This is a genomic window from Parasaccharibacter sp. TMW 2.1891 (assembly GCF_023337675.1).
Lineage (GTDB): Bacteria > Pseudomonadota > Alphaproteobacteria > Acetobacterales > Acetobacteraceae > Bombella > Bombella apis.
The window spans coordinates 112,802-228,144 of record NZ_QORT01000003.1; the positions used below are offsets into that span (position 1 = coordinate 112,802).

The 115,343-nt window shown below is 60.6% G+C and carries 89 protein-coding genes, 1 CRISPR repeat array and 1 riboswitch (2 of these 91 running past the window's edge); of the genes, 47 read left to right on the top strand and 42 right to left on the bottom strand.

From position 1 onward, the window contains the following. The 4 genes from DTJ15_RS07725 to DTJ15_RS07740 all read left to right on the top strand — a co-directional run. Positions 1–805 carry the 3' portion of a hypothetical protein gene (locus DTJ15_RS07725; RefSeq protein ID WP_193599751.1) on the top strand. The gene continues 215 nt to the left of window position 1, outside the view, so the window shows 805 of its 1,020 coding nt (coding positions 216–1,020); the start codon falls outside the window, past its left edge; it ends in the stop codon at positions 803–805. A 225-nt stretch (positions 806–1,030) separates the two neighbouring features. Then, positions 1,031–3,268, top strand: coding sequence for a DnaJ domain-containing protein (locus tag DTJ15_RS07730; protein ID WP_249109774.1), 2,238 nt, complete (start codon positions 1,031–1,033; stop codon positions 3,266–3,268). Between the two features lie 160 nt (positions 3,269–3,428). Continuing rightward, positions 3,429–4,364 carry a ribose-phosphate pyrophosphokinase gene (locus DTJ15_RS07735; RefSeq protein ID WP_043559073.1) on the top strand — a complete coding sequence of 312 codons (936 nt, stop codon included), beginning with the start codon at positions 3,429–3,431 and terminating at the stop codon, positions 4,362–4,364. Between the two features lie 89 nt (positions 4,365–4,453). Continuing rightward, positions 4,454–5,050: a histidine phosphatase family protein gene (locus DTJ15_RS07740; RefSeq protein WP_043559071.1), complete on the top strand. Its 597-nt coding sequence runs from the start codon at positions 4,454–4,456 to the stop codon at positions 5,048–5,050. Positions 5,051–5,135: 85 nt separating this feature from the next. Here the strand turns inward: DTJ15_RS07740 and DTJ15_RS07745 are convergent, their stop codons facing one another. From DTJ15_RS07745 to DTJ15_RS07760, 4 genes are all read right to left on the bottom strand, one after another. Continuing rightward, entirely contained in the window at positions 5,136–6,695 is a 1,560-nt protein-coding gene (locus DTJ15_RS07745) for an efflux transporter outer membrane subunit (RefSeq protein ID WP_081562414.1), read from the bottom strand. Position 6,696: 1 nt separating this feature from the next. Further along, positions 6,697–9,789 carry an efflux RND transporter permease subunit gene (locus DTJ15_RS07750; protein WP_043559068.1) on the bottom strand — a complete coding sequence of 1,031 codons (3,093 nt, stop codon included), beginning with the start codon at positions 9,787–9,789 and terminating at the stop codon, positions 6,697–6,699. Positions 9,790–9,805: 16 nt separating this feature from the next. Continuing rightward, entirely contained in the window at positions 9,806–10,921 is a 1,116-nt protein-coding gene (locus DTJ15_RS07755; protein WP_193599749.1) for an efflux RND transporter periplasmic adaptor subunit, read from the bottom strand. Between the two features lie 226 nt (positions 10,922–11,147). Next, on the bottom strand, positions 11,148–12,014 hold the full coding sequence (locus tag DTJ15_RS07760; RefSeq protein WP_043559061.1) for an OmpW family protein: 867 nt from the start codon (positions 12,012–12,014) through the stop codon (positions 11,148–11,150). 264 nt (positions 12,015–12,278) lie between these two features. On the opposite strand from DTJ15_RS07760, the gene DTJ15_RS07765 reads away from it, so the two are divergent. From DTJ15_RS07765 to DTJ15_RS07800, 8 genes are all read left to right on the top strand, one after another. Then, positions 12,279–13,022: a Crp/Fnr family transcriptional regulator gene (locus DTJ15_RS07765; protein ID WP_227449734.1), complete on the top strand. Its 744-nt coding sequence runs from the start codon at positions 12,279–12,281 to the stop codon at positions 13,020–13,022. 98 nt (positions 13,023–13,120) lie between these two features. Further along, a complete protein-coding gene (locus DTJ15_RS07770) occupies positions 13,121–13,645 on the top strand; it encodes a hypothetical protein (protein ID WP_081562411.1) in 525 nt (174 codons plus the stop codon). 110 nt (positions 13,646–13,755) lie between these two features. Then, positions 13,756–13,907, top strand: a riboswitch (FMN riboswitch). Between the two features lie 92 nt (positions 13,908–13,999). Next, entirely contained in the window at positions 14,000–15,061 is a 1,062-nt protein-coding gene (gene ribD, locus DTJ15_RS07775; protein WP_249079826.1) for a bifunctional diaminohydroxyphosphoribosylaminopyrimidine deaminase/5-amino-6-(5-phosphoribosylamino)uracil reductase RibD, read from the top strand. 4 nt (positions 15,062–15,065) lie between these two features. Then, the gene (locus DTJ15_RS07780) at positions 15,066–15,716 is read left to right on the top strand and encodes a riboflavin synthase (RefSeq protein ID WP_081562410.1); all 651 of its coding nucleotides are present in this window, start codon (positions 15,066–15,068) and stop codon (positions 15,714–15,716) included. Between the two features lie 5 nt (positions 15,717–15,721). Next, entirely contained in the window at positions 15,722–16,966 is a 1,245-nt protein-coding gene (locus DTJ15_RS07785; RefSeq protein WP_043559442.1) for a bifunctional 3,4-dihydroxy-2-butanone-4-phosphate synthase/GTP cyclohydrolase II, read from the top strand. 3 nt (positions 16,967–16,969) lie between these two features. After that, positions 16,970–17,440, top strand: a complete 471-nt coding sequence (gene ribH / locus DTJ15_RS07790; RefSeq protein WP_043559053.1) for a 6,7-dimethyl-8-ribityllumazine synthase — start codon at positions 16,970–16,972, stop codon at positions 17,438–17,440. A 269-nt stretch (positions 17,441–17,709) separates the two neighbouring features. Further along, the gene (locus DTJ15_RS07795) at positions 17,710–18,651 is read left to right on the top strand and encodes a glycosyltransferase family 2 protein (RefSeq protein ID WP_043559049.1); all 942 of its coding nucleotides are present in this window, start codon (positions 17,710–17,712) and stop codon (positions 18,649–18,651) included. 18 nt (positions 18,652–18,669) lie between these two features. Beyond that, on the top strand, positions 18,670–20,082 hold the full coding sequence (locus DTJ15_RS07800) for a hypothetical protein (RefSeq protein WP_249109776.1): 1,413 nt from the start codon (positions 18,670–18,672) through the stop codon (positions 20,080–20,082). A 96-nt stretch (positions 20,083–20,178) separates the two neighbouring features. Here the strand turns inward: DTJ15_RS07800 and DTJ15_RS07805 are convergent, their stop codons facing one another. Then, on the bottom strand, positions 20,179–21,672 hold the full coding sequence (locus DTJ15_RS07805) for a glycosyltransferase family 39 protein (RefSeq protein WP_249109778.1): 1,494 nt from the start codon (positions 21,670–21,672) through the stop codon (positions 20,179–20,181). 285 nt (positions 21,673–21,957) lie between these two features. Between DTJ15_RS07805 and DTJ15_RS07810 the strand changes: the two genes are divergently transcribed. From DTJ15_RS07810 to rfbD, 6 genes are all read left to right on the top strand, one after another. Next, a complete protein-coding gene (locus tag DTJ15_RS07810; RefSeq protein ID WP_249109780.1) occupies positions 21,958–23,307 on the top strand; it encodes a glycosyltransferase family 39 protein in 1,350 nt (449 codons plus the stop codon). A 126-nt stretch (positions 23,308–23,433) separates the two neighbouring features. Then, on the top strand, positions 23,434–24,864 hold the full coding sequence (locus tag DTJ15_RS07815) for a mannose-1-phosphate guanylyltransferase/mannose-6-phosphate isomerase (RefSeq protein ID WP_249109782.1): 1,431 nt from the start codon (positions 23,434–23,436) through the stop codon (positions 24,862–24,864). Between the two features lie 189 nt (positions 24,865–25,053). After that, on the top strand, positions 25,054–26,109 hold the full coding sequence (gene rfbB, locus DTJ15_RS07820; RefSeq protein ID WP_043559038.1) for a dTDP-glucose 4,6-dehydratase: 1,056 nt from the start codon (positions 25,054–25,056) through the stop codon (positions 26,107–26,109). Then, positions 26,106–27,029: a glucose-1-phosphate thymidylyltransferase RfbA gene (gene rfbA / locus DTJ15_RS07825; RefSeq protein WP_227449732.1), complete on the top strand. Its 924-nt coding sequence runs from the start codon at positions 26,106–26,108 to the stop codon at positions 27,027–27,029. Before rfbB ends, rfbA begins: the two co-directional genes overlap by 4 nt. Before the next feature lie 77 nt (positions 27,030–27,106). Then, positions 27,107–27,667 (top strand): dTDP-4-dehydrorhamnose 3,5-epimerase, encoded by a 561-nt coding sequence (gene rfbC, locus DTJ15_RS07830; protein WP_081562405.1) that lies wholly within the window; start codon positions 27,107–27,109, stop codon positions 27,665–27,667. 45 nt (positions 27,668–27,712) lie between these two features. Beyond that, positions 27,713–28,603 (top strand): dTDP-4-dehydrorhamnose reductase, encoded by an 891-nt coding sequence (rfbD, locus tag DTJ15_RS07835; protein WP_154981055.1) that lies wholly within the window; start codon positions 27,713–27,715, stop codon positions 28,601–28,603. A gap of 79 nt (positions 28,604–28,682) precedes the next feature. Here the strand turns inward: rfbD and DTJ15_RS07840 are convergent, their stop codons facing one another. The 6 genes from DTJ15_RS07840 to pqqA form a co-directional block, all read right to left on the bottom strand. Further along, on the bottom strand, positions 28,683–29,480 hold the full coding sequence (locus DTJ15_RS07840; protein ID WP_249109783.1) for a polyprenol monophosphomannose synthase: 798 nt from the start codon (positions 29,478–29,480) through the stop codon (positions 28,683–28,685). Between the two features lie 167 nt (positions 29,481–29,647). After that, positions 29,648–30,754: a pyrroloquinoline quinone biosynthesis protein PqqE gene (gene pqqE / locus DTJ15_RS07845; RefSeq protein WP_081563322.1), complete on the bottom strand. Its 1,107-nt coding sequence runs from the start codon at positions 30,752–30,754 to the stop codon at positions 29,648–29,650. A 20-nt stretch (positions 30,755–30,774) separates the two neighbouring features. Next, positions 30,775–31,077, bottom strand: coding sequence for a pyrroloquinoline quinone biosynthesis peptide chaperone PqqD (gene pqqD, locus DTJ15_RS07850; protein ID WP_081562403.1), 303 nt, complete (start codon positions 31,075–31,077; stop codon positions 30,775–30,777). A 29-nt stretch (positions 31,078–31,106) separates the two neighbouring features. Then, positions 31,107–31,838 (bottom strand): pyrroloquinoline-quinone synthase PqqC, encoded by a 732-nt coding sequence (gene pqqC / locus DTJ15_RS07855; protein ID WP_043559033.1) that lies wholly within the window; start codon positions 31,836–31,838, stop codon positions 31,107–31,109. After that, on the bottom strand, positions 31,835–32,752 hold the full coding sequence (gene pqqB / locus DTJ15_RS07860; RefSeq protein ID WP_043559430.1) for a pyrroloquinoline quinone biosynthesis protein PqqB: 918 nt from the start codon (positions 32,750–32,752) through the stop codon (positions 31,835–31,837). Before pqqB ends, pqqC begins: the two co-directional genes overlap by 4 nt. A gap of 167 nt (positions 32,753–32,919) precedes the next feature. After that, a complete protein-coding gene (pqqA, locus tag DTJ15_RS07865; RefSeq protein ID WP_043559425.1) occupies positions 32,920–33,000 on the bottom strand; it encodes a pyrroloquinoline quinone precursor peptide PqqA in 81 nt (26 codons plus the stop codon). Positions 33,001–33,256: 256 nt separating this feature from the next. Here pqqA and gmk point away from each other — a divergent pair, with 256 nt between their 5' ends. The 3 genes from gmk to hisD are packed head-to-tail and all read left to right on the top strand — an operon-like array spanning position 33,257 to position 35,914. Next, positions 33,257–33,880 carry a guanylate kinase gene (gene gmk, locus DTJ15_RS07870; RefSeq protein WP_043559423.1) on the top strand — a complete coding sequence of 208 codons (624 nt, stop codon included), beginning with the start codon at positions 33,257–33,259 and terminating at the stop codon, positions 33,878–33,880. 49 nt (positions 33,881–33,929) lie between these two features. Next, on the top strand, positions 33,930–34,622 hold the full coding sequence (hisG, locus tag DTJ15_RS07875) for an ATP phosphoribosyltransferase (protein ID WP_043559032.1): 693 nt from the start codon (positions 33,930–33,932) through the stop codon (positions 34,620–34,622). Beyond that, positions 34,622–35,914, top strand: a complete 1,293-nt coding sequence (hisD, locus tag DTJ15_RS07880; RefSeq protein WP_249109785.1) for a histidinol dehydrogenase — start codon at positions 34,622–34,624, stop codon at positions 35,912–35,914. Before hisG ends, hisD begins: the two co-directional genes overlap by 1 nt. Before the next feature lie 82 nt (positions 35,915–35,996). Here the strand turns inward: hisD and DTJ15_RS07885 are convergent, their stop codons facing one another. Further along, the gene (locus DTJ15_RS07885; protein WP_086431577.1) at positions 35,997–36,773 is read right to left on the bottom strand and encodes an alpha/beta fold hydrolase; all 777 of its coding nucleotides are present in this window, start codon (positions 36,771–36,773) and stop codon (positions 35,997–35,999) included. A gap of 235 nt (positions 36,774–37,008) precedes the next feature. Here DTJ15_RS07885 and DTJ15_RS07890 point away from each other — a divergent pair, with 235 nt between their 5' ends. From DTJ15_RS07890 to DTJ15_RS07905, 4 genes are all read left to right on the top strand, one after another. After that, entirely contained in the window at positions 37,009–38,298 is a 1,290-nt protein-coding gene (locus DTJ15_RS07890) for an O-acetylhomoserine aminocarboxypropyltransferase/cysteine synthase family protein (RefSeq protein WP_249109787.1), read from the top strand. 97 nt (positions 38,299–38,395) lie between these two features. Further along, positions 38,396–38,866: a RidA family protein gene (locus DTJ15_RS07895; protein WP_086431576.1), complete on the top strand. Its 471-nt coding sequence runs from the start codon at positions 38,396–38,398 to the stop codon at positions 38,864–38,866. Between the two features lie 169 nt (positions 38,867–39,035). After that, entirely contained in the window at positions 39,036–39,284 is a 249-nt protein-coding gene (locus DTJ15_RS07900; RefSeq protein WP_043559024.1) for a DUF3297 family protein, read from the top strand. Between the two features lie 56 nt (positions 39,285–39,340). After that, positions 39,341–40,630 carry an Nramp family divalent metal transporter gene (locus DTJ15_RS07905; RefSeq protein WP_081563321.1) on the top strand — a complete coding sequence of 430 codons (1,290 nt, stop codon included), beginning with the start codon at positions 39,341–39,343 and terminating at the stop codon, positions 40,628–40,630. 6 nt (positions 40,631–40,636) lie between these two features. On the opposite strand, the gene DTJ15_RS07910 is transcribed toward DTJ15_RS07905, so the two are convergent. From DTJ15_RS07910 to DTJ15_RS07920, 3 genes are all read right to left on the bottom strand, one after another. Then, positions 40,637–41,131 carry a flavin reductase gene (locus DTJ15_RS07910; protein ID WP_043559022.1) on the bottom strand — a complete coding sequence of 165 codons (495 nt, stop codon included), beginning with the start codon at positions 41,129–41,131 and terminating at the stop codon, positions 40,637–40,639. 162 nt (positions 41,132–41,293) lie between these two features. Further along, positions 41,294–43,012 (bottom strand): alginate export family protein, encoded by a 1,719-nt coding sequence (locus DTJ15_RS07915; RefSeq protein ID WP_081562396.1) that lies wholly within the window; start codon positions 43,010–43,012, stop codon positions 41,294–41,296. A 418-nt stretch (positions 43,013–43,430) separates the two neighbouring features. After that, complete coding sequence (locus tag DTJ15_RS07920) at positions 43,431–46,019, bottom strand: MMPL family transporter (protein WP_249109789.1); 2,589 nt, start codon at positions 46,017–46,019, stop codon at positions 43,431–43,433. 342 nt (positions 46,020–46,361) lie between these two features. Here DTJ15_RS07920 and DTJ15_RS07925 point away from each other — a divergent pair, with 342 nt between their 5' ends. Next, positions 46,362–46,973 (top strand): YigZ family protein, encoded by a 612-nt coding sequence (locus DTJ15_RS07925; protein WP_081563319.1) that lies wholly within the window; start codon positions 46,362–46,364, stop codon positions 46,971–46,973. 33 nt (positions 46,974–47,006) lie between these two features. On the opposite strand, the gene DTJ15_RS07930 is transcribed toward DTJ15_RS07925, so the two are convergent. The 7 genes from DTJ15_RS07930 to DTJ15_RS07960 form a co-directional block, all read right to left on the bottom strand. Then, the gene (locus DTJ15_RS07930; RefSeq protein ID WP_081562395.1) at positions 47,007–47,999 is read right to left on the bottom strand and encodes an MIP/aquaporin family protein; all 993 of its coding nucleotides are present in this window, start codon (positions 47,997–47,999) and stop codon (positions 47,007–47,009) included. Between the two features lie 83 nt (positions 48,000–48,082). Next, positions 48,083–49,489 carry a DNA repair protein RadA gene (gene radA / locus DTJ15_RS07935; RefSeq protein WP_081562394.1) on the bottom strand — a complete coding sequence of 469 codons (1,407 nt, stop codon included), beginning with the start codon at positions 49,487–49,489 and terminating at the stop codon, positions 48,083–48,085. Position 49,490: 1 nt separating this feature from the next. Continuing rightward, a complete protein-coding gene (locus DTJ15_RS07940) occupies positions 49,491–50,327 on the bottom strand; it encodes an ABC transporter ATP-binding protein (RefSeq protein WP_052348997.1) in 837 nt (278 codons plus the stop codon). Beyond that, on the bottom strand, positions 50,327–51,112 hold the full coding sequence (locus tag DTJ15_RS07945; RefSeq protein ID WP_043559016.1) for an ABC transporter permease: 786 nt from the start codon (positions 51,110–51,112) through the stop codon (positions 50,327–50,329). Before DTJ15_RS07945 ends, DTJ15_RS07940 begins: the two co-directional genes overlap by 1 nt. Before the next feature lie 25 nt (positions 51,113–51,137). Then, positions 51,138–52,268: a hypothetical protein gene (locus DTJ15_RS07950; protein ID WP_249109791.1), complete on the bottom strand. Its 1,131-nt coding sequence runs from the start codon at positions 52,266–52,268 to the stop codon at positions 51,138–51,140. Positions 52,269–52,421: 153 nt separating this feature from the next. Continuing rightward, positions 52,422–53,768: a UDP-glucose/GDP-mannose dehydrogenase family protein gene (locus tag DTJ15_RS07955; RefSeq protein ID WP_249109794.1), complete on the bottom strand. Its 1,347-nt coding sequence runs from the start codon at positions 53,766–53,768 to the stop codon at positions 52,422–52,424. A gap of 88 nt (positions 53,769–53,856) precedes the next feature. Beyond that, entirely contained in the window at positions 53,857–55,497 is a 1,641-nt protein-coding gene (locus DTJ15_RS07960; protein ID WP_143539847.1) for a hypothetical protein, read from the bottom strand. Between the two features lie 289 nt (positions 55,498–55,786). Between DTJ15_RS07960 and pstS the strand changes: the two genes are divergently transcribed. Then, positions 55,787–56,845, top strand: coding sequence for a phosphate ABC transporter substrate-binding protein PstS (pstS, locus tag DTJ15_RS07965; protein WP_086431572.1), 1,059 nt, complete (start codon positions 55,787–55,789; stop codon positions 56,843–56,845). On the opposite strand, the gene DTJ15_RS07970 is transcribed toward pstS, so the two are convergent. After that, positions 56,796–57,350, bottom strand: a complete 555-nt coding sequence (locus tag DTJ15_RS07970) for a DUF2721 domain-containing protein (RefSeq protein ID WP_227431483.1) — start codon at positions 57,348–57,350, stop codon at positions 56,796–56,798. The genes pstS and DTJ15_RS07970 overlap by 50 nt on opposite strands. 232 nt (positions 57,351–57,582) lie before the next feature. Here DTJ15_RS07970 and DTJ15_RS07975 point away from each other — a divergent pair, with 232 nt between their 5' ends. The 5 genes from DTJ15_RS07975 (at position 57,583) to mdoH (ending at position 64,337) form a co-directional block, all read left to right on the top strand. Beyond that, positions 57,583–58,371, top strand: coding sequence for a creatininase family protein (locus DTJ15_RS07975; RefSeq protein ID WP_086431643.1), 789 nt, complete (start codon positions 57,583–57,585; stop codon positions 58,369–58,371). After that, a complete protein-coding gene (locus DTJ15_RS07980) occupies positions 58,368–59,648 on the top strand; it encodes a YncE family protein (RefSeq protein ID WP_227449731.1) in 1,281 nt (426 codons plus the stop codon). Before DTJ15_RS07975 ends, DTJ15_RS07980 begins: the two co-directional genes overlap by 4 nt. 227 nt (positions 59,649–59,875) lie before the next feature. Further along, on the top strand, positions 59,876–60,880 hold the full coding sequence (locus DTJ15_RS07985; RefSeq protein ID WP_249109795.1) for a hypothetical protein: 1,005 nt from the start codon (positions 59,876–59,878) through the stop codon (positions 60,878–60,880). 35 nt (positions 60,881–60,915) lie between these two features. Beyond that, a complete protein-coding gene (locus DTJ15_RS07990) occupies positions 60,916–62,031 on the top strand; it encodes a polysaccharide biosynthesis/export family protein (protein ID WP_192848707.1) in 1,116 nt (371 codons plus the stop codon). Further along, positions 62,028–64,337 carry a glucans biosynthesis glucosyltransferase MdoH gene (gene mdoH / locus DTJ15_RS07995; protein WP_249109797.1) on the top strand — a complete coding sequence of 770 codons (2,310 nt, stop codon included), beginning with the start codon at positions 62,028–62,030 and terminating at the stop codon, positions 64,335–64,337. Before DTJ15_RS07990 ends, mdoH begins: the two co-directional genes overlap by 4 nt. Positions 64,338–64,341: 4 nt before the next feature. Here mdoH and DTJ15_RS08000 read toward each other — a convergent pair whose 3' ends face one another. Continuing rightward, positions 64,342–64,995: an RDD family protein gene (locus DTJ15_RS08000; protein WP_249109798.1), complete on the bottom strand. Its 654-nt coding sequence runs from the start codon at positions 64,993–64,995 to the stop codon at positions 64,342–64,344. 158 nt (positions 64,996–65,153) lie between these two features. Between DTJ15_RS08000 and DTJ15_RS08005 the strand changes: the two genes are divergently transcribed. The 8 genes from DTJ15_RS08005 to DTJ15_RS08040 all read left to right on the top strand — a co-directional run bounded on the left by DTJ15_RS08005 (position 65,154) and on the right by DTJ15_RS08040 (position 82,307). Then, on the top strand, positions 65,154–67,367 hold the full coding sequence (locus DTJ15_RS08005) for a protein-disulfide reductase DsbD (protein ID WP_249109799.1): 2,214 nt from the start codon (positions 65,154–65,156) through the stop codon (positions 67,365–67,367). Between the two features lie 103 nt (positions 67,368–67,470). Beyond that, positions 67,471–68,430, top strand: coding sequence for a glycosyltransferase (locus DTJ15_RS09140; RefSeq protein ID WP_249109800.1), 960 nt, complete (start codon positions 67,471–67,473; stop codon positions 68,428–68,430). A 98-nt stretch (positions 68,431–68,528) separates the two neighbouring features. Next, on the top strand, positions 68,529–70,106 hold the full coding sequence (locus DTJ15_RS08015) for a class I adenylate-forming enzyme family protein (RefSeq protein WP_152332642.1): 1,578 nt from the start codon (positions 68,529–68,531) through the stop codon (positions 70,104–70,106). A gap of 57 nt (positions 70,107–70,163) precedes the next feature. Further along, positions 70,164–76,676 carry a type I polyketide synthase gene (locus DTJ15_RS08020; RefSeq protein WP_249109801.1) on the top strand — a complete coding sequence of 2,171 codons (6,513 nt, stop codon included), beginning with the start codon at positions 70,164–70,166 and terminating at the stop codon, positions 76,674–76,676. Next, the gene (locus DTJ15_RS08025) at positions 76,673–78,496 is read left to right on the top strand and encodes an AMP-binding protein (RefSeq protein WP_249109802.1); all 1,824 of its coding nucleotides are present in this window, start codon (positions 76,673–76,675) and stop codon (positions 78,494–78,496) included. Before DTJ15_RS08020 ends, DTJ15_RS08025 begins: the two co-directional genes overlap by 4 nt. Positions 78,497–78,566: 70 nt before the next feature. Next, positions 78,567–79,736, top strand: a complete 1,170-nt coding sequence (locus tag DTJ15_RS08030; protein ID WP_043558991.1) for an autotransporter strand-loop-strand O-heptosyltransferase — start codon at positions 78,567–78,569, stop codon at positions 79,734–79,736. Beyond that, positions 79,733–81,253, top strand: coding sequence for an autotransporter strand-loop-strand O-heptosyltransferase (locus DTJ15_RS08035; protein WP_086431563.1), 1,521 nt, complete (start codon positions 79,733–79,735; stop codon positions 81,251–81,253). Before DTJ15_RS08030 ends, DTJ15_RS08035 begins: the two co-directional genes overlap by 4 nt. 109 nt (positions 81,254–81,362) lie before the next feature. Then, the gene (locus DTJ15_RS08040) at positions 81,363–82,307 is read left to right on the top strand and encodes a rhodanese-related sulfurtransferase (protein ID WP_249109803.1); all 945 of its coding nucleotides are present in this window, start codon (positions 81,363–81,365) and stop codon (positions 82,305–82,307) included. A 68-nt stretch (positions 82,308–82,375) separates the two neighbouring features. On the opposite strand, the gene DTJ15_RS08045 is transcribed toward DTJ15_RS08040, so the two are convergent. The 4 genes from DTJ15_RS08045 to uvrA form a co-directional block, all read right to left on the bottom strand. Then, positions 82,376–84,541, bottom strand: coding sequence for a TonB-dependent receptor (locus tag DTJ15_RS08045; protein WP_408902177.1), 2,166 nt, complete (start codon positions 84,539–84,541; stop codon positions 82,376–82,378). A gap of 239 nt (positions 84,542–84,780) precedes the next feature. Further along, positions 84,781–85,326 (bottom strand): DUF2946 family protein, encoded by a 546-nt coding sequence (locus tag DTJ15_RS08050; RefSeq protein WP_249109806.1) that lies wholly within the window; start codon positions 85,324–85,326, stop codon positions 84,781–84,783. A gap of 3 nt (positions 85,327–85,329) precedes the next feature. Beyond that, positions 85,330–85,668 carry a multidrug efflux SMR transporter gene (locus DTJ15_RS08055; protein WP_043558985.1) on the bottom strand — a complete coding sequence of 113 codons (339 nt, stop codon included), beginning with the start codon at positions 85,666–85,668 and terminating at the stop codon, positions 85,330–85,332. Positions 85,669–85,682: 14 nt separating this feature from the next. Continuing rightward, positions 85,683–88,619, bottom strand: a complete 2,937-nt coding sequence (gene uvrA, locus DTJ15_RS08060; RefSeq protein WP_081562379.1) for an excinuclease ABC subunit UvrA — start codon at positions 88,617–88,619, stop codon at positions 85,683–85,685. A 137-nt stretch (positions 88,620–88,756) separates the two neighbouring features. Here uvrA and ssb point away from each other — a divergent pair, with 137 nt between their 5' ends. Together ssb and DTJ15_RS08070 are read left to right on the top strand one after the other, a co-directional pair. Then, positions 88,757–89,323 (top strand): single-stranded DNA-binding protein, encoded by a 567-nt coding sequence (ssb, locus tag DTJ15_RS08065; RefSeq protein WP_043558983.1) that lies wholly within the window; start codon positions 88,757–88,759, stop codon positions 89,321–89,323. Between the two features lie 84 nt (positions 89,324–89,407). Then, the gene (locus DTJ15_RS08070) at positions 89,408–90,061 is read left to right on the top strand and encodes a hypothetical protein (protein WP_219811875.1); all 654 of its coding nucleotides are present in this window, start codon (positions 89,408–89,410) and stop codon (positions 90,059–90,061) included. Here the strand turns inward: DTJ15_RS08070 and DTJ15_RS08075 are convergent, their stop codons facing one another. Continuing rightward, entirely contained in the window at positions 90,062–90,844 is a 783-nt protein-coding gene (locus DTJ15_RS08075; RefSeq protein ID WP_081562378.1) for a DUF421 domain-containing protein, read from the bottom strand. Positions 90,845–91,125: 281 nt separating this feature from the next. Here DTJ15_RS08075 and DTJ15_RS08080 point away from each other — a divergent pair, with 281 nt between their 5' ends. Together DTJ15_RS08080 and DTJ15_RS08085 are read left to right on the top strand one after the other, a co-directional pair. Beyond that, positions 91,126–91,797, top strand: coding sequence for an HAD family phosphatase (locus DTJ15_RS08080; protein ID WP_052348991.1), 672 nt, complete (start codon positions 91,126–91,128; stop codon positions 91,795–91,797). Positions 91,798–91,869: 72 nt separating this feature from the next. Further along, positions 91,870–93,333, top strand: coding sequence for a mannitol dehydrogenase family protein (locus tag DTJ15_RS08085; protein WP_081562377.1), 1,464 nt, complete (start codon positions 91,870–91,872; stop codon positions 93,331–93,333). A gap of 246 nt (positions 93,334–93,579) precedes the next feature. Beyond that, positions 93,580–94,279: direct repeats of the CRISPR family, unit length 29 nt; unit sequence CTGTTCCCCGCCTACGCGGGGATGAACCG. Positions 94,280–94,327: 48 nt separating this feature from the next. On the opposite strand, the gene DTJ15_RS08090 is transcribed toward DTJ15_RS08085, so the two are convergent. The 3 genes from DTJ15_RS08090 to DTJ15_RS08100 all read right to left on the bottom strand — a co-directional run bounded on the left by DTJ15_RS08090 (position 94,328) and on the right by DTJ15_RS08100 (position 97,524). Then, positions 94,328–95,620 (bottom strand): esterase family protein, encoded by a 1,293-nt coding sequence (locus DTJ15_RS08090; protein WP_249079864.1) that lies wholly within the window; start codon positions 95,618–95,620, stop codon positions 94,328–94,330. Between the two features lie 215 nt (positions 95,621–95,835). Continuing rightward, entirely contained in the window at positions 95,836–96,738 is a 903-nt protein-coding gene (locus DTJ15_RS08095) for a dihydrodipicolinate synthase family protein (protein WP_249109808.1), read from the bottom strand. Between the two features lie 84 nt (positions 96,739–96,822). Further along, positions 96,823–97,524 (bottom strand): AraC family transcriptional regulator, encoded by a 702-nt coding sequence (locus DTJ15_RS08100; RefSeq protein ID WP_249109809.1) that lies wholly within the window; start codon positions 97,522–97,524, stop codon positions 96,823–96,825. 153 nt (positions 97,525–97,677) lie between these two features. On the opposite strand from DTJ15_RS08100, the gene DTJ15_RS08105 reads away from it, so the two are divergent. The 3 genes from DTJ15_RS08105 (at position 97,678) to DTJ15_RS08115 (ending at position 101,179) form a co-directional block, all read left to right on the top strand. Then, positions 97,678–98,271: a TetR/AcrR family transcriptional regulator gene (locus DTJ15_RS08105; protein WP_043558971.1), complete on the top strand. Its 594-nt coding sequence runs from the start codon at positions 97,678–97,680 to the stop codon at positions 98,269–98,271. A 222-nt stretch (positions 98,272–98,493) separates the two neighbouring features. Further along, a complete protein-coding gene (locus DTJ15_RS08110) occupies positions 98,494–99,654 on the top strand; it encodes an iron-containing alcohol dehydrogenase (RefSeq protein ID WP_081562922.1) in 1,161 nt (386 codons plus the stop codon). A 133-nt stretch (positions 99,655–99,787) separates the two neighbouring features. Next, a complete protein-coding gene (locus tag DTJ15_RS08115; protein WP_043558965.1) occupies positions 99,788–101,179 on the top strand; it encodes an NAD-dependent succinate-semialdehyde dehydrogenase in 1,392 nt (463 codons plus the stop codon). 79 nt (positions 101,180–101,258) lie between these two features. On the opposite strand, the gene DTJ15_RS08120 is transcribed toward DTJ15_RS08115, so the two are convergent. From DTJ15_RS08120 to DTJ15_RS08165, 10 genes are all read right to left on the bottom strand, one after another. Beyond that, on the bottom strand, positions 101,259–101,807 hold the full coding sequence (locus DTJ15_RS08120; RefSeq protein WP_081562920.1) for a cytochrome b: 549 nt from the start codon (positions 101,805–101,807) through the stop codon (positions 101,259–101,261). A 3-nt stretch (positions 101,808–101,810) separates the two neighbouring features. After that, entirely contained in the window at positions 101,811–102,905 is a 1,095-nt protein-coding gene (locus DTJ15_RS08125; protein WP_249109810.1) for a catalase, read from the bottom strand. Positions 102,906–103,040: 135 nt separating this feature from the next. Then, positions 103,041–104,699 carry an efflux transporter outer membrane subunit gene (locus DTJ15_RS08130; RefSeq protein WP_408902070.1) on the bottom strand — a complete coding sequence of 553 codons (1,659 nt, stop codon included), beginning with the start codon at positions 104,697–104,699 and terminating at the stop codon, positions 103,041–103,043. 8 nt (positions 104,700–104,707) lie between these two features. Next, positions 104,708–105,907, bottom strand: a complete 1,200-nt coding sequence (locus tag DTJ15_RS08135; RefSeq protein WP_043558961.1) for an efflux RND transporter periplasmic adaptor subunit — start codon at positions 105,905–105,907, stop codon at positions 104,708–104,710. Beyond that, a complete protein-coding gene (locus DTJ15_RS08140; RefSeq protein WP_043558958.1) occupies positions 105,907–109,176 on the bottom strand; it encodes an efflux RND transporter permease subunit in 3,270 nt (1,089 codons plus the stop codon). Before DTJ15_RS08140 ends, DTJ15_RS08135 begins: the two co-directional genes overlap by 1 nt. A gap of 298 nt (positions 109,177–109,474) precedes the next feature. Beyond that, positions 109,475–110,848, bottom strand: coding sequence for a cytochrome c (locus DTJ15_RS08145; RefSeq protein WP_227449727.1), 1,374 nt, complete (start codon positions 110,846–110,848; stop codon positions 109,475–109,477). Continuing rightward, positions 110,848–112,641 carry a GMC family oxidoreductase gene (locus DTJ15_RS08150; protein WP_081562916.1) on the bottom strand — a complete coding sequence of 598 codons (1,794 nt, stop codon included), beginning with the start codon at positions 112,639–112,641 and terminating at the stop codon, positions 110,848–110,850. The genes DTJ15_RS08145 and DTJ15_RS08150 overlap by 1 nt, the downstream gene beginning before the upstream one ends. Before the next feature lie 3 nt (positions 112,642–112,644). Further along, positions 112,645–113,424, bottom strand: coding sequence for a gluconate 2-dehydrogenase subunit 3 family protein (locus DTJ15_RS08155; protein ID WP_249109811.1), 780 nt, complete (start codon positions 113,422–113,424; stop codon positions 112,645–112,647). Between the two features lie 133 nt (positions 113,425–113,557). Beyond that, positions 113,558–114,400 carry a hypothetical protein gene (locus DTJ15_RS08160; protein ID WP_052348960.1) on the bottom strand — a complete coding sequence of 281 codons (843 nt, stop codon included), beginning with the start codon at positions 114,398–114,400 and terminating at the stop codon, positions 113,558–113,560. After that, positions 114,387–115,343, bottom strand: the 3' portion of a protein-coding gene (locus DTJ15_RS08165; RefSeq protein ID WP_249109812.1) for a hypothetical protein. The gene runs 150 nt beyond the window's last position; only the last 957 of its 1,107 coding nucleotides appear in the window; its start codon lies off the right edge, out of view; its stop codon occupies positions 114,387–114,389. The genes DTJ15_RS08160 and DTJ15_RS08165 overlap by 14 nt, the downstream gene beginning before the upstream one ends.

Sequence of the window (115,343 nt, forward strand, 5' to 3'; positions counted from 1 at the left end):
TGTCGTGATCGCCCTGGTGGGGCAATCCATTCCTGCCGTGGCGAAGGTGCCGGAGCCGGGGGACTGGTGGGTCAGGCTGGGGGCCGTCCGGGCGGAGAATGGGGGTATCCGCCCCCGCTATGCGATTGTCGGGCCGGATGGCAAGGTGAAGGCCCGTGGCTTTGGTGCCGTGATTGATGAGGAAGGCTGGCGCAGCGCCGATCCGGCGGCCCTGAACACGGTGGCCCTCCAGATGGCCCCGGAAATCGCCCGTGAGCTGACAGAGATACAGACCCGCATGATGATGGATGACCCGCAGAGTCTCATGCACCGTTCGGCCCGCATCTGTTTCGAGGGGGTACAGGGCGCCCCGGGTGATGGCAACAAGTCTCTGGCCGAGGCGTTCTACATGATGCTGCCGGACAGCCACAACAGTGTGCAGACCACACGCACTGGGGCGGATTACATCGTGAAGACCGTGGTCAGCATCAAGCCTTCACCGGATGCTCCTCCGCCGGGAGAGGGGCCGAAACAGCAGGTTACCATCGTCTGGCACGTGACAACCCCACAGGGCGTGGAGGCCGGGGCGGCCACTCAGGTTCATGATGTTCCCGCACATTCTCTGGATGGCCCATGGGCTGATGTGGCCGGTGCTGCGGCGCAGGAGGCTGCCGAAGCGGTGAAGACCATCGTTACCAACTATTCAGGCCGGTCTCGCAAGGCGGCGACGGCTCCGTCCGATATTGGCGGGGATGCGTCCCGTGAGAAGGATGGCATGAAAAAATTCGTTGCAGGGCCGGAGCCGGAGGGCAGTGCCCCCAGATGATGGCAGCCCAGCCTTTCTGGGAACAGACGGAACGGGGACATTTCCTGCTACAGGGAGTGTCCCCGTTTCTCTGAAATCCCGCACAGGATAGACGTTTCCTCGAATGGACAGGGTGTATCAACCAACTTATACAGGTTGCAGATTGATATTTGCTGGCCTGTCATGCGTTCCATTTTTCTGAAATGTCTACTGGTTTCATGGGTCGTTGTGCATTGTCAGCCTGTATTGGCCGACGTTTATCATCCTGACTTTGACTGTAGCCGGATGGACAGGAACGAACCGGGGCAGGTTCTTCTCTGTTCGGATTCTGATTCAGCCAGAAGTGAACTGGTTCTGGATCAGGCCTATTATGCCCTGCGCCATCAGAGTGCGGCCTACAGTCTTCCCCAGCTGAAGGCGGAGCTGATCCATGATCTTGCACCGTTGCAGGCGTGTTTTTCACCGGCGGGTGTGCAGGGAGAGAGCCAGGCCCAATGCTACCAGCGGGTTGTGGCGCAGGTTGCGGACAGATACCGCTCCCGCCTGACAGGTCGTGCGCATGAGGAAGCGATCCGTCCGATTGATGCCCATATTGCCCTGCAAAGAAAACTGCAGGCGCTCGGCTTTCTGCCGGCTGCCGTCGTGCCGGATGGCGTATATGGCGAGGCGACCCGGCGGGCCATCCTGCGCTGGCAGGAGCAGGCCGGGCAGCCCAGCCGGGACGGATTTCTGGGAGATGATGATGCCAGGGTGCTGATGCCGGACCTGGCTGTTGCTCCGGCCCCATCTGAGGCTTCTCCGTCCCCACCTGAACGTGCTGCACCCCGTCAGGCAGAGGCAGGCACAGTCGGCGGGGATGGACCGGTTGCGTCCGTCCTGCGGCAGAGTGGAACAGCCGGTGCGGCCGGGCCTCAGCCATCCCCGCCGTCTCCAGACAGTACGGCTCCCCAGCAGGAGGCTGCATCTCCCCAGACAGAGGATCATGAAACGGCAGGGGGACTTTTTTCCCTGCTGTCCGTGCCGTTCTGGTTGCTGGGGGCTGTCATTCATATGTGCGGGGCCGTTCTGGCGGGCGTCTGGCACGTGTTGATCTTCATCCTTCTTTTGCCCGTAAGGCTCGTCCGGTTGATCTGGAGCTTCATCACCTGGCTGTTCAGCTGGAAGGGGCTGCTTCTTTTGATTGTCGGTCTGATTGTGAATGGCCTCCGCTCTGCAGAAAAGAAGGATGATTCCGCCCAGTCGTCAGAGTTTCCGTCCAGGGAGGAAGAGGAGGCCTATCAGCAGTCCGGACTGTTGTGGAGCAGCTTTTATGAGGGGACAGGGGTTCGCCCTATAAAGGATCTCATCGAACTTCTTCTGGAGAAGCGCAGGGATGACGCTTTCGATTTTCTGAAGGCTCTGCTGGAAAGGGAGGCAGGGTCTTTGCCTGCCACCCTGCGGGCCCTGTTCTTTCAGGCCCGGCAGGAAAAGAGCTGGAAAGGCTTCCAGCGTTTTTCCATAGAGGTTCTGGCGTTTCTGCGGGAGCATTTTCAGGCAGGCAGTGAAGAGGCGGCGCAGGAGCAGCAGGAGCGGGAACAGGCCTATCGCCGGGCCAGACAGTCCGGCTCCGCCCCACCGGAGGATGAGCCCTGGCATATCGTGCTGGAGGTTTCTGCAACGGCCTCTGCCGAGGAGATCACGGCCTCATACAGGCGGTTGATGAAGCAGCATCACCCGGACCGCTTTGCGCAGGAGGGAGGTGCTGCCTACGAGGCAGCCGTGGTAAAAAGCAAGAAGATCACCGAAGCCTACCGCTATGCCAAAACACTGAAACAGTTCTCGGAAAAGACAGGCCGGACGTCCCGGCAGAAACCGGAGCCTGAGACGGATCCGCCACCTTCTGGCTTCGCCTCCAGCAGGGAGCAGGAAGCGTATCAGGCGGTCGGGATGATGTGGGCTGGCTGGATCAGTGAGCTGGCTCTTGCTGATGGTCAGCTTCTGCTGGACCATCTCGTGGCCCGGCGCCTGCGGGAGGCGTTCCGGTTTCTGTCTGCGCTGGTGCAGCCGATGGGTGGCGAGACCGCCCGGAACGTGCTGGAGGAGCTGGAGGCTGGCCGTTCATGGCAGGATTTCCGGCGTTGTTCGGTGCATGTGCACGGTCTGCTGCTTCAGGTGAACAGGGCAGAGACGGCCAGAAAGCGGCGGCGGCAGGAACAGCAGAGAGCCTGGGAGAGGGAAGAGGCAGAGCGGCGGCGTGAACAAGCCCGGCGGGACTGGCAGCGGGCCAGAAATGCGCCCCCCGCGGACAGGGCCTGGCATGTTGTGCTGGAGGTCTCCGAGGGGGCTTCCAATGAGGAGATCACCAGTGCCTACAGGCGGCTTGTCAAGCAGCACCATCCAGACCGTTTTGCCCATGTTGGCGGGGACGTCTATCAGGAGGCCGTTCGCCGGACGGCGGAAATCACACAGGCCTATCGTTATGTGCGGCAGTACCGGCGGTTCTGACCTGTGGGCGTGGACGGGAGAGCATACGGCATTTCATGGTAAACAGGTGGTAAATTAATCGTTCCGAAATAGGTCTGCTGGAAAATCATGACATTGATCGGGCGGGCTGATAGAAGGAGCTGAACCGCATCTTACCGTCCTTCTATGAAAAGTACCCGTCATGAAGATCGTTGCCTGCAACAGTAACCTGCCTCTGGCCCAGGCTGTGGCTGATGAGCTTGAAATCCCTTTGTGCAAGACATCCATTCGCCGCTTTGCGGATGGTGAGGTGTTTGTCGAGATTCAGGAAAACGTGCGTGGGGAGGACATGTTTGTCCTTCAGAGCACCTGCATGCCGACCAATGATCATCTGATGGAACTTCTTGTCGTGCTGGATGCCCTGCGGCGCGGCTCTGCACGCCGTGTCACGGCGGTGATGCCTTATTTTGGCTATGCCCGGCAGGACCGCAAGTCCGGTCCCCGCACGCCCATCAGTGCCAAGCTTGTCGCCAATCTGCTGACAGAAGCGGGTGCCAACCGCATCCTGACGATGGACCTGCATGCCATGCAGATTCAGGGTTTTTTCGATATTCCCACGGACAACCTCTACGCAGCACCGCTCTTTGTGCGGGACCTGATTTCCCGTCACCCGGACCCGGGAAAACTGATGATCGTTTCGCCGGATGTGGGTGGGGTGGTGCGGGCCCGTCAGCTGGCCCGCAGGCTGAATGTGGACCTGGCCATCATCGACAAGCGTCGTGAGCGCGCTGGTGTGTCTGAAGTGATGAATGTGATTGGCGATGTGTCCGGCCGTTTCTGCGTACTGGTGGATGACATCATTGATAGCGGCGGGTCTCTCTGTAATGCTGCTGAAGCCCTGATGAAGCACGGTGCTGCCGGGGTGGAGGCCTATGTGACGCATGGTGTGCTGACAGGCAATGCCTGCAAGCGGGTGCAGAGCAGCCCGCTTTCCATGCTGACCCTGACAGACAGCATCCCTGCGACGGATGAGCTGAAGGCAACGTCCAACATCCGGCAGATTCCTACGGCCAATCTGCTGGGCCGTGCCATCCGGGCCGTGGCGGATGAAAGCTCGGTCTCCACTCTTTTTGACTGAGATCTTTTTGATTGAGAGGTGCTTTGCGTGGCCAGGGGCATGAGACAGGTCCCGCCACGCTCTGACGGGATTTTGGGGAGGGTCAGGAAATGACACAGCTTCGGGCAGAACCGTACTGGTTTCTCCGTCATGGTGAAACGGACTGGAATGCACGCCATCTCTCCCAGGGGCGGACGGATATTCCCCTGAATGAGACCGGCCTGACACAGGCCCGCCTGGCAGGCCGCCAGCTGGCAGACCTGTTCGAGGCGGGGATGCGGCCCTTCACGCATATCGTAAGCTCTCCGCTCAAGCGGGCTTTCGTCACAGCCGAGCATGTGCGGGATGCGATCCGGGATCGGACGGGCCTTGATCTGCCGCTGATAAAGGATGCAGACCTTCAGGAGGTCAGCTTTGGTGTGCAGGAAGGCCAGCCGATGGGAGACTGGTATAATACATGGATCAATGGCACGTTTGTCCCGGAAAAGGGTGAGGATTTCCTCACGCTGAAGACCCGTGGTGTCCAGGCGCTCAACAGGGCTCAGGAGGCTGGAGAGGGAGCCCCCCTGATCGTGGCGCATGGGGCATTGTTCCGTGGGCTGCGAGCAGCCATGGGGCTGGAGATCAATGTCCGTCTGCCCAATGCCGTGCCACTGAAGGCCACGCCGGAGGAAGAAGGCTGGGTGCTGAAACTGCTTTCGGCCTGAGATTTCCCCCGCTGAAGAAAAGGCCGCTTCCGTCTCTGTCAGGAAGCGGCCTTTTTCATGTCTGGATGGTTTGGCGGCCGTCAGCTTACCACGGCACAAGCGTGGTGGAGAGGCGTTTGGCATCCTTCGGGCTGACACCGAGGTCATTGCGGTTCCACCATCCCCCGCCGAGAGCCTGGAACAGGCCGACCGTATCGGAAAGGCGGGTGACCTTGTCCTGTGCGACGGAAATCTGGTCCTGCGCCACGGCCATGCGGGCCTGTGCCACGTCAATCTGGCTGTTGTCCCCCAGCCTGTGCTGGGCTTCTGCAATGTGCAGGGCCTGTGTGGCGGCGTCCAGCCCGTTCTGGTCGGCCAGAAGTGTGCTGCCATCCAGCTCTACGGCATGGAGGCTGTCTGCCACATCGCTGACGGCAGACATGATGGCAGCCTTGTAATATTCCTTGGCCTGTTCGTAATTGGCTTTGGCCTCCCGCTGGGCATGAAGCAGTGACCCTCCCTGGAAAATGGGTTGGGTGACCGTGGCAGCCAGCATCCAGTTGCCCATCCCAGGCTTGAACATCTTGCTCATGCTGTCCACAGCCTCGCCAGGCAGGGCACTCAGCTGCACATTGGGGAGGCGGTTGGCAATGGCAATGCCGAGCTGCGCCCCAGCAGAGCGGATCTGCGCCTGTGCAGAGGCGATGTCAGGCCGTTGCAGGAGGAGCTGGGCCGGCAGGCTGACGGGCAGCTGATGCGGCAGGGTGAAGTCTTTCAGCTCGAAGATGGGCAGGTCCGCATTGGGGCTGAGGCCCACCAGAGTGGCCAGCTGGTCCCGGGTCTGGGCAAGCTGTGTCCGGAGAGGAGGTAGATCCGCCTGAAGTTGCGCCAGCGAATCCCGCAGCAGGAGCTGGCTCTGGCGGGACTGGTCCCCCAGGCCGACCTGATTCTGATTGATGCGGACCATGGCTGCCTGCTGGGCGATCAGAACTTCCTTGGCACGGATCTGCTCACGGAGACCCGCCTCGGTGATGGCCGTGTTGACGATGTTGGAGATCATCGTCAGCGTCGTGGCCTCCAGCTGGAAGCGCTGGATATCCGCCTGGGCTTTGGCGTTGCGAATGGCAAGGCGGGAGCCACCCCAGAGATCGGGCACATAGCCGATGTTCAGCTGGGCCGTGTGCAGATTATAGAGCCATTCATTATTGTTCGGCACGGGCGAGAGTGCCTTGGAGGTCTTGTTGCGTGTCGGAATGAACTGGGCAGAAATGCTCGGATAGAGTGACGCCCCCTCAACACGGCGCTGCTCCCATGCTGCCCGCAGGCCAGCCTGCATGGCTTTCAATGTCTGGTTGTTGGTCAGGGCCAGCTCCACCATCTGGTTCAGACGGGGATTCTGGAAGGCCTCCCACCATCTGCCGGGAACATCTGCCCCGGAGATGAACTGCTGGCGGTGGAGGAGGCTGTCGCTGCTTCTGTCCCGTCCAGCTTCAGACTGGGTGATGTTCTTCTGGCTGTATCCTGTCCTCTCTGGCAGGGGGGGAATGTCCTTGGAGGAAGGGCCGACAATGCAGCCCCCCAACCCGGCAGCCATGCCGCCAAGAAGAACACTGGCCAGCAATCGGGAGGAACGGCCCCTCATGCAGGGGGTGGAATGCTGTTTCATGTCAGGCCTCCTGCTCTTTCTGGCTGGTCCTGCGGCTGACCCATTCTTCCAGACGGCAGAAGCAGACTGGCAGGATGAAGAGGGTCAGCAGGGTGGCAATGCCCAGCCCACCGACAACGACCGTTGCCAGGCCACGCTGTACATCGGTTCCCACACCTGTGGCCAGAGCGGCGGGCAGCATCCCGACACTGGCCACGGTTGCTGTCATCAGCACAGGGCGGAAGCGTTCGGTTGCTCCCAGCCGGGTGGCCTCCCGTATGTTGCCACCAGCACCAAGATGACGGTTGATGTTGGATACCATGATGATCCCGTTTTGGATGGCCACACCAAACAGGGCGATGAAGCCGACCGCCGTGGCAATGTTCAGTGTTTCGGCCCGTAGATGCAGGGCGATCAGCCCGCCCAGGGCGGCAAGTGGCACAATGCCGATGATGAGCAGCGCATGGCGGAACTTCTGGAACTCCGCATAGAGCAGCCCCAGCATGACGGCGAACATGACGCCCAGGGCTGCCACGAGGCGGACCTGGGCGTGCTGGGCCTCCTGGAAGGTTCCGGCCCATTCCAGACGGAACTTCTGGTGGTCGTAATGGACGTTCTGGTCGATGAGCTTCTGGGCATCGTCAAGGTAGAGGGACATGGGCCGGTTGCCATTATCCACCTGAAGGGTGATCTGCCGCTCGCCCATCTCATGGGCGATGCTGCTTTCACCCATCTGGAGACGGATATGGGCAATTTCAGCCAGAGGGATGGCACTGCCATCACCCGTAATCATGGGAATCTGGCCCAGCAGCTGGAGGTTGGAACGCTGCGTGTTGTCGATGCGCAGGGTCGCATTGTAGAAGCGGTCGCCCTCAATCACGCTGGTCAGCGGGGCATCGCCGATGGCGCTGTTGATGACATCCGTTACATCATTGATGCTGATGCCATAACGGGCGGCTTTCAGCCGGTCTGGTGTGATTGCAATCTGTGGAATCTTGGGTTCCTGGAAGATGTCGGCCTGCACGGTGCCGGGTACCTGCCAGAGCTGCTGGACGACCTGCTTGCCAAGGGCACGCAGGCCCGAGAGGTCGTCCCCATAGATGCGCATGACCAGCGGGCTGTGCGCTCCGCCAAGCTGATCGCTGAGATTGTCCTCGATCGGCTGGCTGATGGAGAAGGAAATGCCAGCGATCTTGTTCAGGCGGGCCCGGAGTTTCGTGATGAACTCGGCTTTGGTCTCGCCGTGGGCCCACTGGTTGTAGGGCGTCAGGCCAACGGGCATTTCGATGTGGGAGGGCGTCCATGGGTCCGTACCATCATCCGAGCGACCAAGCTGCGTTATGGCATAGGATGTCTCCGGGAACTCCCGTACCGCACGACGGATTTCCGAAGCCTTTTCCTGCCCTTTTTCCAGTGAGATGCCCGTTGGCATCTGCACCTGGAGCCACAGCGCCCCTTCATCAAGGTCAGGCAGGAACTCCCGGCCCGTCGTGACCCCAAGGGCAATGACGGTCACCAGTGCCAGTCCGGCACTGACGAAGGGGATGACAGGGTGATCAATCAGATGGCGGAGCAGGGCGTCATAATATTTGTGCAGCCAGTCCAGTGGCCTGTTGTGCCAGATGGGCCGTGGCTTGCGCAGGGCCAGGAAGGACATGGTGGGTGTCAGGGCCAGGGCGCAGAGCAGCGCTCCCAGCAGGGCGAAGCTGACTGTCCAGGCCATGGGGCGGAAGATTTTGGCCTCGCTGCCTTCAAAGGCGAAGAGGGGACTGTAGGCCACCACGATGATGATGGTGGAGGCGAAGATGGCCCGGCCCGCACGGCGGGTGATGGCAAGAATGTCCGGCTGGTTCAGCGGGAGGTTGGGGTGCTCCTCCCTGTGGCGGAGGATGACCTCGGTGATGACGATGGCTCCATCGACGATCACGCCAAAATCCACGGCTCCGAGGGAGAAAAGGTTGGCCGCCATGCCGCAGGCCCGCATGAGGATGAAGGCGAATGACAGCGCAAAGGGAATGGTCACTGCCGTGATGGCGGCACTGCGGGGCGAGCCCAGGAAGAAGGTCAGGATGACCAGCACGAGGCCGATCCCCTCAAGAATCGTTTCGCTGACCTTGTCCGTTGTGGATTTTACGAGGTTGTCACGGTCCAGATACGGAACAATGCGGATATGTTTGGGTTTGAGCTGTGTCTGGAGCTTGGCGACGGCAGCGTGCAGGTCATCCAGCACCTGTGAGGGATTGGCGCCCCGCAGCATGGTCACGACCCCTTCGATCGTATCCGGATTGCCGTTTTTCCCAAGCATCCCTTCCCGGACCTGATGGCCGAATTCGATCCGCCCCAGCTCGGAGAGGAAAATGGGAACACCATCATGATGGCCGATGACGGTGTTGCGCATGTCCTCCAGAGAGTGGATCTGCCCCACGCCACGGATAATGTAGGACTGCTCACCACGGGTGACGCGGCCACCACCAGCATTGGCATTGCTGTTGCGGATGGCGTTCATCACATCGCTGATGCTGATGCCAAAGCGGATGAGGGCGTTGGGGTCGAGGATCAGCTGATATTCCCGGGTGAAACCGCCGAAATTGTCGATGTTCACCACGCCGGGCACCCGCTGGAGGGCGGGAATGATCTCCCACCGCTGCACGTCGGAGATGGTCATGAGGTCCTGATCGTCGGACTCGACCGTGTAGCGGTAGATTTCTCCGCTGGCCCCGGAGATGGGGCCGAGGGAGGGCTGGGCACCGCCTGTCAGCTGGAGGCCGTCAAGCTGGCTCTGCACCAGCTGGCGGGCACGGTAGATGTCCTCTCCATCCTTGAAGATGAGCGTGATGAGCGAGAGGCCGAATGTCGTGCTGGAGCGGCTCTCCACAACACCGGGGACGGCTGCCAGTTCACGCTCGACAGGCGTGGTGACCTGATGTTCCATCTCCTCGGCAGCAAGGCCGTTGACCTGCGTGGTGACCAGAACACTGGCCGGGCCGAGGTCCGGGTAGGCTTCCACGGGCAGCTGTTTCCACGCCAGCATTCCGGTGACGAACAGAGCTGCGGTAAGAAAAGCGACGGCCTTGCGGTGACCAAAGCACCATGTGATGAATTTCTCGATGAACATGACTGCTCAGCGGTCCTCAGTAATCATTGAGCAGGATGGCCCCATGCGTGATGATACGCTCACCAGCTTTCAGGCCGGAGAGAATGCGTACGGACTCTCCTTCCTCGTAGCTGATGGTGATGAAGCGGCGGCGGTAGGTGTTGGGGGCTGTCTCCACAAAGACGGAAACCTGGTCATTGTCCATCAGCAGGGCTGTTTTGGGCAGGAGGGGCTGGGCCTGCTGGGTGATGTTCAGCGTGGCGGTGGTGAACTGTCCGGGGCGCAGCGCCCCCTGGGTGTTGTTGCAGCGCAGATAGAGATTCAGGCGGCGGGTATCAGTATGGACGGTGCCGTCCAGCGAGGTGACGGGTCCATGGCATGTCTGGCCGGGGAAGGGGGCTTCCAGCGTCATGCTTGCACCGAGCATGGGCAGGAGGGATTCCGGCAGGCTGGCCTGGATCCAGACAGTGTCCAGATTGGCGACGTTCATCAGGGTTGCTGTCATGTCTGTCACATTCTGGCCGATGCCGGTGGATATGGCGGTGACGATGCCGGAGACAGGCGCTACCAGTGGTTGGTAGCCGGCATTGCCGTCTGTGCCGAGAGCCTGAAGGCGCAGATGGGCACGGGTGGCTTCGGCCTGGGCCTGTTCCAGATCATTTCTGGCAGACTGCATGTCTTTTACGGCATTGCCTCCCGCATTCAGCACGCCAACAGCACGGCGATAGGCCAGTCGGGTAAGGGTGAGGGTTGCCTGTGCTTTGCGGTCATCTGACCATGCCTGTGCCAGGTCACCGGAATACAGGATGGCAAGAACATCGCCTTTCTGTACATGCTGGCCTGTCTGCACATACAGGTTGGCCACCCGCCCGACGACCGGGGAATGGATGTCCACGCTCTGGCCGGGGGAGGCGATGATCTGTGCTGGAAGCTCTACCTGATGGGGGGAGAGGGTTTCCGCGACGGGCTCAACAGTCAGCTGGCCATCCAGCGGCCCTCCGGGCCTGATGCGCAGCAGGTCACCGTTGTGAGTAACAGCGGGCGGTGGGGCAGTCTCTATGACCCGGTGGGGGACGAGAGACCACACACCCCAGAGAAGCAAAAGAACGATCAGGACGATGCCAGTAATAATCATGTTACGTGAGACACGCATTATTGGGATGTTCTCCGTTCTTCTGACTGCCAGGGCAAAATTCGTTCCCTTCTGACACATGCGCAGTGATTTGTCACGGTATTGTATCTGTACCGTAATATTCGAACTTTATGGATGATGGCTGTCGTGATGAGTAATTGCTGTCCAGTATTGCGACTATATGAAAAAGGGGCCGCAATTACTCTGCGGCCCCTTTCCCGAATGATCTGATGTTGTTGTGGAAAGATCAGAAGCGGTATTCGATACCGGCACCAACAACAGTCGGATGCACGTCATCATGAACACGGACCCGACCACCAGTAATGGGGTTGCCGCGCTGGCTCAGATGAACGCTCTGATTGAACAGAAGGATCTGTTTGATATCGAAGTTGAAGAACCAGTTGCCGACCAGCTGGTAATCAAACCCGAGGTTGAAGCTCGGCCCGACGTTGGTTTTCATGTGCATGGCATCAAACACGGCCCCGTTGAAGGCCCCACCCAGATTGGTGGCCTGATGCATGTTGTGGAAGATGGCCACCGTGATGCCAAGACCGGCATAGGGGTTGAAGCGCTTGTGCGGGCGGAAGTGGTAGGCGGCTGTCAGTGTCGGGGGGAGAATCCAGAAGCTGCCAGCATCCAGCTTGCCCAGGTTGCCGACATGGGCAGCGGCTTCATGACGGGTGGAAGAAGCAATGAGGTCCAGGGAGAGGTGGTCCGTCAGGAAATATTCAAGCGTCAGTTCCGGCATGACCTGGTTGGTCACGCTTACATTGTGGCGGAAGATGCTGCCACCAGCCAGAGCTGCCGCAGGTGAGCTGGCATTCAGCTTGACGCGGGAGCCGGTGTTGTTGGTGATTACGCCGAGAGCGGAGAGGCGGACAACGAAGTCCCCTTTGCCAAGGCCGATCTTGGTATTGGCACAGGTCTGGAAAATGCCGCAGCGATGGTCATCCGGAGCATGAAGATGCACGGAAGCATCCGGAGCAGCCTGCATGGTGCTGGATGCGGATACGGAGGTGTGGGCTCCTGGCGCTGCTGTCTGGGCAACGGCGAAGGAGACAGACCCAAGAGCAAACAGCGCAGCTGTGGCCATCCGGGTGAAGGTGCGGCTCATTTTTCCTAGAATCCTCGATGAGTTACAACGGCGTGGCGAAAATGGACAAAATGTAATTGTTCCTTCCCCGCCTATAAGAATGATCTGCCTCGAAAACAAGAAAAAATTTATAACTGTAATAGGGCATTAACTGAAAATATTCTAGAAATTGATCTATATCAAAAAATGGGGCTTTTCTTATCACTGTCATAAGGAAGGTTTCTTTTCCAAGGGGGGGGATAACCCGCTAACTCTGACACCGGCTATAGTGAGACAGGAAAGATAATGGTGGAAACAGGTCGCAGCCTCATGGAGGCCGTTCGGGAACGGTGTGGTCGCTGCCCTGGCCGTTCGGTCAGTATCTGCAACGTCATTGAGGACCAGGACCTTCCTGCCCTTGTGGCGGAATCTTCCCGGGTGGTTGTTCAGGCGGGGCGCTGTTTCATACAGGAAGGCGCACCGGCGCACGATTTTTATGTGCTGACAGGCGGCCGGGCCAAGCTGTTCAGTCTCATGCCTGATGGGCGTCGGCAGATTGTCGGTTTTGCAGAAGTGGGAGATTTTCTGGGGCTGGCCTCCTCAGAGAGTTATGCCTTCACCGCAGAAGCTCTGGGAGAGGTGACACTCTGCCGGTTCCCCCATTCTGCCATCGACCGTCTCGTGGAGCGCTTCCCCCGTCTGCATGGTCGCCTCCAGCAGGAGGCTTCCAGCGAGCTGGTCAAGATGCAGGCGCGGCTCATGCTTCTGGGGCGCAAGACAGCCCGTGAGCGTCTGGCCAGTTTCCTTGTCGAACAGGCCAGCCCCTGCTGTGCCCATGCGCTGAAGGATGAGCACGGCCCGCTGACACTGCCCCTGCCCATGTCCCGGACAGACATTGCCGATTATCTGGGGTTGACGATCGAAACGGTGAGCCGGACGTTCAGCCTGTTCAGGAAAGAGGGGCTGATCAGCATCAGGGGGGCCAGTTCCGTCACGCTTCTGTCACCGGGGCTGCTGAGCGACATGGCTGGTGGCATAAAGCGGAGCTGAGCCTTCAGGAGTGTGGCATGGCCTTTTTTTAACTTTGGGGATGTAACCTCGTGGTGTAGTGAATGGACGCATCCGGTACTCATTCTAGGAGCTGCTTCATGAAGATCCGTACTCTGTTTACAGTTTCACTGCTTGCCTCGTCCTTTGCCCTGCTGCCGCAGGCTCATGCTTATGATCCGAATGATCCGCTGGCCATCCAGAGCAGCATGGACAGCGTGACGAAGTCCATCCAGAACGAAAACGCCAAGCTGCAGGCCCTGCAGGAGAAGTATGCTGGCGCTCCGGAGCGTGCCCGTGCCCGCATCCAGAAGCGCATGGATGCCCTCCAGTCCGACGTGAAGCAGCGTCAGGAGCGTCTGCAGAACCTTCAGGACAAGTACAAGAACCTTGCCGCTGACAAGAAGGCCGAGATCCAGAAGAACATTGATGATCGCAAGCAGCAGATCAAGGATGTGCGCGACAGGTACAGGAATGCGCCGGCTGAGGAGAAGCAGCGCCTCAAGGACCAGCTTGATGCCCAGAAGTCTCAGCTTGACGCCCAGAAGAAGAGCCTGAAGGAGATGCACGACAGCACGGTGCAGTCCGGCAAGGACTTCGTCCATTCCCTGAAGGGCGGTTTCTGATCTTCTACAGGATCGGTCCTGACAGGACAGGGTGATGAGAGAGGCCGCTCCCATTGGGGCGGCCTCTTGCTCTTTGGGGGGAGTACCTCCATATAGGGCGTGATTGAGATAGACGTTCTCGGGGCAGGGTGGAATTCCCTACCGGCGGTGTTGGTGGCTTTGGCTGCCTCAGCCCGCGAGCGCCCTGCATCCGTGCAGGGGACAAGCAGACCCGGTGTGAATCCGGGGCCGACGGTCAGAGTCCGGATGAGAGAGAACGTTCTTCCTGTCCATTGCGGGAGGGGGGATGCCGCCTTTCCGTGAGGGGGGAAGGCGTGACGTCGCCGCGAACGTCCCTGAGATGATTGGGGACTGATGATGACAGATGTGTCGAGTGGGACACGAAGAACGGACAGCCCGCCCCCGCCGCTGGAGAGCGTGCGGGCCGGTTTCCGGGAGGCCGTGAAGGCGGCCGTGCAGAAGATGGGGGCGACCGTTCCCAATCCGGCGGTGGGCTGCGCCCTGCTGGATGGTGAAGGGCACCTGCTCGCCGTGGGAGCACATCCCGCTGCGGGCCAGCCTCATGCCGAGGTCATGGCGCTGGAGCAGGCCCGGGAGAAAGGCGTGCTGGAGCAGGTCCGCACTGCCTTGGTGACGCTGGAACCCTGCAACCATCATGGCCGGACTCCTCCCTGTAGCGACCGGCTGAAGAACAGTCCCGTGCAGACCGTGTGGATCGGTGCCCGGGACCCCAACCCGCAGGCCAGAGGGGGAGCGGACCATCTGGCCGGGGGCCTCTCTCCGAAACAGGTGCATTTTCTGGCCGATGAACCCGGCCTGCGCTCTCTGGCGCAGGACTGTGCCGCACTTCTCGCACCGTTTGCCTGCCGTGTGACGCAGGGCCGCCCGTGGCTGAGTGTGAAGCAGGCTCTGGACGGGCACGGCAGCATGATTCCTCCGGAAGGGCAGAAGACCTTCACCTCGTCCGCATCCCTGCGGCTGGCCCATCAGCTCCGGCGGGCCTGTGACGCCGTGGTGACGGGGATCGGGACCGTTCTGGCTGATGACCCGTCCTTTACCGTGCGGCATGTGTCCGATCATGCCGGGCGGGCACCCCGGCCCCTGATCGTGCTGGACCGGCAGGGCCGTCTTCCAGCCGCCTGGCGTCAGGCCCGGGAGGCGGACGGGTTCCATGTGGAACAGTGCCGTGACCTGTCATCCCTGCCTGCCCTTCTGGGGCAGATGGACATCAACTGGGCCCTGATCGAGGCCGGACCTGCCCTGCTGGCCAGCGTGCGGGAGGCGGGCCTGTGGGATGACTGGCTGACCATCCGTCATGAGGGGGCCGACAGGGACGACCAGCTTTCCATTACCCTGCGTGAAGAGAGTGCGGACAAGCGGAGCCCGATCCAGCTTCTGCGCCAATATGGGGACTAAGACCATGTTTTCAGGAATCATCGAACGTGTTGGCGACGTGCAGTCCGTGTCCCTGCGGGACAGGGCCATGGATGTACGGATCGCCACCCATTTTACCGATCTGACGGAAGGTGAAAGCATCGCCACCAATGGCGTGTGCTTGACCGTGACCCGTTTCACGCCCGAGGGTGTGGCGGATTTCCATCTGAGTGGTGAGACGCTGGCCCGGACGGCTCTGGGTGACCTCGTGGAGGGGGCCCGGGTGAATCTGGAACGGGCCGTCAGCCTCAATACACGGCTTTCCGGCCATATCGTGCAGGGGCATGTCGATGCGGTAGGCAGGCTGACCCATGTTGCCGAAGCTGGGGAATCACATCATCTGCGGATTTTCATGCCTGCTTCCCTGCGCCGCTATGTCATCGAGAAAGGGTCCATCACCATCAATGGCATCAGCCTGACGGTGAATGAGGTGCATGATGATGTGCGTCATGACGGGCAGGAAGGCTTTGAGATCAGCCTGATGATCATTCCCCATACATGGACCCATACGGACCTTTCCACGCTGGCCATCGGGGCGAAGGTGAATCTGGAAGTGGACATGATGGCCAAATATGTGGAGACGCTCCTGCGCCACACGCCGGAAGAGGAACTGCGTTACAGGGGGGATGCCCGGTGAGCAGCCTGTCTTCAAACCTGAAGGCCGCCATCGCCGCCGTGCGGGCTGGCCGCATGGTCGTGATGGTGGATGATGAGGATCGGGAGAATGAAGGTGATCTCATTCTGCCAGCCCAGTTTGCCACGCAGGAGACCATCAATTTCATGGCCCGTCAGGCCTGCGGGCTGATCTGCCTGTCCCTTGAGGCTGACCAGATAGACCGGCTTGGCCTGTCTCCCATGGTGGCGAAGAATCAGGACCCGCGGGGCACGGCCTTCACCGTGTCCATCGAGGCCGCCCACGGCGTGACGACGGGCATTTCCGCTGCCGAGCGTGCCCATACGATTCAGGTGGCATCTGCGCCGGATGCGACACCGGCGGACATCATCTCCCCCGGTCACATGTTCCCCCTGCGGGCCAACCCTGATGGCGTGATGGCCCGGGAGGGGCATACGGAAGGAGCTGTTGACCTCATGCGGCTGGCAGGTCTGCGTCCGGCTGGTGTGATCTGTGAGATCATGGCCGAGGATGGCACGATGATGCGCCTGCCGGAGCTGCGTCACTATGCCCGTCGGCACGGTCTGCCGCTCATCAGCATTGCCGAAATGCGCCGCTGGATTGCTGAACATGGGCGGGGTGATGTCGGAGCTCTGGACATGGCAGAAGCGCCATTGTCGGAGGAAGCCCAGCTTGCCGTGGCCGACCTGCCGACCGTGTGTGGTGGAGAGGATCTGCGAGTCCATGCCTTCCGTGGAGCTGATGGTGTGGAACATCTGGCCCTTGTGAAAGGGAAGCCTGACCAGACCGTACCGCTGGTCCGCCTTCATTCGGAATGTGTGACGGGGGATGCGCTGGGGTCGCTGCGCTGCGACTGTGGCCCACAGCTGCGGGAAGCCCTGAAGCGGATTGCGGCGGCGGAATCAGGCGTGCTGCTCTATCTGCGGGGGCATGAGGGCCGGGGGATCGGTCTGGCCAACAAGATACGGGCCTATGAGCTTCAGGATCAGGGCATGGACACGGTTGATGCCAATGAGGCGCTTGGTCTGCCCGCTGATGCCCGCCGCTGGGATATGGCGGCCCATATGTTGGCCAGTCTCGGCGTGACCCGCCTGCGCCTGCTGACGAACAACCCGGAAAAAGAGCGTGGCCTGACGGAGGCCGGACTGGTGGTGGAAGCCGTGGAACGGCTTGTCGTGCCATCCAATCCGTTCAACCGCCATTATCTGGAAACGAAACGCACCCGTATGGGGCATATGCTGCAGGAGAGCTGAACCATGAGCAAACATATCGCTACGGCCCCGGAAGGCCTGAAACTCAATCCAGCGCCAAGACTGGCCCTGCTGGTCAGCCGCTTCAACCCTGATGTGACGGGCGGTCTGCGTGATGGTGCGCTGGAGTGGCTGAAGGAACGTGGCATTGATGAGACGGTGGATGTCTATGAGGCCCCCGGTGCGTTCGAGCTGCCCATCATGGCCCAGCACCTTGCCCGTAAGGGTATCTATGAGGGGGTGATCTGCCTCGGCTGTGTCATCAAGGGGGATACGGCTCATTTCGAGTTCATTTCCATGGGGGCCACTGTTGGCATCATGCAGGCCCAGCTGGCGAATGATGTGCCGATTTCTTTCGGTATTCTGACAACCTATACGGACGAACAGGCCATCGTGCGCTCCCGGGGGGATGAGCACAACAAGGGCCGTGAGGCCGCTGCGGCCTGCTTTGAGACGGTGGCCTTCCTGCGGAAGTGATCTGGCCCTCCTGTATGGCAAGAAACATTCCTGCCCTGTGGAGACAGGTCAGGAATGTTGCCGCCAGGTCATTGGTTGACGTGCTTCATGGGCCCGGAGGTGGCCTGATATTTGATGGAGAACGGCGAGGTATTTAACAATCGTGCAATAGAAGTCCCCATATAATGCTTCTGGCAGGATTGTTGCGTTTCTGTGCCCGACATCATAGACAGAGTGACTGATACCTGTATGGAATTTTATTGTCCTGAAATGTTCGGAAAGAGGTTTGCGTGGATTTTGAGACCATAAAGGTGGCCGTCCTCATCCCCTGTTACAATGAAGAAATGACAGTGGGGCATGTTGTGGAGAAATTCACGAGGCACATGCCGGGGGCGGAGATTTATGTCTATGACAACAATTCCACCGACCGGACAGTGGACGTTGCACGGGCCGCAGGGGCAATTGTCCGGACAGAGCGGATGCAGGGGAAAGGGTACGTCGTCCGGCGGATGTTCTCCGACATTGATGCAGATTTCTACATCCTGATTGATGGTGATGAGACCTACGAGGCCGAGGCGGCCCCCAGGCTGCTGGAGCATGCGTATGAGCATGGTCTGGACATGGTCAATGGGGCTCGTGTCACGGACCGTCCGGCGGCGTATCGCATGGGTCATGTATTGGGCAACCGGATGCTGACGGGGCTGGTGACCATGATTTTCGGGCGCCGCCTTACGGACATGCTGTCCGGCTATCGGGTTTTCTCAAAGCGGTTCGTCAAGTCATTCCCGGCCTTGTCCCAGGGGTTCGAGACGGAAACCGAGTTTACCATTCATGCGCTGGAGCTGGGGTTGCCTGTCGGTGAGCTGAAGACGGCTTATGTCGAGCGGCCACCGGGCAGCGTGTCCAAACTGAGCACTTACAAGGACGGTATCAGGATACTCTGCACGATTGTCCAGATCGTGAAGCTGGAAAAGCCGTTTCTGCTGTTTTCCTCCATTGCGGCTGTCCTGTTTGTCCTGGGGCTTGGGTTGGGGATTCCTGTCGTTTCCTTCTATCTCCGGCAGGGTGTCGTCCCCCGCCTGCCAACAGCCCTGCTGGCTACGGCTCTGGTGCTGCTCTCTTTCCTGAGTTTTGTCTGTGGGTTGATCCTCGACACGATTGCCATTGCCCGGAAAGAGCAGAAGAGGCTGACCTATCTTTCCTATCCTGCCGTCTTTCCAGACAGGCGCTGAGCTGCCGGGAGCGCTGTGATGTTCTGCAAGAAAAACGTGACCACGGTCATATGGTGTGCCGCCATCGTGTGGAGCATCATGGGTATTCTGTCATGGTCCCATCTGCCGATAGAATACCGGCCCGGTGGGCTGCGGCTGACTTTCAACAGCATGATCGACCACATGCTGCATGGCCATTTTGATGTGGACCCGAAGACCGTGGAAGAGGAGGGTTTCCTCCGGAATGGGAAAGTGTATGCTTACTGGGGCATTTTCCCCTCCCTGCTGAGGTTGCCAGTCCTGCTGTTCCCCAATGGGCTGCATTGGGACATCACCCGCCTTTCATCCATCATGGCCCTGCTGATGATCCTGTTTTTCAATTACAGGACATGGCGTTTCGTGTCGGAGCGTTACCTTGGAGGTACGTCCTGGGTTTCGCTCTGTCTGGCCATTGCCCTTGCTTTTTCGGGTGAACAGGTCTGTTTTTTTGAACACAGCCTGTATCAGGAGGTCTGCTTCTGGGCTCTGGCCTTCGCTTCATGGTTTGTGTACTGCGCCATCCGTGTCCTCTGCGAGAAGGAGTACTGGCGATATGGTGGGGTCTGCATGGCCGTTGCGGCGGGCTGTGCGCTGTTGACCCGTGTTTCGATGGGGATCGGGCTGTATGTGGCGCTGCTCTGTTTTCTCATCATCCATTTTTACAGATGGTGCCGCAGCTTCAGGACGAAGGATGAGGGCGTCACGCTGCTGTCTCTCGTTGTGCCGACAGTCATCTCCGTTCTGGCCATCATCGTGACGGCATATGTGAATTACAGACGATGGGGCAATCCGCTTACCTTCGCCAATTATGACCTGTACCTCTACAATGTGGAGTTTCCCAGCCGCATCATGCGGACCAAAACTTATGGGCTGTTCAATCTTCAGAGATTCTATCTGGGGATTGTCTATTTCTTTGTACCGGTGTGGATTTTCCAGAAGGCTGACGGGCATTACGTTCTTCAGGATAGTTTCACGCGGCTGATTGATGCGAATGAGCTGCCACCCAGCAGCTTCTTTCTGACAGATGGTTTCATGCTGCTCTGTGGTGCGCTGCTGATTGTCGGGCTGCTCCGCAGGGGCCGTGTGTTTCCCATCAATCGGGCAGCGCTTGCTTCTGTCGCCGTATCCTTGGCAATACCGGCTTTCCTGATGATGATTGCCATCAGCATGAATTACCGGTACCGGGCGGAATTCTACCCGGATATCGTTTTCCTCGGGACGCTTGGCTGTGTCTATCTGTACAACAACCTGAAGGATGTACGGGCTCTGAAAAAGATTCTGGTTGTCCTTCTGGTTGTCAGTGTTGTCTCATCCAATCTCAATATTTTCCTGTATGGGGAAAGTGAGCTCGGCCCTGCCTACCTGTACATCAAGGACGGCATTTTTTCTTATTATTACCATCGGGTTTTCTGAAAAAGCAGGAAGTTCTCCTGCCTGAAGATCAAAAAAAGGCGGCTTCTCCGGGATAGGGAGAAGCCGCCTTTTGCAATCATGGCGCCTGCGGGAGGGTCAACGGATCCGCCTGTAGATTATGAACCCGCTGAAGGCATAGCGTGGGGGATGTTCGTAGATCATCTCATAATGCTGTTTGAGCTCTCTTGTGAGAACAGCATAGGTATCCCGGTTGATGGACATGTCATGCTCGGTATCGTCGGCAGAGAGGAGAATGTAGAGGGGTTTCTGGGCCAGTATGGCTTCGGTCTCCTGCACAGGGTCGATGCCCAGAGCGTCCCGCTCCGTATCGGTGCTGAGATGGGCCGAAAAGGGGAAGCGTGTCAGATGGCAATAAGGGACACTGTCCAGCAGAATATCCGGCGTGTCGTAATTGAAGACACAGCCGACAGGGGATGAAAGACGGGAGACGGCCTGCCGCAGGGTGGAAAGATCGCTGGCACGGTTGATCTTCTTTTCCGTGTCGTAGGTGCGGGTGCCCCCCCATACCAGCAGCAGCACGAGCCAGAGACGGCTGAAAGGGGAGGCCCAGAGTGGTGCTGCGGTTATGAAAAAGGCCGGATAAAGGGGCAGGGAATAGTGTTTGGTAAAGGTGTTGAAGAGGGCAAAACCGGCAAAGGCTGTCCACGCCCACCCGCCAAGGAAAAGGGAGAGAGGCTGGCAGTGGGCGGTCTGTTTTCTGAAGAGAAAGCGCAGGACTGTCGTGCCGAGCAGGATGCCCAGCATGACAAGGCACCAGTATACATTATGCAACCACTGGTGCAGAGAGGCAGCCGGGATGGGTTTTTTCAGGAAGATGGAGACGGTGTTGGCAAACCACCATTCCTGGAAGTGGCCGTCCAGCGCATAGAACAGCATGACAGCCAGTGTTGGCACGAGGGCAAGCCCACACCAGATGATGGCATGGCCCATGACCTGCTTCAGGGTACCGCCCTGCCGGTAGGTCAGTCCCATCAGGAACAGCCCGACATAGATGCCTTCAAAAACGACAGATGTTTTCAGCTGGAGAGCGATGCCAAACAGCAGCATGACTCCCGCTCCCGTCTGGAACAGGGTGAGGCGGGCCTGCCCGGCCATGAACCGTGCGACCAGCAGGATGGCCCAGACGACCAGCAGATTATAGAAGATGGGCGTCTGGCCGCCGCAGCCCTGTGAGTTGGCAATCCAGACCAGATAGAGACAGCCAGCACAGAGGGCCCCTCCGACCGGGGCGATGAGGCGGGCGACCTTCATGCACAGGATGGACGTCGCCCAGGCACTCAGCAGGGCAATGGCCTGATAGGCCCAGATGCGGTAAGGACCGAAAAGGTGGAAAAGTTCATAGAGCAGAAAGATGCCGATGGGTTTTCTGTCCCATATGTCGACATAGGGCAGTTCGCCATGCAGCATTCTGCCACCGACAAGCATATAGAATTCTTCATCAGCGAAGATGAAGGGATTCCCGAACACCATGAAACGGGTCAGGATTGCCATGACAAACAGTAGAGAGTACGCTACGTACTTGCTGTCCAGTGACCGGGCAAGGCGGTCCCGGAGTGAATTATATGACATGCAGGTGGCCAGTTAAGTATAAGGACGATTTTCTTTAGAAGAAAACGAGAACGCATTCTATACGCAGGACGCATGGGGTCAAATATATTTGGCTGTTTCAGGCAGTAAATCGTTATATTTTTTTGTGCTACAGGGCCCTTTGTAAAGGAAGTGTTAGGAATAAGGCGATGTTTTTTTCAGGGTTTGGATCCGTTCATGTCTAAAAAAGAGGACAGTTTTGTATGGCCCTGGTGTCTGGCCTGGGCAGTTCTGTTTCTTCTGACATGTCTCCGGACTGTACTTGTCATGTTCCATCATGTCCCGCTGGACGTCAATGAGGGGTGGAATGCCCAGCTGGCCAGCTGGACAGCCGGTGGAGATCACCAGCTTTATTCATCGGACCGGGGTTTTGTTTTCAACAATTACCCGCCTCTTTCTTTTGTATTGATGGGCGGGCTGGTCCGGCTCGGGTTCGATGCCATCATTACAGGCCGCATCCTGTCCTGCCTGTCCGTTCTTGCATCGGCCGTGTTGATCGTCCGCATCATCCAGGTCGTGACAGGCAGACTTCCGGTGGCCCTGGCCACGGCCTCCCTGTTCCTTGTCACGGCGAATACAGCCTTCCAGGGTTACTTCGGGATGAATGACCCACAATGGCTGGCCCAGGCCCTGATGTTGGGGGGGCTGTACGTGGCGGTCAGCCGGAATGTGGCTGACCTGACATGGCGGCGCCTGTTTCTCTGTGCTGTCCTGATCGTGCTGGGGGGCTTTACCAAGCATAATCTCGTGGCCTTGCCGCTGGCCCTGTTTGTCTGGCTGCTCTGCATCGACCTGAAAAAAGCCGTCCTCTGGGGCATGATGGCGGCCGGGCTGCTGCTGGTCGGGTTTGCCAGCTGCTACGAGGTTTACGGGGTCAGTTTTTTCCGGGATGTTTTTCTCCATCAGCGGGTCATCCGGTTGGGACGGGTCATTCATGGCCTGCGGCAGCTGCCCCTCATGGGGGGGATGCTTCTGGTCGGGCTTGGGCTCTTCTTCCGGCAATGGCGCTCCCTGAAATGGCAGGACCCGGCCTGTCTGGTGGGGTTGTTTCTGGCGTTCGGCTGTCTGTTCGGCTGTCTTGAATCGCTGGGCGAAGGTGTTGATTACAATTGCATGTTTGATGCCTTTGTGGCGGCGACCCTGTTGTGCGGGATCGGGCTGGCCCGTCTTCCAGAGGGGCCGGAGCAGAAGCGGCGCTTTGTCCGGGCCTGCTGCGTGATGAGCCTGCCCCTGCTGTTCCTGCTGCCGCTGTGGGGGGTGACTTCTTACAGGCAGGTCCAGACGGTCAGTCTGAAAGACCGTGAGTGGCAGACCTACATACAGGCGCTGAAGATGCACAGCACATCCCTGCTCTGTACGGATATGGCCCTGTGCTACTGGGCGAATAGCCGTGATGCCATTGATGGGTTCAATCTTTCACAGGCGCTGAAGAAAAATCAGGATATTGTGGCCCTGCGTAGCGTGATCGCCCAGCACCGGTTTTCCCTTGTGCAGCTTTACGGTACCTCGGCCCATTACAGCAGCGGCAATCTCATTGTGGATGGCTGGCTGGCGAAGGCTGGCTATCGGCCAGTCATGGATAATGGTGAGCTGATTCTTCTCGGATACGTCCATTGAGGCAGGGAAGCTGCCAGAGTTGTGGCGGCGGCTCTATCCGGTAGCCGCATGAACATGGTATCATAATAGCTAACATGATTTTTATGACCAGAGGCTGGATGACAGCCTGCGCTGGAAAGGTGTGCGATGATTGTTCCTGTTGTTCTCTCCGGTGGGTCCGGAACACGACTTTGGCCGGTCTCTCGCAAGAGCTATCCCAAGCAGTTCTGTGCTCTGCTGAGCAAGGACACGCCGTTTCAGGAAACTGTGCAGCGGACACGGGCGCTTGGGCTGGAGGCCGCCCCCATTGTGGTGGGGAATCGTGAGCATCGCTTCATCATGGCTGAGCAGCTGCGGCAGACAGGCATCGAGGCAGCGAGTATCATTCTTGAACCGGTTGCCCGCAATTCTGCTGCTGCCATGGCTGCTGCCGCTTTCTGGCAGGCCCGGCAGGCCCGGCAGGCCCGGCAGGACGAGGAGGCCATTCTCTGGTTCATGCCAGCCGATGCTGCCATAGAGGGGCAGGAAGCGCTGAAGCAGGCGCTGGAGCAGGCCTGTGAGGCCGCCCGGCAGGATTATATCGTGACCTTTGGCATCCGGCCGAACCGGGCAGAAACGGGCTATGGATACATCCAGCAGGGCCCCCTCCTGGATGGGCAGGAGAATGCCTATCACATTGCCCGTTTTCTGGAGAAGCCGGATGCCGAAAGGGCCAAGGTCCTTGCCAGTGATGGGCAGCATCTCTGGAACTCGGGAATGTTTGTGGCCCGTGCCCGTGTCTTCCTTGAGGAACTGAAAAAATACGAACCGGCCATTCATGAGGCCGTGTCCCGTGCAGTGCAGGAAACCAGCTGCGACCTTGGCTTTGTTCAGCTGGCCGGAGAAACTTTCTCCCGTGCCCCATCCATTTCCGTGGATTATGCCGTGGCGGAGCGGACGGATCGTGCCGCAGTCGTGCCGTCCAGTTTCTCCTGGATGGATGTCGGCAGCTGGGATGCCGTCTGGGAGCTGACCCCCAAAGATGAAAACGGTAATGCCGTACAGGGCAACGTGTTTCTGGACCGTGCCCGGAACTGTTACGTCAAGTCCGATGGCATCGTGGCGACCGTGACCGGTGTGGATGATCTCATCATCATCGTGACGGGGGATGCCGTCATGGTGTCACATCGGGAGCGGGCGCAGGACATCAAGCACATGGTGTCACGCCTGCGGGATGAGGGCCATACGGAGGCGGAACAGCATGTCCGCATGTACCGCCCATGGGGATTCTATGAGAGTCTCATCCAGGGGGACCGTTTCCAGGTGAAGAGGATCCATGTCAGTCCCGGGGAGAAATTGTCCCTCCAGAAGCACTTCCACCGTTCGGAGCACTGGGTTGTCGTGGCGGGTACGGCCCTCGTGACACGGGATGACGAGCAGATCACGGTGCGGGAGAATGAGAGCATCTATCTGCCGCTTGGCTGCGTACATAGGCTGGAGAATCCGGGTCGCATCCCTGTCACGCTGATCGAGGTGCAGTCCGGCCCTTATCTGGGAGAGGATGACATCGTCCGTCTGGATGACGTGTATCAGCGGTAGGTGCCATCATCGTTACTATTACTGGCAGGAGCCCGGACATGTGGCCCATGTATCGGGTGGACTTTCAGGAATGGAAACCGTTTTTTTGCCTGATATGTTTATTATGAACAGAGGGTAGCGGGAATATTGTCGGCAGTGGGGGGCTTTTGGGTAAAGTTCCCCCGACAGATTGATGGATGAGGAGGCATGATGAGGGTTGCGGTAACAGGTGGATGCGGCTTCATAGGGTCCGCTGTCGTGCGGCACCTCATGGAGGGGACCAGCCATCAGGTTCTCAATGTGGACTGCATGACCTATGCAGCCTCCGAGGAGACGGTGGCTGCCGTGGCGTCCGATCCACGCTACCGTCATGTGCGTATTTCCATCAATGACCAGCCAGCCGTGGAGAAGGCTCTGGCAGAGTTCCAGCCGGATGCCATCATGCATCTGGCAGCAGAGAGCCATGTTGACCGCTCCATCGAGGGGCCGGGTGCCTTCATTCAGACCAACATCGTGGGGACGTATTGTCTGCTGGATGTAGCCCGCCGGTACTGGATGGGGCTGGATGGGGCGAAGAAGGCTGGATTCCGGTTTCTTCACATCTCGACGGACGAGGTTTTCGGTCATCTGTCACCGGAGGATCCTCCTTTTACGGAGGAGACGGCCTACGATCCCCGCAGCCCGTATTCGGCCAGCAAGGCGGCTTCCGACCATCTGGTGCGGGCCTGGTACCATACCTATGGTTTTCCGGCCTTCGTGACGAACACGACCAACAATTACGGGCCTTGGCATTTCCCGGAAAAACTGATCCCGCTCATGATCATCAATGCGCTGGAGGGCAAGCCCCTGCCTGTTTACGGCAAGGGCGAGAATCTGCGGGACTGGCTCTTTGTGGAGGATCACGCCAGGGCACTGGTCCGGGCTGTGGAGCATGGCAGACCGGGTGAGACTTACGCCATCGGGGCCAGGCAGCCCCGTAGCAATCTGGAGGTTGTGCGCAGGATATGCGCCCTGCTGGATGAGCTGGAGCCGGACCCGGCCGGCCCGAGGGAGCGGCTGATCACTTTTGTCAGTGACAGGCCGGGGCATGACTTCCGGTATGAGATTGATCCCAGCCATGCCGAGCGCTGTCTCGACTGGGAGGCGGAGCACGATTTCGAGACAGGCCTGCGCAGGACTGTCCAGTGGTATCTGGATAACAGGGCATGGTGGCAGCGCCTGCGCCGCCAGCGGTACGATGGCCGGAGACTGGGAGCTGAGGCATGACGGGTATGCTGAAAGAAACGACTGACCAACCGCCAACAAAGGGTATCCTGCTGTCCGGTGGGTCCGGGACGCGCCTGTACCCGATGACGCTGGCTGTCTCCAAGCAGCTTCTGCCTGTCTATGACAAGCCGATGATCTATTATCCGCTGACGACCCTGATCCTGGCAGGGATACGGGATATCATGATCATCACCACGCCGGATGATCAGGCGCAGTTCCAGCGTCTGCTGGGCACGGGTGAGCAGTTTGGCGTGACTTTCACCTATCGTGTCCAGCCGAAGCCGGAGGGGATTGCACAGGCTTTTCATATTGCCGAAGACTGGATCAATGGTGCGCCTTGTGCCCTGATTCTGGGGGACAACCTCATTTTTGCTGATGGGCTGCGACATATGTTGCGGGATGCCACACAGCGGTCTCATGGTGCGACGGTATTCGCCTATCAGGTGCGGGACCCGGAGCGTTATGGCGTTGTGGCATTTGATGAGGCTGGGCGGGCGCTTGATATTATTGAAAAACCGGTCACACCTCCCTCCCAGTGGGCGGTGACAGGGCTGTATTTCTATGATGGGCGGGTGTGCGACTTTGCCCGTCGGGTGCGTCCCAGTGATCGTGGTGAACTGGAGATCACGGATCTGAACCGCATCTATCTGGAGGAAGGAACGCTGGAGGTGGACCGGCTGGCCCGTGGGTGTGCGTGGCTGGATGCTGGAACACCGGACAGCCTGATGCAGGCCGGTACGTTCGTGCAGGCCATCCAGTCCCGGCAGGGGCTGCTGGTTGGTTCACCAACGGAGGCAGCCTATCGCATGGGATTCATCTCCCATGCGCAGCTTCTGGAGACAGGCACCAGGATGAAGAAAACGCCGCTTGGGCAGATGCTGCTTTATGTGGCAGCAGAGAGTGGGCCGGTAGTGGTGTGAGGCTGCCTGCCCCGGTTCTGCCCGTCCGGGAGGCTCCTGTATCGGGCCATGAAACAGAGAGATGAGGAGATGACGAGATGAAGGTTGAGGCACTGTCCCTGCCCGGCATCGTGAAGGTGACGCCGGCCCGTTTTGGGGATAATCGAGGGTTCTTCTCCGAGACATACAATCAGAAGAGCATGGCTGCGGCTGGCATTCCTGATACGTTCGTGCAGGACAACCAGAGTCTGTCCCGTCAGAAGGGTGTGGTGCGTGGGCTGCACTGCCAGCTGGCCCCTCATGGGCAAGGCAAGCTGGTGCGGGTGACACGGGGGGCCATCTGGGACGTGGCGGTAGATGCACGCACTGGCTCACCGACTTACGGCCAGTGGGTCGGTGTTGAACTGTCGGCTGAAAACTGGTCCCAGCTCTGGCTGCCTGTCGGGTTCCTGCATGGTTTTGTCACGTTGGAGGAAAATACCGAGGTGCAGTACAAATGCACCGGTTTTTATGACAAGGCATCCGAGCGGTCCGTGCGCTGGGATTGCAGCCAGATCGGGATCGACTGGCCGGTGGCCCCGGGGGAGGCTGTTCTCTCGGAGAAAGACCTGGAAGCCCCTTCCTTCGAGGCTGCCAAGGGGTGGTTCGAGTACCGGTGAGTCCCGTGCGGGCTACGTGTTTTCTGGCATGAAAGGGTCTTCATCATGACGAAGCCTTCCATTCTTGTGATCGGCCGGACAGGCCAGCTTGCCACATCCTTGAGAGATCAGGGTGGGGAGCATGTCGTGACCGTTGGCCGCCCGGAGGTGGATTTTGCAGCCCCGGAGACATTGGCTGCGGCCATTGAGACATACCAGCCTGATATTATTGTCAATGCGGCGGCCTGGACGGCGGTCGATCTGGCTGAAACGGAACAGGAAGGGGCCCGGCAGGGCAACCATGCTGGCCCGGCCCGTCTGGCTGAGGAGGCTGCCCGCCGGGGGATTCCGTTCATTCACGTCTCGACGGATTATGTCTTTGATGGCCGGAAGGGAACGCCCTATCTGGAGAGTGATCCGATCAATCCTGTCACGGTTTATGGACGGACCAAGGCTGATGGGGAGACGGCTGTTCTGAAAGCGCAGCCCCAGAGCATCATCCTGCGGACGGCATGGGTCTACTCCGCTCATGGCAAGAATTTCGTCAAGACGATGCTGAATGCGGGGGCAAAGAATCCCCACCTGCGTGTGGTGGGGGATCAGCGGGGAAACCCGACCTCGTCCGATGATCTGGCCGCTGTGATTCTGGGCATCATCGGGACGATCAGACAGACAGGCTGGCAGGATTCCTATGCTGGTATTTATCATGCCACGGGCGCTGGTGAGGCCACATGGCATGAGCTTGCCTGCCACGCTCTGGAGGAAGCCGCCCGTCATGGCCAGCCCATGCCGAAGGTAGAGGCCATCACTACGGCAGACTGGCCCACACCGGCGGCCCGCCCGGCGGATTCCCGCCTGGACAATGGGAGGCTGGAGCGTGTTTTCGGGCAGAAAATGCCAGACTGGCGTGACAGTGTGGCCCGGACAGTCAGAACCCTGCTGAAGCCTGAGGCCTGAAGAGGCCCTGCCGAAGGGGATGAAAAAAGGCCGTTCCCAATGGGGCGGCCTTTTTTCATATCAGCGGTGGCGCTGTGAATCAGGCTGATCGTTTGCGGGACAGCAGGCGCCATCCAGCCCAGAAGAGCCCGGCACCCGCAAGAGCTGTCGTGCCATAGGTCAGCCGGGGGCGACGGCGGAAGCTGTGTTTGGTCAGCATCCGTGCAAAGGAGAGCATGACGCCAGAATCCAGCTTGCTTGCCCCATGGGCCCTGTCCCGGAAATTCATGGGAATTTCCTGAACCCGCAGAGGTTCAGGCCGGGCGATCATGATGTCCAGAAGGATTTTGAAGCCCGTGCCATCCAGCCGGGGGGCACGGTCCATGAAGACGGAACGCCGCATGGCAAAAAAGCCGCTCATCGGGTCTGTCAGGGGGACATTGAGAAGCTGGCGGGCTGTCCAGATGCCGGTGTTGGAGAGAAAGCGGCGCCAGACGCTGGAAAGCCCCTCATTGCTGCCACCCGTGATGTGCCGGCTGGCAACGGCGATATCTGCCCGACCATCCCGCAGGGCGGCAATCATGTGGGGCAGACAGCCTTCATCATGCTGGAGATCGCCGTCCATGACAGCAATCAGGGGAGCAGACACGCTGAGGGCCCCTTCAATCACGGCGGAGGACAGCCCTCGCCGACCAATACGCAGCAGCCCCCGCACGTAGGGTTTCTTCTGGGCCAGCTGGCGGACAGCTTCCATCGTGCCATCGGGGGAGTTGTCATCCACGAAGACAACCTCCCATGTCATGCCACTCAGGACGGTCTCCAGAGCATCCACGACGGGGACAACGTTCTCGACCTCATTGTAGCATGGGATGATGATGCTGATCTCAGGGGCGGTCATAGCAGATTCCATGTGAGGGGGATGTCCACTAATAAGGGGGATGACAGGTGAGCGCAAGGTAATGACCCTGCCCGTGCGGGATGCCATAATATCTTGTTAATGGAACTGCTTCCCATTATTTCAGATGTGTAAATGAAGTTCTGGTGCTTCTGGAGACAGGGGGCTGTTCAGAAAGTCTTTTGGCCCATACGACGATAGATGAACGCCTGTTCGTCAGTCTGTTCTGCTTCTGCAATGGCGTCATCAATCAGGTGGCGATGGGGAGAGAGGGAGCAGACAGGGTCGGTCTGGGAGGCATCTCCGAGCAGGGCCAGTGCCTGGCAGCGGCATCCGCCCCAGTCAATTTCCTTGCGGGCGCAGGAGGCACAGGGCTCCGGCATCCAGTCAGTTCCCCGGAAGAGGGTGAAAGCCTGTGAGTGGTACCAGATATGGCTGAGTGAATGATCCCGCACATTGTCGAAGTGCAGGGAGGGGATTGTTTCCGCTGCATGGCAGGGCAGGACATGGCCGGAGGGTGAGACGTTGAGAAAGCGTTGCCCCCAGCCCCCCATGCAGGGTTTGGGGCGTTCGGCGTAATAATCTGGCGTGACATAATCAATGGCCAGCCCGCCTTTTGCCATTTCGGCCTCGACATGGCGGCCCGCCTCTTCCAGCTGTGTGCGGGATGGTAGCAGGGCTGCCCGGTTTTTCAGGGCCCAGCCATAATACTGGGTATGGGCCATCTCGACACGCTGGGCATCAAGCTGGCGGGCGAGAGCAAACATGGCGGGAATGCGGGAAATGTTGGCCTTCTGCAGTACGAAGTTCAGCGTCAGGGGGATGCCGGCCTGCGTGATGAGGCGGGCTGCCTCCAGCTTGCGGGGCTGGACGCTTTTAAAATCGCTCAGCCGGTCCGCTTCCGGTCCATCGGTATCCTGAAAGGAGAGCTGCACATGGTCCAGCCCGCTTTCATCAAGCCGTTTCATGGTTTCAGGTGTGATGAGAACACCAGACGTGATCAGGTTGGTATAGAGGTTCAGCCTGTGGGCATGGGAGATGAGGGTGTAGAGGTCCGGGCGGGCCATGGGCTCCCCGCCAGAGAAATGGACCTGAAGGACGCCCATTCCGGCTGCCTCCTCCAGCACACGCAGCCAGTCTTCCGTGCCAAGTTCCTGTGCCTTGCGCTCCAGCTCCACAGGGTTGGAACAGTAGGGGCAGGAGAGCGGGCAGCGGTGTGTCAGCTCGGCCAGCAGGCTCATGGGAGCCGGGGGAGGCGTGGAGGTTCCGTCTGTCATGGGGCTGTCTGGTGTCCCGCTCACAGCCGGAGAATCCTCTTCTCCGTCAGCTCGGAGAGCAGGGCGAGCACATCCGTGGCAATCTGTTCCCTGGGGGCCTCGTAGCGTGCTGCCAGCCGGTCGATGACCGTACCGAGACGGGTCTGTCCATCCAGCTCCTGGAGGATGGCAACAGCAATGGGGTCTGCCAGCAGGGCCCGCTCGGGGGCCTGGATCACCCATTGCTCCCGCACCCTGTCATGCTGGAGGCGGTAACCCCGGCTGAAACCGGGACAGTCATCTTCAGTCACTCTGACAGGTGGCGTGGGCAATGGGGAGGACATGGACAGCTTTCAGACGGGCAGGAGAGGAATCAGGGTGTTTCAGGGACGAACGCACCGGGCGGAACATGGCCTTCCACATAGGCATGGTCCAGAGCATCAAGCAGCTGCCAGAGGATGGCGCATTTGAACTCCAGTGCACCGAGGACCTCCCGCTGCTGCTCCGGCGTGCGGGCATGTTCCTTGACGTAATTCAGCGCAAAGGTGGAATCCTGCGGGGCCTGTGTCAGGCGGGGTTTGAAGTAGGCCAGCGTATCTTCTGAGATGTAGGGATAGTTGCGGAGCATCCCCTCCATGCGTTCCCCGATGATGGTCGGTGAGAAGAGTTCTGTCAGGGAGGAGGCAATGGCCGCCAGGATGGAGCGGTCCCGCACGAAGGCCACGTAGGCATCCACGGCAAACAGCGTGGCAGGCAGCAGGCCCTTCAGGCTCGTCACATAGTCATCATCAAGCCCCAGGCCGTTGGTCAGCTTCAGCCAGCGGGCAATGCCGCCGGGGCTTTCGGCCGTACCGTCATGGTCTTCAATCCGGCGGCGCCATTCACGGCGCAGCTCTGTCGTGGGCAGGCGGGCGAGCAGGGTGGCATCCTTCCGGGGGATCTGGGCCTGATAATAATAGCGGTTCAGGGCCCATGCCTGTAGCTGACCCTTGGTCAGCCTGCCTTCATACATGGCTTTGTGAAGCGGGTGCTGGCGGTGATAGCGCTCCGCCCCGATAGCACGGAGGCGGGCTTCCAGCTCGTCAGGAGAAAGGAGAGTGTTCATGACGGTCCCTCGGTCTTGAGTCTCATCCCGTCTTCACCAATGACCCAGCCCGCCTGCTCGGCTGCCTGACGCTGGGGGCTGTCTTCCAGGAGGACAGGATTGGAATTGTTGATATGGACGAAGAATTTCTTCGGCCTTGTACAGGCAGCAAACTGTCGGAGCGGGCCGTCTGTTTCATTCATGGAGACATGCCCCATGCGGTGCCCGCTCTTGGGGCTGAGGCCCGTGCGGATCATCTCGTCATCCTGCCAGAGCGTCCCGTCAAAAAAGAGCAGGTCAGCCCGGCTGGCACGGTCCTTCAGGGCCTGCGTGATCTCGGCACAGCCGGGGACGAAGAGCATGGTCTTTTGTCCATCGGAGATGGAGAGACCCAGCGTGTCGTCAGGCTTTGTGCCTTCCGCCTCGGCATAAAGGGGCGCCTTGCCGGGAACGGTGAAAACTTCCAGCACAAGGCCAGATGGGGCTCCGTTTTTCAGGAGAAGTGGCACCGTTGTGCCTTCCGAAAGGGCGATGCGGGGAATGATGCTGCGGTCCAGCGCCTCAAAAATGGGATTGCGGTCCAGCTGGGCCAGGGTAGACGGGCTGCCCATCAGAGTGAAGGGTTCTCGTTCCCGCAGGGTCAGCAGGCCGGTAATCGCATCAATTTCCGCCCCTGCAAGAATGACCCCCTGGATCGGCGTCCCACGGGTACTGCCATGCTGCTGGAGGGCCGGGGTGGCGAGAATCTGCTGGCGCAGGTCCGGTGAGGCATTGAGCAGGAACCAGTGAACCCCATCACCGCTGACGGCCAGAGAGGCCTGCGTGCGAGGCTTGGCTTTTCTGCCCTCACGGGCCTGAAGGCAGCCCGGTGCAGCGGAGTTCCATTGCGGGAAACCGCCACCGGCACCGGCGCCCAGAATAATGACATCAAGCACGACAGAGACCACCTTTCCCCAGCAGTGCAGCAGCTGGTTGTGTCCGTGTTATGCACCTGCGACGCTCTCAGGCTACGGACCTGCCCCGCCGATCCATCAGGTGCGGAAACAGGGAGGTCAGGCATGTCTGCCAACACCTCCCTGTCACGCATATGCCCGTGCGGAGATTACTTCTTCTCGCCGCAGACATAGGAGTTGATTTCGCCGCCCAGAGGGATCTCGGTTACTTTCGGTGTGTTCCATGCCATGATGGGACTCCTTTTTTATGGTCAATACAGGCCGTGTCCCGGACAGGAAACGAACCTGCCAAGGCAGGATAGAGCAGAAACAGCCGGAAATGCCAGAAGAAACATGAGAGGCAGCCCGGGCCTGACGGTATTCCGGCCATGCGGTGGGGTGACAGCGGGCCTCTGCTGGCAAAGGAGGTGTTTTTCTGGCAGGAACGGAGGCCGTGGATGGGCAGGCCATCCAGACGGCAGAACAGGGAAGCAGATGAGGCAGGGTATGGTTGAGCAGTCACGACGGGGCGTGTGTCTGGTAATTTCGGCACCATCAGGGGCGGGCAAATCCACCATAGCGCAGGCTCTCCGCAAGGCTGACCCGACCATCTTCACGTCCGTGTCCGTCACGACCCGCTCCCCCCGCCCCGGTGAGGAAGAGGGCGTTCATTATTACTTCCGTGATCTGGAAACATTCCGCCACATGGCGGCCAATGGTGAGCTGCTGGAGTGGGCAGAGGTATTCGGCCGTGGGTACGGCACTCCCCGTGCGCCGCTGGAGGAAGCTCTTGCCGCTGGGCGTGACGTGATTCTGGACATTGACTGGCAGGGCTGCCGCCTGATGCGCCGGGCCATGCCGGATGATGTGGTGGGGCTGTTCGTCCTGCCTCCCTCGCTGGAAGAGCTGGAGTCCCGCCTGCGTGGGCGGAACTCGGACAGTGAGGAGGAAATCGCCTCCCGCATGAAGGCCGCCATGAGCGAGATTTCGCACTGGCCGGAGTTTGACTACGTTCTGGTCAATGATGATCTGGACCGGGCTGTGGAAGAGGCACGGGCCGTGCTGTCGGCCAGCCGTCTGGCCCGTGCCCGCCGCCGGGATGTTGCCGCCCTCTGGCCAGTAGCGGGCTGAAAGCGGCTCTGATAAGCTGGCCCCGTATGTTGCAAGCAGGAGCTTACTGATGACTGATATGCAGGCGAAGACGCCGCTTATTCTGGCCCTCCCCAAGGGGCGGATCCTCAAGGCCCTACGTCCTGTCCTGCATCATACGGGGTTTGAACCGGCGCAGGACTGTCTCGATGAGAGCAGCCGCCGCCTCCGTTTTCCCACGTCCGAGCCGGGGCTGGATGTCGTGCGGGTCCGGTCCTTCGATGTGGCAACCTTCGTGGCCTATGGTGGGGCTGATATTGGTGTCTGCGGGGCGGATGTCCTGATGGAGTTCGATTATCCCGATCTCTATGCACCGCTGGACCTTGGCATTGGCGGGTGCCGCATCGCTGTGGCCCGCCCGAAGGGAAGCGGGGATGAAGAGCCGCCGGAAGGACGGTCCCGGCTGCGGGTGGCGACCAAATATCCGGCCATTGCCCGCCGCCATTTCGCTTCCCGCGCCATCAATGCCGAGATCGTGCATCTGCATGGGGCGATGGAGCTGGCCCCGGCGCTGGATATGGCCGACGTGATCGTGGACCTTGTGGATACAGGCTCCACCCTGCGGGCCAACGGGCTGGAAGAGGTGGAAACCATCGCCCATGTGACCAGCCGCCTGATCGTGAACCGCATCGCCCTGAAAACCCGCCCCGAGGAAGTCGGCAGCCTGATCGAACGGTTCCGGTCTGCCGTTGCCCAGTCTGCCCGGAAGGGAGAGTCCATCTGATGAAACGCCTGAATACGACATCACCGCAGTTCGCAACGGAGCTGAAGGCCGTTCTGGCCCGCCGTGGTGAGCAGAGCGGCTCCGTGGCGGAGCCGGTACGGGCCATTCTGGCCGATGTGCAGAAACGGGGCGATGAAGCTCTCTGTGACTATACGGAGCGGTTCGACCGGCTGGCCCTGACCCCCGACCAGCTGCGCATCAGTGAGGCGGAGATCAGGGAGACGGCAGACCGTGTTGCCCCGGAGACGAAGGAGGCCCTTGCCCTGGCGGCAGAGCGCATCCGGGCGTTTCATGAGGCCCAGCTGCCCAGGGACCTCGAGTATACGGATGATGCCGGGCTGCGGCTGGGGATGCGCTGGACGGCACTGGATGCCGCCGGCCTCTACGTGCCCGGTGGCAAGGCGGCCTATCCGTCCTCCGTGCTGATGAACGCCCTTCCGGCTCATGTGGCTGGTGTCAGACGGCTGGCCATGTGCGTGCCGACACCGGATGGCGTGCTGAATCCGCTGGTCATGGAGGCGGCCCGGCTTTGTGGCGTGACGGAGATTTACCGCATTGGCGGGGCGCAGGCCGTGGGTGCCCTGGCCTATGGGACGCAGAGCATCGCCCCGGTGGACCGCATCGTGGGGCCGGGCAACGCCTTCGTGGCGGAAGCCAAGCGGCAGGTGTTCGGCCATGTGGGAATCGACAGTATTGCCGGTCCGTCCGAGGTCGTGGTGGTGGCGGATGGCAGCAATGATCCCCGTCTGGTAGCGATTGATCTTCTGGCACAGGCAGAACATGACGAGCAGGCGCAGTCCGTCCTGATCACGCAGGATGAAGCCTTTGCCGACAGGGTCATTGCGGCAGTGGAAGAAGAACTGAAAACACTCCCCCGGGCGAAGATCGCCCGCAGGAGCTGGGAGGATTGTGGGGCAGTCGTGATTGTCCGGTCGGAAGATGAGGCGGCCGAGGTGGTAAACGAATTTGCCCCTGAACATCTGGAGGTCCTGCTGGATGACCCGAGAGCCTTCAGCAGGAAGGTCCGTCATGCTGGGGCGATCTTCATGGGGCGGTTCTGCCCGGAGGCGGTCGGGGATTATGTCGGTGGTCCCAACCATGTCCTGCCGACCAGCCGCACAGCCCGTTTTGCCTCCGGTCTTTCCGTCTATGACTTCCTGAAGCGGACGACATCCATCGAGACGGATATGGAGGGGTTGAAGAAGGTCGGCCCCGCCGGTGTGATTCTTGCCCGGGAGGAAGGGCTGGACGCCCATGCCATGAGCCTGTCGGAACGTCTGAAGCAGGGGTGAGGCAGGAGACCCTGTCATGAAGAAAGGGCCGCCCCGGCATGGGAGCGGCCCTTTTTCGTTCCGGGCTGGAGGAAGGCCGTGCTCAGCCCCGCAGGAACTCCAGCATCAGGCTGTTGAAGCTGGTCGGGTCTTCCACATGCAGCCAGTGCCCGGTGTTGGGAATGGTCTTGATGTCCGCCTGGGGGAAGTAACTCCGGATGACATCATGATGCTGCGGCTTGATGTAGGGAGAGTTTCCGCCCCGGATGAATAGGGCCGGACCGTCCCATGTCTTGCCCTTGAAGACATCCGGCCAGGACTGGATGACGGGGAAGCTCGCGACGATGTCCGTCACGCCGATGTTCCACCGGGCCGGGTTGCCGGGCGTGATGTGCTGGGCGATCAGCTCGCCAACGGAAGGGTCTTCTGTCAGGTCATGAAGGAACTTGCGGATCTCGGCATGGCTGTTCAGGGCCGGGAGCGGCGTGTGGTACAGCTGCTGCGCCAGATCGTGCTGACCGTGGATCATGATGTCCGGGGCAATGTCCGCTACCAGAAGTTTCCTGAAGCGCTCCGGTGCCGTCAGCGCAGTGGCCATGGCCGTCTTGCCGCCCATGGAGTGCCCCACGATGTAGGCGTCTTCAATGCCCAGGGCATCCATGCTTTCCAGCACGTCCTTGGCCATTTCCGGGTAGGAAATGGGCGCATGGGGGCTGTCGCCATGGCATCGGAGATCAAACGCAACCGTGTTGAAATAGGGACTCAAGGCTCTCTGGAGAATGCCGAGGTTGCGGGCCCGCCCAAAAACCCCATGAAGCATGACAACTGTCGGTGCATTGTCCACACCCGTCTCATTGCGAACAAGGGAAGCAAGTTGCATGACTGTAACTCTTTAACGGACTGAAAAAACAGGAAGAAGCGCTGCTTATAGAGTCATTCTGGATAAAATCAATCCTATATTACCTATGAGAGCTATTGCAGTTTCTTCATTTCTGTAAAGAAATGGTTCTGGCAGGAGCTGCGGCAGAGAAGGCATGGAGCGCGGTGCTGGACGGACGGGGGCATTCTCGGGCACGGTGGAGCCGATGTCATGATGCACGCAAGGAGACGCTCCAATGGTCCGGAAGATACAGCACCCTGAAACACTGGCCCTTCATGCAGGCTGGCGGGCAGACCCGGTAACGGGATCGGTCGTGCCACCCATCCATCAGACAACATCCTATCAGTTCGAGAGCAGCCAGCAGGCTGCGGACCGTTTTGCGCTGAAGGATGTGGGCATGATCTATTCCCGCCTGACCAATCCGACCGTGGATGTGTTTGAAAAACGCATGGCGGCGCTGGAGGGAGGTGCGGCCTCCGTAGCTGTGGCGTCCGGCCAGGCGGCGGCAACCGTGGCGATACAGACACTGGCAGAAGCAGGGGACAATATTGTCAGCGGGACGGACCTGTATGGCGGAACATGGAATCTGTTTGCCCATACGCTGAAGAACATGGGAGTGGAGGTCCGTTTCGTGGACCCCTCTGACCCGGCTGCTTTTGAGGCGGCCAGCGATGAGCGGACACGGGCCTGGTATCTGGAAACCCTGCCGAATCCCAAGCTGGTTGTGCCGCCCATGGCGGCCATTGCCAAGGCAGGGCGGGCGCAGGGGATTCCGCTGATTGTGGATAATACCGCAGCCCCTCTGCTGGCCCGCCCGCTGGAGCAGGGGGCTGCCATTACGGTTTATTCGGCCACCAAATATATTGGCGGGCATGGGACATCCATTGGCGGGCTGATCATTGATGGTGGCCAGTTTGACTGGGGGCAGCGTCATCCACTGCTGACACGGCCTGACCCCAGCTATCATGGTGCCATCTGGACGGAGGCCGCCCGCCCGCTGGGGCCGGTGGCCTATGCGCTGCGGGCCCGGGCCGTGCTGCTGCGGGATGGCGGGGCGGCTCTGTCGCCTTTCAATGCGTTCCAGCTCATTCAGGGTGTGGAGACGTTGCCCCTGCGGATGCCCCGCCATTGCGAGAATGCGTTGAAGGTGGTGCAGTTCCTGCAGGCGCGTCGTGATGTGGAGCGTGTGATCCATCCTGCCGTGCAGGAGGGGAAGGCCCGCCAGCGGGCCGAAGCCGTCCTGAAAGGAGGACTGGGTGGACTTGTCGGATTCGAGCTGCCCGGTGGCCGGGAAGCGGGTCAGCGTTTCATTGATGCGCTGGAGCTTTTCTATCATGTGGCGAATATTGGGGATGCCCGGAGTCTGGCCATCCATCCGGCGTCCACCACACATGCACAGCTGAGCGAGGCGGAACAGAAGGCGGCTGGTGTATCGCCGGGCTATGTCCGTCTGTCTGTCGGGCTGGAACATCCCGAGGATATTCTGGCTGATCTGGCTCAGGCACTGGATCGTGCAGCGGGATGAAGGGTGTTTCCCGTCTCTTCCTCTTGGCAAGGCTTTCTTTACGGCGCAGTGTGACGGTCAGCCCATTCAATGAAGTGATGAACAGGAAAGGAAGATCATCATGTCCACACCAGAAAGCCGCCTTGCCGCACTGAACATCGAATTGCCCGTGGCGGCAGCCCCGGTTGCCAATTATCTGCCGGTCGTGCGGACGGGGAATCTGCTGGTCGTGTCGGGGCAGCTGCCGCTGGTGGATGGCAAGCTGCTGATTACCGGCAAACTGGGGGCCGAGGTCTCCAATCAGGCGGGGACGGCCTGTGCCCGGGCCTGTTTCATCAACATTCTGGCCCAGCTGAACACGGCCCTGAATGGTGATCTGTCCCGGGTGCGCCGTGTCGTGCGTCTTGGGGGCTTCATGGCCTGCACGCCGGACTTTACCGATCATGCTGCCGTGATGAACGGGGCGTCTGATCTGGCAGCGGAGGTTTTCGCCGGGGAAGTCGGGCAGCATGCCCGCTCCACCGTCGGGGTGCCCAGCCTGCCGCTGAATGCGCCGGTTGAGGTTGAAGCGATGTTTGAAGTCGTCTGATTGTCCGGTTGTCAGATATGAGGACGGGCCGTCCATCCCTGAGGGGGTGGCGGCCCGTATCACATTGGGGGGTTCTTTTTGGCTGGTTGCCTGTTATGGAGGAGGATCATCATCACCAGAAGCGTGCCGTGGTGGTGTGGCAATACTCTGTAAAAGGATGAATTGACGGATGAGTGATACAGTTCCTGATCGTCTCTCGATCTACCCGGACAGCCCGTACTTCAATGAGGAGATTCTGCTCCGTGGTATTGGGGTCCGCTTCAGGGGGGAAGAGAAGACCAATGTTGAGGAATATTGCATCAGTGAAGGCTGGATCCGCGTGTCCGTCGGGCGGACGCTGGACCGTCGTGGTCGGCCCATGACACTGAAACTGACTGGCCCGGTTGAGGTGTGGTTCAAGGACAAGGCCGATGCCTGAGCCAGGCAGGTGCGGATGACGGGAGGGGCGGAACCGTGAAAGAGGCTGATGCTGCCATGCCTGTGGGGGATGCCGGACACGGTGCCGTCACAGTGCCGGAAAGGGCGAGCTTCTGGTTCCGCCGGTTTCTGGCGTTCGTGGGGCCGGGCTACATGGTGGCCGTGGGGTACATGGACCCCGGCAACTGGGCGACCGACCTCCAGGGCGGGGCCCAGTTCGGTTATCGGCTGCTGTCCGTCATTCTGCTGGCCAACATCATGGCCGTCCTGCTTCAGGCCCTTGCCGCCCGGCTGGGGATCGTCACGGGGAAAGACCTTGCACAGGCCTGCCGGGACTGGCTGCCCCGGGGGCTGAGCCTGCCTCTCTGGTTGACCTGTGAACTGGCCATCATCGCCTGTGATCTGGCGGAGGTCATCGGCACGGCTGTGGCCCTGAATCTGCTGTTCGGCATCTCCATCATGGCCGGAACGCTGATTTCCGTGCTGGACGTGTTCATTGTCCTGCTGCTCATGCGGCGGGGCATGAGAGCGTTGGAAGCTTTCGTCATCACCCTGCTGGGGATCATTGCTGTCTGTTTTGGTGTGCAGCTTGTCGCAGCGGCCCCGCCTGTTGGAGCGGTGCTGAAAGGGTTTCTCCCCTCGTCAGAGGTTTTTACCAATCCGGGTATGCTCTATGTGGCCATAGGCATCATCGGGGCGACTGTCATGCCCCACAACCTTTATCTTCATTCTTCGCTGGTCAAAAGCCGTACCTATACCCGCACGGATGAAGGGCGGGAGGATGCGCTGCGCTGGGCTACATGGGACAGTACACTGGCCCTGACGCTTGCCCTCTTCATCAATGCAGCCATCCTGATCGTGGCAGCAGCGGCGTTCCATGGCACGGGGCATCAGGACGTGGCGGAGATCAGCGATGCGTGGAAGCTCCTCTCCCCTGTGCTGGGGTTCGGGCTGGCCTCCACACTGTTTGCCGTAGCCCTGCTTGCTGCGGGTACCAACTCCACCGTGACGGGGACGCTGGCCGGGCAGATTGTCATGGAAGGCTTCCTGCATCTTCGTCTGCCCTACTGGGCACGGCGTCTGCTGACCCGGGGGCTGGCTGTTCTGCCAGTCATTGTCGTGATCGCCATTTTCGGGCAGGGCAAGGTGGGTGACCTGCTGGTGTTCAGTCAGGTCGTGTTGTCCATGCAGCTGCCTTTCGCCATGGTTCCGCTGGTCTGGTTCGTGTCCAGCCGGAAGCATATGGGGCGATTCCATCTTTCCCCTCTTCTGGCTGTGCTGTCCTGGCTGGTTGTGCTGGTGATTGTCGGACTGAACATCAAGCTGCTGGGAGATGCCCTTTTCTGAAGCGTGTCAGCAGGGTGTGCATTTCGGGGGCAGATAATGGAAGCTGCGGTCGAACCATGTCAGACCGTGACCAGCCCCGTCTTTGACGGTGATGGTATGCACACGGCAGATCAGCACGTCATGTGTGCCGATGCTGTGGGTATCGTCTATCGTACAGTCGAGCGTGGCAAGGGCGCCATCCAGGAGAGGTGAGCCAAGCGGACCAGTCTGCCATGTTCCGTGACCGAAACGGTCTGTAGAAGAAAGGGTGCTGTTGGCGAAAGCGCAGGCAAGAGTGTCATGCCCCTTGCCGAGAATGCTGATGCCCAGCCTGCCATTTTCCAGAAAGGCCCTATGGGACTGGTTGCTGCGGTTCAGGCAGACCAGAACAGTGGGAGGCGTGTCCGTCACACTGGTAATGGCAGAGACAGTCAGCCCATGCCGGCCTGCTGGACCATCAGTCGTGACAAGAACGACAGGGGAGCCAAGGCGGCTCATGGCGTTGCGAAAGACAGCCTGCATGGCGGACCCTTCTGGTAGTGATAAAACAGGACCAATGAAGGACTAATTATGGACTCATTGTCACAGGGATGCAAATGCCATTCCCGAGAGGTGGGAACGCAGATCGCCCCTGCGTGGTATCACGGTAGGAGCGATCTGGGAAAGGGCGTGTGACGCCGGTGCTCAGTAGGTCAGTGTCAGGGAGGACTGATAGTAGGTTGCGTCGCGGGCACCAACCTGATGCATGGCATGGGAGGTGAGGAAGCGGACGACGTGGTGATCCCATGTCAGATGCGGGCCGAGGCGCAGGCTGGCGGCCATCTGCGGAGCAATGCCGACAAAGGAATCATGATTGTAGGAGTTGAACATGCCGGAGGTGAACTGCCGCTGGAAGATGTTGCGGCCATAGATGGAATAGGTGTCGTCCCCTGCACTGTAACGCCAGTAGATGGGCAGCTTCAGCTGGAAGGTCAGGTAGCTGGTGGGTGAGAAGCTGGCCTTGGGGGCGAAGTCGATCAGGTTCTGGCCGGTCAGGTAGTTGGTCGGGTCCAGATAGTTGGTGTTCACACCAAAGGGCTCGATGTAGGTGTTCACGCTGCCGGTCGTTCCACGGGCACCACCGCCGGAATAGGCATCACCCTGCACACCAATGGTCGGATGCCACATGACATGGCGGAAGTGGTAATCCACCGTACCGTTCATGGACCAGGCATTCACGTTGCGGTTCATGCGGTCATAATGGTTGGCCCTGTTGTAGGACTGGTAGAACGTGCCCTGCTGGTAGGCCCCGCCGAAAGAGAAGCTGATGGGACCGGCCTCACCATGCCAGCGCAGGCCGAAATTGTTGCGCTTCGTGTGGCCGAGGGCGGAGGCGTTGTACATCACGGTCTGCTGGGCAGGGCCGCCATTTATTTCATAACCGTAATAGAAAAGGTTGATGAAAGAATAGCCCTTCTCGCCGAGAAAGTGGAAATCAGGCGGAGCGATGGTGACATTGGCCCCGTACAGCCGTGTCTTGTAATCCAGCGTGTCGTGGAAGAGGGAATTGCCGCCACGGAAGCTGTCCGTATGGTTGTTTTTTGTGTTGATGAAGTAGAAGCCGTCAAAACGGACCCGGTTCCAGTGTTCATAGATGCGGAAACCATCCCAGCTGAGCGGCACGTTCAGCACGTCACGGTTGCCGATCATGTAATCCGGGGCATCCAGGAACTGCTGGCGACCGAAAATGAAGCCGCCATGCCCCCCCGCAGCCTTGCCGCTGAGTTCCACAAAAGCCTGTTGCAGGTCCAGGTTTTTGCGGAACGTACCGTCATAGCTGTATCCACGCCACCCGCCAGCATCGGCATTGATGAGCTGGCCGAAGAAGCGCACGTGCTGGCCGAGATGCAGGTCGGCACTCCAGAGGTTGCGGACGGCAAAGCGGCCTGAATTGAAGGGCCGTGCCTTCATGGAGGTGGTGGGGTCGATGGCCGCACCGAAAACGGGGCGTTTGTCATACCAGTTGTTGAGGCGTGTTTCCCCAGCAAGGCTGAGCCAGATGGACCCGCTGTCATTCAGCTTCATGTGTTTGTAGGAATCGAAGGGATCGCCCCTGTCGCAGATGCCTTTCCCGGGGGCACTGATGCTGTCCATCCCGGCGGGTGTGCCATACTGGGAGACCGGGCCGAAGCCCGTCTCGCTGCCATCGCCCCGTGCCCAGACGCCGTAGGGGTTGGGGGTGGTTTTTCCGTCATCCTTGGGGCAACCACCGGGAGCCGTGTGCATGATGCGGTCCAGAATGCTGCGCTGTTGTGGTGCATCCAGTGTGGAGGTTTCAGCATGAGCGGAGGAAAAAGCAGTGCCGAAACCTGTTGCCAGAAGTGTGGTACATAGGATGGTGCGGGAGAGGGAGAAATGTCTCATTGTCTTCTGTTAGGCTCGTCTGTGAATTGCTGAGCGGAAGAAGACGGGAAAAAATGCTCCTCAACATTGATTTAAGGCAAGAATGTGCAAAAGGTTCTTACAGAATAAACCTTTCACAATAACATGAAAAACCTTTCAGACGGAAAAAACGGACCTGCTCCATCCGTGGTTTTTTCTTGAGATTATCATTATAAAACAGTGGATTATTCTTTGATGTTGATCAGATGTCCTGCCCTGAAAAAGAAGGGTAGGGGGAAATTTTATTACCTATTTATTTATAGGATTTCCTTTTCTCTGTGATTTTCATATAAGATGCACTTGACTTTTTTCACGGAACGGTGAGCCCCTGACATCTGCCAGCATGGGCAGGTGTCAGGGATGATCCAGCAGAAGGTGAGGCTGTTCACCTTTCAGCCGGTCACTCTTTTGTCGTTCGGTGGCGTGGCAGCAGGGCCGGGATGAACAGAAGGGTGCAGACCAGCGTACAGCCAAGAGAGAGCAGCAGCAGCCGGCCCATGCTGGCTGTCCCCGGATGGGCTGAAGCTGCCAGTGAGCCGAAGGCGGAGCCGGTTGTCAGGGCAGAAAACAGCACGGCCCGGGCTGTTGGGGATGAAAGCTGGTTCTGAAGGCCCGCACGCCAGTTCATGACAAAATAGATGTTGAAGGAAACACCAACGCCCAGCAGCAGTGGCAGGGCGATGATGTTGGCGTAATTGAGCTGCTCCGGCACGGTGATGATCAGAATGACGGTCAGCAGGGAGGAAAGCAGCAGCGGAAGCAGGACAAGCAGCGTATCCAGCAGGCGACGCAGCGTGGCGAAGAGGATCAGCGCGATGGCCACGATGGCACACAGGGCCGCCGTGATGAAGGCGTGTGTGATGGTCTGCGCACTGGCGATGATCTCCAGCGCAGGGCCGCAGATGTCCGGGGTTACGCTTTCCAGCTCATGCACGAAATGGTGGAGTGTTTTCGTTTCGGACATGCGCCCATTGGGGTGGATGATCAGCCGGTAAGCCCCTGTGGAGGCAATATAGTCGCTGCGTATGTCTTTGGGGATGGTATCAAGGGTGATGGGGGACGGGGCGAGCAGCGCCTTCAGCTGGCTCAGCTCTCCCGGCAGGAAGCGTGTCAGGGCTTCATTGGTGGCCATCAGCGTGGCATCGGGTGCTGTGGAGAGGTGTTCCAGCGCTGCATGAAGGGCTTTCAGGGAAGGGGAAAGCCTGTCATCCAGCCCATCAAAATCATGTGCCGCTTTGAGAGCTGCTGCCCGGAGGTCCGCTGCCGAGGGGGGCGGTGCCGGATGGGCAACGGAAAGCGTGGGCAGCAGGATGTCGGCAGCTTCATGAATCAGCTGGAGTTTCGTTTCCTGATCGTCCGGGACCAGAGCTCCCAGCCAGAGAACATCATGCACGCTGTCCAGCTTGCCAAGAGCGGCGGCCAGTCGGCTTGCCGTTGCCGTGTCGGGGACAAGCACCTGGGCATTGTAGGGTGTGGTGAGAGGGTTCTCCTCAAGCAGGCTCAGGGCCTTCATGCCTTCCGTATTGGGATTTTTGGTATGGAGCGGGTCGGCATCGAACATGAGGGATGGCGCCAGCCCGGCTCCGATGAGCCCCAGCACGGCAAAGATGGCCAGCACGGGCAGGCGGAAACGGTGCAGGGCCCTGTCCAGTGGTTCAAGACAGGTGAATCCCCGGAGGTTGTCCCCCGGCATGGCCCGGAAGAATCGCAGCAGGGCAGGCAGCAGCGTCAGCGTGCAGATGAAAGCGATCACCATGCCGCCACCGGCAATCAGCCCCAGCTGGGCCACGCCGACAAAATTGGTGGGCGTGAAGGCAAGAAAGCCCGCTGCGGTGGCCAGAGAGGCAACAAATATTTGGCCGCCACTTTCCAGGCCTGTGCGGTCCAGTGCGGCGAGGGGAGAGAGAGGCCGCCCCTGTTCATCCTTCTGGCAGCGGAAACGCACGCCGAACTGGATGGCAAAATCCACGGCAATGCCGACAAACAGGATGGCAAAGGCCACGGAGATCATGTTGAGGGTACCAACGGCCAGTGTGGCAAAGCCGGTTGTCAGCAGCAGCCCGATGATGAGCGTGAGGAGGATGGGAATGACCACCCGCAGCGAGCGGACGGCCAGCAGGAGCCAGAGCGTGACAAGGGCGAGGGAGATGAACAGCCCGATGATCATGCCCTGGGCCACGGTGGAGAATTCCTCATCACTCAGCTTGGCTTCTCCGGTGATGAGCGCATGGGCCCGACCAGCCTTTACAGTAGGCAGGCTGTCCAGTGCGGTCCGCATGGCCGCCGTGGCGGCTTCGGACGGTTCGAAGGAGGTGAAGTCAGGTTTCGGGTGGGTGACGACAAACTGGTAATGGCTGCCTAGGTCGCTCAGGCCACCGGCCAGCAGCTTTTCCCATGAAAGAGGAACAGCATGGCCAGCAAGACCATCGTTGAGGGTCCGTGTCAGGCCATCAAGAGCGGTATTGAAACTGGCAGGGATGGGCTGATTGCTGCGTATGGCCGTGGCCATGAGGCTGAATGTGCCAAACAGCCCACGGGCCGAGGGGTCTGCTGCCAACATGCCAAGGAAGGGCTGTGCAGCAATGGTGGAATCCATCAGCGGTTCCAGCTGCTTCGTATCGATGAAGAGGAAGGCATTCCGGGTGTAGAAAGGGTTGGCATCCGGCTGGTCCACCCGGTCGAAATGGGTCGTGTCCCGGGAAAGGACAGCCGTAAGGGCATTGGCGGTTTCCCGGCCTTCTTCCGGCGTGGCAGCGCTGATGATGGCGACGAGGGTGTTCTTCTCACCAGGGAAGAGGCTCTCTATCTGACGGTTTTTCTGCTTCCATGGCAGCGTGTCGGCAAACAGCCTGTCCGTCTCTGTCGTGATGCCCAGCTGGGTCATGCTCAGCCAGGCTGATCCCACGCAGAGGAGCATGAAGATGGTCAGGACAAGGGTGACATGACGGCCGCAGAACGCATTGAGGCGGCTTGTCAGAGTGGAAAGCATGGGGAAATCTGACCTCTTTGTGACCGTGCAGGCACCCTGCATATAACAGAAAGGCCGGGGCCAGAAGGCGTCTCGGCCGGACCGGAAGGAACCTGGCAGGGCAGCCGGGAGGCCCCTGCCGGGACGCATGACGGATGGCGTTTTCTGGCCATTCGGGGCGGAGGGACCGTCCCTGCGGATACCATGCGCACAGGAACTACTAGCCTGAAGGGGGGCTTTTTTCTATCCCCTGCATGAGGTGGCGAGGGAATGAAGGGGAGGGCGCATGGCTGCCCGGTCCGTGGTGGTGTTCTTGTGCCCGTGCAGGCTTTCTGGCTGACAGCAGGAGTATTCTGCGGCAGAATGGGCGGCATGACCTGGACATTGGACGGCATTGCCGAGCATGAAAGCATCATCCGCCATAGCGTGTTCCGGACTCTGGCCGCCCCTGTGGAGGACGAGGCAGGAGCGATGGCCTTTCTGGCAGAGGTGGCCGTGCCGGATGCCACCCATAACTGCTGGGCCTTCCGTGTGGGAGGGCGGTATCGTGTCAGTGACGATGGCGAGCCATCCGGTACGGCGGGCCGTCCGATTCTTTCAGCCATAGAAGGGCAGGACTTTGACGGGGTCATGGTGGTCGTGACCCGCTGGTTTGGAGGCATCAAGCTGGGGGCCGGTGGTCTGGTCCGGGCCTATGGCGGTGCGGCAGCGGCCTGCCTGCGGGAGGCCGCCAGGATCGAGCGGGTGGAGCGTGTCCGCCTTGGCTTTCATTGCCCCTTTCCCGTTTTTGCTGAGGTGGAAGCCAAACTGCCGGGCTGGAATGTGGAAACACGGCGCTGCGATTTTGGAGCGGCTGGTGCTACGATGGAGCTGGCTGTCCCCGTGCAGGAGCGCATGGCCGTGGAGGCCTGGTTGCGGGACCTGACACGGGGGCAGGAACCCGTCCGGGTGCTGGACGGGGAGCCGGAAGGGTAAGAGACGGGGCTTCTGCTTTCGCTCCCGTTTCTGTCAGTTTTTCTTTCTGTCCTGCCGTTTGAGCTCTTCCGGTGAGGGGCCGGTGGCTTCAGGTGCCGTGTAGCGGGGAACACGCCCGTGATGGCCGAAATTGACGATCCGGGCCTCTTTCAGCCCATGCATGGAGAAGAGCATGCGGGCAAGCTGGAGTGCCAGTGCAGAGCCAATGAAGGGGCCGACAAGATAGATCCACACACCATGCAGGTTATGGGCCAGTGTATCGGGGGCCAGTGTCCGCATGAAATTCGTGCTGTTGCCGGAGAACCCGGCGATCAACGGGTTGGTGACGGCAAAATAGAAGGCGCAGATCCATGTCGTCAGATGCTGTAATTTCGGGCGTGAGGCCGTGAAATAGATGATCATGATCAGTCCCGCCGTGGCGATGGCTTCCATCAGGGCGGCAAGGCCGAGGCCGTAATTGCTGGAAGGGAATGTTCCGGCATAATTGATCTGGCTGACCATGGGCTGCCAGAAAGGCAGCAGCAGGCTGATCCCCAGGCAGGAAATGAGTGTCCCGCTGAAGGCCCCGACAAGTTGTGCCCCGAGATAACCCAGCGCATCTGGCCAACGGATTTTCTTCGTCAGGAAGAAGGCCAGCGTCACGGAGGGGTTGAGATGTGCACCGCTGACCTTGCCGAAGGGGGACAGTGTGGCGACTGTCCCTGCCAGCCCGAAGAACAGGCCGATCAGGACAGAGCGGATGATGGGATGCGGGGCCAGCATGGCCGCAAAGGGGGACCGGTCTGACGCCAGGATGGTGGTCGTGCTGATGCCGATGGTCAGCATGATGGCCGTGGCGATGGCCTCCATGGCATACAGTTTCCAGTGGAGGGGCTGGTCAGGGTGAGGTTTGCCAGCCAAGGGGCGGTCCACCAGTTCCCGGTGGGAAAACCGGATATGAGGCAGGTGGATATGGGGAAAGCGGACGTGGTGGGCGGCAAAACGCTTTTTATCGTCCGGCTGCGGAGGGGGAGAAGAGATGGTCATGCGGCCTCTCTTGTGAACAGATGGAGGAATTACCCATCATGTTTCAGAATTGCTGGCGGGCCGGTCAAGACAATAAAGATGATTTAATCTTTTCCAGCCGGGGAAAAGCGGCGGACGAGGTCGCTCAGATGTCCCGTTTCAGCAATGGTGAGGGTGTGCGGGGCTTTGGGGCGGGCGTTGGCGGTGCCTACATGGCGGGGGATGACTGCCTGCCGGAAGCCCAGCTTGGCAATTTCTTTCAGCCTGATGCCTGTCTGGCTGACCTGCCGGACTTCTCCGGAAAGACCGATCTCGCCAAAATAGGCTTCATCAGGGGCAGTGGGCTGGCCCGTGGCGGCGGAGATCAGGGCTGCGGCTACGGCAAGGTCGGCAGCCGGTTCGGTGACCTTCAGCCCGCCGGTGATGTTGAGGTGGACATCCAAGCTGCCTAGTTTCAGTCCGCAGCGCGCCTCCAGCACGGCCAGAACCATGTTCAGTCGGGAGCTGTCCCAGCCCAGTACGGCACGGCGGGCGGCTCCATCACCACTTTTGGCAGAAAGCAGGACCTGCACCTCCAGCAGGATGGGGCGTGTTCCCTCCAGCCCGGCAAAAACGGCAGAACCGGCAATATTGCCATGCCGTTCGGCCAGAAACAGGGCGGAAGGGTTGGGTACTTCCCGCAGGCCGGTATCGGTCATGGCGAAGACGCCGATCTCGTCCGTGGCTCCGAAACGGTTCTTGGCTGCCCGGAGAATGCGGAATTGATGGCCCCGGTCACCTTCAAAATACAGCACGGCATCGACCATATGTTCCAGCACACGGGGGCCGGCAAGGGCTCCTTCTTTCGTGACATGGCCGATGAGAATGAGGACAAACCCCAGTGTCTTGGCCAGACGGATCAGCTCGAAGGCACAGCTGCGGACCTGCGAGACCGAGCCGGGGGCACTGGCCACGCCTTCCAGCCACATGGTCTGGATGGAGTCGATGACGACGACCTGAAAAGCCCGTCTTTCTTCCAGCGAGGCCGTGATGTCATTGACATTGATGGAGGCGGCCAGCTCCAGCTGGTCCAGCGCCTTGGGGTCACGGTCCAGTTCCAGCCGCCGTGCCCGCAGGCGGATCTGGTCGATGGCCTCTTCCCCGGAGACATAGAGGACATTGTGCTGCGCTCTGGCGAGAGCGCAGGTCATCTGGAGCATGAGGGTGGATTTGCCGATGCCCGGGTCTCCGCCCACCAGCACGACCGAGCCGGGCACAAGCCCGCTGCCCAGCACCCGGTTCAGCTCCGCCATGTTCGTGTCCAGCCGGGCCGGAGGGGTGGCCTTGCCATCCAGCCGTGTCGTTTTCAGGCCCGCACCTTTTCGTGTGGTGGCGCTACGGCTGGGGGTGGCGGTTCTGGTTTCTTCCTCCAGAGTGTTCCACTCGCCGCACTGTTCGCAGCGGCCTGTCCATTTGGGGTATTGGGCCTGGCAGTTCTGGCAGACGAACAGGCTGGCAGGTTTCCGGGCCATGTCAGCGTTTTTCCGCAGGGTTGGCCGTCATGCCACTGGTGGGGATCGGGCCGTCCAGCCGCCCGTGGGTGAACTGATCGACAATCGGATTGCCACTGTGCATCAGCGTATTGGCCGGCCCCTGCCAGATGATCTTCCCCCCGTAGAGCATGGCGGCATGGTCGCCGATGCGGGTGACGGAGGTCATGTCATGGGTGATGGTCAGCGCCGTGGCCCCCCGCTGGGTGACGCAGCTGCTGATGAGACCATCGATTACGGCGGACATGATGGGGTCCAGCCCGGTCGTGGGTTCATCGAAGAAGAGGATGTCCGGTTGTCCGGCCAGGGCACGGGCCAGTCCGACACGTTTCTGCATGCCGCCGGAGAGCTCCGCCGGGTTGAGTGGAGCCACATGCGGTCCCAGCCCGACCTGTTCCAGCAGGCGCAGAGCTTCCTTCTCCTGCGTGGCCCGATCACGGCGCCGGCCATGGCTCTTGGCAGTGAGACCGAAAAGGACGTTGTCCATCACGCTCATGCTGTCAAACAGCGCAGCATTCTGGAACAGCATTCCGATCCGTTTCAGCAGGGTTCCACGTCGGCTGCGCGAGGCACCGATGATGTTCTCGCCATCAATCTCGATGGTGCCTTCATCAGGCTCGATCAATCCCAGGATGCAGCGTAACAGCAGGGATTTTCCGTTGCCGGATCCTCCGATGATGACTGTGGATTTCCCGGCTGGCACATCCAGATCAATCCCGTTGAGGATTGTCCGGTCTCCGAAGGATTTTCTCAGGCCACGGATGCGGAGGCGGGGCTGGCCAGACGGTGCTGCCGTCCGGGAAGAGGAGGAAGACGTCATCATGCGGTAAAGAAGAGATCCGTCAGCAGGTAGTCAAAGGCGAGAATCAGGATGGAGGAGGCGACGACGGTTGCTGTCGCCGCCCGGCCGACACCCTCGGCTCCACCCCGGCTGTTGTAGCCTTCGTAACAGCCCAGCAGGGTGATGAGAAATCCAAAGACAGCCGCCTTCAGCAGTCCGACCAGTACGTCATGGCTGTGCAGGGAGGCATGGGTGGCATGAATGTAGAGTGCGGGGCTGAAGCCAAGCTTCCCCACTGCAACGATGAAGCCCCCGGCAACGCCCAGGATGTCGGCGATCAGGACGAGGAACGGCAGGGCCAGGATACCTGCCACCAGGCGGGGCGTGACGAGATATTTGATTGGATCGGTTGCCAGTGTGTTCAGGGCGTCAATCTGGTCTGTGACCCTCATGGAGCCGATCTGTGCCGCAATGGCTGCCCCGATGCGGCCAGCCACCATGAGGCCTGCCAGAACTGGCCCCAGCTCTTTCGTGATGGACATGACCACGATGCCACCAACGGCATTCTGGGCATGGTACTGGCTGAAGCCGCTATAGGACTGCAAAGCGATGACGGCACCGGAAAATATGGCTGTCAGGGCCACGACAGGTAGCGAGAGAAAGCCGATCTCGACTAGGCAGGACAGAATGACCTGCCCGTAAACGGGCAGGCGGAAAATGCCTCCCAGCCCCCGCAGGGCGAACAGGCTGAGGGCCCCGGCATGGTGCAGGCCTCCCAGTATGCCACGGCCAAGAAAGATGAAGGGAAGGGATAGAGCTCTCACACGGTCTGCCTTTGTTCTCTGCCGGTCACCGCGATGGTGTGTTCTGCGGCCCTGCCGGGGTGCCTGCCTGCGGCGCCTGTGGGGCAGGCTGGGATGTAGCTGATGCCGGTGGTACGGGGGTGGGGGCCTGTGGAACGGGGCTGGACGCAGGGGGTGTTGCTGCCGGTGTGGCGGGGGGCGCAACAGCGGGCACTGCGGGCCGGACGGGTGTCCCCGCCGTCTGTCCGGCTGCTGTTCCAGCAGGAGGGGTGGATGTTCCGGCAGCCTGCTTCGGTACATGGGGAACGGCAGGATTGTTCAGCCCCTGTGCCTGGCCATCCGGCTGGGGGGGCTGGGCGGCAGGTGCCGGTCCTGCGGCCTGTTTTGCCGGGGTGGCCTCTGGCGGGCTGGCGTGGGTGATGTGCTTTGTTCCCCCATCCTGCACGGTGCCTGTCACCTTGCTGAGCGTGACGCTGGCAGCATCGCTGGTGGTGATGCTGGCATTGTTGACCGTGGCCATGATGGAGGCATCTGCCTGCTGGGAGGCATTCAGTGTCAGGCTGTCAATCTGCCCTTCGGTAATGGAAAGATGGCTGCTGTCGGACATCTGGGCCGAAAAGGCGGAGAGAAGGGCGGTATCCACCTCAAGGTGGCTCCCCCCTGTGGCATTGAGCTGTGCTGCACGGTTCAGCTGGTGGATGTGGGCCTGTGTCGTGCCGGAGATGGACATGTCCAGCGATTCCACACGGTCCACCTGAAGGGATGCATCATCCAGATTGCTTTCCAGCGTGGTGAGTGTGCCACTGATGGTGATGTGGGCCTGTGGGCTGTCATGCAATGTCAGCGCCGTGTCGCTGGAGAGGTGCAGGGTCAGCCGTCCGCCTTTTGGGCAGTTGTGCAGGGCGAGGCGGATATGGCTTTCCGTCCCGTCCCGGGTTGTCTGGATATCCGGGGTGAGGCCGGTAGCCTCTTCGACCACCACGCTGTCTTTCAGGGCGGCATCAGCCCGGATATGGACCTGCGCACAGGGCACGCTGAGGTCCAGCTCGTCCGCATGGAGGGGAGTGCGCACATCGGCTGCCAGAGCGCTGCTGGCCATCAGGGTTCCACCCAGCATGGCACCAAGGCACATGCCGCGCCCGAGCAACAGGGAAAGACAGGTCTGGACGTTACGCATGTTCACTCAGGAACTCCCGGCTACAAGAGATGGCAGGATTGTACCGCCTGCGGAAACGGACAGGGCGCAGGCCCTGTCAGCCTGCCCCCGTTCATGATTCCGTCATTGATGGCTACCATTATAGGCAGCCTGACCGCATGAGGATAGCCCGCTTTATGGGCAGGTATGTGGCGGCAGGGGGGCGCTGCCCAGACAGTGATAATGGAAGCCGGCTTCCAGCCATTCATCTTTCCGCCATATCTGCCGGTAGTCCAGCACGAGCCTGCCACGCATCCGGGGGGCGAGCTGGCCCGGGGTGAGAGCGGCAAAGGTGGGCCATTCTGTCAGGACCAGCAGCATGTCAGCCCCCTCGGCGGCCTGAAGAGGGGTGGCGGTGTAGGTGATGCCTTTTGGCAGCAGGGTGCAGGCTGTCTCCATGCCCTGCGGGTCATGGGCCCGCAGCGTGGCACCGGCCTCGTGCAGCAGGGGGAGGATGGTCAGGGCTGGGGCCTGCCGCATGTCGTCCGTATGGGCCTTGAAGGTGAGCCCCAGTACGGCGATGGTACAGCGTGTGATGTCACCCCCGGCCAGAGCAAGGATGCGCTCGGCAAGGCGGCGTTTGCGGGCCTCATTGGCTGCGATGGTGGTTTCGATGAGCTGCGTGGGGGTTCCGGCCTGTCGTGCGGAGGTTGCCAGAGCCTGCGTATCCTTGGGGAAGCAGGAACCACCATAGCCTGGCCCGGGTGTGAGAAAATGGGGGCCGATGCGGGGGTCCATCCCCATGCCACGGGTTACGTCGGCAATCTGGCCGCCTGTGGCTTCGCAGAGATCGGCCATCTCGTTGGCGAAAGTGACCTTCATGGCGAGGAAGGCATTGGCGGCGTATTTTGTCAGTTCCGCACTTTCCAGTCCCATGAAGAGCAGACGGCCCGCTGGCCCGGACAGGGGGGCGTAAAGTGTTTCCAGCAGGGTGCGGGCGGTGGAGGGGGCCCCCAGCTGTTCTTCCAGCCCGATGATGACGCGGTCCGGCTGCATGAAGTCGGCAATGGCGTGGCCTTCCCGCAGGAATTCGGGATTGGAGGCGATGTGAAAGGTCAGGTCGGGCCGGGCCTGCCGCACGATGGCGGCGACCTGCCGCCCTGTCCCGACCGGGACGGTGGATTTCGTGACGATCAGCAGGCCGTCAGGGGCATGGGTGGCAATGGCCCGTGCGGCGGCATGGACGTAACTCAGGTCAGCATGGCCGCTGCCCCGGCGGGTGGGTGTTCCCACAGCGATGAAGACGGCCCGGCTTTTCTGGAGGGCGGTGGCCAGATCACCAGAAAAGGCCAGCCGTCCCGCCTGCCGCTGTGCGGCAACCAGCTCTTCAAGCCCGGGTTCATAGATGGGCATGGTTCCGGTTTTCAGGCGGTCCAACCGTGCAGGATCATGCTCGATGACAGTTACATTCGCCCCGAAGGCCGCCAGGCAGGCCCCTGATACCAGCCCGACGTAACCGCCGCCAATCATGGTGATGTGCATGGGGTCTCCTTCGGGCTGGAAAGAATGGAACGATCATTCTGTTTCTGTCAGGTGCAGGCGGTGCTGGCTAGGGGAAACACATCACTCCTCAATTGAAGGGCTGGTAGCGGAGGGACATCAGGACCATGTCGGCGTCGCTTTTGGGTTTGCCCCCCACGCCGGAGAAGGCCTGCACATGGGTGTGGGAATACTGCCCCCCCACCAGCAGGGTGCCATAATCACCCTTGGCGGCCGTGTACCAGAACCCCCCGGTTGCCTGCGCCACTGTGCGGATGTTGCCGGAGGCAGCACAGTTGGTGGCGAGTTCTGTAAAGCAGCCCCGCATGTCGAAACCACGGTTGCCATAGCCGTAATGGCTGCCATCTTCATCAAAGGAACGGCGGCTGAGGACAGTTTCTGCCCCGGCATAGGAATAGAGTTTCAGGGTCTTGAGAGGGTTGCCATAGAGGCCGAGCAGCAGGTTGGCTTCTGGCAGAGGCGTGACGGCACCGTTACGCCCGTAGGTATAATCCGGCATGTTGGACGTGCCGTAGCGGCCCAGGCCCGTGCCGACAAGGCCGGAGGCCTGGAAATACAGTTTCCTGTTGATGAGGGGCAGGACCATGCCGCCCCCGCCTCCACCGGCGATGCGGGTATGGTTGCTTCCTCCTCCCAGCGTGCTGGTCCGGTCCCGGAAGAAGCGCATGACGCCAGTAAGTTCGTAATGGCCCCAGCCGGGGTCGGCAGCGATCTTGGCGATGAGGTCCGGTGCCGGGTCGGTCGTGTAGTAGGTGGAAGGGTTGTTGACGTTCGTGCCGGTCAGCCGGTCGGTCGTGGTGCAGTGTCTGGCAGCGTTGGAGCAGGGAGATACACCAGCCGGGACGGCACTGGGGTTTTCGATGGACAGGCCAGCAGCGTAACGTTCCTCCTTGCCGAAGGTTTTGACAGCACGGAACTGGGCGTTGCGTGTCCAGTTGAAGCCGGGGACGTATTGGGCCTCGATGACCATGGGGGTCTGTTCGTCACGGGCCAGCAGGCCCTTGTTGTAGAGCGTGATGAGAGACCAGCTCTGCCCACCCAGCAGGTACCAGCCATCTTCGTGGTTTTTCAGTTCACCATAAACGACACGGGCACGCAGGACGTAGGAGTTCGACTGGCGGGAGTTGGATGATGAGCCGGAACCCTGGAAATCCGTCTCCACATAGGCATCGGCTACCAGTTTCCGGGTCAGCATCCCTTCTGCCAGCAGGGCCAGCCGGCTCTGCCGCTCTGTCTGGTGGAATTCGCTCATGTGGGAGGCAGGCTGGTTATGCCATGGAATGCCGTTATAGGCACTGGCAATATCGGCAGCACTGTTGCGGGAGCGCCAGACGCCTGCGGCCTCCAGATATCCCCCCAGAGTCAGGCGGATACCGCCAATCTGGAGCTGCCCCCGGCGCAGCGGGCTGTAAAGGTCTGGATGGGCGGGTGGAATGGCTGTCAGCTCGCCATAGGGGGTACTGGCCGTGCGGGAAGGGGTTAGGATGGCATTGTCACCAAGGCCGAATACATCGTCATGCCTGGTCCGGGAGGACGCCAGATGCCCCGCCGCGGCTGCCGGGCCAAGCAGCCTTTCCCGGGGGGCATAAGGGTCGGCCTCAATCAGTTCTCTCTGGCGGGCCAGTTCAGCACGGACACGCCGATTCTCGGCAGCCTGTTTCTGCTTCATGGCTTCGAGCTGGGCCTGCATGGCGTGTATCTGTTTTTCCATCAGGGCAATTGCATCATTGGTGCCGGCGGCATGGGCAGATGATGCGAAGTGTGATGCACTGTATGACAGAAATATTACTGTCATAAAACTGTAATGAAAGGGATTTATATTACATTTTTTTGTCAGTTTCACGAAAATCTCCCGCAGTCATCACATGCCTTCATGTCTATTTACTCATTTTTTTGTGTCAAAAAAGACTTTTCTTTGTCTTGTGGTATATTTTTATTGTCTGAAGCGTCGGCGAAGCTATAACGGCAGACAGGTGATCATTGCGTGTGCCGAGGGATTTATGCGTCCGACAGATAAACGTCTTCTCCGCTGGAAGAACTGCGGCAGGGCCTTCATGCTGGTGCTGTCCATTTCGTCAGCCCTGGCCGGGGTGGCCCGTGCGGAGGATGTGGAGATAACGGGCGCAGGGTCCAGCTTTGCTGCCCCCATCTATCAGAGCTGGAGCGTTCCGGCGGGAGAACAGGCAGGGCTTCAGGTCAATTATCAGACGGTCGGTTCCAGCGCCGGGCAGGATCAGGTCGTGGAACGTACGGTGGATTTTGGAGCATCCGACAAGCCGATGAGCCCGAACCGTCTGGCAGAGACGCACCTCTACCAGTTTCCGACCGTCATGAGTGGTGTGGTGCTGGTGGTCAATCTGCCCGGTGTTCCCGCCGGGGCATTGCGGCTGGACGGTCCGACACTGGCAGCCCTGTATGATGGTCGCATCACGGATTGGGACGACCCCCGCATCCAAGCTCTCAATCCCGGGGTGACGTTGCCGGATATGGGAGTTGTGGCCGTGCATCGGGCCGATGGTGCCGGGACGACCTATGTGTTCACATCCTACCTTTCCCGGACATCACCGGAGTGGGAGGCCCGTATCGGTGCAGGGACCCTTGTGGAGTGGGCTGGCGGTGCTGGAGCACGGGGCAATGACGGCATTGCCGCCCTTGTCCGTCAGACGGAAGGGAGCATCGGCTATGTGGAATATGCCTACGCCGCACAGAACCATCTGGGCATCGTGCAGATGAAGAATCATGATGGGCGGTTCGTGCTGCCATCCCTGAAGGGCTTCATTGACGCTGCTTCCGCAGCGGAATGGAAAGCGGAGGACCATTTTGCCGTCAATCTGCTGGACCAGCCCGGGGCGGAGAGTTGGCCCATCGTGTCAGCCACCTATGTTCTGGTGCCGGAAGATGCCGTGGACCGGCCCGAGGGGCAGGGTGTGAAGCGCTTCTTCAGCTGGGGGTTTGCCCATGGGGCAGAGATCAATGCCCGGCTGGGCTATGTGGGGCTGCCAACTTCGGTCAGTGATGCCGTTTTGCGTGGCTGGCCTTCGAGCGCAGCAGGGAAGTAAGCAGGGAGACCTGCCCTTCATGCCGCAGGCCATGCCAGCTGAGGAGCGTATCGGCCAGAAAGGCCAGCAGGGCTGCCACGGTGCAGCCCAGTGCAGTGCCGAAGAGGGCCAGCAGCCAGAGTGATGTCGTGGCATCTCCCAGTGAGCCGACAAAGAGGGCGATGGCCGCACCACAGGTCATGGCCCCGCCCAGCCCGTTGAGGATAATGGCAAGGTCCAGCACGACAATGCGGCGTGTCAGGCGTTTCTGGCGGGTTTTCAGCCGTTGCGGCGTGTCGTAGCTGTACTGGTGGTCCTGTTCGGAAGGAGGGGCGGCCAGCAGACGGTTGACATTGTCCAGATGGTCCGAGACACGGGCCAGCCTTGTATTGAAGATGTTGATCAGCGTGCCGATGCCGGAGAGCATGAAGACGGGGGTCAGGGCCATCTGGATGATGTGGGCGGCGTCGTCGATATTGTTCATCTGGGTAAGAAAGGGCAGGGTGTTCAGCAGGGGCACGGTCATGACGGTTCTGGTGGTTGTACGCCGGGACAGTATGCCGGATGAAGTCCGCTCAGGCCATGGGCCTGTGCAGGACCCGTATCCGGAACACCGGGGCCATGGGGGTGGGGTGATAATGCACAAGGGGCGCTGGATGAGCAACAGAACTGTGAAGGTGGTGGCCGGGTATCCGTGCTGGCCCCGGCTGCGACCGCTGGTCCTGCTGGCCTGCCTGGCCGGGCTGGTGGCTCCGGCCATGGCAGAAGAGCCGGAGGGGGTGTCTCCGGCCTGTCCGCCTGCGGTCCGGCAGGTGGAGCTGGCCTGCCAGAGCTGGACGGAGATTGACGCCGGCCTTAAAGCCGGGACCAGAACGGTCATTATCCCGGTTGGTGGTACGGAGCAGAGCGGGCCTTACATGGCAGTGGGCAAGCATGATGTGCGGGCCCGTGTTCTGGCGGACAGGATTGCCCGCAGGGTAGGGCAAACCCTGGTGGCCCCCGTGCTGGCCTATGTGCCGGAAGGCTCGACCCGGCCCCGCACAGGCCACATGCGGTTTGCCGGGACACTCTCCATTCCACCAGCCGTTTTTGCCGGGCTGGTGGAAGGAGCGGCGGAAAGCCTGAGGGCGCAGGGCTTCACCACCATTGTGCTGCTGGGGGACCATGGTGGTTATCAGGCCCAGCTGGCTGCTCTGGCACAGAGGCTGAACAGGCGCTGGGCTGGTGAAGGGGCGGCAAGGGTGCTGTATGTCGGAGCTTATTATGATGTCGTGGCCGGACAGTACGCAGATTACCTGCGCCGACAGGGCCATGGTGTGGCTTTGGGGAAACATGCCGACATAAGCGATACATCCCTCATGTTGGCCGTGGATCCGTCCCTTGTGCGGGAGGGGCTTCTGAGGCAGGCTGGAAAACCGGATTCTGCCGATGGTGTCTATGGTGGTGACCCGCGGCAGGCAACGGCTGAACTTGGCCGGGTCGGCACAGCCATGCAGGTGCAGGCCGCCGTTGAGGCCATTTCGTCTTTCAACAGGAGACACCCATGAGGCTCAAAATTTCGTTTCTGGCAATGGGGGCATTACTGGCTGCGGGGGCAGCGCAGGCCCAGCAGACGGCCAACCATCCTGACCCGCAGGATGAACCGATTGCTGCCGATTCGCCAAAGCCTTTTCCGGATGGTGATCCATCCGCCACGGCAAAGGCACCACCTGCACCATCTGGTGCCGTGACGGAGCAGGCGCTGGTCGTACAGACCATTCCGGGCATGCCGCCCGTGCCGGACATTCACAACATTTACAGTGAAGCCAGCGGCCCGGACAAACTGTCCCCCGTCGTGGCGCATGATCTGGAGCGGATCTATGTGCCCAACCTGCGTGGCAACAGTGTCTCCGTGATCGACCCGAAGACCTACAAGGTCGTGGATACGTTCCCGGTGGGGCGGTCCCCCCAGCACGTCGTCCCCTCATGGGACCTGCGGACCCTGTGGGTGACCAACAACAGCGAAGGCCATACGGATGGCTCCCTGACACCGATCGACCCGCTGACAGGCAAGCCCGGCAAGGCCATTGCCGTGGATGACCCCTACAATATGTATTTCACACCGGACGGGCAGAATGCCATCGTTGTGGCAGAAGCCCATCGCCGTCTGGATTTCCGTGATCCGCACAGCATGGTGCTGAAAGGGTCTGTCGAGGCTCCGCTCTGTGAGGGCATCAATCATGCTGCCTTCTCGGCAGATGGGCGTTATGCGATCTTCACCTGCGAATTCGGGCGCTATCTGGCCAAGGTGGATACGGTCAACCGTACCCTTCTGGGGATGCTGAAACTCTCCAAGGGGGGGATGCCGCAGGATGTTCTCGCCGCACCGGATGGGCATAAATTCTATGTGGCCGACATGCATGCTGATGGCGTGTTCATCATTGATGGCGACAGCTTCAGGGAGACGGGTTTCATTCCCACGGGACTGGGAACGCATGGGCTGTATCCGAGCCGTGATGCAAAGCTGCTTTATGTTGCCAACCGTGGGTCCCACATGGTGCATGGGCCACGCCACAGCAAGGGCAGTGTGTCCGTCGTGGATATGGCAACGGACAAGGTGTTGAAGACCTGGCCCATTCCCGGTGGTGGCAGCCCGGACATGGGCAATGTCAGTGCGGATGGCAGAACACTCTGGCTCTCCGGCCGTTTTGATGATGTCGTCTATGCCATTGATACGGAAAGCGGTGCCATGAAACAGATTCCTGTCGGGGCAGAACCGCATGGTCTGACAGTCTGGCCCCAGCCGGGTCGCTACAGCATTGGCCATACGGGCATCATGCGTTGAGAAACCAGACAGGGGTTACTCCCTCTCATGGAGCTTTTTCAGGAAAAGGAGGCTTTGGCCTCCTTTTTTTGTGTCTGGCTGCGGAGGGGGAGGAGAAAATGGTTTCTGTAAAGTTAATGTATTGTTAAAATAAGAAGGGGCGCATTGCGTCCAGTCATTATGGGATGCTCATCTCGACAGATGGTCTGCATGATTGTGTTTTCCTGACGGAAACGAAAGGAAGTGCCGTGCGTTTTCTCCTGCTGGTTCCCCTGCTGGTAACGCTGGCCTATTATGTGTTTCTCTCGCCAGTTCTTTACAGAACACAGACCGTCCTTGTCGTGGAGAAGCCCGATAGCAGGGGGAGTGGCGGGGGAGTTTTTACAGGCCCGGATGGCCGGAATGAGGGGAATTATCTCTTCCAGGCTTTCGTGCTGTCCTATGAGGAATTCAGGGCCCTCAGGGCGAACGTGAATCTTGCAGAGGCGTATGATTTCACAGATCCCGTCCAGAGTTTCGGGGGCGTTCTGTCGCTGTTTTCGCACGATGATCATGCTCTCTACCGCTATTATGACCGTTACATCGTGGATATTGATGTCGGGAAGAAGAATGGCCTTGTGAAATTTACCCTCCGGGCCCCTTCTGCGGCTCTCGCTGAACGTCTGACAGGGCAGATACTTGGCGATGCCCGGGCCCGGCTGGCTCGCCTGAATGTCGAGCCGGATGATCTGTTGCTGCATGAGCATGAGGCCTCCATCAACAGGATCAGGCAGGTCATGGCTCATGATGAGCAGGTGATTGCCGACAATATCCTGTCTTCCGGCATTTATGAGGGCAGCGGCTTTTACGATACGGTGTTGAAGACGCAGTTCCGGCTGATGGCGGACCAGGCAGCCCTGAAGGGCAGGCAGGCGGCCCTTCAGGAGGATGTGGACCATGCCGCACAAGCCATGCACAGGGAGGTGATGGCCTATGAGGGCGAGCAGGAGGTTCTGCGCCAACGGAGCGTGACACCACGGCATGTCATTCTGGAAAATGATCGTCTGATTCGTGAGGTCAGGTCCCTTTCCAGTATTCTGGATGCCGAAATGGCCGCCTGTGAGACTGTCAGGACAAATGCCATCATGGGGCATTACTTCCTGAAAACCGTCAGCGGGCCTGTTGTGGAGGACACGCCTCTCAGACCGGCCTTCTGGTGGAGTAGCGCCATTGCGCTGGTCGCAGGGCTGGTCCTGTATGTTGCTCTGGCTTGATGATGAGGGGCCCGTTTTTCTGTTCTCTGGCGTTCATGGCCCTGCTGGTGCCGGTTCTGGCAGGGTGTGACCTGCCCAGTGGCGGCCCAGGCGTGAAGGAGCTGACAGCCCAGCCCCAGAGGCAGGACAGCAGGCGGCTTTTTTCTGGCCTTGTGATGCAGGACATTACCCTGAGAGAGGCCACGATCATGGCCGGGCAGATGCGGGAGGCAGAAAAGCTGCGGGTCCGGCAGGCCATATGGGCCATTGATGCAGGGCACAGCACCCGGGATCCAGTCATCCATGTGGGGGATGATCTCAGCGTGTCCATTCTTTCGTTTGCTGGAGGGGGAGACACGCCAGCCATCATGAAGCTGGGGCATTTTCCCGTATTGCGGGATGGCATGGTCACCCTGCCTTATGTGGGGGCTGTCCGGGTGGTGTCCCTGACCTATGCCAGCATCCAGCAGAAGCTGTCCCGCCTTTATGCGGCACAGCGTGTGTTCAGCCATCCGTCAGTCATCGTGCAGGAGGAAGCACCGGATGGCCGGTGGGAAGCTGATTCCGTACTTGTACTGGGTGAAGTGAAGACACCCGGGGAGGTGCGGTGGCAGCCTGGCGGACTGATGTTGGCCCATGTTCTGGCGGAAGCCATGGGGGGAGGCCCGCCTGCGCCCGCCGGAGGGCCCAGTGATGGGCAGCCTGTGTCTGTTCGGCCTGAAACTGTGGTGTCTGTTGTCAGACATGGGCAGGTGGTTGGAGCTCTGCCGCTGGATGATGGGCTGGTGAATGACATTCATCTGGCCCCACATGACCGGGTGATCGTGAAGAAGGAGGCCTCCATCAGGATTCCGGTTCTGGGTGGGGGAGCATCACGGCCGGGTATCTATTCTTTCGGAACATGTCCGACACTGGCGGACATTCTGGCCATATCAGGCGGCCTGCAACGGGACGCCGCCTCCAGCCGGGCCATTTTCGTGCTGCGACGGGATCATGACACGCCTCATCTGTTGAAAATCCGTTTTGACCGGACCTACGGCCTGTTTGTCGCACAGAGTTTCCTGCTGGAGGATGGTGATGTCGTCTATGTCGCCGAGTCATCATGGGTGCCTTATTTCAAGGTTTTTTCCCTCATGCTTCAGGCGGGGGTTCTGGCCTCCATTGCCCGATGAACGGGCAGGAGGAAGAAGGGGCGATACCGTTTGATTTTTCTCCCTACAGGGACATTCTGGGAGGCGTGGATGGGGAGGTCACGTCATTCGAGACCCTCAACCGGTTTCTGGAGCGGGAGGAAACTGATGGCGGTGCATCGGGCGATGGATTCAGACGGCTGCCTCTCCAGATCATGCGGTTTGATACGGACTGGAAGAAGATCATCCGCCATCTGGTCTGGCAGGCATGTCCCAAAGGGGGGCAGAGACAGCCGGGTTGGGTAAGAATCATGGCCCGACGGCGGCGGAAAATGCTGCTTGTCTCCCTGCTGGTGGCCGGTTTCATGTTCAGCCTGGCCAGTGGGACCCTGTTTCCCGATCTGGACGACCATGAAATCCTGCCATGCCTTTATGCGGCCCTGTACCTGCTGTTCACCTTTCTTGCGACATATGCCTTCGTGAAGATGGTTGTCGGTTACCGGCTGGCCCGCCGGGGGGCAGCGGGGAATCCTTGCCATCCGGCACACAGGGCCAGGGAGCCGGGGCCGGAAGAGCGCTGTGCCATTCTGTACCCCGTCCATCATGAGGAGATGCACCGGGTCGGGGCGGGCATGGCATCCCTGATCGAGACACTCAGCCAGGATGTGCCAGAGAAGCTCCACCATTATGACCTGTATCTGCTGTCGGACAGTACGGACGTACGACATGTCCTGACCGAACAGGCCACCCTCTATCATTTGAGGCAGCGTTATCCGGGTGTGACAGTCCGGTACCGGCGCAGGGCACACAATGCCAATGCCAAACTGGGCAACATCACGGACTTTCTTCGCCGGTGGGGACGGGATTATGCCTGTTTCTACGTGATGGATGCTGATTCCATCGTGTCGGGGGCCTGTGTCCATCAGTGTCTGGAAATGATGGCAGGCAACCCGCATGTCGGCATCATCCAGACCAGCCCGCTGCCTGTCCTGCGGCAATCCTTTTTTGGGCGGCTCATGCAGTTCAGCAGCCACCTCCAGGGAGCTGTCTTTCCCCAGGCGGTGGAGGCTCTTTCCATGGGGCATGGCAGCTATATCGGGCACAATGCCATCATACGGACGGATGTCTTCATCAAGCATTGCCTGTTGCCGGATTTTCCGGGGGAAAGGCCATGGGGCGGCAGGCCGCTCTCACATGATACTGCCGAGGCCGCCATGATGGGGCGGGCAGGCCATGAAGTCTGGTTTCTTGCGGATGTCAGGGGCAGTTATGAGGAGCTCCCGGCCAATCTTTCGGGCTTTCTGGCCCGTGAGAACAGATGGATGCAGGGCAATTTCCAGAATGTCCGCTTTCTGTCGGCAGACAGGGTTCAGGGGGTGCACAGGGAAACCCTGCTGATGGGGGCACTGGCCTATTTCATGGCGCCGCTCAGTGTTCTGTTCATGGTGTCATCCGTTTATACGCTGGCCCATCTGGAGGCGGGCATGGGGGCAGAGGGAACGGGGGAGCTGGAGAGTGTGAGGCTGGCCTTTGCCGGACTGTTCGTGCTGGCCATGATCTTCCTGCTGTCGCCAAGGCTGATTGCCCTGGCCGTTGCCATGCGGCGTCCTGTGGCCAGGCAGTATGGTGGTCGTGGCAGATTATTGCTCAGTTTCCTGCTGGAGATGCTGTTTGCCTTTCTGCTCAATCCGGTTCTCATGTGCTTCATCGTGAAGTTCCTGCTGGCCTGTTTCAGGCGGTCATCCGTCCGCTGGGCTGGGCAGCAGAGAGATGATGCCCCACTGACATTCCGGAGTTGCCTGCAGGATTACGGATGGTGTTCTGCCCTTGGTCTGGCGGGGGCCTGGGGGCTGGTGCAGGTGCTGGAGAAGCAGTTTGCTTACGGCGCTACCCTGCTGGATCATCTTTCAGAGGGAGTTCTGTCAGGGGAGGCGCTACTGGTCTGGTTTCTGCCGGTGATTGCCGGTCTCGTTCTGGCGCCTTTCACAGCATACCTGACCAGCCGGACATCAGCACTGGTCAATCGTTGCAGGTGGTTCCTCATCCCGGAAGAAGAGTCGGAACCCGCTGTCATCCGCTGCCTGAAGGCAGCTCTCGTGTGGCTTGGGAGCTGCTTTCCACCAGCGGATGGTGCCATCCTTCGCCATGCCTTGGAGAGTCCCCTGTTCTATGTGTCCCATTATCGGCAGATCCGTCATCGGCGGGCCGTGGCGGAAAGGCTTCTGCCAGCCATCAGGGCCGGGCATGAGCTGGACAGGCGCAGCCTGCTGCTTGCCCTGAATGAACGGGCGTGTTTCGTGGCGCTGGTGAAAGCCCATTTCCGGGCCCAGGGCTATTATGGCCTGTAGTCTTTCAGGGAGTGGCCGGTTTCTGCAGGGATGCGGGCGTCACGGTGCTGATGTTGTTCAGAATGGACGGGAAGAGCAGGTTTCCAACCATGGTGAGCGGGATTGAGACCAGAAACCACAGGATGGTGATTGTGACCGTGCGGGCGACGCTACTTTTCAGGGAGCGGACGACCGTGCCCATTTCTTCGTCCCAGAAAGTCGTTCCGGTGCGTCTGTAGCGTATGTAATGGATGAGGCCTGCCAGCGGTGACAGGACATCCATGCCCCCCATATAGGCGGCAACATAGATGAGATAGTTGCGTTTCAGGCAGGTGGAAAGATCGAGGGGGCGGCCATTGGTACGGTAGGGTTTGATGCCGAGGAGGCGCTTGCCCAGCGTATTGCCGAACCAGGTGCAGACAAGGGCATCCAGCACCATGGAGAGGGGAAAGATGAGCAGCAGGCTGGCGATGAGGGTATCCCAGCGTGGCATCATGGGGCTGAAGGATGCACTGCCGATTTTCTGCAATGTGGGAAATATGTCTTCCAGCTGGTGGATGGAACCATAGACTGGCAGCATGAGAAGGCTTCCGTAGATGTCCAGATCAATGCTGCGGGCTATCAGGCGGTTCCACGGGCCTGCTTTGGGATGGTCGGATGGGGCGGGATGTGTGGTCATGGCCTATCATGGTCTGTGAAAGAGTGAACTGGGGACGGTAGGCAGCAATTATGTCTTTAAGACGGATATGGGCCAATGCTATGGGCCAGTGCTGCCTGCCCGGGGTACGGGGACAGGTTCCGGGGCTGTCTGGCAATCATGAAAGGGAGGGTAAGCGGATGGCGCGGCATATCGGCAGGATGATGATGGCTGTGTTTGCCATGGTGAGCGGGATGGTCTTTCTGGCCTCTCCTGTTCGGGCGGCGGAGAGCACACCGGTCGTGACCAGTCATACAACGGCTACCCTTGTCAGTGCGGTGGATGCTGTTGGGCAGGAGGAGAGTCAGGCTGAAGGGGGCACGCTGCGGGTCGGGCTGAGGCTCCAGCTGAAGCCCGGCTGGCACACATACTGGCAGAATCCCGGTGATGCCGGTGAGGCGCCGCATGTCCATGTCATGGTGAGTGGCAGCCGGTCCGGCGGGACGGACACGGTCGCATGGCCCGTGCCGGAGCGCATTCCAGAGGGCGGGTTGATGGCCTATGCCTACCAGGGGGATGTGCTGCTGCCTGTGCGGGTTCCCCTCCAGGGGCGGGGGGCAGGTGCGGTGCAGGTCACGGCCCGTGCAGACTGGCTGGTCTGTGCGGATGTCTGCGTGCCCGAAAAAGGCGTCTTTTCCCTTGCATTGCCTGCTGTTGCCTCGGATGTCGTGCCGGATGCTGCCGAGGCAGCTCTGTTCCGTCGGGCTGATGCGGCCATGCCCCAGCCTTCCCCCTTTGAGGCCCGTCTTGGCCCCGATGGTCTGCTGACCCTGCATGGAGCTGGCCTTTCGCCCGATACGGTGCGGCAGGCCTGGTTTCTGCCACAGGAGGGCGGCGTGATCGCCCAGAATGCGCCGCAGCCCCTGTCTGTCCAGACCGGGCAGCTGGCTTTGACACTGAAGCCGGATTCCTATGCCCATCCGCCTTTCTGGCAGAAACCGCTGGCTGGTGTTGTCGTGCTGGTGGATGCTGCTGGCAGCCGGTCGGCCCTTCAGGTAACGGCGGTTCCAGTGTCTGGCGCCAGTCCGGCTGTTCCCGTCGTGGCTGCCACCGGGAACAGGGAACGGCCCGTCTGGAGCAGCCTGCTCTCGGCTTTTCTGGGGGGTGTCATTCTCAATCTCATGCCTTGCGTGTTTCCCGTGCTGGCCATGAAGATCCTCTCCTTTGCCCATATGGGGGGAGCTGGCTGGCGGACACGCTGGCGGAGTGCGGCCTTTTACACTCTGGGCATCATGGGCTGCTTTGCCCTTCTTGGTGCCCTGATGATGGCCCTGCGTTATGGAGGCTCTTCCGTGGGGTGGGGGTTCCAGTTCCAGTCTTCCGCTTTTGTTGTGGGGGTTGGCTGGCTGCTGTTTGTCATGGCGCTCAATCTGCTGGGTGTGTTCCAGATAACGGGGGGGCGCCTGGCCGGGCGGGCCGGGCAGATGGCCGCAGGGCATGGTCCGGCCAGTGATCTTCTGGCGGGCCTGTTGGCGGTGATCGTGGCCACGCCCTGTACGGCACCTTTCATGGGGGTCGCCATTGCTGTAGCACTGGGTGGGCCGATCTGGTCTGGCCTGCTGATCTTTCTCTCCATGGGGCTGGGGCTGGCAGCACCTTATGGCGTGCTGGCACTTGTGCCGGGACTGGCCCAGCGTCTGCCACGTCCCGGTGGCTGGATGGAACGTCTGAAACAGCTGCTGGCTTTTCCTTTGCTGGCCAGTTGCGTGTGGCTGCTCTGGGTGGCGGTGCTTCAGCGTGGGGGAGATGCAGTACTGCTGATGGCCGGAGGGGCCGTGCTTCTGGGGCTGGGGAGCTGGCTGTACGGGCTGGCGCAGCAGCGGGCCATGCTGGGGCAGGCACCCCGTTTCGTGTTGGGCTGCCGCCTGCTTGCCTTGCTGTGCCTGCTGGTCTGTCTTGCCGGGCTGGGGCGCAGTGTGGTGATGGATGATGAGTCTGGCTCTCCCGTCGCAGCCACCGGAAAGACCGGAGCAGCGATACAGGGACAGGATGGCCCTACCATTGAACCGTTTTCGGCAGAGCGTCTGGCTGCTCTGAGGGCCGCAGGACAGCCAGTTTTTGTGGACATGACAGCCTCCTGGTGTGTGACCTGCATGGTCAATGAGCACGTGGCGCTGGATGTTCCGTCTGTCCGGCGGGCATTCCGGCAGCATGGCGTGACCATCCTGCGGGGCGACTGGACCCGCCGGGACGAGCGGATCACGGCGTTTCTTAGGGCCCATGATCGTGATGGGGTACCGCTATACCTGTATTATCCTTCTGGGGGAGCGGAGCAGGTGTTGCCACAGATTCTTACACCCGGCCTTGTATTGGATGTGCTTTCACCTGCCGGGAAGCGTGGAAAGGAGGAATGATTCCAGAGGTATGATATTTACTTTTCATTAGTAAATTGTAAATATTCCAGTCATTCTCTACCCGTAGTGGGCAGGGTGCAGTGGTGGGCTGGGAGATTGACTGGTGGCGGGGCGAATCATTTTTCTGAACTGCTTCCCACGGGATCTCGTTTCTGGCGGCATCAAGACAGTCTACCGCCACGCTTTCCTGCTCCGTCAGGCGGGATTTCAGGCGCAGGTCCTGCAGTCTGAAGGCTTGCCGTCATGGTTGGGGCAGGAGATGCTGCCGCTGGTCTGCAGGGATGTGAAGGACCTTGCAGAAGAGGATATGGTCGTTTTTCCCGAAGTGCTGGATGGATGGTATGCGGACATGATCCGCCAGCCCATGGCCGGGAAGAAGATCATCTTCTGTCAGAATCCCTATTATTTCTTCACATACAGGCCATCAGTTGAAAAATTGAGGGACTGGGGCGTGACGCAGGTTCTGGCTCCGGGGGTGGAGGCAGCGCATCTGATCCAGCGGGTGCTGGGACTGGAGGCTGTTCCTGTCACATCGCCCGTGGTGGATGGAGCTGTGTTCAGGCCACGGCAGAAAAAACTCCAGATCCTTTGTGCTGAGTGGAAATGGCCCCATCAGGGAGGGATACCAGCTTATGTCTGCCTGTTCCGTGACATGCTGTCGTTGAAGTATCCCCAGTTTTCCAACGTTCCGTGGATCCCTCTGAAAAAGAAGGGTGAGGCGGAGGTGGCGGCCCTCATGGGTGAGTCCGCTGTCTGTCTTGCTCTGGGACGGATGGAGGCTCTTGGCATCACGGCGTTGGAGGCCATGGCGGCAGGCTGCCTTGTCGTGGGGTATCATGGCGGTGGTGGGCGCGAGTACGCCACGCCGCAGAACGGGTTCTGGCATTCCCCGGAGGATATGGAAGGCATCGTGGACTCCCTGGCCATGGCGCTGGAGGGATATGTTTCCGGCAGTTCCGCTCTGCTGAAGATGGTGGAACAGGGGCGGTGTACGGCCCGGGCCTATGCGCCAGAGAGGGTCAGTGCGCAGATACGGCAGGTCTATGGATGTCTCTGCGGATGAGACTGCTGCCGGGGGGCAGGAAAAAGCTGTACGGCAGGGATGTTTTCGTCACTCGTTAACGATATAAAAGACATTCATTAATCTATGGCGTCTTCTGGTTGTCAGAGAGACATGGATGGCGGCGGGTTTTCCGACAGGCCGCATGGGAGGGTGAGACGATGCTGGACCGCTTTGTAGCTTACAATGCCCGGATGACAGGAGACGAGGTGGCGTTTGGCAGCCTGTCCCGGAAGCGGTCCTATGCCCTGCTGGAGGCAACGGTCAGCCGTCTGGCCCATGCGCTGGAGGGGCTGCGTTCCCTCAATCTTCGTCGTGTGGCCGTGCAGTGCCCCGATACATGGCGGCACTGGGCACTGACCCTGGCGCTTGGCCGGCTGGGGCTTGTATCTGCTTCCCTGTCCAATGGGGATGTTTCGGAGGAGGAGCTGGCCACCCTGCGCCCGGACCTCATCATCCTCCACGGTCCGGGCGGCCTGCTTCCCGGTGAGGGGCGTCTGGTCCTCGGTGAGGACTGGTTCAGCCGTGCCCTCGCCAATGTGGAGGATGATGATGCGTCCTGTTACTACCCGCCTGTCCCTGTGGAGCGGTCGGCCCCATGCCGTGCTGCCCTGGCCAGCGGGACAGGCCGGGAGCCACATCTGCTGGAGCTGAGCTTCGGTGAGGTGGAGGAGCAGCTGCACCGGATCATCTATCATGACATGGTGGAGTATTTTACCCGCATGGGCAGGGGCCAGAGCCGTATGGTGGGCAAGCCACAGCTGCTCTGCACGGTTGGCCCGCAATCCTTGAGCGGGTTTCTCATGATGGGGGCCGCCCTTGCAGGTGGCACCACGCTGCGGAGCAGCGATGCCCAGAATATCGGGACGGAAGTCATGCAGGCGCCTGCCCTCATGATCGTCATGACGCCGGTTCATCTCAGGCATCTTCTGCGTGCCCTGCCACCACAGGGGCGGCCCATGAGCCATATCTATCTCAGCATCGTGGGGGGCAGGCTGTCCGACAGTCTTCTGAAGGAGACCACAGAACGTTTCACGCCGCATGTTCAGGTCGTGTACGGGACGGATGAAAGCGGCCTGGTGGCGGCCATGCCTGCCGATCAGCGCAGGAGCGAGGATGATGTCGGTGCTCCCCTGCCGTGGGTGGATGTCGAGATCGTGGATGCCGGGGGCAACAGGGTACCGGCAGAAGAGGTGGGTGAGATCCGCATCCGTGGCGGTGGTGTTGTCCGGGGCTATGTGGATGACAACCCGGCGGCGGAACAGCGCTTCCGGGATGGCTGGTTTTACCCGGGGGACCGGGGCTTCATGTCAGCCAGAGGTGGGTTGCACCTGCGGGGGCGAATGGATGCGCTGGTAAATGCCGGTGGCGCCAAGTTCGACCTGGAGGTGGTGGAAGACATCCTGCGCTCCGAAACACGGATCAGGGACGTGGGTGTTTTCATGATGACGGACGGGCAGGGGCAGGAACGGTTTTATGCGGCCATCGTGTCTCATGAGTCGTTTGATGAGCAGGCCCTGTCTGCCCGCCTGCGGAAGCGTTACCCTGCACTGCCGCCGGTCGTCATGATCTGGGTGCCGGAAATCCCACGCACACAGGAGGGCCACGTGGACAGACGCAGGCTGGAAGCGACGCTGAAGGACTATATCCAGCGTGGGCTGCATAGAGGGCAGGCCTGACCTTTTCATGATGCAGGATAGCTGCTGGACCAACCGGGAACAGGAAACAGATCATTCATGAGCCAGACATACACTTCCGATGAAATCGCCATCATTGGTGTTGGCTGTATTCTGCCAGCCGGGCTGGGGGACAGGGATGCCCTCTGGCAGTTTCTGCTGGAGCGTCGGGATGGCTGCGTGCCTGTTCCTGATGACCGCTGGGGGCGCAGACGGTTCTATGACCCGGTTGACCAGACCCCGGGCAAGACGACCATGCAGTATGGTCATTTCGTAAGGCCGGAAGACCATCAGTTCGAGCCCCTGTTTTTTGGCATTTCTCCCCGTGAGGGGATGGTGATGGACATCCAGCAGCGTGTTCTGCTCGATGTGAGCTGGCGTGCCATGGAGAATGCCGGTGTGATTCCCCGTACGCTCGAGGGCAGCAGGACGGGTGTTTTCATGGGCAGCTTCACACAGGACCAGCTCGTCCAGTGTGGCAGCCCTTTCATGCAGTCGCAGATTCGTGACCAGTTTGCGGCGGTGTCTTCCTGCATGACCATGTATGCGGCCCGTCTTGCCCATGTGTTCGGGTTGCAGGGGCCAGCCATTGCCATGGATACAGCCTGTTCATCCTCGCTGGTGGCCATGCATCAGGCCTGCAACAGTCTGCGTCTTGGTGAGTGTGACGTGGCTCTGGCAGGTGGCGTGAACTTCATGGTGATCCCGCAGACGGCCATGCTCATGACCAAGGGCCATTTTCTGGCCAAGGATGGCCTGTCAAAATCTTTTGCGGCAGATGCGGATGGCTATGGGCGTGGTGAGGGCTGCGTGGTCCTCATGCTCAAGCGCCTGAAGGATGCCATGCGGGATGGGGATGACATACGGGGTGTCGTGTGCAGCTCCGGTGTGAACCAGGATGGCCGGACTCCGGTTCTGACCATGCCGGATGCCGGGGCGCAGGAGGCGTTGATCCGGGATGTGCTGCGTCGGGCGAATGTGGCAGCGCGGGATGTGGCCTATGTCGAGGCACATGGCACGGGGACGCCTGTTGGCGATCCGATCGAGGCCAAGGCCATTGCACGGGCCATCGGGCAGTACCAGCCGGAGGGAAGCAGCATTCTCGTTGGCTCGGTAAAGGCCAACCTGGGGCATATGGAAGCGGCAGCTGGTGCTGTGGCTGTTCTCAAGACCATGCTGTGTCTGGAACATGGCATGGTGCCCGGACAGGCGAACCTGAAGGAGCTGAACCCTGCCATTCCGTTCGAGGAGTATCGCGTACAGGTGGCGCAGGGAGAGGCCACGGCTCTGCCTGAGCGGGAAAAGCTGTATGCGGTTGTCAATTCCTTCGGTTATGGCGGGACGAATGCCGTGGCCCTGCTGCGCCGCCCGACCGAGGCGGAGCGGAAGGTGGCCCAGCGTCGGGCCGTGCGGGATCATCGGCTGAAAGGCGTTCGTCCGGTGGGTTTCATGCAGCGTGTGCCGCTGCTGCTCAGTACGTTTGCGGAGCCCTCGCTGGGCTATATGGCCAAAGCGTATGCCGAACGGCTGGAAGGTGGGCAGGCCGGGCATGGCCTGTGGGAGGCTCTCTGCTTCTCGGCAGCCCGGTACAGGGCACGGTTCCGGCAGCGGGCGGTGATCCTCCCGGCCCGGGGAGAGGATGAGATCCCCCAGGCCCGTGAGGCCTTGCAGGCTTTGGCCGAAGGGCGGACCCATCCGGCCCTGTTCACGGGCAAGGCTGTTGTGGATGAGGCTGTAAAACCGGTTTTCCTTTTTTCCGGCATGGGGCCGCAATGGTGGGGGATGGGCCGCCATCTCCTGCGCAAGGGGCCGCCGGAGGTCCGTGCGCTGGCCCGGCGCTGTGATGAACTGTTCATGAAGATGGCAGGGTGGTCCCTGCGGGCTGAACTGCTGAAGCCGGAACAGAAATCCCGTATTCAGGAGACGGAAGTTGCCCAGCCTGCCATTTTCCTTGTGCAGATATGTCTGGCAGCTTTCTTTGCCCGGCATGGCGTAACGCCGGGCGCCATTGTCGGCCATAGCGTGGGAGAGGTGGCAGCGGCGCATGTCAGTGGGGCACTGACGCTGGAAGACGCCGTGACAGTCATTTATCACCGCAGCCGCCTTCAGGCGACGTTGGCAGGCCGGGGCACCATGCTGGCTGTCGGCATGGGCCGCAGCCTGCTGGAAGAACGGCTGGAGGCCTTCGGTGGCAGGCTCTCTGTGGCTGCCATCAATAGCAGTGAGTCCTGCACGGTGGCTGGCCCCCGTGATGACCTTGCCGTGCTGGAGGCAGACTGCCAGAGGGAAGGCGTGTTTGCCCGGTTCCTGAAGGTGGATGTGCCCTATCACAGTCCTGACATGGCTGCGATCGAGGCAGAGATGTTGTCCTCCCTGGCCCATCTCCAGCCCAGTGCTCCAGCGATTCCGCTCTATTCCACCGTTACGGGCAGGTTGTGGGACGATGGGGCGCTGCATGATGGTGCCTACTGGTACGCCAATGCCCGGGAGCCGGTCCTGTTCCATGAGGCCATACGGGCTTTGCTGCATGATGGTCACGTCATTTTCCTTGAGCTTGCGGCCCACCCGGTGTTGGGGGCATCCGTGACAGGCTGTGCTGGGGAGGGACGTCACGAGGTGGCTGTCATTCCGACATTGCGGCGCATGCAGGATGATGCAGAAGGGCTGTTGCGGGCCCTTGTCCGCCTGACACTCAGCGGGGCAGAGCCGGACTGGCGACATGTCCTGCGGCCGGAGCGGATGGAGCTGCCCTTCTACCGGTGGGAAGAAGGGGGAAAAATGTGGCTGGAGACCGAGGCCTCCCGCCGTGACCGCCTGGATACGCAGGTCCACCCCGTTCTCGGCGCGCCCAGTCTGCTGGAAAGCCGTGCCTGGAGGGCTGATATCGGCGTGGCCTCCATGGAATGGCTGATGGACCACAAGATCCACGGTATGGCGCTCTTCCCGGCGGCTGCTTATGTCGAGGCTGCTCTTGCGGCTCATGCCCAGCTGGAGGCCAAAGCTCCGGCCGTGATCGAGGACATCACGATCAGCACACCGCTGGTCGTGCAGGAGGGGCAGGCGCCGGTTGTCATGTGGCGGTTTGACATGGCGACCCGCCGTCTCGTTTTTGACAGCGAGACCGTGGCCTGGAATGGGGACTGGCAGACACATGGGCAGGCCACCATCCTTCAGGCGGCTCCATGGTGTGCAGCATCGGAAAAGAACAGGAATTTTGATTTCGCAGCCCTGTGTGCGGGAACGGCCCATTTTGAAGGGAAAGAGGTTTACGAGGCTTTTGCCGCCATGGGGCTGGATTATGGACCAACCTTCCAGACCCTGCGGCACCTGTATCGTGGTGAAGGGTATTCCGTGGCGGAGATTGCCCTTGAGGATGGGCAGGCCGCCACGCTGGAGGAGTATCATCTGCACCCGGCACTGCTGGATGGTGCCATGCATGCTCTCATCGGGGCTTTCCCGTTTGAGGAGCAGAAGGACGTGTACGTTCCGGCGTCCATCGAGCGTATCAGCTATATGGGGCAGAAGGTCTCCCGGGCCCATGTGATGGTGACGCCAACCCTGCGGACCTGCCGCAAGATCGTGGCTGATCTGCGGCTTTTCACACCGGAGGGTGAGCTGCTCTGCGAGGTGATGGGCCTGTGCTGTCGCCGTGTGGCCCGTGGCGGGCATGAGGCGTCATCTGCGGCACGGCTGGTCTATGCGCCAAACTGGATGAGTGCGGAGCGACAGGTGCTGCTGAGCGAACCGCTGGCCATTACTCTGCTGGGTGAAGGTAATGGGCTGGTGGCCGGATTGGCAGACCTGCTGGAGGATAATGGTGCCGAGCTGACCGTCAGCTCCCGTCTGGATGGGGCTGATCTGGCGGAGCAGCTGGATCAGGAACCGTTCCTCGCCAGACAGCGGGCGTTGGTGCTGTTCCCGCATGGCGGGGATGATTACCAGCAGTGCCTTGATGATATGGCCGCCTGCGTGGCGCTGTTCCAGCGTGTGCCGACACGGGCACGCAAGCGGCGCCTGCCGGTCATCATCGTGACCCGTGGCGCTTATGGCAGGGATGGGCAGGCGCAGGCGCTCCAGCGGGCCTTCCATGGTCTGTTTCGTGGTGCTGCTGCTGAGCGTGTTCTGGACCTCGCCGTACGGTGTGTTGATGTTCCTGCCGAGGGCACAGAGGCCTTTCTGGAGGATATTGCGGCCGAACTCGTTCTTGAGGACACATCGGAGGATACGGTCTGGCTGCGTCAGGCTGATGGCGGGGCTGGCCATGGGGCGGCTCCAGCCGGGGAGATGGTGGAACGCATGGTCCAGCGGCTGGTATCTCCGCCACTGGAGCCCGATCCCCAGCCTGTTCCGCTGGAGCAGATCATGGGGGGACAGGATGATGGTACCGTCGGTGTCCGCCTCGAGGCCAGCCGGTCCGGGACACTGGATGGTGTCACATGGCAGGCTTTTGCCGTGCCGGAGCCGGGTCCGGGCGAAGTCAGGCTCCGTACCCGCATGGCCAGCCTCAACTTCAAGGATGTGCTGAAAGCCATGTCTCTCCTGCCGGAGAGCGTGACGGAAGGGACCTTCAGCGGCGATGCGCTCGGGCTGGAATGTGTGGTTGAGGTCGAGGCGGTTGGAGATGGGGTTGAGGACATGAAGCCGGGCGACATGCTCGCACTTGTCTATCCCGACAGTTTTGCATCCCGCCGCATCGTGAAGGCCAGTGAACTGGCCTATTGTGCCCTGCCCCTGTCGGAAGAGGCCCTGCCGTTCTCGCTGGAGCAGATTGCCGGTCTGCCGCTGGTGTTCGTGACAGCCTATTATACGCTGGTCCACCTGGCCCAGCTCCAGGAAGGGGAGAGTGTTCTCATCCATGCCGGGGCTGGTGGCGTGGGGCAGGCCGCCATCCAGATTGCCCAGCTGAAAAAGGCGGTGATCTATAGCACGGCAGGCAGCCAAGAGAAGCGGGATTATCTGCGTCAGCAGGGCTGTGCGGGTGTCTGGGACTCCCGGACGCTGGAATTCGTGGATGGCATCCGTGAGGCTACCAATGGCCGGGGTGTCGACGTGGTGCTGAATTCCCTGCCCGGTGAGGCGATGATCCACAGCCTGCGGCTCGTGGCGCCGATGGGGCGTTTTCTGGAGATCGGCAAGCGGGACATCGTGGAGCATCGGGCGTTGGAGCTGATGCCTTTCAATGAAAATCTGGCCTATTTCTCCTTCGACATGGATCGGATGATGCCGCACAGGAAACTGTATGGCGTCATGGACGAAATCCTGCTGCTGGCCCGTCAGGGGAAATTCTCCTTCCCGCAGACACGCATCTTCCCGGCCGCAGAAGCGTCCGAGGCCTTCCGCTACCTCATGTCATCCCGGCACATTGGCAAGATCATGCTCTCCTATGAGGACATGAGCGGCCTCAAGGCCCGCCCGCTGCCGCAGGTTCAGCCGGGATTCAGCCGCAGGGGGGCGTATCTGATCACTGGTGGCATGGGCGGATTTGGCCTCAAGACAGCAGAATATCTTCTGTCCCAGGGGGCAGGGGTGCTGCATCTGGCAGGGCGGTCCCTGCCGAAAGACCCGGAGCGTAAACAGGCCATCGCAATGCTGAAGAAGCTGGCCGAAAGTGTTGGCGGTGCGGTGGTGACCCATCGTCTGGATGTGACGGATCAGGAGGCTGTGCGTCGTCTGGTCAGGAAACTGGCCCGGGATGATGTGCCGCTGCGGGGTGTCTTCCATGCCGCCGGTGTGGTGGATGACCAGCTTCTCAGCAGGATGGATGCGGCGAATGTCGCCCATGTCATGGCACCCAAGGTATTGGGGGCCCAGGCGCTGGATGATGCCACCCGTGGGCTGGAGCTGGACCATTTCGTGCTGTACTCCTCCTTTACGGCAGAGATCGGCAATCTGGGGCAGAGCAGCTACATGGCGGCCAACAGTTACCTCAATGCCCTGGCTGAAAACCGGCGCCAGCAGGGGCTGCCCGCCATGGCGGTGGGCTGGGGAGCCATTGGGGATGTGGGGATGCTGACCGAGAGTGATGCTGCCGGTCGCATGTTTGATGTCGCTGGCATCAGAACCATGATGGCGGCGGACTCTCTGGCGTATCTGCCGGTGCTCTATGGCGTGGACCGCAGTGACGTGTCTCTGGTGGACCTCAACTGGGCGCAGGTGTTCGGGGCGCTGGCCTGGCTGAAAACTTCGGCACGCTTTACGCTGTTGCAGCAGGAAAGCCTCAAGGGAGGCATGTCGGGCTCGGTCCAGCTGCTGATGAGCATGCCGGAAAATGAGCGTCTGGATTATGTCCTGTTCCGTCTGAAACAGCAGCTTGGCTCCGTGTTGCAGGTTGAGCCGGAGACGATCGAGGACAGTGCCCGCCTTTCCGAGCTGGGGATTGACTCCCTCGCCGGCGTGGAACTTCAGACAGCCATCCGGTCGGAGTTTGGGGTGGATGTGTCCCTCGTGCTGCTGGCCCGTAACGAAACCATTCTCGAAATGGCCCGCAGCCTGCTGCGTCAGGCGGTAGTGATGGCCCAGCAGGGGGGCACGGTTGCCCTGGAAGGGGCACAGGCCGTCGGAGGGGAAGCATGATCCCCTGGACATGCCATATTGTCCGCCAGTCCGGTTATGTGGTCGAGTATTACGACAATGGGTTCAGCATACTGGACAGGTACGAAAGCAGACTGGATGAGATGCTGAGCTTCCGGGCGGAGGAGCGGCCTGATGAGCTTCAGTGCGTTGCACTGGACCAGACGCTGGAGGTTGCTGCGTCCCTGACATTCCGGCAGGCGCATGAGTGGGCATGCCGGGTGGCGGGACTGGTGAGCCGTTTCGTGCCGGAGCGGGGGCTGGTCCTGCTCTGTTTTGAGAATGAGGCGGCAGTTGTGGCGGGGTTTTTTGGCTGTGTTTATGCCAATACCGTGCCTGTGCTGGGTGTGTATCCCAGCATGGTGGGCAGTGTGGACCGCCTGTTTGACATTCTGGAGGATTCCGGTGCGGTCGCCGTTCTGGGGCCACGGGAGACCCTGATGGGGTTTCGGCGGCAGGCGGCGGGCCGTGCCCGCAAGGTGAAGTGGATTCCCGTTGAAGGAGCTGAAAGTGCCGAGCCGCTCCAGCGCCGCCATGCGGCAGGCCTGGATGATACGGCGCTTGTGCAATATACGTCCGGCTCCATAGGGCGGCCCCGTGGTGTGAAGGTCACGCACCGCAATCTGGGGACGAACCTGCATCTGCTGGCCATCCGCAGTGACTTCTGGCTCAGCCGGCGTGGGCTGGTCTGGCTGCCTCTGTCGCACGATATGGGATTGGTAAGTCTCATGTTCGGTGTGGCGATGGGAGGCACGACGTGGCTGATGAAACCGGAGCATTTCATCACCCGTCCGGAGCGCTGGGTGCAGGCGATTGACCGGTACCGTCTCAATTTCTCCATCGGTCCCAACTTTGCCTATGAGCTTCTGGCCCGGCATGTCCCGGATTCCGCCCTGGAAGGGCTGGACCTTTCCTGCTGGACACAGTCCGTCATCGGTGCGGAGATGATCGAACGGGGAACGGTGGAGCGGTTCTTCAGCCGGTATGGGCCGCTCGGGGTGAAGCCGTCCATTCTGCGGCCGGGTTATGGCATGGCTGAGACAACCCTCATGATCACCGGTGACAGCCGGGACGGTGAGGGCGTGTCTTTTGCCACGTTTTCCCGTGCCGGGCTGGCAGAAGGGCGGGTCGGCCCGCCCCGTGATGAGCATGACGAGCGTGTTCTCGCAGATTGTGGCCGTGTGATTGAGGAACACGCCGTTCTTGTCGTGGACCCGGAGACGGGAGACAGCCTGCCGGATGGTCAGGTGGGCGAGCTATGGCTGAGTGGCCCCTGCGTGACACCGGGGTATCTGAACCGGGAGCAGGAAAACAGGGAACGTTTCGTCACGGGGGCGGATGGTCGCACCTGGTTCCGCAGCCGGGATTCAGGCTTTCTCGTGAAGGGGCATCTGTTCGTGACAGGTCGCATGGAGAACAGCTTCCCTGTTGGTGACCACCGCTATGACCCGGATGATCTGGCACAGGCTGTCCGGCAGGCCTGTCCTGTCTTTACCAGCCGGAGTGTGGCGGTTTTCCGGCATGAGGGCGTGTTGTGCGTCATGGGGGAGCTGTCCCTGGCACAGGCAAGGCAGGTGGCAGGGTACGAGAGGCTTCTGGCCGACATGGCCCAGGCCATAGGGCGGGTCTGCCCGGTCCGGCAGCTGCGCTGTGTCCTGGTGCGGCAGGGCGGCGTGTTTCGCACGCCAAGTGGCAAGATACGTCTTGCGGCTACAGCCGGGGCTTTTGCAGCGGGGCGCCTGCCCATCGTGGCAGAGCAGCTTTTTGGTCAGGAGGCACTGGAGAGGGTCGAGATTCTGGCCTGGGGAAAGACGCCGCTGTGATTGGTTATGATGGTGACGGGTGGAGAGGCGCCCGGGGGAGAAGGAAAGGCATGTATGCGAGTGTGTGGCCATGAGTGATAATGACAGGGTCGTTCTGACACAGGTTGGCCCCGAGGGCATCCGGTATGATTTCATGGATGGCTGTCGTGTCTGGGTGCCGGAGGGGGCCCGCTGGACGGTCAGCCTGCGTGATGTGGATACGGACACTGTCCTGTTCTTTCAGGAGATCAACGGGTCCGGCATGGTGCAGAGCCTCAAGCGTTACTATGTCCGGTTCGAGATCACCGTCTGCAAGGATGGCAGCGAGGTCTTTACCCATGTCTGCGACCTGAAGGACCGTGAAGTGCTCATCGTGATGCAGCTGGGCGGGCTGGGAGACCATATTGCCTGGGTAGGACAGGCCGCCGCCTTTGTGGAGGAGCATGGCTGCCGGGCAAGCTTTCTTGTGAACGGGGCTCTGATTTCCCTTTTTGAGGATGCTTATCCCCATATCCGCTTCATTGATGAAGAGGACGTGGGCGACAGGCAATATTACGCACGGTATAGGGTTCTGGTTTTCTTCGGGGACAGGGAATTCACCTGTCAGCCCAACGATTATCGGCAGACGGGTCTTTCCCATATGGGGGCTTACATTCTGGGACTGCCACCGCAGGACAGGAAACCACGTATTGTGGTGGATCCGGGCGGGCGCCCGATGGAGGAGCCCTATGTCTGCATCGGGGCGCAGGCCTCGGGTCTGAGCAAATACTGGAATAATCCCCGTGGCTGGTATGATCTGATCCGCTTTCTCAAGGAGAAGGGATACAAGGTGGTCTGCATTGACAAAGACCGTGTGGCAGGCCCTGTCACGGCGGTGCGGACCATTCCTCATGGTGCTCAGGACGAAACAGGTCCCCGCCCGCTGACAGAACGGGCCCGCTGGCTGAAACATGCCGAGTTTTTTGTGGGGACATCCTCCGGTCTGTCATGGCTGGCCTGGGCAGCCGGAGCCCGGGTGGTCATGATCAGTGGTTATACAGAGCCATATAACGAGTTTTATACGCCATACCGTGTCATCAACAGGCATGTCTGCAATGGTTGTGCCAATGATGTGAACATCGACCTGCAAGCGGAGGATCCTTTCTTCTGTCCTCATCATAAAGGCACGGAGAGGATGTTTGAGTGTTCACGCGGGATTTCCTTTACGCAGGTCAAAAAGGCCATTGAGCGGATTCCGGGTTTTGGAGAGCTGTCAGAATGACTGAAAAGAAAACGGAACGTGTTCTTCAGGATATCGTCGCTCTCAAGGCCCCTTCCTCGGCATCACGTCTGCCCTTTACGGAGGAGACGGCAGGTTCTGGCCTGGAGGAGCAGGGGGAACAACAGTCTGTTGTCTCCTCTCTTTCCGCCGCGGAGCTGCCATCCGTCCCATCCGGGGCAGGTGATGCGGGATCGTTGAAGGAAAAGGACGATGGCATCGAGAGGCTGCCCCATCTGCCTTTTCCTGCGCCTGCCATGGAGCCGACGCAGGAAGGTGACCACGGCCTTCGGTATGATTTCAACTTCGGCGTCCGGGTGAAGGTGCCGGAGGGTGAGCAGTGGCGGCTGCGTTTCTGGGACATGGATACGGATACCTGCCTGTATGACGGCAAGGTTGGTGGGGAATATGTTTCCTCCCGCAAAAAGTATTTCATGAACGTGCTGATCGAACTGTTCGATGGTGAAACGCTTGTCTGGACGCACGAATATGATGCACGGGGCAAGAAGGTCGCTGTCCTCATGCCGACAGGCACTCTGGGGGATCCGCTGGGCTGGGTCCCTTATGCCGACCGGTTCGGGCGTGATCATGACTGTGAAATGACCATCGTGACCAGTGAGGTGATCATCGACCTCATGGGGCCGGCCTATCCGCATGTCCGCTTCCTGAAGGAAGAGGAATTTGCGGATGTGAAGGACGAATTCTACGCCACCTATTACATCGGGCTGTTCTTTCATGATGTGGAACAGGCCTGGCAGCCGCGGGACTTCCGTGCCGTTGGCCTGCATAGGACAGCGGGGTGGATTCTTGGCGTGGATCCAACAGAGATCCGCCCCAAGGTGGTCATCGAGAAGGCTGATACCCGCCCGATCGAGGAGCCTTATGTCGTGGTGGCCGTGCAGGCTTCCTGTGCCTGCAAGATGTGGCAGAATCCATTCGGGTGGCTGGATACGGTCCAGTATCTGAAGAGGATGGGGTATCGGGTCATCTGTATCGACAAGGACCCGGTGGTCGGGCACAATATTACCTGGAACCACATACCCAATGGCGTGGAGGATGAAACAGGGGAGCGCCCGCTGGCAGAACGGGCCCGCTGGCTGAAACATGCCGAGTTTTTTGTCGGTCTGTCCTCCGGCCTGTCATGGCTGGCCTGGGCTACCGGTACGCCTGTCATCATGATCAGTGGTTTTACGGACCCGATCAACGAGTTCCATACGCCGTACCGGGTGTTCAGCAACCATGGCTGCAACAGTTGCTGGCACGATATCCGGACGCCCTTCCAGCATGATGATCATCTGTTCTGCCCCCGGCACAAAGGGACGGACAAGGCGTTTGAATGTACACGCAACATCAGCACATCGTATGTACTGTCCGTCATCAAGAAGCTGTGCAGGGATCATGGCTATGTGCCACCGGCTGTGGCCGCCGGGGAACCCTGGCCTGATGATGCAGAACGGATCGCCATGGTGAAGGGAAATCTGCATTACGAGCACAGGCATGAGGTGTACTGGGAGCTTTGAGCCTTCCAGTGGCGGCCCGGCAGCGTCTCCTGTCTGCCGGAGGGTGCCATCTGCTGGTCAGCCTGCTAGAAGGGCGGTCAGGTTCCTTCTTTGCGAGAATGGTTGACTGATGACAGATACATCCCTGCCGGTCTGCGTGGCCGCCCTCTATCATTTCACGGCGTTTGAGGATCACAAGTCCCTGCGCCAGCCCCTTCTGGAGCTGTGCCAGAAGGAGGGCGTGAAAGGCAGCCTGCTGCTGGCCCGTGAGGGCATCAATGGCACGATCGCCGGGCCTGATGCAGGCGTCGATGCCGTACTGGCCTACATCGACAGCCTGCCGGGCTGTGCCGGGTTCGATTACAAGAAGTCCCGGGCGAAGACGATGCCCTTCCTGCGGATGAAAGTGCGGCTGAAGAAAGAGATCGTCACGATGGGGCAGCCGGACATTGACCCCCATGTCTGCGTTGGCCGTTATGTCGAGCCGAAGGACTGGAATGCCCTGATCTCTGACCCTGATACGGTCGTGATGGACACACGCAACGACTATGAGGTGGCCATCGGCACTTTCCGGGGTGCCGTGGACCCGAACCTGAAGACATTTCGTGCCTTCCCGGAGTGGTTCCGCACCTGGCGGAAAGAGGTGGAGGCACAGGGCCGCACGCCGAAGATCGCCATGTTCTGCACGGGGGGCATACGGTGCGAAAAATCTACCGCCTTTGCCCGGCAGGAAGGGGTGGAGGATGTGTACCATCTGAAAGGCGGCATCCTGAAATATCTGGAAGAGATTCCAGAGGAAGAAAGCCTGTGGGATGGCGAATGTTTCGTGTTCGACCAGCGTGTCTCGGTCGGGCATGGGCTGAAACTGGGCAGGTATGACCTCTGCCATGCCTGCCGTGCGCCCATCAGTGCGGAAGACAAGGAGTCGCCCCAGTATGAGGAAGGCGTGAGCTGCCCGCATTGTTACGGGCAGAGAACGGATGCCCAGCGGCAGCGTTATCGTGAACGCCAGCGTCAGGCGCAGCTGGCGGCAGAACGGGGACAGGCCCATCTGGGGGATGAGGCGCAGGGCTGACCGGCTTTTCAGCCCCGGTCTGCCGTGGAAAAGGCGTCCCCCGAAATGGGGTGACGCCTCCATCTTGTTCAGAAATGTTCCCGCAGGGTCAGGTTGACGGACCGGCCCATGCCCAGAACAGCCCCGGGAGGGCTGCCCGCCGTGCTGACGGCCCGGCCCCCCAGCGGCAGGGCGTAACGCTGGTTCAGCAGGTTGTCGAGGCTCACATCCAGCTGAAGATAGCGGGACCAGTGATACCCGGCTCCGAGATTGAACAGCGCATAGCCGGGTGTCCGGGGCTCGTTGCGGACCCAGTCCACCGTATGTTTGGCTTTGACAAGCACGACTTCCGCCATGCCGTGCCACGGGCCGAAATGCTCATGCAGGCGGATGGTCCCGTTGAGCGGCATCTGCTGGTACAGTCCCGAATGGGTCTTGAAGTCCTGCCCTCGCACCCAGTTCAGAGTGGCGGAGAGTTCCCCCGTGCCCCAGTGTGTATTGTCCCACAGGGTCGTCCGGCCAGAGGCGTTGATGCCGTAGCTCTGGGCATTGTGGTTGGCGAACTGGAGCAGGTTGAAACCCCGTGACAGGGCACCGATGCGCACGACGTTCATGTAATTGTGCGTGTAGGTGTAGAAAGGCTGGATCATGGCCTCCCACTGGTGGTCATCCGCATCGTGGAAGCGGAATGTCACGCTGGTGGTGTTGGCGACTTCAGGTTTCAGGTTCAGGTTGCCGACATAGCCGTTGCCATCACCAAACCAGTTGATCATCCGGGCCGTCATGCTGTCCCGGCTCCAGCCATAGCGTTCATACAGGTTGGGGGAGCGTGTCTTGCGGGCATAGCCGCCCTCAATGTTCAGATAGGCACTGGCCTTGTAGCGCACCAAGGCTGTGACATCGAAATTGTCATCCGTGCGGCCCCGGCGGGCACTGTTGAAGGCACGTGCGGCCGCCTGATTGGTGCTGCCCATGTTCATGCCAGACATACCCATGCCGGACATGCCCATATCCGACATGTGGCCCATGCTCATCATGTTCATGCCAGACATTCCTCCCATTCCCATGTCATTCATGGAGGAGAGGCCCTGATAGGGAGAGACCGGGCCGGTATTCATCATGATGACGTCGCTGCGCATGCCGAGTTCGGTGGAGAGGCGGGGCGTCCATTGGGCATTCCACTGGATGAAATGGCCAAGATGGTCCCGATGGGCACCGTTCAGGCTGTGGAACGTGCCCGGCCCCATCATCATGCTGCCCATGACGGGCGGCCACCAGTCATTGAGGCCATCATGACTGAAGGCACTGCCGATCTTGAGCTGATGGCGTCGCCCAAGCGGCATGGTGGCGACCAGACTGTAGCCTGCCGTCCGGCCATCGCTGTTCATGGGCATGCCGGTCGTGGCGCTGTGGCCGCCCTTGTCGGCCAGCATGTTCATGGCATGGGTCACACGCTGCCAGTAGCCCCGGGCCTCCAGCGTCCCCCAGCCGAAGGTGCCTACATATTTCCCGTTCACGAAGGTGGAGCGGTTGTTGGTCTCGTCCATGTACTGGTTGGGGAAACCCTCGTAGGGCGTGTCCTGCTGTCCGAATGTCAGGCTGAAGAGATGGTTCTTCAGTTTCAGGCCCGCCGTCACATCATGATTGAAGCTGAGATAGCTGCTGGAGAGAACCCGTCCGCCACGCCCTCCGGCGGTGTAATCGCTGGCATGGGTGTAGGAGCCGCTGTAGCGCAGGCTGAGCATGTCATTGGCAACCGTGATGGAACCACCGGCACCGGAGCCGCCGCCATTGCTGCGCCAGTCTTCTCTTCCATCGCCTGTCACGAGGATGTTGCCTTCCCGGGCGAACTGCGGGTCTTTCCGTTCCACGGAGATGGTGCCCCCCGTGCTGTCTCCGCCGAGGCTGACAGGCGTGATCCCGGAAATGGCCACGCTGTGGGACACTTCATCTAGGCTGATCTGCGAGAGGGCAGGATTCATGTGGTTGGGGCAGTCCGCCATCAGGGGCATTCCGTCCACGAATGTGGCGACCCGGTCATCCGCCATGCCGTTGAGAACGGGCAGGCTGGCGATGCCGCCCGTTCTGTAGCTGCTGTAACCCGGTACGTCCCGGAACAGGGCCGCCGTGTCGGCTGCCTGCGTGAAAGGGCGTCGGATGGCTGTGACGCTGATCTCTTCAGCCGGTCGGTTGCTGGAGGAGGCTGGGGCCTGGCCAGGCTTCAGGGAGGTGGGGACCTGCCGGATGGGCGACATCTGCGGCCTGTCCGGGGGGCTGGTCGTGGTCCCAGGGCCGGGGAGGGAGGAGCCGGAGGCTGGCAGGGTCTGGGCGGTGGCCTGTCCGGCTGGCAGGATCACACCTCCCAGAAACAGGGTGGTCAGGGCCGGACGCACGATACGTCCACCCGTGCAACGGGGAAAAATAGACAAGAGTCATCCATTCTGAAGAAAACATGCGGAAAGGCCGACACGCAGCCTTCTTCAGGCCGGGCCGGTCAGGCGGATGCGTGGCTCAGGATGGTGACGGGTGGCCCACGGCTCGGTGGCCGCTGGCGGGTCGGTTCTGGCGGTGCCTGTGCGGGAGGAACCGCCTGCCATATCTGGCGGGCCAGCCGGGTGCAGCTCAGCAGGACGGCAAGGACGGTCAGTGCGAGCAGGACATGGTCCAGCAGGGGGCAGAGGGGACAGTCCAGCCCGTGATGGTGGTGCCCGCCAGAATGATGATGGTCCATCAGCAGGGGAGCTGATGGTGCTGTCGGGCTGTGGGGATGGCAGTGCGCCTGTGGCTCCACACCCTGCCCCATGGTGGCATGATCCATGCCCGGCATGATGGCGGCAGGGATGGCTTCTGGCCGGGGGGCGATGTCGATGCCTGTCAGCCGCAGGATGGCGGCCCGGGGGTTTTCATCGGGCAGGCTGGTGGCCGTGAGAAGGGTCTGTGCCCCGAATCCCAGCAGCATGACCAGTACCATGAGGAGGCGCAGTGGCGTCCAGCGGAACAGGGCAGAGGTCATCAGGCCGTGGGTGGAGAGAGCCTTCATGGGTCAGTGCCGGACTCCACCGGAGAGACAGGCCAGCAGCGTGCCCAGCATGATCAGCCCCACGCCCAGATAGGCCGTCAGGGACAGAGGCTGACGGAAGATGGTCACGCCGATGAGGACGATGCAGACGATCCCCACCCCGCACCAGACGGCATAGGCGATGCCAAGAGGGACGCATTTGAGGGCCTGTGCCAGACAGAAGAAGGCCGCTCCATAGAGCAGGAGCGAGCCGATGGTGGGCAGGGGCCTGCGGAACCCGTTGGAGATGTTGAGCAGGCTGGTTGCCAGAACCTCCAGCAGGATGGCCCCGAACAGGAAGAGCCAGGCAAGAAAAGGCGTCATAGCGACATCCTATATCAGGATTTCTTTTTTCTGCCACCTTCCCTGCCGGTACCCTGCTGCGGCGTGGCTGGTGCCGGGCCTGTTTTCCCGGCGGCCAGCATGGGGGCGAGGAACTGCCCGGTATGGCTTTTCTTGCAGGCGGCAATGTCTTCTGGCGTGCCGGTGGCGACAACCTGCCCACCGCCTGCACCGCCTTCCGGCCCGATATCGATCACCCAGTCCGCCGTCTTGATGAGATCAAGGTTGTGCTCGATGACCAGCACCGTATTGCCCTGTTCCACAAGGGCATGAAGGACATTCAGCAGCTTGTGGACGTCTTCGGTATGCAGGCCGGTGGTGGGTTCATCCAGCACGTAGAGGGTCCGGCCCGTGGCACGGCGGGCAAGTTCCTTGGCGAGCTTCACACGCTGGGCCTCACCACCGGAGAGGGTGGTGGCCTGCTGGCCGAGGGCCACATAGCCCAGCCCCACCTGCTGGAGGATGGAGAGACGGTCCGCAATGCGGGGCACGGCACTGAAGAATGGCACGGCCTCGTCCACTGTCATGGCCAGAACGTCGGCAATGGATTTGCCCTTGAACTTGATCTCCAGCGTTTCCCGGTTGTAGCGGGCCCCTTTGCAGGTATCGCAGGTGACGAACACATCCGGCAGGAAGTGCATTTCGATCTTCAGCACGCCGTCACCCTGGCAGGCCTCGCAGCGCCCTCCCTTGACGTTGAAGGAGAAACGTCCCGGCTTGTAGCCCCGTGCCTTGGCCTCCGGCAGTTCGGCGAACCAGTCCCGGATGGGGGCGAAGAGGTCCGTATAGGTGGCGGGGTTGGAGCGGGGTGTCCGCCCGATGGGGGACTGGTCGATCTCGATGATCTTGTCGAGCTGCTCGGTGCCTTCCAGCCGTCCATAAGGGAGGGGGACGGCAGCGGACTTCATGATCTGCCGGGCCAGCCCCTTGTAGAAGGTGTCGGTGATGAGTGTGGACTTGCCGCTGCCGGAAACTCCCGTCACGGCGATGAAGGTGCCGAGCGGGAACTTCACGCTGACATTCTTGAGGTTGTTTCCCTTTGCCCCGTGGATGCTCACCCAGCGTCTGCTCTTGCGGCGGGTGGCGGGGACGGGGATGCCCCGGCGGCCAGCCAGCCATGCGCCCGTCAGACTGTCGGGATTCTGGGCGACCTCTTCCGGCGTGCCGCAGGCGATGACGTGCCCGCCCTGTGTTCCGGCTCCCGGCCCCATGTCGATGAGGTAGTCCGCCTGCCGGATGGCATCCTCGTCATGTTCCACGACAAGGACGGTATTGCCGAGATTCCTCAGCCGCTCCAGCATGGTGAGCAGGCGGGCATTGTCCCGCTGGTGCAGCCCGATGGAGGGCTCATCCAGCACGTAGAGGACGCCCGTCAGGCCGGAGCCGATCTGCGAAGCCAGCCGGATGCGCTGGCTCTCCCCGCCGGAGAGCGTGCCGGAACTGCGGGAGAGGGTGAGATAGTCCAGCCCCACACGGTCGAGGAAATGCAGCCGCTCGGTGATTTCCTTGAGGATGCGCCGGGCGATCTCGGCCCGCTGGGGTGTCAGGCTGGCCTCCACGGTGCTGAACCAGGCAAGGGCCTCGCTGATGGTCAGGTCAGAGGCCTCGGCAATGTTGCTGTCATTGACCTTCACGCAGAGGGCTTCCGGCCGCAGGCGGGCACCGTGACAGGCCGGGCAGGGCATGGCGGACTGGTACCGGCCCAGGGCCTCCCGGACATGGACGCTACTGCTCTGCGCCAGACGGCGTTGCAGATGGCTGATGATGCCTTCGAAAGGCCGGTGGATGGTGTGTGTCTTCCCCTTGCCATCCTGATAGGGGATGCTGACGGCTTCCGGCCCGCCATGCAGGAGGAACTGGCGTGAACTGTCCTTCAGCCTGTTCCATGGGGTGTCCAGCGTTTCCTCGCAATGGCGGGCCAGGGCGGCGAGGGTCTGGTCAAAGAGCGGGTCCTGCTCATTCCGCCACGGGGCAATGGCGCCTTCCCGCAGGGTCAGGCTGTCATCGGGGATGATGAGGTTGGGGTCGAAATGCGTTTCCGTACCCAGCCCGTCACAGGTCGGGCAGGCTCCCATCGGGGCGTTGAAGGAGAAGAGGCGGGGTTCCACACTTTCCAGCATGAAGCCGGATTCCGGGCAGGAATAGCGGGAGGAGAAGGAAGCCTTCAGCGGCTCACGGTCTTCCCCGCTGCGGAGGACTTCCTCGACAGAGGCCAGGCCGTCCGAGAGGTCCAGGGCGGTTTCAAAACTGTCGGCCAGCCGGGTTTCCACACCGTCCTTCAGCACCACACGGTCTACCACGACATCCACGTTGTGGCGTGTCTTGCGGTTCAGCTTCGGGGCGTCGCCGATCTCGTAGAGCGTGCCATCAATGCGTACACGGGCGAAGCCACGGCGGGTCAGCTCGGCCAGTTCCTTCGCACAGTCGCCCTTGCGGTCCCGCACGACCGGGGCCAGCAGCATGAGCCGTGTGCCGGCGGGCATGGCCATCACACGGTCCACCATCTGGCTGATGCTCTGGGCCTCGATGGGCAGGCCGGTAGCCGGGGAGTAGGGAACACCCGCCCGTGCCCAGAGCAGGCGCATGTAGTCGTGAATTTCGGTGATCGTGCCGACCGTCGAGCGTGGATTGCGGGAGGTTGTTTTCTGCTCAATGGAAATGGCCGGGGAGAGGCCCTCGATGGAATCAACATCCGGCTTGCCCATCAGTTCCAGAAACTGGCGGGCATAGGCGGAGAGGCTCTCCACATAGCGACGTTGCCCTTCGGCATAGATGGTGTCGAAGGCGAGGGAGGACTTGCCGGAGCCGGAAAGGCCCGTCAGCACGGTCAGCCTGTCCCGGGGGATGGTGACGTTGACGTTCCGCAGGTTGTGCGTACGGGCACCACGGACGATGATGTGGCTTGTGCTGGCAGGGCGGGCTGTGTCTGTCACGCTATGTCCTCATTACGGCCTTTGTGGCAGGTATGGATGCATGGGCGGTCCATCTGTGCAATATAGGCAATATGGGTACACGGTGCCAGAATCGAACCGTGGCAATGAAAAGTTCTTGAGAGAAGTGGAAAAAACGCATGGCAGGTAGCGTAAACAAGGTCATTCTGGTGGGAAATCTTGGGCGTGACCCGGAGGTCCGGAACACCCAGTCCGGCAGCAAGATCGTCAATCTGGCTATCGCTACCAGCGATACGTGGAACGACCGCAATACAGGAGAGCGGCGTGACCGTACGGAATGGCACCGTGTCGTCATTTTCAACGAGCGTGTCGGTGATGTGGCGGAACGTTATCTGCGCAAGGGCCGCAAGGTTTATATCGAAGGCGAGCTGCGTACCCGCAAGTGGACGGACCAGCAGGGCGTGGAGAAATACACGACCGAGGTTGTGATCGATCGCTTCCGTGGCAATCTTGTCCTGCTGGACAGCCAGCGTGGCGGTGGTGACGGCGGCGGCTATGGTGATGATGGTTATGACGGTGGTTATGGTGATGGCGGCAGCAACTGGGCTGGTGGCGGGTCCGCTCCGGCGGGCCGTGGCGGTGCCGGTGGTCGTGGTCAGCAGGGTGGCAACTTCGGTGGCGGTGCTGGCTGGGACAGTTCTTCCGGGCAGGGTGATCAGGCGCTGGATGACGAGATTCCGTTCTGATCCTGTCCTTTCATGAGGCACGGTCCGGTGGGTGCCATCGGGTCGTGCAGGACAGGCAGGCAGCAGGCAGGGAACGGGTGGGACATGGGCGGAACGGGGAGCAGGCGTGCCGTAAGGTGGCGGGTGCAGGCTGGTGCCGTGCTGGTTGCGGCGGGAGGCCTGTTGGCTGGGTGTGCGGCAACGCCCCCGCAGCATCCCAATAATATCTGCGACATTTTTCAGGAAAAACGCAGCTGGTATCACACAGCCATGCGGCAGGAGGCCAAATGGCACATTCCTGCATCCGTTCCCATGGCCATCATGAATCAGGAATCAAGTTTCCGGGCCAATGCACGGACCAGACGGACCTACATACTCTGGATCATTCCGTGGGGGCATATCAGTACGGCTTACGGCTATGCCCAGGCCAAGAACGAGATATGGCGTGATTACCAGCGGCAGACTGGCGCCGGTGGCAGCCGGACAGATTATGCCGACGCTCTCAATTTCATGAACTGGTATATCACCAACAGCCGGAAGGTGGATGGCATCCCCGTCACGGACGCCACGAGGCAGTATCTGGCTTATCATGAGGGATGGACGGGGTATCGTCGCCGGACTTACGCCAGCAAGGGCTGGCTGGTGACGGTGGCCCGCAAGGTGGGCCACCGTGCCCGGCAGTATCAGCAGCAGTATGATGCCTGTCGGGACAGGCTCAAGGGCGGCTGGTGGGAAAATTTCTGGGACTGGCTGTTCTGATCAGCCGCCCTTCTGCGGGCTTGTCAGGCCGTTGGCCAGGGCCGCTGCCGCACCGGGGCTGTGAGGAGCCTTTTTTGGTGCACCATCCCGGTCATCATGCCGTGTGTGCGGGATGACGTTACCATCCATGAGCACGTAACGGAACTGGCCATCCTTGATCTCTGCCAGGAAGATGTCCTCCAGTTTTTCGATGTTCCGCTTTTTCATGTCTTCCATAAGGGCTTCTTCGGAGAGGCCAACATCTTCAAGGTCATCAGCACGGACAACCCCGTCATAATAGACGATCAGTGCAGGGAGTTTTTTCTTGTCCGTGATGGCAGTAATGGCGCCGCTCGGCTCGATCTGGGCAAAGTAAACATCATCAAAGGAATAAATACCCTGGATGTTGAGCTGGGAGGCAATGTTGAGCATGTCGATCTTGTTGTTCTTGTCACGGATGTTCTCCATGAGGAAGCGGCCATCCTTGATGATCGGAATCTGCCTGCCGATGGTCACGTTTCTGAACATGTTGATTTTTCTGCAGAAGCGTGTCAGGGTGAGCAGGATACCAACCCCGATGAGCAGGGCGATGACATATTCATGGAAGGATATGTTGGTCGTATAAAGGACGCCGCCAACGAGTCCGCCGAGGATGAAGTTGCCGACGAGGTCGATGGCGTTCATCTGGGAGACCTGGCTGCGGCCAGAGATGTTGAGATAAGCAATGATGATGGCGAAGCCGGTGACCAGCTTCAGGAACATCCAGATGTTGAGAGCCAGATTCGGAAAGAGTTGGTGAAGCATCGGGGAGAACCTTGCTATGGGGAAGAGGGGGCAGCGGGTGTCCCCCTGCTGCCGTGTAAGGGAGATGCACCTTTGTATGCAAGGCTATAAGGGGCATTAATATCTTTTCAAGATGTTGCGATCTTTTTCCTGCCTGTTACCCTTGAGGAAACAGAACAGACATCGAATTTTTCGGAGACCGAATCAGGTCAGGCAAACAAGGAGTATTCATGAGCAAGCACACGAATTTTCCGATCCCCGATCAGGCCCCTGCTGCGGTGCTGCCCACGGGGCGCCTTGATATGATCCTTTTTGACTGTGACGGCGTGCTGGTAGGGGGGGAGCATCTCTCCACAGCGCTCATGTCCGAAGATGCCCGCAGCCATGGCTGGGACATCAGTGATGAAGAAGGCAACAAGCTCTTCGGTGGTGGTGAGCTGGCCAAGATTGGTGAGATGATCGCCGAGAAGACAGGTGACAAGCTCCCGGACAACTGGGACATGATCATGCAGGACCGCATTGTGGAGATGATGCGGAAGAAGGCGAAGGAAGTACCCGGTGCCACGAAGATGCTGCGTGATGTCGTCAACGAGATTCGCCTGCCGATCCGTGTTGGCTCCAACTCTTCCGAGGCAGAGATGGAGGCCAAATTTTCCAGCACAGGGTTGGACAAGATTCTGAAGGAAGAGCGCATCCATTCCGGCCGTGACCTGAACATGCCCAAGCCTCGCCCGGATATCTACCTGCACGGGGCGAAGCAGGAAGGGGTTGATCCGGCGCATTGCCTGGTGCTGGAAGATTCGGATGCCGGGGTCGAGGCTGCCCGCCGTGCCGGTATGGCCTGCGTGCTGCTGCGTGACCTTGACAAGCCTGCCCCGTCCTGGCCGGGCCTGCTGCGTATTGCCCATCTTGATGAGTTCGTGCCGCTGCTCAAGAAAATCATCGCTGCACAGGAAGAGCATCGCAAGGGCTGAGACATCCTTGCCTGCTGGAGGCCGGAGCCACGCTCCCGCCCGTTTTGTTCATGATCCTGCTGGAGACCTGTTATGCTGACATATGACAGCCTGAAATCCCTGCCGCAGAAGGTGGCTGGTCCTGCTTATGACGTCCGCAAGGTGACGTCAGGCATTGTGCATTTCGGGGTGGGCAATTTCTTCCGAGCCCATCTGGGATACTATGTGGACCGTGTTCTGGCCCTGCCGGACCAGCAGCATTGGGGCATCACAGGTGTCGGGCTGCGCTCCGGTGGGAACTCCGACAGGAAGGCCGAAGAGTTTCGGGCACAGGAGGGGCTGTACTCTCTGACGGAGATTGCCGCTGATGGCAAGGCGGAGATCCGTGTCATGGGATGTTTGAGGGATTATCTCCAGGCGCCTGATGAGCCGGAGACGGTTCTCGCCCTTCTGGCGGACAAGGCCACGAAGATCGTCTCCATGACCATCACGGAAGGCGGCTACAATATTGACGAGACAACAGGGGAGTTCCGTACGTCTCTGCCTGCCGTGCAGGAGGACCTTGCCAACCCGAAAAAGCCCAGCACCATCTTCGGTTTCGTGGTGGAAGGGCTGCGCCGCCGCCGTGAGGCGGGTCATGGTGGTCTGACTGTCATGTCCTGCGACAATCTGCGGCATAATGGCGATGTGTCTCGCAAGGCGTTTGTCGGGTATGCCCGGGCTGTGGATGCGGACCTTGCCGAGTGGATCGATCAGAACGTGACCTTCCCCAATGCGATGGTGGACCGCATCACGCCGTCTGTCTCTGATGAGGGTAAAGCCAAGCTGAATGAGCGCAGCGGATTGGACGATCTCCAGCCGCTTCTGTCCGAGGATTTCATCCAGTGGGTGATTGAGGATAAATTTGCGGCAGGTCGTCCCGCCTTTGATAAGGTCGGGGTGGAGTTTACCGATCAGGTCAGTGCCTATGAACATGCCAAGATCCGTATGCTCAATTCCAGCCATCTCATTCTCAGTGCTGCGGGCATGTTGCTGAATCTGGAACTTGTGGACCAGGTTCTGGGTGAACCACGTGTGCATAAGTTTGTGGATTCTGTTCTGGAAAAGGATGTGATCCCCACACTGAAGGCTCCGCCGGGTGTGGACCTGCATAAATATAAGGCGACACTTCTGACCCGCTTCTCCAACGCTGCCATGGCAGACCAGGTAGCCCGTATTGCCTCGGATGCAACATCCAAGGCGCAGGTGTTCTGGACGGAAACAGTGCGTGCCGTGCTGGAGGGTGGCCGGGAGCGGACCCGTATCGTGTACTGCATGGCCCTCCTGCTGGAGCTGCTGCGGGGCAGGAATGAAAAAGGCGAGAAAATTGCGCTTCAGGAGCCGTTCCTGACGGCAGAACAGTTGAACATTGCTGCCTCTGATGATTTTGAGGCTTCCATCGGTCTGCCTGCTTTCGACAGCTGGCGTGATCTTCTGACTCCAGAGATTAAGCAGGAGATTGTGCGTGATCGGGAGCTGATCCGTCAGAAGGGTGTTCTGGCCAGCCTGCCCGTGTGATGAGGCGATGAGCCGTTGAAAATTGATTGTGTGTAGAGAAAGGGAGGCTCCGGCCTCCCTTTTTCATGTTTGCTGTCAATCTTGTGGATAAAATTTGCTGGAGTGGTTTTTGGCTGTTCAGCGTCTCAACTTTCTTCTGTAAGGGCCGGAGAGGACTTGCCTCGGCGAGGTCATTAAAATTATATTTAATTCGGTAAGTTCTTTGACAATTAAAAAAGACTTATAATACAAATGGTTACAGGAAGTCTGTTCCCCGCCTACGCGGGGATGAACCGATCGGCTCCCGCAGAGCCTCTATCAGTGGGTACTGTTCCCCGCCTACGCGGGGATGAACCGCCGCCCGGCGGGTAAATCCGGGCGGCTCTTTGCTGTTCCCCGCCTACGCGGGGATGAACCGCTCATTTGTCAGATTTTCACCGGACCGATATGCTGTTCCCCGCCTACGCGGGGATGAACCGCCTTTCAGATAGTCCCGGCCAAGGTTGTGCCACTGTTCCCCGCCTACGCGGGGATGAACCGTCGATGGCATTGGTGGAGGGTGTGTCCTGCCCCTGTTCCCCGCCTACGCGGGGATGAACCGTCGATGGACGCCATCCAGCCAAGACAGAGAGCCTGTTCCCCGCCTACGCGGGGATGAACCGGACGGTGATTTTTTCAGTTGCCATCGCCCGGCCTGTTCCCCGCCTACGCGGGGATGAACCGTTGACAAATCTCCCCACGCTGCCCAGTAGTGCCTGTTCCCCGCCTACGCGGGGATGAACCGCTCCCCTTGCTTCGCCAAAATTGTATCAAGAGCTGTTCCCCGCCTACGCGGGGATGAACCGAAAGACAGTCGTGTTTGGTATTGGTGAACATTCTGTTCCCCGCCTACGCGGGGATGAACCGGATCATCATCACCGAGCTCGACGCCTGCGACCCTGTTCCCCGCCTACGCGGGGACAAACTCGGTGCCAGACCGCCATCACTGGCCTGTACCGAACTGTTCGCCGGTGGGTCATGGGGTGGTTGGTGGCATATGTGGTCGCCAGAGCCATTCCAGAGCTTCGGGAAGGGTCTGTTCGATGGTGGGGCCATCCACATGCCGGGCATTGCGGGCAAAGACAAATTGGTAATCATAGCCCTTGTCGGCCAGCACGCGGGCCATGTTTTCCCCAGCCAGCACCCAGTCATGCATGCCATCAGGCATGGACGGAACGGGGTAGAACAGGTCCTGGTCGCCTACTTCGTACCAGATGTGCAGCGGGGCCAGTGGTGCCGCCGGGATGAGCGCCGCACCGGGATGGGGGGGTACGGCTTCCGGTGTTCCGGCCCATGGGGAGTGAAGCTGCCATCCCCCGCCGGGCAGGGCGGGGTCGTGCGGCCATTGCTGGTTGACCAGCGAAGGAGAGTAGGCCAGCACCCGGTGATAGAGGTTGGGCCGGAACCAGGCCATGGCAAAGGCCGCTGCCCCACTGGAGCTGAACCCCATGGTGGCCCGTTCCTCCGGGTTGCGGGAGAGAGTGAGGCTGGCCTTCTTCTCCACAAGAGGGAGGACATGCGCCTCTACCCAGTCGGCATAAGCGCCGGACATGGTGTCATATTCCCGTCCCCGTTCACTGCCTTGGGCGTCGCCACCCCCGGCTCCAACGCCAATGACAATCATGGGAGGAATACGTTTTTCTTTCAGCAGCCCGTCCACCATGGCGAAAAGATCCCGTCCTGGATAGAGGCCATTATTGCTGCCATCACCAAAGATGAGAAAGGGAAGGGGGCGGTCGGTCGGCGTGTTGGGGGGGATATAGACATCCACCGTGCGGGTCCATGGGGCCGGGTGAGCTCCGGGAACGGTCAGATTGGATGGATCGCCCGGCACGCTTGTGGAGACATGCACCATGCCTGCTTCCCCTGTGCTGGTGGTGCAGGGGACCGGGTCATCCCGTACAGTGCCGGGGCTGTAGCCACTGGTCGGGGATGAGGCCAGCGTGAAGCTGATGATCCGCCCCTCCGGGAGCTGTATGTTCTGCCACTGTGCAGGGAGTGTGTGGGAGGTGCCAAGAATGTAGTTGCCTGTTTTATCCACAGGCGGCAGGGCGTTGTCGGGCAGGTCAATGGCTTCAGGATAAAGTGGATCATGTGGATCATGTATCGGCATGGCGCCAGAGCCACTCAGGCCGGATGTGTCGATGAAGAAAGGTTTGTGTGGTGCGGTTGTATTGGCCTGTGGGGGCTGGAGGGCTTTCAGGGGGACGCAGTCAGCAGAGGCGGCCTGTGCCAGGGTGGGGGCTGAAATACCCAGTATCAGACTCATGAGCCCGGTGCAGAGGCTGTACCGGCAAAAATGGATTTTGGTGCTCCATCGGAGCGGTGAAGGGCTTGAGGCAGAAAAATGCATGGCAAACATCACGGAAGAAGAAATATGGGACACATCGTGTCAGACGCTACCATAGTTTGCCTCATCTCCAAGCCCTGCTGTCCCGGAAATGATGGGCCTTGACCCAGGGATCAGAGGCCCATCCTGCTGGATCAGCCCGGCTGGTGGGTGTCGATCAGCGTGGCAAGTTTTTTCGCATCCTGCGGGGACACGCCCTGGAGCGGACGGGGGAGCGCACCGGGTCCAGCCAGCCCCATGATCGTCGCCGCAGAGGCGATCACACGCAGGGAGCCACCATAACGGGCACTCATCTCCCAGAAGGGGGCGAAGATGGCCTCGATGCGGGCTACATCCTCTCTCTGGCCAGTCAGGGCCGCATCCGTCAGCCGGCGGGCCAGACGGGGGAACAGGCCACCCCATTCGGAGTACCAGATGCGGGCGCCCTGCATCAGGGCACCGGCGGCGGTCGGATCACCGCTGATGCCGGGGGAGGTGCTGTCAGGCAGGGCAGGCAGCAGGCGTTTCATCCGGGCGGCAGCCTCTTCTGCCGTGGGGGAGCCGCTGGGGAGCTTGATGGAACGGACCTGCGGCAGCTGGCAGATGCGCTGCATCAGGGTATCGGAGAAATGGAACTGTGTCGTGCCGGGGGTGTCATAGACGACCAGCGGCACGGACACATGGCGGCTCACCGTTTCATACAGGGTGAAGACCTCTTCGTCCCGCAGGGGGAAGTAACTCATCGGGGGCAGCAGCAGGGCTTTGACACCGGCTTTCTGGGCATCTTCGGCCAGCAGCAGCGTGTCCCGCAGGTTGATGGCCCCGATGCTGACAAGAACCGGCGTCGTGCCAGCGTGGCTGACAGCCAGTCGGGTGATCTTTTCCCGTTCGTTCCGGGTCAGGAAGGCATAGCTGCCGGTGGAACCGAGGGCACCGATGGAATCGACTTTTGCCTCGACCAGCCGGGCGATCAGTGCGGCGAAGCGGGCCTCATCGGGTGCGTCCTGGTGCATGGGGGTGATGGGGAAGGCACTCAGCCCCGTGAAGGAAAATGTCATGGTCTGTCCTTTCCGTGTACGGTCCCGGCCATGATGGCGGGAAAAAGGCTGCGCCGTATAGAAGGAATGTGACAGGCCGTGGTTTCAGCGGGGCAGGGGGCCTGCCCGGTACCGGCCCGGTGTCGTGCCGAATGTCCGGCGGAAGAGGCGGCCCATGTGGCTCTGGTCGGCAAAGCCTGCCTCCATGGCGGCCTGAAGGCTGCCGACACCGGCCCGCAGCTGCGTTTTCACATGGTTGAGCTGCTGGAGCAGGCGGAATGTCTGTGGTGATAAGCCGTAATGACGCTGGAAACGGCGGGAATAGGCCTCCCGGCTCATGTTGGCCTGTTGGGCAAGACTCTGGATGGACGTCGTGAGCGACATGTCCTGCATGGGCAGGGGAAGGCGTGGTGGGGCGGCCAGATGGACATGGGACGGATGGTCACCAAGGCAGTGCTGGATGAGGGCGGCGCAGTCTGCCTGGTCCAGAGGGAGACCGGGCGTGAGATAGAGGTTCAGGCAGAGTGTCTGCCCGACACGGGCTGGATCGGCATCCTGCGAAACGTGGGGCGTACCCGCAGGAATGAGCAGGGCCTGCCCCGCCGTGAGGTGGACGGGCTGGCCAGCGATGAGAAAATGGCGACAGCCGGAGAGGATGAAGGCCAGCTGGTCTTCCTGATGGAAATGCAGCGGCAAGGCGAGCGTGGTGCCCCGGGCCATGCTCATTTCTTTCACGTCAGGATGGCCTGCCCGCCAGTAGTGCCACGGGGGGCCGGGAGGCATCAGGGAGGAGGAAAGAGGGAGCATGATGTGGTGCCGGGGCGTCGTCTGGTCCTTGATAGGGGGGGCAGGATAACCTGCCTTCCGGGGGAGCGTCCATCTGATCTGGAGGGCACCAAAAATAGAATGACCGGTCTATTCTTTGTGGACAGAACAGGTCTTTCCTGATAGGGTTACAGCATGACAGTTGCAGAAAAGCATGAGCAGGCCCGTCGGCGTATTCTGGAATCTGCCCGCCCTCTCATTGGGCTGCGGGGGTTTTCTGCCGTGGGGCTGAGCCAGATTCTGGAGGCAGCTGGTATCCCCAAAGGCTCGTTCTATCATTATTTCGAGTCGAAAGAGCATTTCGGGGCTGCCCTTCTGGAGCTTTACAACGAGCAGTATCTGGTCAAGCTGGAAGCTCTCATTGCGCAGACGGGCAGGACCGGGTTTGAGAAACTGTCTCTGTATTGCCAGTGCTGGGTGGATGCCCAGCAGGATGGCTGCCTCAATGAGAAATGTCTTGTCGTCAAGCTGGCGGCGGAGGTGTCCGATCTTTCGGAGAGGATGCGGCTGATCCTTGCCGAAGGCACGACCCGGATCGTGGACTGTCTGGCCCGTATCGTCGAGGAGGGGCAGAAGGATGGCTCCATCACGAAGGCGCTGCCCGCCCGGTATCTGGCGTCTTCCGTGTATCAGACGTGGCTCGGAGCCACTCTGCTGGTCAAGGTCACGCACCAGCAGGCTCCGTTCGAGGAGGCTTTCGAGGCGACCCGTCATCTTGTGACAGTCTGAGTCATCCCGGTTTCCTGTCTTTTTTCGAAGCAGGAAAGTTTTTTTCGGGAAGGGTCTTTCATTTTCGAGATGACCGGTCTATTTATTGAGTGTTCCCGATGAAGGCTCAGGGCCGATTCCCTAAAGGCTTTGGGACCAGGGAGAGAATGGTATCTCACATGGCCGTTAAAGATGACCGGTCTATTATGTGATCTGGTCTGAAAGAGCGGCAAGGAGGACAGCATGGATAATTTTGAATTCTATAACCCGACAAAAATCCTTTTTGGCAAAGGGATGATTGCCAGGCTGGATGAGCAGATCGACCAGCAGGCCCGGGTTCTTGTCCTCTATGGTGGTGCCAGCGCCGAGAAGAGCGGTACGCTGGGTGAAGTCCGCAAGGCATTGGGGCAGCGGACATTCTGCGAATTCGGCGGGATTGAGGCCAACCCGACTTACGAGACGCTCATGAAGGCTGTCGAGGTCGCCCGCAAGGAGAAGGTGAATTTCCTTCTGGCTGTTGGTGGCGGTTCCGTCATGGATGGCACGAAATTCGTTGCTGCTGCCGTGCCGTATCAGGGCGAACCGTGGGAAATCCTGCTGAAGCAGGGTGAGACGGTCCAGCAGGCCCTGCCGCTGGGAACGGTCGTGACACTGCCCGCTACCGGGTCGGAGATGAACAGCATTGCCGTGATCTCCCGCAAGGAGACGGGCGACAAGCTGGCTTTCTCGAACCCGCACGTCTTCCCGGTCTTTTCCATTCTGGACCCGACCCGCACTTTCAGCCTGCCGCCCCGGCAGGTGGCCAATGGTGTGGCGGATTCCTTCGTCCACGTGATGGAAGCGTACATGACCCTGCCGCAGGATGCGATGGTGCAGGATCGCTACGCTGAGGGCCTGCTGCTGAGCCTGCATGAGATTGGCCAGCGCATCACCAGTGCTCCTGCTGATGACTACGACCTGCGTGCCAATCTGATGTGGGTGGCAACACAGGCCCTGAATGGTCTCATCGGGGCTGGCGTGAAGCAGGACTGGGCCACCCATGCCATCGGCCATGAGCTGACGGCGAAATACGGGATCGACCATGCCCGCACGCTGGCCATCGTCTTCCCGGCCATGCTGAAGGAGCGTCGGGAGCAGAAGCGTGCCAAGCTGCTGCAATATGCCGCCCGTGTTCTGGGGCTGACGGAAGGCACGGAGGATGAGCGCATCGATGCCGCCATCGCCCGTATCGAAGCTTTCTTTGAAGGGCTGGAGATTCCGGTCCGTCTCTCTGCCTACGACATTGACCGTGCTGGTATTGATCCCATCATTGCCCAGCTGGAAGAGCATGGCATGACAACTCTTGGTGAACATCAGGACATTACGTCAGAAATCAGCCGCAAAGTTCTGGAAAGAAGTTTGTAAGGTTCCAATATCTGGTTGGGGGGCGGCAATGGTCCGTGTTGTTGCTCCCCAGCCGGCCTTTGGGCAGTGATTCAACACTGTCCATATCACACCCAGGTTCCGCTGCAGGGACCCGGGAAGAACGAGGTGTATCATGGCATTTGCCACTGTTAATCCTTATACGAATGAAGTTGTCAAAGAGTTTCCGGAAGCAACGGAACAGGACGTTCAGGCCGCCCTGGCCCGGGGACATGAGGCTTACGAAGCATGGCGGGAAACCAGCTTTGAAGAGCGCGCCAAGCTCATGAAGAACATCGGTGCCCTGCTGCGCCGTGATGCGGAGAAGCTGGCCCGTCTGGCTGCGCTGGAGATGGGCAAGGTGCTGGCCGAAGGGAAGGCCGAGGCCATCCTGTCTGCCCAGATCTGCGAATATTATGCCGAGAACCTGGCAGAGCTGCTGAAGCCGGAAGACCTGAAGCTCTCCGACCCCAAGATGGGGCGTGCCAAGCTGGTGTATGAGCCGCAGGGCATCGTGCTGGCCATCGAACCCTGGAACTTCCCGTATTATCAGGTGCTGCGCATTGTGGCGCCACAGCTTTCTGCCGGTAATGCGGTCCTTCTGAAACATGCAGGCAACCTGCCGCAGTGTGCTGCTGCCTGTCAGGAGCTGGTTGAAGAAGCGGGCGCACCGAAGGGGCTGTTCCAGAATATCTACATGCCGCACAAATTCACGGAGATGGTGCTGGATGATCCCCGTACCTGTGGTGTGGCGTTGACAGGGTCCGAGCGGGCCGGGTCCATCGTGGCTGGTGCTGCTGGCAAGGCTCTCAAGAAGGCGACCATGGAGCTGGGGGGCAGCGATGCCTTCATCGTTCTGGATGATGCCGACCTTGAGAAGACCGTTAAATGGGCCGTGTTCGGCCGCCACTGGAATGCCGGTCAGGTCTGTGTCTCTGCCAAGCGCATCATTGTGGTGGACAGCCTTTATGACCGCTTTGTGGAACTGTACAAGAAGGGCATTGCCGAGCTGAGGGCCGGGGATCCTTTGGACCCGAACACCAATTTCGCTCCTCTTTCTTCCCAGCAGGCTGCGGATGATCTGCGTGAAATGGTGGAGAAAGCCGTCAAGCAGGGAGCGAAGGCTGAGACCATTCCTGTAGCCGTGCCTAACCAGGGGGCGTTTTTCCAGCCGGTTGTTCTGACGGAACTGGATGAGAACAATGAGGCCCGTCATTGGGAGTTCTTTGGCCCGGTTTCCCAGCTTTATCGTGCCAAGGATGAGAACGATGCCGTTCGCATCGCCAATGACTCTCCGTATGGTCTGGGTGGCGCCATCTTCTCCAGGGATGAAGCCCGGGCAGTTCGTGTGGCGTCCAAGATCCGTACCGGCATGGTGTTCATCAACCACCCGACCACGACCAAAGCGGAACTGCCTTTCGGCGGTATTGCCCGCTCCGGTTATGGGCGTGAACTTATGAGCCTTGGGATCAAGGAATTCGTGAACCACAAGCTCGTCAATGTCATGGACATTGACTCTCCGTTCTGAAGAACGGGCTGGCCCGTATCTTTGGTCATGAAAAAGGCGGCTCCATCATGGAGCCGCCTTTTTTCGTGTCTGGAGGTTTTTATCGCCCCAGCATGGAGCCCATGACACCGTCCCGCCGGATGATGCCGTGCAGCAGGGCCGCTCCGATATGGGCGAGAATGAGCAGGATCAGCCCATAGGCCAGAAGACTGTGCAGGCAGCGCAGGACACCCCACAGATGGGGATGGAAGCCCATGAGCGGCGGGATGTGGCAGCCCCCCCACAGGGTGATCGGGTATCCGCCAGCCGAGAGCATGGCCCAGCCGACCAGCGGCAGGGCGATCATGAAGCCATAAAGCAGGATATGGGAGACATGGGCGGCCAGCTTCATGGGGCTGGGCATGTCCATTGGCAGGGCAGGTGTGTGGTTGGCAAACCGGTTGACAAGCCGGATGACCACCAGCAGCAGGAGCAGGAACCCCACCGTGCGATGCAGCGTGAAGAGACCAGCATAGTGGATGGTGGAGTCATGCGCCATGACCAGCCCGACAAAGAGCATGACGATGATGAGGACCGCCATCACCCAGTGCAGCAGGATGGAGAGGCGGGGGAAGGGCGTAGCATGGCCTGTATTCTGTGGAAAAGACATGGGTTACTGGCCCTTCTCGTCTTGTGTGAGGGTCGGATTGGCAACATCGCCCGGCGTGACCATGCTGGGTGCTTTGTGCTCGGCAGACCGGGTTGCATAGGACCTCATGTAGACTGACGAGCGCAGGGCCAGCAGCGGGTCGTCCGAGGCGCTGATTCCGTCAGGCAGGATGGTGGGGTCGAACACCATGGGGCCACAGGGGCTTTCATCCTCGCTGTAGGCCTTCGTGAAGGTCACCGTGCCGACCGTTACCTTCTGGTCCGCATTGTCCCATGGTTGGCTGGAGTCGTTGACCGGGTCTCCTTCACGGGCCACCGTGGCAACGATGTCCCAGCGGAGGGGCCGTTGATCCAGCGTCTGGACCAGCCGTTTGAAGAGATAGTTGCCATCATTGGCGCCATTGCCGTCAGCCGGGCTGAAGGGTTCCTGCGCCACGGCAGCCCAGCGGACGGCTGTCTTTTTTCCGGCTTCATCTGTCAGGATGAAGCTGTCGAGGCTGTTGTATGTGTCGTTGGTCAGGTCGGATGTCTGCTTGTGGGCTTTTGCCTGTTCAAAAGCCGTTTTCAGCCAGGGGCGCTGGGCTGCATAGGCCTGAACGGCCACAGGGTCGGGCCTGTGGGTGGCAGGGTCCAGCTTTGCGGCTCCGAAGAAAGCGTAAGCATCGGCAATATCCCGCATGGACTGGAGAGGGGCATCTACCAGCGCCAGCCGCCAGTCATCACCGGATGGGGAGCGTATCTGCATGGAAAGGCTGCGGGCCACGGCGGGATTGTCCGGCAGATACGGCAGTGGCGGAGCCAGTGAGAAACGCCCCATGACAGGCAGATGCTCGCCCCTGAAGATGCCGGAACGGGACAGGGCCCGTCCCTCTGGAGAGGGATCAAACCAGCCGGTGGTACACATGCCTTTGGCATGAGCACGGCGGAAGCCATCACCCGGAGCCCCAGCATTATGGAAGCGCTGCATGAAGTGGGAAGGAGATATGGCGGCCGGACTGAAAATGTCGGCCGTCCAGGCCAGCAGGCCACCCAGACAGAGTGGCGGCAGAATGACAGCCGCCCAGCGGGCCGGACTGCCCTTGCGGGGGGAATGCGCCATTGGATGCTCTCCTCAACAGGTGACGAAACTAATTCGTAGGCTGTATCAGATGTTACCAGTGACGGGAAGAAAAGTGGACGGGCCGCACCAGAAGACTCCACCCGCCGGATGGGGCGGGTGGAACCGTTCTTTGCCTCAGGGCATCGCCCCGATGGGAAGCGGCTTGAGGTGGGCATTGGTGCCACGGCCTACGGCATCCGGGGCATCATGGGTCAGGTCCTCATGGGCCTCGGGATGTTCGGAGGCATTGACGTCACCAACCTGCTTGGGATGGTGCAGCCCCTCATACTGGAAGGCACCGACCGACAGCGTCTCGGCCATCGTGGGAAGGTTCTTGGAGTCCCACCCGCCGCCAAGGCTGCGGATCAGCGAAACATCAGCCTGATACAGCCTTGTGGCCACCTCCACCTGCGTGATGCGGCTGCGGAGGGTGTTTTCCTGGCTGAAAATGGCATCCAGATAGGTGCCCACACCGCCCTGATAGAGCGTCATGGTCATGTTCTGGGTTTCCAGATTGGCATTGACGGCCTTTTCCAGAGCCTGGTTTTCCAGATTCAGGCGGTTGGTGCGGGAGAGACCATCCTCCACTTCCCGGAAGGCGGAGAGGACGGTCGTGCGGTACTGGTCCCGTGTCTCCCGGTAGGCGGACCATGACCGTTGGAGTTCCGCCCGATGTACGCCGCCATCAAAGAGCGGAATGTTCATGCGGGCACCGTAGGTCCAGAGCGAGTTGGCCAGATTGGCCAGCTTGAAGCCGTTGGCCTCGAACCCGGCATCCGCATTGAGAGAGAAATGCGGGTAGAAGGCGGCACGGGCAATGCCGATGGCCCGGTTGGCCTGGGCCATCTCACGCTCCGCACTGGCAATGTCGGGCCGCCGCTGGAGCAGGCCTGAGGGCACGCCCGCCGGAATGTTGGGCTGGTGGAAGTCCAGCGCCTTGACGGGGTCGATGTGGAAGCTGGAGGGCGCACTGTTGGTCAGCACGGCGATGGCATGTTCCGTCACCTCACGGGCGGCCTGGATGTCATACAGGGCGGCCTGCGTGGTGTAGAGCTGGGCTTCTGCCCGGGCGAGGTCCAGCCGGGGGGCCGCCTTGTATTGCAGCTGGGTGCGGGTGACATCCAGTGCCCGGTTATAATAGGCGATGGACTGCTGGTAGATGGCGATCTGCGCATCATAACCACGCAGCTGGATGTAGTCGGTGGCCAGCTCGGCCTCCAGGCTCAGCCGTGCCATGGCGAAGCGGGCGGCCTCCTGCTGGGCGGCCTGCCGGTTCATGCGGACACGGTTGCGGATGGCGGACCAGATGTCCGGCTCCCACGAGGCCAGACCGGCATATTCTTCCTGCGTCTGGGTCAGCGTGGCCCCGTTGCGGAAGAGCCTGTCTGCCGACTGCTTGTTGTCTGACCCGCCTGCATCAAGGCTGAGATGCGGGAGCAGGTCCGCCCGGGCTTTGGCCACGAGGGAGCGGGCCTGAAGGAAACGCTCGGCGGCGGCCTGGAGGTCACCATTCTCGGCAATGGCCCGGTCTTCCAGCTCGTTCAGCAGCGGATCATGAAAGAGCGTCCACCAGTCACTGGGGAGGGTGGCATCGGCGGGCTGTGCCACGGCGAAGGGGGCCTGCCCCTGCCAGCTGTCCGGCACGACAAAATGCGGCGGTTCGTAGCGTGGGGCGAGGTCGCAGGCACCGAGGCCCGTCAGGGCCAGCAGGCTGCCACCAAGGGCAGTCCGGCGGGCAAGACGGCCCAGCCTGCGGCGGGTCTTCTTCATGGAGGAAGAACGGTCAGAGATCATGGTGGTCATCAGTCATCATCTCCGGATTCTTCCCAGCCGCTCTGGTTATAGCCCCGGGCCGGTGTCACGATGTGGACGGGGTCGCCTTCCAGAAGGTCGGCGGGCGGGTTGTTGATGATGCGGTCATCCGCCGTGATGCCTGCCTGAACCTCGGTGGAGCTGTCCGCCATCTTGCCGACACGGATATTCTTGAAGTGGACGGTGTTCTTCTGGTCCACGGTTGCCACCTGCATTCCTTTTTCCTGAAAGACGAGGGACCCCGTGGGAATCTTCAGCAGGTGGGAGGCATTATTGTTGGCTTTCAGAGAGACAGAGGCGAAGGTCCCCGGCCAGAGGGCGTGGTCGGCATTGTCCAGCGTGAATTCGGAGACGGCCGTTCTCGTGTTGGGGTCATAGCCGAGGGATGCCGTCAGGAACTTGGCCGTGAAGATGCGGTCCGGATACTGCGGCACGTGGACCTCCGCCGTCAGCCCGTCCGTCAGCATGTAGGAGAAGATTTCCGGCACGGAGATGAAGAGACGCAGGCGGTGCGTGTCCGCCACGGTGAAGAGTTCGGAGGCCCCACCAGTGGCGTTGAGCTGCCCGCCCCCGCTGTTGACATAGTCACCCACATTGATGGAGCGGGCCGTCACGACACCATCGAACGGAGCCACGATCTGCTTGAACTTCTCCAGGGCGGCGAAGTGGTCCACATTGCGCTGGGCTGCTTCCATCTTGGCGTAGGCGGCCTGTTCATCCGCCGTGGCGACGGAGACGGACTGCCCGGAAACGGCCTGGGAGTGCCCCATGGCCCGCCAGCGGTTGGCCGTCACGGAGGCCAGATTGTACTTGGCCTTCTGGGCATCAAGGTCTGCCAGGGCCTGGGCGTACTGTGCATCCAGTGCCGGGGCGTTGATTTCGGCCAGCACATCACCCTGATGGACGACGGCACCGTAATCCTTGTACCACATCTTCACGTAACCGGAGACCTGCGCATAGATCGGCGCCTGATACCAGGCATCAATCGTGCCGGGGAGCGTGAGGCTCACCTTGCTGTCCGCCTTGTGGGGCAGGATGATGGCCACGTTGGGCACGGCACTCTGTTCCGCCACGTCATGCAGGTGGGCGTTGTGGGCCATGCGGCCGAGCAGCAGCACGATGATGTAGAGGCCCAGCACCAGGGCGATCAGGCCGAGCAGTAATTTGTGTTTGCGGGACATGCTGGCCATCAGACGGTCTCCTTATGACGCGCAGTACGGTTGTGGATGATTGCATAGACACAGGGAACGAAGAGCAGCGTGGACAGCGTGGCGACAATCAGCCCGCCAATCACGGCCCGGCCCAGTGGGGCATTGGTGGAGTTGGAGGTGGCCATGGGGATCATCCCCACCACCATGGCAAGGGCGGTCATCAGCACGGGGCGGATGCGCTCCCGTCCGGCTTCCGTCGCTGCCCGGAGGGCATCACCATGCAGCTCGATCCGCTCCCTGGCGAAGGACACCACGAGGATGGAGTTGGCCGTGGCCGTCCCCATGCACATGATGGCCCCTGTCAGGGCCGGGACGGACAGGCGTGTCCCGGTCAGGAACAGGGCCCAGGCGATCCCGGCCAGTGCGCCGGGCAGGGCGGTGATGATGATGAACGGGTCCATCCAGGACTGGAAGTTGACGACGATCAGCAGGTAGATCAGCACGATGGAGACCATCAGCCCGATGATGAGCTGGCCATAGGCTCCGTACATGGTCACGGCGGCCCCATGGATCTCCGTTGCGGCCGTCTTGGGCAGCAGGGATTTCGTGTCGCTGATGACTTTCTTGACGTCCGTCAGCACGGCCCCGAGGTCCCGTCCTTCGGTGGAGACGTAGATGTCCACCTCCGGCATGGAGTTGAAGTGGGACACCTCACCCGGCGTGCCGGTCGGCACGACGGTGCTGATGCTGCCCAGAAGCTGGTCGCCCGTACCGGTCGGGTTGCCATCGCCCTTGTCCACCGGAATGGTCAGCAGGTCGCTCAGATGCGTCAGCTGGTCCTGCGAGACGTAGGTGTTCAGCGGGAATGTGACGTCGTTGCTGGGGTCGAGCCAGAACTGCGGGTCCACCGTGCTGGAACCGGAGAGCGTCATCAGCTGGTTGTTGGCGAGGTCGGCCTCGGTCAGGCCGGTGGCCTGGCTGAAGGTCCGGTTGCCACGGATCATCAGTGTCGGTGTCTTCATCGTCTGCTGGATGACGACATCGGCAGCCCCCGGGATGTGCCGCAGGCGGGTCATGATCTTGCGGGCATAGTCATAATTGTCGGCAATGTCCGGCCCGTTGATCTGGATGTCGATCGGTGCGGGAGAGCCGAAATTGAGGATCTTCGCCGTCAGGTCCGCCGGCTGGAAGGTGAAGACCGTCCCGGGGAAGCGGGCGGAGAGGTCCTTGCGCAGCAGGGCACGATAATCCCACACGGGGGAGGCCTCGTTTTTCAGGGCGATGGTCAGGTCGCAGTCCTGCGTCCCGATGGTCGGTGTCGGGATGAAGGCCTGGTTGTGCGCCCCTTCCGGCAGGCCGCAGTTGCTGACGATCTCTTCCACCTGGCCGGGCAGGTCCTGCTCGATGCGGTCGGAGACCAGAGCGGCAATGCGGCCCGCAACCTCGATACGGGTACCCAGCGGGGCCCGCATATGCATCTGGAGGGCGTTGGACTTCGTCTCCGGGAAGAAGTCCCGCCCGGCCGTGAAGTAAAGCCCCAATGACAGGACGGAAAGGCCGAGGAAGATGCCGACAAACAGTTTGCGCTGCTCCACACAGCGGACCAGAATGGCGTAATAGCCGTCCCGGAAGCTGTTGAACTTTTCCTCAAAGCCCTGCTGGAAGCGGATGAAGAAGCCCATGACACCGCTGCGTGGTGGCAGGGGAGCGGAGTGATTGTGGCTGTCTGTCCCGTCGCCACGGTTGGCCGGGTGACCGGCTGCCACGGCAGTAGCGTTGGCATCGGCAGTATGCTGCTCCCTGTCCGGGATGTCATGCCCGTGACCATGATTGGCCAGCAGGTATTTTGCCATGGTGGGGACCAGCGTCCGGGAGAGGACGAAGGAGGCGATCATGGCGAAGATGATGGCTTCCGCCATCGGGCGGAAGAGGTAACCGGCCACGCCGTCCAGCTCGAACAGGGGCAGCCACACGATGCAGATGCAGGTGGTGGAGACGAAGGTCGCCGTCACGATCTGGTTGGCGGCATCGATGATGGCAGGTTCAAGCTCCTTGCCCATTTCGAGATGGGTGTCGATGTTCTCGATCATCACCGTGGCGTCGTCCACGAGGATGCCGACCGCCAGGGCCAGCCCGCCCAGTGTCATCACGTTGATGGATTCCCCGGCCCAGCTCAGCCCGATGACCGAGCAGAGAATGGCCAGTGGGATGGAGGTGGCGATGATGACGGTGGACCGCCACGAGCCGAGGAAGAGCAGCACCACGATGCCGGTCAGGAAGGCAGCGGTGACCATTTCCCGCACCACGTCCTTGATGGCGTCCTTCACGAAGATGGAGGCGTCGGTCAGGATGCTGACCTTCACGTCATCCGGCAGCACGGCCCGCAGGCGGGGGAGGGCCTTCTTTACGCCATCCACCACGTCCAGCGTGGAGGCTTCGCCGCTCTTCATGACGACGACCTCGACGCCCTGACGTCCCTTCACGAGCACGAGGTTTGTCTGCGGATGGCCGCCACGATAGACGTCCGCCACGTCATGAACGTAGATCACCGCATTGCCCACCCGTTTGACCGGAATGTTGCCGATGGCCTTCATGCTCTTGGGGGTGGCGTTGGTCTGCACCATCCAGTCCACGGCGTCGATCTTCTGGTCACCGGCGGGCAGGACGATGTTCTGGTCATGCATGGCATTCTGCACGTCCATGGCCGAGAGATGGTGCGCCCGCAGCTGGTCCTGGTTCAGCGTGACCATCACGAAGCTGTCCATCCCGCCATAGGGATGCGGCACCACGGCCCCCTCGACGGTGACCAGAAGCGGACGGACACGGATCATCGCCAGCTTGTAGAGGTCGGACGGCGTCTGCTTGTCCGAGGTGATCTGCAGCGAGATGACTGGAACGGAAGACGCATCCAGCCGCATGATCATCGGGGCCGGGATGTTCACTGGCAGCTGCTTGATGACGGTCTGGGAAATGGCGGTGACTTCCGCCTCTGCCTCGCCAATCTCAGACCCGGGCTGGAAGAAGATCGTCACGATCCCACGCCCGTAATAGGAGTTGGACTCCATGTGCTCGATGCCCTCCACGGTGGAGGTCACCATCAGCTCGTAATTGTAGATGATGCGGCCTGCAAATTCCTCAGGCAGCATCCCGCCATAGGTCCAGACGGCAGAGACCACCGGAATCTTGATATTCGGAAAGACGTCAGTCGGTGTTTTGAAGACTGACATCACCCCGAACATCACGATCAGGATGGACAGTACCACAAAGGTCAGAGGCCGCTTCAGGGCGGTGATGACAATGGCATTCATGGGTCGGACTGTTCCAGTTTTATTCCAGAGGCAGAAGGAAGCCGGGACAATCTAGGCAAAAAGGACGACAGGGCGAATTAAATACTGTTTTAGTCTGAGTTATGACATCTCCGTAAGGTACGGCACCTTCTTCTGTAGGGCAGGCAGAAAGGCCCCTGCTTCTGTTCTACAGTCCTCATCCTGTCACGAGATGACGGGAGCATAGGTTACAGGAATGTCATGGAATGCAGCGCTCCGTCTGTATGGGTACGGAGGAAAAAAACCGCCAAGGGTGTTTCTTCCTTCCGTGCCGATGGTGTCAGTTTTTGGGAAGCTGGTCCGGTGTTTCTGCCTGCGGGATGGAGTGGCGGATGTGTTTCACGGTACTTTCCTTCACGGGGCTGCTGTTATTGCCCCAGCTCTGCCGGATGAAGCTGACAACATCAGCTACTTCCCTGTCAGAGAGCGTGTCCGCAAAGCCCGGCATGGTGAAGGCGGAGGCCGCCGTAGGCAGGGCGTGCATACTGTCGCCAGCCAGAATGATATGGATGAGTGATGTGGCATCATCCGTCATCACGATGGGGTTGCCAGCCAGTGGGGGGAAGACCGTTCCATACCCGGCACCATCGGTGCGGTGGCAGGCGGCGCAGCGGTCCATGTAGGTCTGTGCCCCGGGCTGGGAGAGGTCGGCACGGCGGAGCATGTCGGTCGTCGTGGGGTCATAGACCCAGGGTGTTTCCTTCCGTGCCGGGGCCAGCTGCATGAGGTAACGGGCAATGGCGTGCAGGTCCGCCTCCTTGAAGGCATGGGCACTATGGACGATGACAGGCGTCATCCCGCCAAAGCTGGCACCAGTCCGGGACCGCCCCGTGCGGAGGAAATCCACGATGTCCTGTTCGCTCCAGCGGCCCAGTCCTGTCCGGTTTTCCTGCCGGAGGGAGGGGACGACCCATTGTTCCACCACGCCCCCGCCAGAGAGGAAGAGCGGCCCGTCCTTGGCTGTCTGGGCTTTTTCATTGAGGGTGATGCTGCGGGGGCTGTGGCAGGCCCCGCAATGGCCGGGTCCTTCCACCAGATAGGCTCCACGGGCAAGTATGGGGTCGGAGAACTGGTTGTTGGTGCGCAGCTGGGCAGACTGGATGGAGGGTGAGAACAGCCAGCGCCAGATATGCAGGGGCCAGCGCATGGAAAGTGGCCAGATCAGCCCATTGGCGGGCGGGTCAACAGGCTGCGGTGTCACCCCCCTCTGGAAATAGACATAGAGGGCATGGATGTCCGCCTTGCTCAGCCGTGCGTAGGAGGGATAGGGCATGGCCGGATAGAGGGCGCTGCCATCCTTGCGGATGCCGAGCTGGACGGCCCGGGCGAATTCGGCTTCGGTATAGTGGCCGATGCCGTGGACGGGGTCTGGCGAGATGTTGGTGGAGTAGATGGTGCCTATGGGCAGCTTGAAGGGCATCCCCCCGCTGTAGGGTGGCCGCCCCGGCTGGGTGTGGCAGGCGGCACAGTCGCCCAGAACGGCCTGATAATGGCCCTCTTCAATCAGTCCGGCAGGCAGGGGAGCATCATCAGCCTGTGCAGGACGGGTGGGCAGGGTGGCAGCCACGATGCCCAGCAGACCCAGCCCCATCATCAGCAGGGGGCGAAGGGGGGATGTGCGTTTCGTGCCGGTGGAACGGAGGAACAGGGACATCAGGCGTGTACCATCGGGCCGGGATTGCGGAGATAGGTCTGGCGGATATGGTAAGCGGACCAGTAGGCCAGTGCTGCCACCAGGCCTGTCGGGTTGTATCCCATTCCTTGCGGGAAGGCGCTGGAGCCGATGACGAAGAGATTCGGGACGTCCCAGCTCTGGAGATACCGGTTCAGGGCGCTGGTTTTCGGGTTGCTGCCCAGAATGACACCACCGCTGAGATGTGTTGTCTGATAGATGCGGCTGTCGAAAAGCTGGCCCGGCTGGAGGCTGTTCAGGCTGGTCCGTGTGGCCCCCATGGCCTGGGCAATGTCGCCGATCTGCCTGACGACATACTGGTTCATGCGGATGTCGTTGTCCTTCCATGTGAAGGTCATCCGCAGCATGGGTTGGCCATAGGCATTGCGCCATGTGGGGTCTAGGTCGAGATAGACATCCCGGTAGGCCATGTTGCTGCCATGGGCATCAATGCTGAAGGAATGCCTGTACTGGTCGATCATGGCGGCCTTGTAGGCACTTCCCCAGCGGGGTGATCCTTTTCCGCCACTGCCCTGTGCGGCAGCAATGGGCTTGAGGCCCGCCTGATTGACCCAGACAGGAGACCCGCCAATGAAACCGGCCCGCCCCCGGTCGAAACCGGGCTGGTTGAAGTCATCAATGGCCACGCCAGCGCCGCCGGCGCCGACAAACTGGTTTGTGCAGCGGTTTTCCGGCAGCCAGACACGGGAGGAGGTGATGGTCTGGTAGGTGAAATTGCGGCCGATGGTCCCGCTCTGGCTGACCGGGTCATAGGGTTTGCCAATGCCGGATGTCAGCATGAGGTGGACATTGTGCAGCTGGAAGGCGCTGAGGATGACCAGATCCGCCTCAATGACCTGTTCGGAGTCGGTTTTGAGGTCGATGTACCGCACACCGGTGGCTCTCTTGCGGGTGTCATCCAGCAGGATTTCCAGCACTTGGGCCTGTGTGATGAGCCGGAAGCGTTTGTCCTGCCGCAGAGCGGGCAGGATGTTCACGTTCGGGGAGGCTTTGGAATAGAGATAGCAGGCATAGCCACTGCAATAACCGCAGAAGTTGCAGGGGCCCATCTGGCAGCCATAAGGGTTGGTATAGGGCTGGGAGGCATTGGCGGCAGGCATGCTGTAAGGGTGGAAGCCTGCCTCCCGGGCTGCCTGGCGGAAGACGCTGGCAGAGAAGGTGTCTGCCATGGGCGGCAGGGGAAAATGGCTGGAGCGGTCCAGGGCAAAGACGTTGCCACGGCCTGTTTTCTGCCCCTGCACGGAGGATGCCTCCCCCGAAGTTCCAAAGACCTTCTCTGCCTTGTCGAAAAACGGTTCCAGTTCTCCGTAGCTGATTCCGTAATCCTGGAGGTGCATGTCTTTGGGGATGAATTTCTGCCCGTAGCGCTCAATGGTGGCGCTGCGCAGGCGGAGGTCATCCTCCGTGACGCGGAAGTGGCAGCCTGACCAGTGCAGTCCGGCACCACCAACGCCTTCGCCGGGGAGGAAGGCGGCCAGCTGGCGGTAGGGCAGGGCAGTCTGGTCCGGGCGGTTGCGGATGGTCAGGGAGGTGCGGGCCAGTTTCTGGAAGAGGCGCTTGCGCACGGCGCCCCGCAGTTCGTCAATGGAGCCGGGATAGGTCCCTTCCACGGCTGTGCTGTGGTCGTGCCCACGTTCCAGCATGGTGACGTTCAGTCCGGCCTCTGTCAGTTCCTTGGCCATGATGCTGCCGGCCCAGCCAGCGCCGATGACAACGACATCCGGCTTCGCGGGAGGGAATGTCTGGTCTGTCATGGTTCATCCCTCCTCATTCTGGAAAGAGGCGCTGTATGGGTCCGGTTTTGGAGGCATGCCGACCGGGCCCAGGGGATAGCGGGCCCCGTTCTGGTTGATCCAGTCCATGAAGTCCGCCCTGGCACCGGGAAAATCCATCATTTTCCAGCCAGCCATGTTGTGGTTGCCGCCATAGGCAGGGTCGGAGAAGGCTCCTTCCAGTGTATTGGTCCGCAGCTGCTCGAAGAAGGCGGCACCGGGAATGTCATTGAGGTGGAGCCTGTTATCTTCCAGCGCATGCAGCACCTCATCCTGCCATTGTGGCGAGAGGGCTGCAAAAACGGCATCATGCAGCATGAGGCAATGGGTGTTTATGGGCGTGATGGCCCCACGATAGAGGTCCTGTGGGCTGTAGGGCAGCTGGTAGCCCAGCTCTGGCGGTCCATTCACGAAGGGAGCCTTCATGTACCAGAGGTCACCCCGGCCGTAAGGGGTGGTCATCTGCCTGTCGATGAAGCGGGGTACGCCGAGGGCCTGGGCTCCCGGCCCGTTTTCATCCTGCGGAAAGATGCGCTCGCACGCATGGCAGAGAAAGAGATATTCCTCCGCACTGAAAAAGACGGGCCTGTAATGGGCGGGGTCATCATCCGGGGGGGCGGGCTGTTGTTTCCCATCCTTTTCGTCTGCCCGGGCGGCATGGCTGAGCAGGGGAAGGCTGGAGAGGGAGGCTGCCCCTCCCATGAAGCCACGCCGGGACAGCGGGGCAGGAGCATCGTGGGAGGGAGGGGAGGAAGATGATGTCATCGCACAGGGCGGCCCGGTTTGAGAAAGTCCAGAAGAGGGGGCAGAATGGGAAAAAAGGCAGCAGAAGACAAGTTAACCAGCTGTCATGCCTGCTTTCTTCCGCCTTTTTTCCCGCATTGGGCGCCCAGGTCCGTTATTGGGGCAGGGTGAGCATGTGGGGCTGGGGAGAATGGATGCGGCCTGCGGAAGGTGCCTGGCCTGTTTCCGTATCAGCCGGTTTCTGCCAGCTGCCGGCAGTGCTGGCAGTATTGCCAACGGCCCGGTCTGCCGTTGCGGTGGCACCGGTCACGACCGTGCTGGCCGGGGGCTGCGGTGCAGCCGGGGGTGTGCCGGACAGATCCGTGCTGCTCAGCTCCTGGCTCTGGATGGTGGCGGCATTCAGCGGTGTGCCTGTTGCGTCCGTCAGCCATGAGGCCAGATGGCTGCGAACCTGGTATTCCAGCTCGACATTCATGTCATCCATGAGCTGCGTGTTGAGTGTATGGAGGTTGTGCTCCAGCCCGAGCTTGCCCGGGGCATCAATCGTGCGCTGGACATGCGCCGTGATGAAGCCGTGGTGATGGCTGGCGGTGTCATTCAGGTTCAGCTGGACTGTATAACTCCCGCTGAGGGCATGGTGCGGGGCCTTGCTCATCTCCGCTTTCGTGATGGTGAAGCTGGCTGTACCGGATGCCCCCATGGCGTGCAGGCGCTGGCGCCCCATAAGGGCCAGAGCGTCGGCGGGGTTGGTCGGGCTGTGGGAGGACAGGGCGTCACTGTCGGGCTGGACCTGGTTGCTGACATCAACCTGGCTGACATTCAGGTTGAGGGGGGGCAGGTAGCTGTAATCCGGTGACGGGAATGTTTCCTCTCCGGAACCGCCGGAGGCACAGCCTGCCAGCAGAGCCAGCGCACAGCCCATTCCCAGGCTGAAGAGAGAGGAACGCAGCTTCATGCGGCTGACCAGATGAGGCGTTCTGGCACTATGGTTCGTCATGGTTTTCATGTCCGGCGCCTGTTGTTTTTTCGTGGTCCTGCGGGGTGAGCCGGTCCCGGTCGGGCAGGCCTGCTGTCCGACCGGCCTCAAAAAAGAAAGACTGCCCCCAGTGTCCGGAAGAAAATGGAAAAGATGTCCGGTTTTGTCCAGTCTCTTCCTGTGTGGTGGCCTGTGTATCGGTCTGGGAGGACGAAGGTGACAGGGCGATGTCCTTCCACAGGGCCGAGGCCTTGCCCACGCCATAATCTTCCAGCCGGAAGGGGTGGGCATGTTTCAGTTCCTCAATGCAGTTGGGGTTGCTGATGAACCATGAGAGGAGAAAGATGGGGACCAGTGGCGTAAGCGGCCCATCTCCCAGCAGGAGTTCACCCTGCGGGTGGTAGAAAAGGGGCTGCTGTGCTGTTTGCGGGTCTATCTGTCCTGCCGGGCCGGGCCAGAAGAGGTAGAAGGTTTCTCCGTTTCTTTCGTCACTGAAGCGGCAGGCCACACCTCTGTCTGTCGGCATGGTCAGTTCGGCCCGGATGATGCGGCCACTGAAAGGGGAGCAGGCCAGCGTGTGGGGGCCGGCGGGCCGTGTCTCCAGCATGGCCCGGATGAACCGGGGCGCAAAGGGCTGGCCAGTTGCATCCGCTGCCTCCAGCTCCAGTGAGGTCTCTTCACCATCCAGCAGTGTGGCGGGAGACAGGACAAGAAGCGACCTGCTGACAGAGCGGAACCAGAGGCCGAGCAGCTGGAGGCGGGCCGTGTGCGGCAGGTTGGTGAGTGGGGCCATGGCCTCATGCGGGAAGCAGGCCTCGGCTGGCAGAGGCGTTACCCGGCCCAGCAGCGTCGTGCTGAGTTGCTGTAGGGCGGGGGCAACGGCCTCCCTGATCTTCTGGCTCCAGTGTTTGTCCAGCGCCAGGGCGTGGCAGGCGAGGATATCCCCTTCAGGTGTGAGCCACCA

What these genes read in the sequence shown, in the direction of transcription:
- DTJ15_RS07735 (WP_043559073.1), top strand. Translation starts at nt 3,429, where the DNA reads ATGAAGATCGTTGCCTGCAACAGTAACCTGCCTCTGGCCCAGGCTGTG.
- DTJ15_RS07740 (WP_043559071.1), top strand. Translation starts at nt 4,454, where the DNA reads ATGACACAGCTTCGGGCAGAACCGTACTGGTTTCTCCGTCATGGTGAA.
- DTJ15_RS07745 (WP_081562414.1), bottom strand. Translation starts at nt 6,695, where the DNA reads ATGAAACAGCATTCCACCCCCTGCATGAGGGGCCGTTCCTCCCGATTG.
- DTJ15_RS07750 (WP_043559068.1), bottom strand. Translation starts at nt 9,789, where the DNA reads ATGTTCATCGAGAAATTCATCACATGGTGCTTTGGTCACCGCAAGGCC.
- DTJ15_RS07755 (WP_193599749.1), bottom strand. Translation starts at nt 10,921, where the DNA reads ATGCGTGTCTCACGTAACATGATTATTACTGGCATCGTCCTGATCGTT.
- DTJ15_RS07760 (WP_043559061.1), bottom strand. Translation starts at nt 12,014, where the DNA reads ATGAGCCGCACCTTCACCCGGATGGCCACAGCTGCGCTGTTTGCTCTT.
- DTJ15_RS07765 (WP_227449734.1), top strand. Translation starts at nt 12,279, where the DNA reads ATGGTGGAAACAGGTCGCAGCCTCATGGAGGCCGTTCGGGAACGGTGT.
- DTJ15_RS07770 (WP_081562411.1), top strand. Translation starts at nt 13,121, where the DNA reads ATGAAGATCCGTACTCTGTTTACAGTTTCACTGCTTGCCTCGTCCTTT.
- ribD (WP_249079826.1), top strand. Translation starts at nt 14,000, where the DNA reads ATGATGACAGATGTGTCGAGTGGGACACGAAGAACGGACAGCCCGCCC.
- DTJ15_RS07780 (WP_081562410.1), top strand. Translation starts at nt 15,066, where the DNA reads ATGTTTTCAGGAATCATCGAACGTGTTGGCGACGTGCAGTCCGTGTCC.
- ribH (WP_043559053.1), top strand. Translation starts at nt 16,970, where the DNA reads ATGAGCAAACATATCGCTACGGCCCCGGAAGGCCTGAAACTCAATCCA.
- DTJ15_RS07800 (WP_249109776.1), top strand. Translation starts at nt 18,670, where the DNA reads ATGTTCTGCAAGAAAAACGTGACCACGGTCATATGGTGTGCCGCCATC.
- DTJ15_RS07805 (WP_249109778.1), bottom strand. Translation starts at nt 21,672, where the DNA reads ATGTCATATAATTCACTCCGGGACCGCCTTGCCCGGTCACTGGACAGC.
- DTJ15_RS07810 (WP_249109780.1), top strand. Translation starts at nt 21,958, where the DNA reads ATGTTCCATCATGTCCCGCTGGACGTCAATGAGGGGTGGAATGCCCAG.
- DTJ15_RS07815 (WP_249109782.1), top strand. Translation starts at nt 23,434, where the DNA reads ATGATTGTTCCTGTTGTTCTCTCCGGTGGGTCCGGAACACGACTTTGG.
- rfbB (WP_043559038.1), top strand. Translation starts at nt 25,054, where the DNA reads ATGAGGGTTGCGGTAACAGGTGGATGCGGCTTCATAGGGTCCGCTGTC.
- rfbA (WP_227449732.1), top strand. Translation starts at nt 26,106, where the DNA reads ATGACGGGTATGCTGAAAGAAACGACTGACCAACCGCCAACAAAGGGT.
- rfbC (WP_081562405.1), top strand. Translation starts at nt 27,107, where the DNA reads ATGAAGGTTGAGGCACTGTCCCTGCCCGGCATCGTGAAGGTGACGCCG.
- rfbD (WP_154981055.1), top strand. Translation starts at nt 27,713, where the DNA reads ATGACGAAGCCTTCCATTCTTGTGATCGGCCGGACAGGCCAGCTTGCC.
- DTJ15_RS07840 (WP_249109783.1), bottom strand. Translation starts at nt 29,480, where the DNA reads ATGACCGCCCCTGAGATCAGCATCATCATCCCATGCTACAATGAGGTC.
- pqqE (WP_081563322.1), bottom strand. Translation starts at nt 30,754, where the DNA reads ATGACAGACGGAACCTCCACGCCTCCCCCGGCTCCCATGAGCCTGCTG.
- pqqD (WP_081562403.1), bottom strand. Translation starts at nt 31,077, where the DNA reads ATGTCCTCCCCATTGCCCACGCCACCTGTCAGAGTGACTGAAGATGAC.
- pqqC (WP_043559033.1), bottom strand. Translation starts at nt 31,838, where the DNA reads ATGAACACTCTCCTTTCTCCTGACGAGCTGGAAGCCCGCCTCCGTGCT.
- pqqA (WP_043559425.1), bottom strand. Translation starts at nt 33,000, where the DNA reads ATGGCATGGAACACACCGAAAGTAACCGAGATCCCTCTGGGCGGCGAA.
- gmk (WP_043559423.1), top strand. Translation starts at nt 33,257, where the DNA reads ATGGTTGAGCAGTCACGACGGGGCGTGTGTCTGGTAATTTCGGCACCA.
- hisG (WP_043559032.1), top strand. Translation starts at nt 33,930, where the DNA reads ATGACTGATATGCAGGCGAAGACGCCGCTTATTCTGGCCCTCCCCAAG.
- hisD (WP_249109785.1), top strand. Translation starts at nt 34,622, where the DNA reads ATGAAACGCCTGAATACGACATCACCGCAGTTCGCAACGGAGCTGAAG.
- DTJ15_RS07885 (WP_086431577.1), bottom strand. Translation starts at nt 36,773, where the DNA reads ATGCAACTTGCTTCCCTTGTTCGCAATGAGACGGGTGTGGACAATGCA.
- DTJ15_RS07890 (WP_249109787.1), top strand. Translation starts at nt 37,009, where the DNA reads ATGGTCCGGAAGATACAGCACCCTGAAACACTGGCCCTTCATGCAGGC.
- DTJ15_RS07900 (WP_043559024.1), top strand. Translation starts at nt 39,036, where the DNA reads ATGAGTGATACAGTTCCTGATCGTCTCTCGATCTACCCGGACAGCCCG.
- DTJ15_RS07905 (WP_081563321.1), top strand. Translation starts at nt 39,341, where the DNA reads ATGCCTGTGGGGGATGCCGGACACGGTGCCGTCACAGTGCCGGAAAGG.
- DTJ15_RS07910 (WP_043559022.1), bottom strand. Translation starts at nt 41,131, where the DNA reads ATGCAGGCTGTCTTTCGCAACGCCATGAGCCGCCTTGGCTCCCCTGTC.
- DTJ15_RS07915 (WP_081562396.1), bottom strand. Translation starts at nt 43,012, where the DNA reads ATGAGACATTTCTCCCTCTCCCGCACCATCCTATGTACCACACTTCTG.
- DTJ15_RS07920 (WP_249109789.1), bottom strand. Translation starts at nt 46,019, where the DNA reads ATGCTTTCCACTCTGACAAGCCGCCTCAATGCGTTCTGCGGCCGTCAT.
- DTJ15_RS07925 (WP_081563319.1), top strand. Translation starts at nt 46,362, where the DNA reads ATGGGCGGCATGACCTGGACATTGGACGGCATTGCCGAGCATGAAAGC.
- DTJ15_RS07930 (WP_081562395.1), bottom strand. Translation starts at nt 47,999, where the DNA reads ATGACCATCTCTTCTCCCCCTCCGCAGCCGGACGATAAAAAGCGTTTT.
- radA (WP_081562394.1), bottom strand. Translation starts at nt 49,489, where the DNA reads ATGGCCCGGAAACCTGCCAGCCTGTTCGTCTGCCAGAACTGCCAGGCC.
- DTJ15_RS07940 (WP_052348997.1), bottom strand. Translation starts at nt 50,327, where the DNA reads ATGACGTCTTCCTCCTCTTCCCGGACGGCAGCACCGTCTGGCCAGCCC.
- DTJ15_RS07950 (WP_249109791.1), bottom strand. Translation starts at nt 52,268, where the DNA reads ATGCGTAACGTCCAGACCTGTCTTTCCCTGTTGCTCGGGCGCGGCATG.
- DTJ15_RS07955 (WP_249109794.1), bottom strand. Translation starts at nt 53,768, where the DNA reads ATGCACATCACCATGATTGGCGGCGGTTACGTCGGGCTGGTATCAGGG.
- DTJ15_RS07960 (WP_143539847.1), bottom strand. Translation starts at nt 55,497, where the DNA reads ATGGAAAAACAGATACACGCCATGCAGGCCCAGCTCGAAGCCATGAAG.
- pstS (WP_086431572.1), top strand. Translation starts at nt 55,787, where the DNA reads ATGCGTCCGACAGATAAACGTCTTCTCCGCTGGAAGAACTGCGGCAGG.
- DTJ15_RS07970 (WP_227431483.1), bottom strand. Translation starts at nt 57,350, where the DNA reads ATGACCGTGCCCCTGCTGAACACCCTGCCCTTTCTTACCCAGATGAAC.
- DTJ15_RS07975 (WP_086431643.1), top strand. Translation starts at nt 57,583, where the DNA reads ATGGCAGAAGAGCCGGAGGGGGTGTCTCCGGCCTGTCCGCCTGCGGTC.
- DTJ15_RS07980 (WP_227449731.1), top strand. Translation starts at nt 58,368, where the DNA reads ATGAGGCTCAAAATTTCGTTTCTGGCAATGGGGGCATTACTGGCTGCG.
- DTJ15_RS07990 (WP_192848707.1), top strand. Translation starts at nt 60,916, where the DNA reads ATGGCCCTGCTGGTGCCGGTTCTGGCAGGGTGTGACCTGCCCAGTGGC.
- mdoH (WP_249109797.1), top strand. Translation starts at nt 62,028, where the DNA reads ATGAACGGGCAGGAGGAAGAAGGGGCGATACCGTTTGATTTTTCTCCC.
- DTJ15_RS08000 (WP_249109798.1), bottom strand. Translation starts at nt 64,995, where the DNA reads ATGACCACACATCCCGCCCCATCCGACCATCCCAAAGCAGGCCCGTGG.
- DTJ15_RS08005 (WP_249109799.1), top strand. Translation starts at nt 65,154, where the DNA reads ATGGCGCGGCATATCGGCAGGATGATGATGGCTGTGTTTGCCATGGTG.
- DTJ15_RS08020 (WP_249109801.1), top strand. Translation starts at nt 70,164, where the DNA reads ATGAGCCAGACATACACTTCCGATGAAATCGCCATCATTGGTGTTGGC.
- DTJ15_RS08025 (WP_249109802.1), top strand. Translation starts at nt 76,673, where the DNA reads ATGATCCCCTGGACATGCCATATTGTCCGCCAGTCCGGTTATGTGGTC.
- DTJ15_RS08030 (WP_043558991.1), top strand. Translation starts at nt 78,567, where the DNA reads ATGAGTGATAATGACAGGGTCGTTCTGACACAGGTTGGCCCCGAGGGC.
- DTJ15_RS08035 (WP_086431563.1), top strand. Translation starts at nt 79,733, where the DNA reads ATGACTGAAAAGAAAACGGAACGTGTTCTTCAGGATATCGTCGCTCTC.
- DTJ15_RS08040 (WP_249109803.1), top strand. Translation starts at nt 81,363, where the DNA reads ATGACAGATACATCCCTGCCGGTCTGCGTGGCCGCCCTCTATCATTTC.
- DTJ15_RS08045 (WP_408902177.1), bottom strand. Translation starts at nt 84,541, where the DNA reads ATGTCGCCCATCCGGCAGGTCCCCACCTCCCTGAAGCCTGGCCAGGCC.
- DTJ15_RS08050 (WP_249109806.1), bottom strand. Translation starts at nt 85,326, where the DNA reads ATGAAGGCTCTCTCCACCCACGGCCTGATGACCTCTGCCCTGTTCCGC.
- DTJ15_RS08055 (WP_043558985.1), bottom strand. Translation starts at nt 85,668, where the DNA reads ATGACGCCTTTTCTTGCCTGGCTCTTCCTGTTCGGGGCCATCCTGCTG.
- ssb (WP_043558983.1), top strand. Translation starts at nt 88,757, where the DNA reads ATGGCAGGTAGCGTAAACAAGGTCATTCTGGTGGGAAATCTTGGGCGT.
- DTJ15_RS08070 (WP_219811875.1), top strand. Translation starts at nt 89,408, where the DNA reads ATGGGCGGAACGGGGAGCAGGCGTGCCGTAAGGTGGCGGGTGCAGGCT.
- DTJ15_RS08075 (WP_081562378.1), bottom strand. Translation starts at nt 90,844, where the DNA reads ATGCTTCACCAACTCTTTCCGAATCTGGCTCTCAACATCTGGATGTTC.
- DTJ15_RS08080 (WP_052348991.1), top strand. Translation starts at nt 91,126, where the DNA reads ATGATCCTTTTTGACTGTGACGGCGTGCTGGTAGGGGGGGAGCATCTC.
- DTJ15_RS08085 (WP_081562377.1), top strand. Translation starts at nt 91,870, where the DNA reads ATGCTGACATATGACAGCCTGAAATCCCTGCCGCAGAAGGTGGCTGGT.
- DTJ15_RS08090 (WP_249079864.1), bottom strand. Translation starts at nt 95,620, where the DNA reads ATGAGTCTGATACTGGGTATTTCAGCCCCCACCCTGGCACAGGCCGCC.
- DTJ15_RS08095 (WP_249109808.1), bottom strand. Translation starts at nt 96,738, where the DNA reads ATGACATTTTCCTTCACGGGGCTGAGTGCCTTCCCCATCACCCCCATG.
- DTJ15_RS08100 (WP_249109809.1), bottom strand. Translation starts at nt 97,524, where the DNA reads ATGCTCCCTCTTTCCTCCTCCCTGATGCCTCCCGGCCCCCCGTGGCAC.
- DTJ15_RS08105 (WP_043558971.1), top strand. Translation starts at nt 97,678, where the DNA reads ATGACAGTTGCAGAAAAGCATGAGCAGGCCCGTCGGCGTATTCTGGAA.
- DTJ15_RS08110 (WP_081562922.1), top strand. Translation starts at nt 98,494, where the DNA reads ATGGATAATTTTGAATTCTATAACCCGACAAAAATCCTTTTTGGCAAA.
- DTJ15_RS08115 (WP_043558965.1), top strand. Translation starts at nt 99,788, where the DNA reads ATGGCATTTGCCACTGTTAATCCTTATACGAATGAAGTTGTCAAAGAG.
- DTJ15_RS08120 (WP_081562920.1), bottom strand. Translation starts at nt 101,807, where the DNA reads ATGTCTTTTCCACAGAATACAGGCCATGCTACGCCCTTCCCCCGCCTC.
- DTJ15_RS08125 (WP_249109810.1), bottom strand. Translation starts at nt 102,905, where the DNA reads ATGGCGCATTCCCCCCGCAAGGGCAGTCCGGCCCGCTGGGCGGCTGTC.
- DTJ15_RS08130 (WP_408902070.1), bottom strand. Translation starts at nt 104,699, where the DNA reads ATGATCTCTGACCGTTCTTCCTCCATGAAGAAGACCCGCCGCAGGCTG.
- DTJ15_RS08135 (WP_043558961.1), bottom strand. Translation starts at nt 105,907, where the DNA reads ATGGCCAGCATGTCCCGCAAACACAAATTACTGCTCGGCCTGATCGCC.
- DTJ15_RS08140 (WP_043558958.1), bottom strand. Translation starts at nt 109,176, where the DNA reads ATGAATGCCATTGTCATCACCGCCCTGAAGCGGCCTCTGACCTTTGTG.
- DTJ15_RS08145 (WP_227449727.1), bottom strand. Translation starts at nt 110,848, where the DNA reads ATGTCCCTGTTCCTCCGTTCCACCGGCACGAAACGCACATCCCCCCTT.
- DTJ15_RS08150 (WP_081562916.1), bottom strand. Translation starts at nt 112,641, where the DNA reads ATGACAGACCAGACATTCCCTCCCGCGAAGCCGGATGTCGTTGTCATC.
- DTJ15_RS08155 (WP_249109811.1), bottom strand. Translation starts at nt 113,424, where the DNA reads ATGACATCATCTTCCTCCCCTCCCTCCCACGATGCTCCTGCCCCGCTG.
- DTJ15_RS08160 (WP_052348960.1), bottom strand. Translation starts at nt 114,400, where the DNA reads ATGACGAACCATAGTGCCAGAACGCCTCATCTGGTCAGCCGCATGAAG.